The organism is Arthrobacter sp. AZCC_0090 (assembly GCF_014207375.1).
Lineage (GTDB): Bacteria > Actinomycetota > Actinomycetes > Actinomycetales > Micrococcaceae > Arthrobacter.
Genome location: NZ_JACHEE010000011.1, coordinates 1 through 115,343, shown reverse-complemented (window position 1 = coordinate 115,343; position 115,343 = coordinate 1). Strand labels below are relative to the sequence as shown.

The following is a 115,343-nucleotide window of genomic DNA, read 5'->3' as shown; positions in this document are numbered from 1 at the left end:
GCGCCAGGCCGATGCCGTCGATGCCGCTGCCTAGCCAGGTCCCGGGCGGGTTGCCGGATTTCGTGTAGTAGTCCGTCAGATCGCGGACGGTCATATCACCATGGGCCGTGGTCTTCAGCAGGTACTTCACCCCGGCATCCGCAGACAGCCGGGCAATGGACATCGTCACGGCAGTGCACCGGGAACACCCGCGGAATGCGGGCAGGCACCGCACCCCGTGCCTGGGGTGATGTTGTTTCGCCGTTGCTTCACGCCCCTTCATCGTCTGCAACGGGATCAGGCACATGACTACCGGCGGCCTGTCACCTTTCCGTCGATAATCCCCGCTCCCCGCTTGGATGCCAGACGTGTAATGGATACGGGAGTTCCTTGCGATGACCGAGAGGCGAGAATGTCTGAAGTTGCTTTGGCGACGTCGCCCAACTGTGTAGGTGAGCTTGGAGAGGTCTATGACGGGGGTCCTCTGTGTGTGCCGGATGGTACCGGGGGTCGACACGCATTACAGGCAGCGATGAACTGGGCCCGAATTAAATGGCGCTGGCCAGCCAACGGCACGACGCGCTCCAGCTTCTGCCAGCCGGGGTCCGGATGACGGCGTCCGCCACCTATGAAACGTCATATGCGCTGTTATCGGCATTAGCATAGGTTGGCAGGGCGCAATTCCCGGTCAAGGTAGACCAACCGGCGGTCCGCTTTTCCATCTAACTTGGTGCATGGTCACTCTTCTTGACGCATTCTGATGACTGCGTCATTACTTTCCTGTCCGGCGATCCGTGAGAGACATCTGCACCGTCGCCGCAGTTCCCGAGGGCTGGTTGCCGATTGTCATCCGCACGAGCGAGACGACTACCTGAGGGAATGACCAATGGCGGTTGAGATGGGTTTGTGGCGAGCAGACGGCGACAAACTCAGTCGGATCGCGCCCACGTCGATCGGGCTGGAGTCCCAGCTGGAGAAACCGCCGCTTAAACCGAGACGGGGTGACCGAAGTCAGGTCGATCGAGAAGGTGATCGAAGCGCACAACCGGGGAATTAAACGCGCCAAACTCTCCACCCGATAAACCACTGGGTGGGACGGCCTGCCAAACGTGAGGGCACCGTAGGCCCGCGACCTAACCCCCGGTTGCTATTACGGCAATACCTTCCGCGCTACTGGAGTGATCCTGTTTCCAGGAGTAACCCGCAAGATAATCACGAACGTCGTCGTGTCGAAACTGATACGTCAATCCTCGCGAGCGGACGAGCCCCCTCCTGAGTGCCACCCTCAGTAACCATCTCGGAGAGGGGCAGATCCGGAATCCAGCAACGAGGATGGTTGCCAGATATCTACGCCAAAGGGCGCTTGCGACGACCTGGCCAACTGCAAGGCAATACAACAAGGCCACCAGGGCCGCCACCGGCAATCCCAGCTTGAAGCTCCAAAGAAACGCGAGAAGCACCCAGGCAGCCAAACCTGAGACAACAGATATCTGATGGTCTCTCCTGAGAACCGTTTCCGGTCCGATGGCACGTATCGGAGAACCGTTGGCCAATGTTTGACCGAAACCGACGGTCAATCCGACGACAATCCACACGGACACGAAGGTAATGAGTCCCAGAAGCGGCTCGAAGAAAGTCCAGCACGCCACCCCTGCGATCAGGGCGACCAAGGTCTGCCTTGCCAAGGGGCGCGGCTGCAGCATGGCGGACACGTTCAATGACGCGGTTCGCACCCACGGTTTGAGGCTTGTTCGAACTAGCAGGCTCACGAAGAAGACAACGAAGAGGAGAATGAGAATTTGGGGGATTACCCCTAGGTACCAAAAGACCCAGATTGATAGGCCCAGTGCGGGTGCGGAAAATAGAACGCAAAGAATGAAGTCCGCGATTCGTGGTGCGCGCGGGCCTCCGATCGGCCAGATGCGGTGTAGCTCGATGTCACGTGTTGGTTGGGTGCGGCCGTAAACTAGGCGACCACCGTAGATCTCGTTGGCTGTCAGAAGCTTCGCGTAAGCGGAAAGCCACCATAGGAATATCTTTGTGCGCAGGCTTCTGAATGGACCCTCGCTGAAGGTTGCGCTGGCGAGGCAGAACGCTTCAACAAGCCGCTTGTGGTCGGCGATTTCCAGGATCTTTTTGGTTGCGGGGGCGATCTCGCCGTTCTCAAGGGTGTTCAACCTGATGATCTTGGCTATCATCGAAAGTCCCCATGGGGTGCCCGACAGTCTTTTGAGTCGGCTAGATCCGAGGGCTTCGTCTATGAGGTTCTCCGCTCCCTTTGCACGGACGGCGCTGGGTATGTATTTCCTCGCCTGGGCTTGGCTTATTCGTTCTACTTGAAGGACATTCAGCAGGGGGTCACGTTTGATGTGGGATGGTATTTCGTCCCAGGCTTCCGCTGCGCTTGTGATGATGAATCTGGGTGCGCTGGGCCCGGAGGCCCATTCCAGTACTGCCTCGATGAAGTGGCTGGCGGTGGGGTCTTGTTTCAGTATGTTCGTCGACCGAGTGGAACGCATTGGTGGGTTGGGAAACTGCTTCGTCCAGGCCGTCGAATATCGGGATCACCAGGCGTTCCGTGAGGAGGGCGCTAGCCGTATCCTCGCCCGTCTGGTATTCGCGTTCTAGGTACCTTGCGAGCCATTCAATGAAGTTGCTGTTCGGGGCCCACCGCCCAACCGGAATGACCAGGGAAATGCACCGGTCATCCTTCCTCATGATCGACTGGCTGATGGTATGGGCACTGTAGGATTTTCCGGAACCTGCGGGGCCGATGATGACTGTCCCGCCCGTGGCATTTACGGCGTTCTCTACGAGGGAAGACAGCGTGATTCCGCCGTTTCCTTGGTTGGCGAAAGTGATATCGATGTCCGCGTTGAGGCCGAAGCGGAGTTCTTCAATCCGCTGGTTGGTCTCGTCGATCTGTTGGCGACGGATTTCCGCCGCCTGTGACTCAAATACTTTCCCCTTCGGCCCTATTAGGGAGAATTTTATGACCGGGACGAACGTTGTAATGAGGCCAAGGAATGTGCTGAAAAACGTGGCATCATCTACTGATCCCGGGACAACGTGGGAGTAGGGGTCGATGAAACGCCATGAAATGAAAGCGGCCAACCCGACCAGAGCCCCTGCGAGCAGTCTTTTCAGAATTGCTTTCTTGCGCATCCCTGTCCCCCTGGTCTCCATCCGGTTCTATGTTGCCGGACGGTGTTCGCTCGTACTCTATCGAACGTTTCGCGTGCATCGTCGACGGGGTCTATAACTCCGGCTGCCAGACAGGACTGCAATGGGGCGGTTGACGATGCGAAAGACATGATCCTCGACGATGCCGAACGGCACGGTCTGCTCAGCTACCGCCACGACCACACCTTGCCTGACGGCAGGCCGGTGGGCATCCGGGAACTTGCGTCCCACGTCCCGGGATCTCCACGAGGACTACCAACCTCGTCCGCCAGATGGCGCTGGCGGCAGGGGGATAACGTCATCATCGATGGCACCCTGTCATGGGACGGGCTGCCGGCCCAGTACGTCGACGAGCTCTTCAAGTCCCGTCGACGACGTCGACGTCCAGACAACCAGCATCACAACTTTCGAATAAACCCAGACGTCGGAAACTCCGCGCTAGTGCCCATTCGTTGGCGAAATCACTCGGCACCAATTTTCGAGGCACTGACTGGACCTTGCCGCGGGCGTGCCCGGCTCTTCTGATGACATCCCCCGGGTGCCGGCAGCCCGCGATCCTTCGCGGCGGCGCAGCCGGTGACGATGACGACGCGGCAATCCTCGCGCCCTGCTGGCGCGTCAAACGAGGGCGGTTAGCTTTGCCATGGGCCTGTCTCGCATGTCTTGTAACTGATGATGAACACGCCGATTGCGATTCGAGACTATTCATCGGAACGTGCGCAGCTAGGTCTTCTTTTAGGTCGGCGGCGTCCACTCCGGACTGCCGCCTAATCTGAGTCTATGAAGAAGTGGATGCCTTGGAGGCATAGCAAAGCCGAAGTTGCAGTCGTTCTAGGCATTACCAACGCTTCCAGCATGGGTTGGGCCGCATCTCAACTTGAGACGGACAAATTGGCAGTGCAGCAGCTACGTAATAACCAACATCACTTGTATTTCATCGTCGCTGGACCACGACTGACGCCCGTCGCCCTCAACGACGATCCTGAGACCGGTGGCTGGATTCTAGACATTGATCACATAACGGCCGAAGGTCAAGGTACGACCAATGTAGCGGTTCCAAGGACCGCTTTTCCTGGACACTCGTTGGCTCTCGAAGGAGGTGGGCTGTCGATTGTCTCCGATGCAGATGCACGGCAATGGCGTGAGGTCACATCAGCCGAAGTAGTGCGCGCGGCACTCCGAGCCCAGGGTGCTGCAACGAAAACGGAACCAAAGAGGTACTTTCCAGAACGCCATATTCGTTATGAAATGGTGGACGGTATAGAAACTCTGATAAGCGTCGAGGACATACCCGCTGATGATCCTGCTACTGGAGACGTGGTTCCAGCGGAAGACTGGGTGGCCCCCATCGTTGACGCGCTTTTCGTCTTTGATGTCATCTACATTGGGCAGGCCTACGGGACAGAAGGTGCCAGGACAGCAATCGATCGACTCGCGGCACACGAGAAGGCTCAGCCAGCGATCGCTTACGTCCATGACTACCAGCCCGACAGGTCTGTAGGGTTCATCACCATCAACCAGCGGATGACGAGTGTCGACAAGCTCCATATCGATAGCACTCAGGGGTACCCGGACAAAAAGGCCCTCAGTGAGTGGGTGAAGGAACAATCCGAGGTGCTGGACCAGTCTCTGACCGAGCCGACGGTTGACGCGGCCGAATCGGTACTCATTGGGGCCTTCAAGCCGCCGCGCAACAAGGCCAAAAGGAACTTCTCGAACAACACCAAGTCGGTGAAGAAGCTAAGAAATATGGGCTATACCCACCTTCAAGTACGTATCGACCTGCACGACTCATTCGCCAAACTTCGAGGACCGAATAATGAGGCGTCTACAATCCATAGTCTGACCTTCAACCTGAAGACGAAAGAGTTGGAGAGCCCGGGAGACACTGCGTGGAATCAATTTCTAACCGGTCATTAGCCTCCTGCAGACCTATGCACGGCGCAAGCTCCCACGGGCCCCACTTGCAAGGCGCCGTGGGTCTCGACAGAGGATCCTCTTACCGGACAGCTGGATCCCTGTGTCTCATAAGCTCAGCGCCTCGAATCCCTACGCTTTCGATGCGCTTACTATGGCCAGTTGGCCTGAAGATCATGCGCGCCTATTGAGATGGCGTAGACGGCGCCCTGCCTTCCGCGGGTCCCGACTGGTGTGGCCAAAGACAACTGCTATGTCTTGAAAGCCCGTCGTCTTTCCCGTCTTGGCAAGTACGACCAAGCAAAGAATGAAAGGCACTAGGCGCTTTGAACACGCGACGACGGAAAGGCATAGGGACACGGACAGCAAATCGGTGGTCATGAGGGCTCCTACTACAAGCAGCTTCGAATAGGTGGTTGCCTAGCGCCGCCGAAGAGCATGAAGGTTGCTAAAGGCGAACTGGGCTCCGATCTCGCTTCGGCAGGGCCCGTCACGCAGTCACCTCGAGCAATTCAGGTCGCGGGCCTACCACGCTGCTCAGCCCCCTAGGAAGGCCACCGATTCGTAATCTGCTACGGGCCCTAGGTCGGTGTGCCCTAACAGTGGTTCGATCCTGTCACGGAAACTTGGGTTGGTCCATGGCCGCGCCGAGGTCAGCCAATGGTTTATGCCCGAGGCGGTTAGCTGATGTACCCGCTGGTGGCCACAAAAAGCCCATTGATGGCAACAGATCTGCTCTGGATGGTTCGTAGGGATCGGGCTCCGGAGTGATCGCACTGTCCAGCGCGAAGCAATGCGTTCCGGTGCTCCGATCCTAGCTCCGCTCGTTTGTCTGTTCATCCGCTGGGATACGGTGTGGGAGAAGTAGCCCCGGGACCGCTTCTATCGAAACGAACCATGACGCGGTCTTCATATGCGCTGTTACCGGGGTTCACGCAGCTCTGTCAGTCCGTGTGACGTCCTCTGCCGTTCGGCGGATTAGCTGCGGACAGCGTCGGCGTTGACAGTGGAAGCCCTGCATTGTATGAAATCGTTTGCAGGGCTTCCGCGTCACTTCTGCTTGCGTTGAGAGGTAGGAAAGCGTGTTTTTGACACCTTCTCGCCACTTCGATGCGGTTTTAACGTGGATGGGAGCGGACGAGGATGTTGCCATTTAACTGAAACCGCGGAATATAGGCTCAATCCAACGTGTATTCCTGGGAGGAAAGCCACTACTCCGCCCATCATCATGAGACTCAGCCATTCCGGCCACAGGGGAGTAGTCGGCGGTTGTCCCCGCATCCCGAAGGTAATTCCGAAGAAGAGTGCCAGGAGCAAACTGCCGGCTGTGGAAAGTGGTAGCCATAGGAGAACGTTGAGGTGGCCAAGAACGTCAGCTGCAGTCAGATGATTTCCTCCCATGCTGACCGTCGAAGGAGTCAGTGGTTTACCCTCCAAATAAGCATCCCGCACCCGTGCGCGCTCTACAAAAACAGTCATGAACGCCAGCAGCGCTAACACCATCATCGGCACACCCGGCAGCAGAAATATGAGGCCCCCGTCATCAATGTTTGCGGCGTCGATAAGACGATCGAATGTGAGTTCATTCCTAGGGATGGTCCCCACGAAGGTTCCAGCCTGCCACGTTGCCCAAATCATGGCGGTAGGTATGCTGACCGGAAACAGTAGCTTCCATCCTGGAACAGCTTGGAGGGCGAGCAGCCGGGCAGCTGCATCCCTTTCCAGGCTCCGTCCCACAGCAGCATCACTCAGGAATGAAGGCGATTTCGACTGCTCGTGCCAGAAGTTCACCTGCCGTCGCAGCCTCGCCGACGCCGTTACCTGGTCAACCGCGACAATAAAGCCTACTAAGGACACTGCAAAGCCAATAAGCGGCCCTATGATTTGGGCGATCTGATCCACTTTCTCATTATCCTTTCGGGACGGTGAGCTTTCGCCAAAGACATGGTTCTACTCCGCACGACACTTCGAGCATGGCAGGAGCCTTGGGCGCCTGAGTCCACTAACAATGCGCTGACCTTACCCGACCGAAGCGATCACATTGCGACTCTGACTCGTTGGGATGAGAGTTGCGAATGTCGTGGAACATATACGCTGATGACCAGCGTTACCCCGCAACGTGCCGCATTTCGTTCGGTGCGCGTGTCCGATCGTGGCTGTCTAAATAGGAGAGGTGCTGCCCGTGTCGAAGGAAACGTCCAGTGCGGGCGTCGAACTCGTTGAGCTTTCAGCGCCTACTCTGCTCGATGCTGAGACGTGGGTGCCGGCTCCTACGCATGTCACGTTGACGCCCGAGCAACTTGTCTCCATCTACAGTGACACGCAGTGGGAGGAGTTTGTTCTTGAGTGGGCGACGACTCTGACGTCTTACAAGAAGGTGATGCGCAATGGTGGTGCGAACGACCATGGCGTCGATGTAGCAGGCTTCCTGACGGATGGAGGGTTTGCCGCTGAATGGGACTGCTACCAGTGCAAGCACTACGCAGCCGAATTGCTCCCTGGTGATGCGTATCCCGAAATTTTGAAGATCGTGTTAGGGACCATGGCGGGGTATTACACCTGGCCTCACGAATATCGCTTTGTCGCCCCTAGGGGTTACGGGACGACGCTTGCCGGTGTGCTCAATTCGCCTGCGAAGCTACGCAGCGCGATGAAGTCGGCGCTGACCAAAGACAGAAGCGTGCTGGCGAGGAAACTTGGCGAACATTCGTTGGAAGAGGTACTGGCTTTTCTTGATGAGGCAGACTTCGCGGGATTCGGTTCAATAGAGTTGCATGAGTTGGTTACAGATCATCAGCAGACGCGCTGGCATTCGGCTCGTTTCGGGGTCCCGCTCCCGGCCCGGTCTGGTCCGGACGTCCCGGCAGTGAGGCCGGGCGAGGATGAGCAAAGATATGTTGCTAAATTGCTGGCTGCATATGCCGAGCGGCACGGAGTATCGCTCACGCCGGCGGCGGCAGCAGATCATGAACAGCTCGGAAGCCATTACTTGCGTCAAAGGGTAGCGTTCTACAGCGCGGAATCCTTGCGGGTGTTTGCCCGCGATTCCGTCCCCGTTGGGACTTTCGAGGCGCTACAGGACGAGATTTTCGACGGCGTCATTGATGTGCACGATAGCCATCCGGGCGACGGGCTGGACCGGCTACTGCAGGTGACTCAGTCAGCTCACCAGTTGGCGATGACAGCTAATGGTCTGCTTCCTGTGGTGACCACCCGTGACCGGACGGGAGTTTGCCATCAATTGGCCAATGACGACCGACTGAGCTGGTGCCGTGCAGACCCTCAATAGCCCTCTTGAACTCGGTCTCAGGGTCTTGGTTGTCCTGACAGCATCGTTCCCACGCCCGCTAGATGTGAACCGTCTTGTACTTATGGATTATTGCTTGCTACACAGCGCGGATCTTGGCGGACCTGAGAGCGTACTTCCGGCCATCTCTACCCGCGGTGGGGAGCTGGCCATCAAACGCTCCGTCCTGGAGCACGGCATCCAATTGATGGCCCGCGCGGGGATGATTGACGCCGTGGCGTCGACAGACGGCCTAACCTACAGAGCCAGCGAAGCCGCCTTGCCGTTCTTGCGTTTGGTAAGTTCGCCGCTGCTGGACCGCTTAACCGAGGTCGCAGGATGGGCTGTGACGGAATTCGGAGACTTTTCCGCGGACGGTATTCGCGAGCGGATACGGCTTATCGCGGATCGTTGGAGCGAAGAGTGGGCCGAGTCCCGGGACTTTGACGGAAGCTTGGCGTCGTTGGATGGAGAGGAGAGTTCCCTGTGAAGCTGGTACATCTGACAGCGGTGGGTTCCAATGTCCCATCAGCCACGTTGGATTTTGCTCCGCGTCTGACGTTGATCTACGGGGCCTCCGAAGCCGGGAAGTCATACATCGGCGAGGCCATCGACTTCATGCTTGGCGCCTCCAGGCTACGGAACATACCCGAAGCGGCCGGCTACCAGCACATGCTTTTGGCCATCGACTTTGACGGAGACCTTGTCACCTTGGCCAGGAGCTTGCGGGGCGGCAATATCTCCGTATTCGACGGCGATATCCGTCAGGTTCCCGACCAAGTCCCCGATCAGGTTCTCCTTGGGAGTCATAAGAAGAACAGAACCGACACTATCTCCTACTTCCTGCTGAACCGTCTCGGAATCGCAGACACAAAGCTGAGGAAGAACAAACGCAACGAAACTGTTGCGTTGAGCTTCCGCAACCTCGCTCATCTAGTGATCATTGGTGAGGAACGCATGCACTCGCGCACCTCACCGATCGAATCTGGCAACTACACCACGCGCACGACCGAGCTGTCGGCGCTCAAGCTCTTGTTGGAGGGGGAGGATGATTCCGGCCTTACCTCTGGCGAAGACCCGGCCGCGTTCCGACGGATTAATCGAGCCCAGCTTGCGGTGCTTGAGCGGGCAGTGGCTCAGGCGAGCAGCCGGCTGACGGACGCATCCGACCGCGGGGAATGCGTGCGCATGCTCGCACGCATCAACGAGCAGATCCAAATGTCGTCGACGGCGGTGTCTGCGGAGCTCCGGAAACGCGACCAAGCTATCTCGCAGCTTGACGTTCTCAAAGGTAATCGGCGCCGTCAGGACGCACGTGCTAGTGAGGCGGCTGCACTCGTCGCACGTTTTTCACTCCTCGACACACAATACGAGGCCGACATGGAGCGTCTCCGAATGGTAAAGTCGGCCGGCACTCTGCTCGGATACTTCGACGCCGCGGAGTGTGTTTTCTGTGGTGCAACCACCCACCACCAACGCCGTGACCATGCTGTATACGAAACAGTGCAGTTAACCGAAGCCATCGATGCCGAGTCTCTACGCACACGTGCCCTGCGCGAAGACCTCGCCTCCACCCTGACCGGGCTAGGCACGGCTTTGGCGGAGGCAAAGGAACAGGTCACCACACTTGACACAAAAATTTCCGCGGGGGTAGCGGAAATACACGATATCGAACGTCGAATCCGCCCAGCCCAAGAGGGCCTCGAAGAGCTCCTTGCGCGCAGATCCCAGCTCGAGCGATGGATCACCTTGTGGGATCAGGTTGCGGAACTGCAAACGTTGAGTGCAACCGTTGCCCAAGAACAGCCAGAAACCGCAGACCCGGTTACGGAAGGTATTGGCAAGCGAAGTGAGATCGATTTCTCGGCGGCTTTGCGCAATGTCCTTACATGGTGGGGCGTACCTGAAGCTGAACGAGCAGAATTCGTACTGGGGACTCCGCCCGATGTTGTACTTCAAGGACGCCCGCGCGCGGATCGAGGCAAAGGTATCCGCTCCGTCCTCCACGCCGGGTTCAGCGCGGCTCTCGGGGAATACTGTCTAGAACGCGAACTGCCTCACCCCGGGTTCGTTGTCTTCGATACCCCCGTGCTGACCTATCGAGACGCGGACACGACGCAGCGGCAAGCAAACGAACCAGCGATAGTTGGTTCCGATATCGAGTCCACCGAAAGCGATGAGTTGATGGCTCAAACAGTGGCTGATGCGTTTTACGACTACCTCGCAGCCAGCCCCGTCCAGTCGATAATCCTAGAAAACCAGACGCCCCCAGAAGTTACGGCTGAGGGCTGCGAAGTTATCTACTTCACCGGGAGCGCTACCACGGGAAGGCCCGGATTCTACCCAACGGCTGATTGATGTGCGCGTTTATCGGCGTTTGGTTCTGATCTCTGCTCGACACGACCAGTGAGGAATACATGGACCTCTTTGAGGTTATCAGCGCGTTCGGCAGCCTGACAGCTGCCGTCGTAGCTAGTGTGGCCGCATGGTGGGCGCGTTCGTCGGCCAAGCAGGCTAATCTAGCGGCGAGGACTTTAGCTACTATCGAACAGGAGCGGCGTCACAACGAGCTGCGCCCGCTCTTCAAGCTGGACGCGCTCCGACCTAATCCCGACTCGAACAGTCTGAAGCTGCGGTTGACTTTGGCCGGCCCATCCGAGCTTGACGGCGTCGACAGCGTATCGATCTCGATCCGCGACGATGACTATCGCCGCGGGCAGACGGATCGCCTACTTGGCGGGGCGACCGAGCAGGAAATTAGGCGGCAGATATGGGGACCGTACCGGTTTAGGCCCGGGACAGGTCCATACGAGGCCAGAGCCGACGAAACAGGACGTTTGACGCGTTACAAGTATCCGTTGCCGGTCGGCGAGCATATCGAATTCGACCTCGAGCCGACACCTCGGCCGGGATGGTCAGAATGGACCCGCGAGCAATGGATGGCTGGCCGGGGCTCGCTGATAAAGGTAGAGATCGTGGTGTGCCACCAGAAATTTGGGTCATGGACGATTCGTGACACGGTCGATGCAGCCTCCGTTTAGATCAAGCTTGCAGCGAACGCGGTCCGGATCTTCGGACGACGGAAGTTCCGACGCTCCCCATCCGCGCGTGTGCCGTTCGTGTGGTGCGCAGCAATCCCTCGACCTCTGGGAACATGACCGGTTCTTGTACCTCGTGGACTGCTTTGCGCAGAGGGGGCGATCTGTAGAGCATGATGGTGAATTCTGTTCTTGACCAAGCGGCCAGCAAAAACCATTAGGGTTATTCCATGGGATCGCTGGCGCTACAAAGCTGGAACACGGAACGGGCTGAACACCTGAATGCTCTCCGTGAGGTTCATTCCAATCTCACCGGGGGAAGAAGAGGCCGACAATGGGCGACCGAGCAGCTCAATCATGCGCTCATCGCCCGACTTATTTCCGAGTTTCAGGGTTTCAGCCGTGACCTACATGACGAGGCAATTGATTTCATTTTTCAGGAGGCAGTAGCGACATCACCATCAATCGAGCCAATACTCCGAAGCGGGCTACTGAACCGGCGAGGCTTGGATACCGGTAATCCCACACTCACAAACTTAGCGTCTGACTTCAGCAAGCTAGGGCTGACCGCGTTTAGAGCCAGGCTGGGTGCTCACAACTCAGCGGCCGAGAGTTGGCTGGCCGATTTGAGCTCACTCAACGAAGCCCGAAATGCCATCGCTCATGGGGACGACGTGAAACTGGCCCATGTTTTGCAGACTCATCGCCTTACCCAAGAAACGGCCAGGCGGTGGCGAACCTCCCTGAATCGTCTGGCACGAGGCATGGACTCAATCGTGGGCGCATACTTAAAGAGCCTCACGGGAAAGAAACCGTGGTGAAGGAGGAAGAAGGAAAGATGGCGTCTACTCGGAAGACCTCAGCCCCTAAGCGCTCGACTCGTACGGCGCTGTTCAAGACGGGGACACTGAAGCCCGGTACGATTGTGAAGGTGGCATTTGGCACCCAGAAGCTTGACGCCAAGGTTCTTCGTGAACTTCACGGGCGTGTGACTGTTGAAATTTCACTCCAGGATGTAGAAGACCCTATCCTCACGTCCTACCCACTTTCCGAAATTGAAAGCTCGACTTTGTCGGGTTCATCTTTCGGGCAGGACCAGCTATAGGCAGCCTCCGGAGCCTTCAGTCGCGGAAACTCAGTGAGCTGAAGTCTCAGTGAGAATCGGATTGGTGCTGTGGGGGAGTAGCCTCTGATCATGGCTTTGGATCTTACTTTCGCGACCTGGAACCCGGCGGTTGGGAGCCTTCCCAGTGCGGTGCGGTCAAATGTGATCTATGTTCTTCCGGCGAAGTTGCCCCTGGCATCTTCAGATGACCATTCTCCGCTTTATGCAGAGAGCCTGAGGGACTTCCCGAAGACCGTGAGGGGAAGCGGACTGGCTGTTGAATTCGCCCACTCGAGGGAAACCAGAAAATTCCTCTCTGAGTATTCTGGAGATCCTGACGTCTGGAGCATCGCTTTAGGACTCGTTGGCTCCGTGAATGAATGGATCATATTTGCCGTCCAGCAATTTCTTTCCCATCGGGCTCGTCAAACCGGACACACTGCGGAAGACGCCTTGACTCACGAGTTGAAGGTGTCGATTGCCGAACTCAATCCCGCCACCGGGGAGGCAAAAGGAATCACTGTAGAGGGACCAGGAGCGGATGTCCTGAAAGCGCTCGAGAAGCTAGTGCGCCAGGGTGAGTAGGACGCCGAGGAAAATTCGCGCGATTGTCATGCAGCCGGGTCTGATTCCGCCGGCTCCGGGGCCACTACGTGACCGATACCTTAAGGAGCGAGGACTAGAGTCTCTGGAGCGCGCAGATCGCGCGTTCTGGGCTGTCGATCGACTTCTCACAGGTTCGGGCCTGCAACGGCCTCCGGGCATTGACCTGCTGGAGACTAGCGACGACATACTCCGCCGTCAGATTCAACTGAGAGCTCGCGAGGAGTGGATTGAGCTTCGGGACGGTCTAGATCCGCAGGTGCTTGACCAAATCGAACCGCTCATCCGTCGATCAGAGATCGCCGCCGTGGAGGCTCTAAACTATCTCGAGGACCATGAGCTTGCTGGTCGTGCCCACGCGGCGATTCATAATGCGTCAGTGGTTCGATCAGGACTATACGGCTGCCCGATCGTTTTCGAAGAGGGGGTCTTCTGGACAAATTGCTCCGTCAGGATTTCCCACTGGCGGATTGGGTTGTCCGCAGGACTGACAGTAGATTTCGTGTGCTCGATTTGCGGCGATCCGGTCGAAGACTGCGATCATGCAATGGGTGCAAGCTATGAGGTGATCGCAAAAGCGAGAAGCGGGCGCTGCACGGTATGTTCTGAGGAAGCGTGCGAGCATGAGCTGGGACAGCCGTATATTGCGACAGCCAGGAGGGATGCGCGCAACGTGACGCCTCGCGAGATATCGTTCGTTTCAAGACCACGGTACCCTCTCGCGAGAGTCTACGAGATGACAGTTGAAATCGACGAGCAAGATCCCGCGTACCAATTTGCGGTGAGGGGCCTGGCTGATTGTGATGCATGCTTAGGGCCGTGCGATGGGTTTAGTTCGCTGCCTCGGAACTAAGTGCTGGCGGCGGCGGGCTTCGCCCGCAGCCTCCGGGGTCCCTTCAGGTTGGCCATTCTGGCGTGTTGTCCGCGAGGCCAGATCGGTGGCTAGGCTGCGCAGTGCCTTCAAGCCGACTCCAACGCGCTGCTACGGAATGGCAAACAAAACTGAAACGATCAGCACCCGGTTTGTCGGCTCAATTTAGATGGCATGGCCACAATCGCTCAGCGTGGTGTGCCGCTGGTTCGATACTCAACCGACGAGACACGCTATCTGGCGGCTGAGACACCCCCGGAAAATCGTAGGTGGCCAGGTAAGTTGCGAAAATGACCAACTGAATTGAGAAGGATGTCCGTTCTCAATTTTGTTGGCCACCTTGACGTGGGAAAAGGCCAGATAAATTGAGACGAATGGGTTGGAACCGTCTCAGTTTATTTGGCCATTCCGTACGGAACACTCGGCGTTGTGTCCCACGTGCGTGAGTTCAAGGCAAGCGGCCGAGGCCGAGTGCCGGCTCGGGGGTGCCTGGCCGGCGGGCTATCTGCCCCAGATTCTCCAGGCTTGAGCCGGTGTCGTGCTGTATGGCGTAATGCTTCCGGTCATGTTCGAAGCCAGCGGCCTCAGTGCGCGAGCAAGCGTCCATGATGGCCGGATTAACTGAAACAACCTCCGGAAAACCGTAGGTGGCCGGTCCACATGGAATGGAAGTCGGCAAGCAGTGGGCCCATTCGAGGTGGCTGGGAGAACGGCATGGCAGAACCAAGCCATCTCCGATCCTGGTCAGTGAACTCCACCCCCGACTCGAAATGTCAGATTGAAACCTAGGTTTGGGAACGAGGGCCCGTAAACAGCAGCTGACGGGCCTGGCGGAAGGCGAAGACATCGGCTACCACTTGCCTGGATCTGCCGTCTGCGCGGTTCGCGGGGACAAGCCAACTATCGCGGCAGGCATTCGGGCACTGCTAATGCAGGCGCTCCATCCGGGGGGCATTGGGGGTGCACGACCACTCCTTCGTCTCCCTGAAGCGGATGAAGTTGACCGCAAGCTTCAGGGGCGCCCCGCGTCCTCGCGTATTGGCCGGGGATCCAGTTGTGCGACCTGTTAGAGCCGTCTCAGTCTTGCCCGCATCCCGGTAACGGCCATCGTCTCCGTCCTCGTCGTGCCGTCAAGGGTGGGCCGTAGGCCCATCACGTAGTGACGCGGACGCGCCCTTGACTGAGCGGCGGGGACGGCAAACAATGTGAGACCGGGATGCGATGCCAAGCCCACGGAGGCTGTGTTCATCCGCCGAAACATTGGTGACGTGTGCACTCGACGGCGTCCGTCTGATGGTGGTTCACGCCCCGCGAATCTATCTGCGCATGCGTGTGACCCGAGGATGACGGCGGGCGGCCCGCAAGACTTGTTCGCGGGCCGCGTCGCCTGCGCTTCCAGGCCCGAAGCCAACCACGAGCTGAAGTCGCTCCGACTGATCCCTAAGCGGCCCGATGCGGTAGACGCCAATGGGTAGATCGTCTGCCCAAAAATTGCGGTCCTAGACGCTCGGGATTACCTGGCCTGTCTGAGAGCGTGTCTGTGCGTCAAGCCATGCCTCTACATCGCTGGCGCGATAGCGGACGCCGCTGCCTAATTTCACGAACTTAGGGCCCATCCCTCTATAGCGCCATTGCGCCAATGCGGGCGCCGTCTTGTGAAGCTTGGCTGCCAGCTCTGCCGGCGTCAGCAGTTCCGATTCCATGAAGCCTCATTCCCTTCCGTGAACGCCTCGTCATATTAGATGCAAAGTTGCTAATTACGCTTGTTGTCTATATAGCGTGTATCGTTTCTTATATGGTACATAGTGGAGAGCGGCTGCGAGGACATGACATTGGCCCAACCGGCAAGACCGTCGCTCGGAACCTGAAGCGTTTGCGGGGGAATGTCACCCTGCGGGAGCTTCAGCAAAGGCTTAGGGGCGTCGGGCACGAAATTTCCGCGAGCGGAATACAGAAGATCGAGGCCGGCGTTAGGCGGGTTGATGTTGATGATCTCGTGGCCCTGGCGGTAGTCCTCGGCGTGAACCCAAATGCACTGTTGTTTCCCAAGTCGCTCGACGAGCCGGTGGCCGTCACCGGAGCTGACCCGGCTGACCTGGTACGGGTTTGGGAATGGGCGGATGGCATAACACCGATCGAAGGCAGCGTGGGCAGTGATGACTACGTACGGGGGCTGCGCCCCGACTTCATCCCGGCAGGGAATACCAAAATTGGTCCCGTGACGTTCGAGGACCTCAATTTACGAGTGGACGAGCTCAGCGCGATTATCAAGACTCTGGTTGATCAGAACGCAGCGAAAGAACAATCCGGCGATGGCAACGATTGAACCCTATGACACACGGGCCGGGCGTCGGTATCAGGTTCGCTACCGGAAACCTGACCGGGTGCAGACCAAGAAGCGTGGATTCAGGACAAAGAGGGATGCCGAGCTTTTCCTCGCCAGCGTTGAGGTATCCAAGGCCCGCGGGGAGTTCATAGATGCGGCAGCCGCAAAGGCCCTGATCGGTCCGCTTGGGGAAGCGTGGTTGTCGCGGCAGACTCATTTGAAGCCATCTTCATTGCGCCCCGTGGAGTCGGCCTGGCGTAATCATGTGCTGCCGGTGTGGGGTGGTATGGCAGTCTCTGACATCCGAAAGACAGATGTGCAGCAGTGGGTCTCAGCTTTGACGACAGGGGATCAGAGCGCTGTCCCGCCCCGGAAGCCGAAGGGGGCAACGCTTGTAATCCGTGCCTATGGCGTTTTGGCTGCGATTCTGGATGACGCCGTGAGCGACCGTCGAACATTGAGTAATCCAGCACGTGGCGTAACGCTGCCACGTAAAGTCAAGAAGCCGCACGTCTACCTGAGTCACGAGCAGGTGCACGCACTCGCGGCAGCCAGCAAGTATCCGACGTTGGTCCTGGTGCTGGCCTACTGTGGGTTGCGATGGGGTGAAGCTACAGGTCTGAGAGTCAAGCATCTGGACATGTTGCGGCGGCGATTCGTGATTGAGGAAAACGCGGTTCAGGTCGGTTCGGTGATCGAAGTAGGTACGCCAAAGAACCACAAGAAACGAACCGTGCCGTTCCCGCGATTCCTTGCCGAGCCCCTAGCACAGCAGTGTGAGAACAAGGACAGAAATGATCTCGTGTTTCCCGGCGAGAATGGCCATCACCTCCGCCTCGCACGCGTGCACGATGACAACATGAGCTGGTTCGCGGGGGCAGTGAAGAGGGCAGGGGTGCCACGAATCACGCCTCACGATCTCCGGCATTCCGCCGCGAGCTTTGCTGTATCAGCCGGCGCGAACGTCAAAGCGGTGCAAAGAATGCTCGGTCACAGCTCGGCGGCCATGACCCTTGACATCTATGCGGACCTGTTTGACGGGGACTTGGACAGCGTTTCGGACGCCCTGGACCATGCAGTGTCCCTGGCGAATGTGCCCAAAATGTGCCCAAAACCGTGATTCCGGCAAAGCAAAAGGCCCCCGTTCCCTTGTAAACAAAGGGAAGCAGGGGCCTTTCAAGTGGCGGTGACGGTGGGATTTGAACCCACGTTGGCTTTTACACCAAACAACATTTCGAGTGTTGCACCTTCGGCCGCTCGGACACGTCACCAACTGAAATAGGGTACCGGAGTGGAGCCCTGTTCCCCAAAACGGCGTGGCGCCGGACCCGCCACACCGCCGTCAAACGGCGGCACTCCCGGAAGTGCCAGCCCTTCCGCATTCGCGGCCGCGGGGCTACATTCACAGGCAAGATGACTCTCCCAGATCACGCACCGCAGAACACGCCCACGCAAACGGCATTGGCCTACTGGACCGTGGGCCCGTGCCAAGGTGAACTGCGGAGCGAGGATCTGCCCGCCCCGGGGCAGGGACAGGCTTTGGTTCGGGCCTTGTACTCGGGCATCAGCAGGGGCACGGAACTGGTGGTCCATGAAGCCCACGTCCCTCCACGGATTGCCAGGGAGATGCGTGCGCCCCATCAGACGGGAGATTTCCCGGGGCCGGTCAAGTTCGGCTACCTGTCGGTTGGCGTCGTCGAGGAAGGCCACGAAGACTGGACCGGCCAGAACGTCTTCTGCCTGCATCCGCATCAGGACCGCTACGTCGTGCCTATCACCTCCCTCACGCGAATACCCGACGGTGTGCCGCCACGCCGCGCCGTGCTCACCGGCATCGCGGAGATTGCCCTCAACGCCCTCTGGGAGGCAGGGCCGCGCCTCGGTGACAGGATCGCCGTCGTCGGGGCCGGACTGGTGGGCGGCATGACCGCAGCGCTCTTGCGCGGCTTCCCGCTGGGGCGCTTGCAATTGGTGGAAACGGATCCGCGCAAGCGCGGCTTGGCGGAATCTTTGGGCGTGGAGTTCGCGCTTCCGGACGACGCGCTCCAGGACTGCGACATCGTGTTCCACTGCTCGGCCACGGATGAAGGATTGGCCCGAAGCCTGCAGTTGGTGGGTGACGAGGGCGAGATTATCGAACTCTCCTGGTACGGGAACCGGGCTGTTTCCCTGCCGCTGGGCGAGGACTTCCATGCCCGGCGCTTATCCATCCGTGCCAGCCAAGTGGGGGTGGTTGCACGTTCGCGCAGGCACCGCAGGACGTCCAGCGAGCGGCTGGAGCTGGCAGTTTCATTGCTGGCGGACCCCATGTTCGATGCCTTCCTCACGGGAGAGTCGCAGTTCGAGGAGCTCCCAGGGGTCTTCGATGGCCTGGAAAACGGCGAGCTGGACGATCTTTGCCACGTCATTGCCTATCCAAAAACCGGAAGCAAGGACTAACCATGTTCAGCCTCACCGTCCGCCGGCATTTCATGATCGCGCATAGCCTCCCGCGGGAATCGTTCGGGCCCGCCCAAGGACTGCACGGAGCTACGTTCGTGGCCGAGGTGACGTTCCGTCGCGCGGAACTGAACGACAATGCCATCGTGCTCGACATCGGCGCCGCCGGAACCATCCTGGATGAGGTGCTGGCCCGCCTGAACTACAGGAACCTCGATGACGTCCCCGACTTCACGGGCCAGCTCACGACGACGGAGGTTCTGGCCCGCTTCATCGCGGAAGCGGTTGCCGCTAAGGTCCGCGAGAGCGACGACGGCGGCGCGCTCGCCGGCGTCGACGTGCTGTTGCGCGAGCATCCCGACGCCTGGGCAGGCTTCTCGCTGGATTTCGAGCGCTAGCTCGCGCGGGACTGCCGCGGATGGCTAGCAACGGTGCAGAATGGGGCCATGACGTCCGCCGTGCTTTCCACACAAACGCTCACTCCGGAACTGCTCCGCGCCTGGGCGTGGCATAGGCAAGGCCTCGACGGTTCGCTCGCCGGCAAGACGTCCGAGGAAGTCCTGGACCACGCCGGCTGGGCCCGTTCCGTGGGCGGCGCCAACCCCTACCTAACGCTCTTCGCCCGGGCCGGGATCAGGCGCGAACAAGTGGACCGGGACGTCGCAAAGCTGAATATCCACGAACTCCCCACGGCCCGCGGTTGCACCTATGTCCTTGGCCGGAACGATTTCGCCTGGGGCCTCCAGGTTGGCCGGGACGCTGCAGTGGCGCCGTTCAAGGTCCTGGCGCGGCTCGGCGTCGAACGCGGTGAGATCACGCTGCTCGAAGAGCAGGTGCTGCACACCCTCACTGAGTCCAGCGACCCTATGGACCCCAAGCAACTCAAGGACGAACTCGGCGAGTCCGTCCGCAGCCTCGGCGAAGAAGGCAAGAAGAAAGGCGCGTCCACCACCCTCCCCACGGCGTTGGGCCTCCTGCAAGCCGACGGCCGCATCCGCCGCGTCCCCGTCAACGGCCGCCTCGACCAGCAGCGCTACGCCTACACCTCATGGGTGCTGCCGCCGAGCCCCATCGACGACGACGCCGCCCGCGCACGCTTGATCGAACGGTATCTGCGCTGGACCGGCGGGGCAACGTTCAAGCAGAGCCAATGGTTCACGGGCTTCACCGTCGCGCAGAGCAAGGCGGCGCTGGCCGCCGTCGACGCGGTCGAAGTGACCACGGCGGCAGGCGAGCCGCAGTGGATGCTGCCCGACGACGTCGAACGCCTTTCCGCGTTCAAGGCACCTCGGGAGGAGCAGATTCAGCTTCTGGCCGGGACGGACTCTTTGGTGCTGTTGCGCCGGAACTCGGCGGACATGCTGGCCGACGAGGATCGCGGCAGGAAGGTCCTGGACACCACCTTGGCGCTTCAAGCGGACTTGTCCGACCACCCGATCCTGGACCGGGGACGGATTATCGGCCTGTGGCAGTACGATCCCGGCAAGGAACGGATCGCAGCTTGGACGTTCGCCCAGCCAACCGCGGCCGTCAAAGCGCGAATCGCCGACGTGGAGGGCTGGATCCGCGAAGACCTTGGTGATTTCCGCTCGTTCAGCTTGGATTCTCCGGCGTCGCGGCAGAAACGCATCGATGCCTTGGATGAGGCGAACGCCGCAAACGCCTAGGTCGGACTCAGTCCACTCCGAACCCGGAGAATTCGCCGGTGGCTTGCGTGAAAGTGGCATCCACGTTGTCCACGCGGCCGGGGGCATCCCGGGACTGTAGCCATTCCAGCAGGGAATCGACGGCTTGGCGATCACCCTCTGCGATCACCTGCACCGAGCCGTCCATCTGGTTCGCCGCCTCGCCAGCCAGACCCAACCGTCGGGCCTTGGCCATTGTCCAGTACCTGAAACCGACGCCTTGGACGCGGCCCGTCACTATGGCCGTGATCCGCACGGGGGAACTCATGCCGCACCATAGGGCCGCGTGATCGCCTCAAGGAAATGCCCGTCCGGATCCGCGAAGTAGACGCCGCGACCGCCGTCGTTATGGTTGATCTGCTGCGGGCGGGACCGTGCAGGATCCGCCCAGTAGGGGATTCCTTCGGCCTGGATCTTCTCGAAGATTCCGTCGAAATCGTCCTCGCTGACCAGGAATGCGTAGTGCTGCGGGGAGATGGGCCGGTCCGCCGTGGCGAAATCGAGGGCCACTCCGTGGTCAAGTGAGACGGTCATGAAGGACCACATCGGCTGTGGTTTTGGCAGCCCAAAAACGTTGGCCAGGAACTCCGCGGAACGGCGTTTGTCCGTTGCGTAGACGATGGTGTGGTTGAAAGAGATCGTCATTTGTCCTCCGTGATGTGTCTGAGACCATCTGACGTCCAACGGATTGGCAATTGCAAGGCCCTTTTGCACGCTTCGCGACACATTCTGCTGGATCATTCCTTGCCCCTCGGGTCCGCTGCCGCGTGATTCCGGGGCTGCGGGATGTGGCCATTCGAATGATTGAGCAGAATGTGACGTGCTACTTCCGGTGGGCTGCGAAAAAGTCGCGCAACAAGGCCGAGCATTCGTCTTCGCGCACGCCTGCGTAGACTTCCACCCAGTGGTTGAGGCGGCGTTCCCGCAGGATGTCGAACACGGATCCGGCGGCACCGGCTTTCTCGTCCCACGCGCCGAAGACCACCCGCGGAATCCGGGCCAGCACGATGGCTCCGGCACACATCGCACACGGTTCAAGCGTGACGACGAGTGTGCAGTCCTCGAGCCGCCAACCGTCGCCACCTTCGCCCAGTTCAAGCGCATGGCGCTGCAGGGCGGCGGCAGCCTCGCGGATGGCGACGATCTCGGCGTGCGCCGTTGGGTCGCCGTGCGCTTCCCGCTCGTTCCGTCCGGCACCCAGCACACCGCCGTCGGGCCCTAAAACGACAGCGCCGATCGGCACGTCCTCCGTGTCCAGCGCCCTGCGCGCCTCGTCCAGGGCGAGGCCCATCCAGGCCGCGTGCTCCGCGTGATAAGGCTCGTTGGTGCTCATGCCTCAATGATAGTTTTGGACTCATGCGCACATTCGTCGTGGACCACCCGCTGGTCGCTCACAAGCTCACCGTTCTGCGGGATAAGAACACCCCTTCACCGGTCTTCCGGCAACTCACCGAAGAACTCGTCACCCTCCTGGCCTACGAGGCCACCCGCGAGGTCAGGACCGAACCGGTGGAGATCGAAACACCCGTCACCAAGGCGATCGGTACCGCCTTCACCAAGCCGACGCCCCTGGTGGTCCCCATCCTGCGCGCAGGCCTCGGCATGCTCGAGGGCATGACCAAGCTGGTCCCCACTGCCGAAGTGGGCTTCCTGGGCATGGCCCGCGACGAAGAAACCCTGGACATCATCACCTACGCCGAGCGTCTCCCCGAGGACCTGACCGGCCGCCAGATCTTTGTCCTGGACCCCATGCTTGCCACCGGCGGCACCCTGCGAGAGGCCATCAAGTTCCTCTTCAAGCGCGGCGCTTCGGACGTCACCTGCATCTGCCTGCTGGCTGCACCGGAGGGCTTGGCCAAGTTGGAAGAGGAGCTTTCCGAGGCCAACGTCAAGATCGTGCTCGCTTCGATCGACGAGAGGCTCAACGAGAAGGCCTACATCGTTCCCGGCCTGGGCGACGCAGGAGACCGCCTGTACGGCGTGGCGGGCTAGCTCACGGCGCTCATGCCGGCGCGATCGTAAACACGTCACGCCGGCGCCTCACGGTCCACAGATGCGGCTCGCCATCCTCATCACGCGCAAATACCGTCTGCTTGGTCCGAAGGACATCCACGTCACCCGGAAGTGTCGGGATGCCAGTGCGCAGCATGAATTCGACGGCAAATCTCTGAACGATGCGCGGGATCAGCTTGTTTTGCCGCGTCCAGTAGGCAAGCGACAACGCTAGTTGGATACCGCAATAGGCCAGAAAGATTGCCAGATAAGGGCCATCTTCCAGCCCAAATCTCGTTGCGATCGTCGCGAGGCAAATCATCAGCGAGAGCGCCGAGCTGAGCACGTTCCTCCTCACGAGACGGCCCCAAAACTCTTGGATATCCGGAAAGGTGAAGCTGATGGACTCTTTGCCCCGCATTGCGCCCCCTCGGGAAAAGCGCATTCCCTTTTGCGCCTGCGACGCTATCAATTTCGCACCTTGGTAAGTAGTCGTCAATGGTGCGAAGCCCTCCACGCTGAGGCTGGTACTTCGCGACGGCCTTGTACGACGTGGCCGTAAGCTTGGGCCATGAGGCACCCTCCCGCGCTCATTCTTCCCCTTGCGGCACTCATTGCGGCAACGCTGTTTCCACTCGTGCCTGCCCGGCGATGGGGTTTGTCAACGATGGTCGCATTGAACTGGACCTGACTGGCTTCACCGGCAAAGAGCTAGGTGTCATTGCTTGCTTCGGCGATACCTGCACGCCAGTGCCGGTCATTGTAGACGGTGGAGGTCGCTGGCCCGTTCCGCAGAAAGAGCCCTACCTCCAGCCCGGGGGCACACCCCTGGGAAGCGTCAGCCGGATCAAAGTTGTTTCACCTGACGCAGTGGATCCGCCAATTCGTGGGTGCGGGCCGAGGGCCGCGTTCCGGAACGCGGCCCTCGGCCCGCACCCACGGTCTCGGCCTTACGAGCTAGCCCGCCCGCCGCTGGGCCCTGCTTGCCTTGAGCACCATGGGCAGCTTCGCCCGCAGGGTGCACTCGAGCAACTCCTCGGCCGTCGAGTCCTGTTCGTAGATTTCCGGCAGGCGGATGCCGATCAGGGTGTTCATGAGCATGCCCTGTGCGAGGAAATCGCGGGCTGTTTCCGGGAGCAGGCCGGCTTCATCCCGTACCAGGCGGTAAATATCCAGGAATCCTTCCCTGGCGCGTGCCCCGATGGCGGGCTCATGACCTGCCACGAAAGCCTGCATGAGCATCATGAGGATCCCGCGGTCCTCCACCAGATCCGCGTAGGCGATCGCCATGAGCTGTTTGAGCTGCTCCGGCCGGCCGCTCCCAACAGCCGGATCAAGGTGCTGCAGTTCTTCGGTGAGTTCTCCGGCGTCGTAGGCCGCGATCACTTCGCGGAAGGCGTGCAGCAACTTGCCCTGCGCGCGGTCCAAGGCTTCCAGGAACAGGGCTTCCTTGGTGCCGAACATGCGCACTACATACGGTTGGCTGATGCCCGCGGCCTTCGCCACCTGGTCCGTGGTGGAACCGGCGTAGCCACGCTCGGCGAAGACGCCGGTGGCGGCTTCCAGGATCAGTTCCCGCCGCTGCGCCGCAGGAATGCGTTCGGCAGTTGCCTGACTGGTTGGGGCCTGGCCGGTTGGGGTTGTCTCGGGGGCGCCGGTGCCCAGTGTTTTCTTCGCCACACTTGACATGTTATCAGTCGATAACTAACTTTGTCCTTTAAGTAATCATTCGATTACAACAACCCAAAAAGCGGCACCTTCAGCGACCTCTGGAGTCATCATGAAACGCACCATTCCTGTCTGGCTTGCCATTGTGGCGGCCTCCTTACCTGTCTTCATGGCCACACTGGACAACCTTGTGGTCACCAACGCGCTGCCCGTGATGCACAAGGCCCTCGGCGCGAGCGTCGAGGAACTGCAGTGGATCGTCAACGCCTACTCCCTGAGCTTCGCGGCGTTCATGCTGCTGGCCGTCGGCTTGGGGGACCGCTTCGGCCGGCGCCACGTCTTCATCGCTGGCCTTGCCATCTTCACCCTGGCCTCGGCAGCAGCCGCCGTCAGCACCGAGCCGTGGCAGCTCATCGGCGCCCGCGCAGTGCAGGGCGTCGGTTCCGCGGCCCTGATGCCCCTTTCGCTCACCCTCCTGGTGGGTTCGGTCAGTGACAGGCTGCGCCCGCTCGCCATCGGGATCTGGGGCGGAGTCTCCGGCTTGGGTGTGGCACTAGGGCCGCTGATCGGCGGGGCCGTGGTGGAAGGCTGGAGCTGGGAGGCGATCTTCTGGCTCAACGTGCCCATCGGAATCCTGTCGATTCCGCTGGCGCTCTTTGCACTGCCGAATAGCTTCGGCGCCCGCGTCCGCGCCGACGTCGTAGGCTTGCTTCTCTCCGGACTGGGTCTTCTGGCGCTCGTGTTCGGAATCGTCCGCGGGAACGACGCCGGTTGGTCCAGCGCCGAGGTGCTCGGTGCCTTGATCGGTGGTGGCGTCCTGCTGCTTGCCTTTGTGCTGTGGGAATCCCGCGTCGCCGCGCCGCTGCTTCCGCTCCGCCTCTTCCGCGACCGCAGTTTCACGGTGGCTAACCTGATCGGCTTGACCTTCAGCTTCGGGATCTTCGGTTCCGTCTTCATTCTCATCCAGTTCCTTCAGGTGGTGCAGGGCCACGGACCCCTCGCGGCCGGTGCCATGACCATGCCCTGGACGTTGGCCCCCATGTTCGTGGCACCGCTGGCAGGCCTGCTGGCGCCACGGCTCGGCACCAGGACCCTGATGATCACGGGCCTCGCCCTACTCACAGCGGGCATGTTCTGGCTGGCCGGAGTCCTTTCCGCGACGGTCCCGTACGAAACCTTGGTGCCAGGCTTCGTAGCGGCGGGAATCGGCATGGGCTTGGTTTTCGCGCCAATGTCGACGTCGGTGCTCGCCAACATGCGCTCCGAGGACCACGCGAAGGCGAGCGGCACCAACTCCACCCTTCGCGAGATCGGCGTAGCCCTTGGTGTTGCGGTCCTGACAGCAGTCTTCACCGGAGCCGGCGGCAAACTCACTCCCACGGGCTATGTGGACGCGGCCGTTCCTGCCATCTACGTTGGTGCGTCCGTGCTGGTCCTCGCCACCGTGGTGGCGTGGCTCCTCCCGTCCCGCGCCCGAGCCCGCAGGCTGGCCGAACAACTAGCCGCAAGCCAGGCTGAAACCGAAGCCGGCGTGGGCACCCGGGCGAGCACCGCCGTCGAGCCTTCCCTGCAGATCGCCTAGCCCGCGAATTCGCGCGTTCGGGCCGGAGGCCGTGTTCCGCAACGCAGCCCACGCCCCGCGCCCACGGTCTCGGAGGCGACGCGTAGCCGGAACGATTGCCCCCTACCGGTTTTCCGGCTCCGCCGATAGCCTTTGGCGCATGGACTGGAAACTTGAACTTGTGTTTGTCCCTGTGTCCGATGTGGACCGCGCCAAGGATTTCTACGTCAACAAAGTCGGTTTCAACGCCGACTACGACGAGCGGCCCATGGACGGCATCCGCTTTGTCCAATTGACTCCGCCGGGCTCGGCCTGCTCCATCTGCATCGGCGAAGGCCTCAACGATGCCCCTCCCGGCACCGCCCCTAGCTTGCAGATGGTGGTGGGCGACATCCAGGAGGCGCACAGCCAGCTCAAGGCCAACGGCGTGGAAGTCAGCGACATCGACATCCAGGACTGGGGCCACTTTGTGTACTTCGCCGATCCGGACGGCAACAAATGGGCCGTTCAGTACATCCCCAGCAGGCCCAACGGCTAGGACGCAGATCGTAAGAGTTGGGTAGCGGAGCAGCAACCCGGGCAGGATGGACGCATGAACCTGCCTGCTGAATCCGTGAAAACCTTGACCGTCCGGGCCGTCCTCTTCGATATGGACGGGACCCTGGTGGATTCCACCGCGATCGTGGAACAGGTGTGGAGCGAATTCGCCGGCCGCTATGGACTGGACATCGAGGAGATCCTGCGAACCTCGCACGGGGTCCAGGCTAAGGACACGGTGCGCCGATTCGCCCCGGCGGGAGCTGACATTGACGCGCTCGCCGAAGAACTCGGTGAGATGGAGCGGACGCGGACCAACGGGATTGTGGCATTGCCTGGAGCCGCGGAACTCCTGCAGTCCTTGCCTGCCGATGCCGTCGCCATGGTCACCTCGGCCGATCGGATCCTCGCCGGCGTGCGCATGCAAGCAGCGGGACTCGCGATGCCCACGACCACCGTGACCTCCGAGGCCGTGACCCGCGGCAAGCCGGACCCGGAAGGGTACCTCACGGCGGCCGCGCTGCTTGGTGCCGAGCCGGCCGACGTCGTCGTTTTCGAAGATGCTCCCGCAGGGATCGCCGCCGCCCTCGCCGCCGGGATGAGGACAGTAGTGGTGGGCGATGCCGGCGGCCAAGCGGCAGATGGGTTGTGGCAGATCGCGGACTACTCCGCTGTCACTGCCGCAGCGAGCCTGGACGCTTCGGGCCGCCGGGTCATCGAACTACGGTTCTAGCGAGCCCGAGGGCAGCCAACACTCAGCCGGCCAGCGCGTACACCGTGGTTCCGCCGATGGTCTGCGCCTGGAAGTTCGCAGCCACCCATTGCGCGATCTGGGCCGGAGCGGCAGACCCACTATCGGCTTGCATGGTCCCACCGGCGATGAAGTAGTGGATTTTGCCCTGCGCCACGAGCTGCTGGAACTGCTCAAGCGTGGGAGACGGATCCGTTCCGTTGAATCCGCCCACCGCCATGACGGGCAGTTCTGTGGCCAGCTGGTAGCCGGCCGCATTGTTGGAACCCACGACGGCGGCCGCCCAAGTGTAGTTCGAGGCGCCGGTTTTCAGTGCGGCCACCAACTCCGACGACGGCGTGGTGGAGCCGAGAAGACCGCCCATACCGCTGCCTTGCCGGTTCCCGCCAAAGCCGCCTTGCGCGCCGGGCTGCTGAAGGGCTTGCGGTGTTGTGTTTTGGCCAGTGCCGTTCTGTCCGAAACCGCCCCGGCCGCCGAAGCCGCCTCCGCCGAAGCCACCGAATCCCGCCGTCGGACCCGCACTGACGATTGCACCACTGTGCGTCACGGACGCCGTTGAAATCGAGTAGGCCAACGGCCCGGCGAGCGATGCCGCGAGGGCGAGTGCCGCCGTCGTGCGCTGGATGGTCCGGGAGGCGAAGCGTCCGGCGAGCAGCAGTCCGGCCGCCGTGGCGAAACCGCCGAACAGCACCAGCCAGCGCAACCAAGGGACAAAGGCCGGCGTCTGGCCCAAGAGCTCGAACGCCATGAGTCCTGCAGCGATAATCGCCACGGAGAGCAATACGGCGGCGACGAGCTGGGCCCGGTGCTGCCACAAAAGCACCCCGCCCAAGCCCGCGAGACCGGCCATGCCCGGAGCCAGGGCTACCGCGTAGTAGGGATGGATGATGCCGGCCATGAAGCTGAAGACGAGCCCGGTGACAAGCACCCACGAGCCCCACACGATCACCGAGGCACGGACGCCATCCGTGCGCGGGGCACGGCGGCCAAGCCACAGGAGCCCGGCCCCGAGAACCAGCACCGAGGGAAGCAACCACGCGATCTGGCCGCCGAACTCGCTGTTGAACATGCGGAACAGCCCTGGAACCCCCCAGCCGTTGCCGCCCCCCACGCTGCCGGTCTCCTGTCCGCTGAGTCGGCCCAGGCCGTTGTAGCCCAGCGTCAGTTCCAGGATGGAGTTGTTCTGGGAGCCGCCGATGTAGGGCCGCATGTTCGCCGGAATGAGTTCGACGACGGCGAGCCACCAAGCGGCGGCTCCCACCATCGCTGCCCCAGCGCCGAGAAGTCGAAGCAGGCGACGGCCCACTCCACCCTGCGCGGCAACTACATATGCTATGGCAAATCCAGGTACCACCAGCAGCACCTGGAGTTGCTTAGTGAGGAAGCCGAAGCCCAGGAACACCCCGGCCAGCAGGAGCCAGCCCAGCTTGTTGTCCTGGATGGACCGCAGTGTGGCGTAGCCGGCGGCCGTCATGAGCAGCACCAGCAGGGCGTCCGGGTTGTTGAACCGGAACATCAGCGTGGCCACCGGGGTGATGGCCATGACGACGGCGGCAAGCAGCCCGGCCCGGTGTGCTAGCCGTAGATCGCCGGTGGCGGGGGCCGCGGCCCGCCGGACTGCCAGGTACAGCAGCCACGCCGTGGCAACGCCCATGAGCGCCTCGGGAACCAGGATGCTCCAGGAGCTCAGCCCGAAAATCCGTACCGAGAGGCCCATGATCCAGAGCGATGCCGGCGGCTTGTCCACCGTGATGGAGTTGGCGGCGTCGGAGGATCCGAAGAACCAGGCAGCCCAATCCTGCGAACCGGCTTGGGCTGCCGCGGAATAGAACGGGTTGGCCCAGCCGGAAGCGCCAAGGTTCCAGAGATACAGGACCGCCGTTGCGAGGAGCACCCCGGCAAGTTCCACGCGGTGCCGCAGGGCTGGGCGGCTTTCGCTTCGGCTTCGGCCGGTGCGGGACTGCTCGTCCCGGACCTGCGTCCGCGGCAAGGGCACCAAGCGCGGTCGCAGGACCAACGGGATCGGCTGCTCCGACTCATCTGGCTTGGAACCGGCTTCCGTCGAGTAGGAGGTGGTCATCGGAACCTACTTCGCCAGCTTGTAGACGGTGGAGTTGCCCACTGTCTGGGCTGGGAAGTTGGCCTGAACCCAAGCTGCCACCTCGGAGTTTCCGCCCCGGCCGCCGAATCCACCGCCACCCATGCCGCCACCAGCGATGAAGTAGCCGATCTGTCCCTTGGACACCATGTCCTGGAACTGTGCCAGCGTGGGGTAGGGATCGCCGCCGTTCCAGCCACCGAGTGCGATCACGTTGGTGTTCGTGGCCAGCTCGAGGCTGGCGGCCTGGGTGGCGCCGGAAACGATCGCGGACCACGTGGTGGTGGTGGACGTCAGCAACGCGGTCAGTCCGGCGTCGGCCGTTCCCTCCGAACCGGGGCCGCCGGCAGTTTGACCATCAGCACCAGCACGTGCAGCACCGGCACGTGCAGCACCGAATCCGCCAGCACGGCCCCCGAAGCCGCCCATCGCGGAGCCGCTGGGACCCGACGTCGGAATGGAACCGGAGTGCGCGGTAGCTGCCGTCGCGAGGGTCCACGCCGCCGTGCCGAGGCCGCCGGCGAGAAGGGAAACGACGACGACGGCCGCGGCCGCCGCGTTGCGGAACCGGCCGGCAGTATTTTGGCTGGCAGGGCGTAGCGAGTCGAGGCGAAGCAGGATTGCAGCGGCCGCCACCACACCCAGGACGACGATCACAATGCGCAGCCAAGGAAGCCATGAAGCATCGCGGCCCAGGAGAACCGCGGACCACACTGAACTACTGAGGACCACCACCGCCAGGATGATCCGGGCTGGCCAGTACCCGCGGCCACGCCACAATTCCACGCTGCCCATGCCCACCAAGGCCGCGATGGCCGGAGCAAGCGCAACCGCGTAGTAGGGGTGCACGATGCCGCTCATGAAGCTGAATACGCCAGCGGTGACCAGAAGCCAGCCACCCCACAGGATGAGGGAAGCGCGGGTGCGGGAGGCTCGTGCTTCCCGGCGGGTGAACCACAGGCCGGCCGCCAGCAGAATCAAGGCGGCGGGCAGAAGCCAGGAGACCTCTCCTCCGAAGCTCGTGCCGAACATGCGGGTGATCCCGGCAGCTCCACCGAAGCCAGCGTTGCCGCCACCGCCACCGCCGAAGCCACCAAGTCCACCGGCGGGCGCGCCGCCTCCGCCGCCCGGCATACCTTCGCCCGAGCCAGTGATACGGGACAGGCCGTTGTAGCCGAAGGTCAGCTCAAGGAAGCTGTTGGTTGTCGAGCCTGCCATGTAAGGCCGTGCCGAGGCCGGAGTCAGTTGGAAAAGTGCGATATAGCTGCCGGCCACCACTGCGATGCCGGCCAATGCGCCGAGCAAGTGCAGCAGCCTCCGACGCAACGTCGTGGGTGCAGCCCACAGGTAGGCCAGTCCTAGGCCCGGAACAATCAGGAAACCCTGCAGCATCTTGCTCAGGAACGCGAGGCCCACCACGGCGCCGGCAGCGGCGAGCCACTTCCAGCCCGCGCGTTCGATGGCGCGAGTGGTGAAGTACGCCGCCAACACGAGGCACAGCGTGAGCATGGCGTCGGGATTGTTGAAGCGGAACATGAGTGCGGCCACCGGAGTCAGTGCCAAGGCACCACCGGCCAACAAACCCGCGCCCGGTCCTGACACGCGCTTGACCGTCAAATAGAGGAGTCCGACGGCGGCCACGCCCATCAGCGCTTCGGGAACCAGCATGCTCAGGGGCGAGAAGCCGAAGATCCGGCCCGCCAAGGCAGGGATCCACAGGGAAGCAGGTGGCTTGTCCACGGTGATGGCGTTGCCGGCGTCGAGCGAACCGAACAGAAACGCCGTCCAGTCCTTGGTACCGGCCTGGATGGCCGCAGCATAGAAGGAGTTTCCATACCCGGTGGCCGCGAGATTCCAGAGATACAAGAACGCGGTGGACACAAGGAGCCCGGCGGCGGACGGACGCACCCAGCGAGGCTGCCGGCCAAAGACGTAACTGGCCCAGCGGGGCGTGGTACTCGAGGCCCCGGGGGTTGACGGGCCGGTCGAGCGGCGGCCGTGCGCTGCGTCGCCGGAACCAGGAGTGACAGTTCCGACGGCGGGACCTGCCGTGTCGGTTCCGGCTGCGGATTCGGTGCCTGCGGGAGAGATCGTGGAGGTCATCATGCTGCCGTTTCTGTGAGCGGGCTGTCTGGCGTGGTTGATTCGATCACTGGCTCTGGCTGGGCCGGCTGCGCCGGCTGCGCCGGCGGGACCTGCGCCGGTCGAGCGGTTGGCTGCCGGAAGACCCATAGGCGGAACAACAGGAAGCGGACCGCGGTGGCGGCGAGGTTTGCCCCGACTACGGTGAGGAGCTCGCCCCAGCGGTCCGGCGTCGTCGTACTGTGCACCAGGGCGAGCGCTCCGGAAGTGAGTGCCAGGCCGATACCGAAGACGATCAATCCCTCGAAGTGGTGCCTGACGGGGTTGCCGCCTTGGATGCCGAAGGTGAAGCGCCGGTTGGCGCCGGTGTTGGCGATAGCCGTGATGAGCAGGGCTAGGAAGTTGGCCAGCTGCGGGTCCATGAAGCCGCGGCAGAACAGGAAGATGAGCACATAGGCGAGGGTGGACGCAGCACCGATCGCGGCAAACCGGACCAGTTGCCCGAACAGGCTGCTGCGGGGGCTCTGTTCAGCGGTTCGGGACGACGCCGGGAGCGGCCCGCGCGCAAGGGCTGCACGCAGTTCCGGGATGGGAATCCGTCCGGAGACGAGGTCCCGCGTGAGTCGGGCCATGCCGCGGATGTCGGCCAGGGCGGTGCGGACCACGTCGACGCTGGAATGGGGATCGTCGATCCAGTCCACCGGCACTTCGTGGACCCGGAGGCCGCAGCGTTCTGCGAGGACAAGGAGTTCAGTGTCGAAGAACCAGGAGTTGTCCATGGTGTGGGGGAGGATCTGCTGCGCCACATCTGCCCGGATCGCTTTGAAGCCGCACTGGGCATCACTGAAGCGGGCGCCCATGAACGAGTGCAGCATCAGGTTGTAGCTGCGGGAGATGAATTCGCGCTTGGGGCCGCGGACAACCCGGGAGTTGCGCGCCAACCGTGTGCCGATGGCGAGGTCCGAATGGCCGGAGATCAGCGGCGCCAAAAGGGGAGCTAGTGCGGCGAGATCCGTGGAAAGATCCACGTCCATGTAGGCCAGAACCGGCGACGGCGATGCGAGCCATACCTTGCGCAGGGCGTTGCCGCGTCCCTTCTCCTCCAGATGGACCACCACGAGCTCCGGCAGTTCCCTAGCCACCCGCTCGGCGATCTTCAAGGTGCTGTCCGTGCTGGCGTTGTCGGCCACGGTGATGCGGAAGCCGTGTGCGAAGGATTCACGCAAGTGGCCGTGAAGCCTGCGCACGCACTTTTCGAGGTCGCGTTCCTCGTTGAAGACAGGGATCGTGACGTCGAGGACGGGGACAGCGGTGCGGATGTCCACGGGGGCGCGCCGCACTGCGTTGTGTTGAGCGACAGCGCTGCGTTGAATGGGGTGCATCGGGGGGCCCGGCGGCACCACCGCGGGGTCCTTCAGGGTTCCTGTGGTGGATTCGATGAGCGTCATGAATCCAGAGTGGCGCTGCCGAATTTGAAGGCTTTAGGCGCAAGCTGTGATGTACCTGTGGAAGTGGGTAAGGCCGGTTAACGCAGAAGAGGTCCGCCCCTGACGGGACGGACCTCTTGAGTGCTTTGTGCGTTTAGTACCAGTTGTGGGCCAAGTGGAAGGCCCAAGCCGCGGACGGGGATCCGTAGCGTTGCTTGATGTAGTTCAGGCCCCAGCGGATCTGGGTCTGGTAGTTGGTCTGCCAATCGGCGCCTTCCGAGGCCATCTTTTCGCCGGGCAACGACTGCACAATGCCGTAGGCGCCGCTCGATGCGTTGGTGGCAGTGGTCCGCCAATCGGATTCCTTGTTCCACAAAGTGATCAGGGCGGACATTTCGCCCTGGCCCCAACCGTAGGAAGAAAGCATGCTCGCGGCGTAGGCCTGGGCGCCGGCGGGGTCATCGACGGCGACCGGAGCTGCGGGAGCGGCGGGTGCCACCGGCGCTGCCGGTGCGGCGGCCTGGGGAACGACGGCGGCCGGAGCGGGAGCAGGTGCCTGAGTCGGCGCGGTGCTCGGCTTGGCACTTGCGCTGGCACTTGCGCTCGCCGATGGCGTGGCGGTGGCGGACGGGGTCGCGTTGTGCTCTGCGACGGTGCGCGATTCGGACGCCCGGCTCAGGTCCTGGGCGCTGATGGCCTGTCCGGCGGCCTGGCTGGCTGCGCCTGCCCCGAGGAACACAGCAACAACGCCGGCAACAACGGCCATGCGCTGGCTGGGGCCGAGGTTTGCGGCTGCTCGCCTCAGGGTGGAACGTGACTTGTTTGTCCGGGCAGGTTCGCCGCGGTGGCGCGCAACAGGGCGCGACTGATTCTTGGAACCAGACATGGTGATTGCCTCTCAACGCCTGCGGAGTTAGCTGTCGGATTCGGATGAGGTCATCCGGCCGTGGCCACTGAGAATCGTGGCGGTACGGCTTCACCCCTAGGGCCGGCTCAACATGAGCGCTTGCCCGGAGACCTGGGTCCCCCGTCTCTGCCTGGAGTGTTCGGGCACCGGGGAGTGGCAGAGCTCGGCGCCTACCCGGCGGTGGCCGGGGATACCCTGCGCACCTATTCGACGGTACAGGAGGTCCCCGCTTAAGTCACATTTAGGTAACGGAGATCACGACGCCGGTGCGCCGACTTGCGCTCGCCGCGCTCCGGCGTCGTGATCTTCCGGATGGCCTTCAGGCCGTGGCGGTCCTGAGCGCCGGAAGGCGCACGGCAAACTCCGTCCGGCCCGGACGCGAGACTACCTCAACAGTGCCGCCATGGGCCTGGACAATGGACTCAACAATCGACAAGCCGAGCCCGGACGTGCCCTCGGAACCGGAACGCGCGGCGTCGGCGCGGGCAAAGCGGGAGAAGATCCTGCCTTGGAATTCAGGCGGAATGCCGGGACCGTTGTCGGTCACTGTGACCACGGCGCTGCCATCGGCCGAGCGCATGACTCCCGTGACCACCGTGGTGCCCGCCTCTGTGTGTTTGCGGGCATTGGAGAGCAGATTGGCCAGGACCTGGTGGAGTTGCGTGGTGTCTCCGCGGACCGTCAGGGGCTCATCCGGGAGCTTGAGCTGCCAGATGTGCTCGGGGGCCATGACTTTCTCGTCACTGACGGTCTCTATCACCAACTGTGTGAGGTCCACGTCGGTGAACTCCGGTGCTTTGCCTTCGTCCAACCGCGCCAACAACAGGAGGTCCTCCACGAGGGTGGTCATTCGCTCGGACTGGCTCTGGACCCGGCCCAGGGACTTGCGGCCGTCCTCGGTGAACTTCTCCGTCATGCGCAACAGCTCGGTGTAGCCGCGGATCGCCGTCAGCGGAGTCCGCAGCTCGTGCGAGGCATCGGCCACGAACTGGCGCACCTTGGTTTCGCTCAGCTGGCGTGCCTCGAGGGCGCTGGAAACATTGTCCAGCATCAGGTTCAAAGCATGGCCGACGCTTCCCACCTCTGTACCCGGGTGGGCCGCTGACGCCGGAACGCGCACCGCGAGCGCCACCTCACCGGCGTCGAGCGGAAGCTTCGACACCTTCGTGGCAACGTCGGAGAGTTGCTCTAGTGGGCGCATGGTGCGGCGGATCAACACAGTTCCCGCGAGTCCAATCAGCACCAGTCCGCCCAAGGACACCAGCACCATGGTCCACACGAGCGAGGCTTCGGTGTCCTCTTTTGAGGCGAGTGGCAGGCCAGTGATGATCACATCGCCGTAGGGGGTTGCGGTGGCCACCAGCCGGTAGCCGCCCTTGGAAAGGCTCCGATCAACCGGACGTCCATCGTGGGGCAGCGCCAACAGCACCGCGGCATCGTTGGGTGACAAGTTCGTACGTGTGGCGTCCGGGGACAAGAACCCAGCGCTGCTCACTTGCCCGCCAAGAATGCGGGCATTCAGCGTGCCGATGCTCTGACCCCGGGCATCCAAAGGATCCGAGCGTCCATTTGGATCACCGATGGGCGGGCGGCCATGGGAGGCCTGCATCAATTGCTCGTCGAGCTGCTTCGTGAGAAACAGGTCCATGGAGGCGTAGCTGACGACGCCCACGGCTCCACAGATGGCCACGAGGAGGGCCATGGAGACCAGGATCAGGCGTGTGCGCAGGTGCCAGGTTGATGGATTGAACCACTGGTAATCCGTTTGGCGAGGGATACCCGAGAGTGCGGACATTCGGCGCCCCGGGCTATTCGGCGGGCTTGATGACGTAGCCGGCCCCGCGCACCGTGTGGATCATGGGCGGGTGGTTGGCTTCGATTTTCTTGCGCAGGTATGAGATGTAGAGCTCCACGATGTTGGCTTGCCCGCCAAAATCGTAGTCCCACACGCGGTCCAGGATCTGGGCCTTGCTGACCACGCGTTTGGGATTCTCCATGAGGTAGCGCAGGAGTTCGAATTGGGTTGCCGTGAGCTGGATGTCTTCGCCCCCGCGGGTGACTTCGCGGGTATCTACGTTCAGGGTCAGGTCGCCCACAACCAGTTCGGCCGTGTCCATCGCGGCCACGCCGGAACGCTGGACCAGGCGGTGCAGGCGCAGCAGGACTTCTTCCATGCTGAACGGCTTGGTGACGTAGTCGTCCCCGCCGGCGGCCAACCCGACGATGCGGTCCTGGACGTCGTCCTTCGCTGTGAGGAAGAGCGCAGGCACCTCAGGGGCAAAGGCGCGGATCCTGCCCAACAGCTCAACGCCGTCGAACCCTGGAAGCATCACATCCAGCACCAGGACATCCGGCCGGAAATCCTTGGCGAGCTTTACCGCTGCGGGACCGTCGCCCGCCACGGCTACGGACCAACCCGCCATGCGGAGGCCCATGCTCATGAGCTCGGCGAGGCTGGGTTCGTCGTCCACCACAAGGGCGCGGATGGGGGAACCGTCCGGGTGGCTGAGCTGGGGAAGGTTGTTGGTCATGGAGTGCGAGGATGCCATGGGACAACTCTCCATTCTGCCGGTTTGCCGGTGCTTTGCCGATGCTGTGAGCACCCTGTGAGTCTCAGCCTAGCCACCTGACCAACTGCACGGTACAACGGCACGGGACGCCCGACGCGCAATGGCGGCTTCCTCCCGTGGCCGGATGGGGCACCGGGCGCGGGTTTCAGGGGGCGGCGTCGGATTCTGCTGGATCACTCCTCAGTCCAGCCGGGCGATCCGCACGATCACGCGGCCTGGCGCTCGATGGCAGCGAATGATCCAGCAGAATCTGTCACAACACCGCGGCAGGTCACAGGAAGGCCTGGCGTTCGACACAGCCCGCACACAGCAAAGAGGCTGACGCTGTTTGGGACAAGGACAACTACGACACAACAGTCCCGACTTCGATGGAGAACACCATGGATCAGCAAAACAACCCCTCCGTACCTGGGTCCGTACCTGGATCCGTGCCGGAGAATGGGCAGCCGCAGCCGGTGATCCGGCCCCTTGACGATTCTGCGCAGCCGGTTGCTGGGGAGCCTGCCGCTGGGTGGGGTGCGCCGCAGCCGCAGGGCCAGCGGCCCGGACAACCTGCCGCCGGGCAGCCCGCCGCTGGGTGGGGTGCGCCGTCCCAATACGCTGTCGGGCAGACACGACCCTCGTTCTTCAAGAATTGGTCTTTGAAGAAAGGGCTCATTGTTGGTGGCGTCGCAGTGGTGGTCGCTGCGGCGGCGGGAGCGGGTGCGTATGCGGCTGGAAACGCAACTACTGCTGATACCAGCAATGCGCTTGGGCCGGGTGCCGGGGGACAGGCCGGGCAGAACGGTCAGGGTGGATTCGGTGGCCCAGGTGGCACGAACGCCGGCCCGGGCGGCCTGGGTGTAGGCATGGGCGGCTTGAATGCGGCCATCCATTCTGAGTACGTGGTCCTCCAGAACGGTAGCTACGTCACCATGGTGGGGCAACAGGGCACGGTCACTGACATCTCGGCCAGCTCCATGACCGTCAAGAGCGAGGATGGATTCACTCGCAGCTATGCGCTTGGAACGGACGTGGTGGTGGCTGAAGGCATGCGGCAGCGCGGAAGTGGAACCAGCGGCACCACCCTGACCCTTGCCGATGTGAAATCCGGATCCAGCGTGAGGGTCACAGCGCTCAAGGAATCCGACAAGTACACGGCCCAGACCATCCAGCTTGTCACTGCCACCACCTCAAGTACCCAAGGGGCCGGCACCAGCAACTAGTGATGGATGCCCGTAGCGTCCGTCGTGACCTTCTTTGCCGCGCTTTTGCCTCAAAATGACGCAACTCGCCGTGTCGCAAGCGCCTTCCGAAGGCAAAGAGGGTCACGACGGCGCGCCCACCAGCCTGCAATGGGTCCTAGCAGACGATTTGCCAAAAAATTTTCATGAGACGCAAATTCGGGATTGGACAAGGGTTGTTTCATATCTTGGGATTCAAGGGCAAGCGCGTGACGTGACTTAAGATTCAAAAATTGGCACTTCAATCAAATTATCTTCGAATATCGCGTTCCAAGCGGCCATTGTGACGAACGAGAATGGGTCACATTTGGACATGCTTGAATTGTGACATGCGGCACAATAGTGCGATTCGTCTCAAAATGTGGACAGTTCGGCCCTTTGTTACTTGCAAGTTCCCTTTGTTACGTTGCACACTTCAAATGTGAACAAGAACTCAACAGCATCTGCAGCCGCAGCGATCGAGCCCAGCGTACCCGCTGGTTTTTCGATGAGCTGTTGTCGAATGCATGCCTAACTTTCGACCCCAAAAAAGTTTCAGGCATTCGCCCCCTGCCCAGCGTCGGGCGCCCCTCCCCATCTCATTGCGGGGACCAGACCAGCATTCGAAGCCGCGATGACGGCTATTCACTTTGAGGTAAGCAATCCATGTCAGTTGCATCCGGATACGTCCACATCTCCGTCCGTAACGCCAACAAGGCCGCGTCCAACGCCGGCCTTCGTCCTGGCTTCGGCAACCGCCCGGCCTACGCCCAGCCCGCCCCCCAGGGCGGTAGCCAGGCCCCCGGTTACGTGCCACAGGGCTACAACCCCAGCTCCTATGGCCAGCTCCGCGCCGTTCCCGCCAACGAGGCCTCGCCGATGACAGCACCCACGCCTGTCCTGGCTCCAGCCGACCGCTCCATCCGCCCGGTTGTCAACGACAATGTGGCGCGTGGCTTCGTGCTTTACATGGGCATCGACGAAGACACTGCGGCGGCCGCCGGAACATCCATCGCCAAGCTTGCCCAGGAAATCCGGGCCTACGCACAGTCCCTCGTTTCCGGCGCCGAAAGCTACGCCGCCGTCGCGGTGGCCCCGGCCAGCGCGCCAGGTTCCGCGCTCGACGTCGTCCGTTCGACTTTCGGTGACCCGACCGTTGGCAACCGCCAACGTTCCGAGGCGCTCCGGCCGCAGCCGGCACAGGAAGCCCGCCCGTCCGGCGTCCTGATCGACCTCGCCCGCCGCGAAGTGCACCTCGACGGCGAATCCCTGAACCTCACGTTCAAGGAATTCGAGCTCCTCAACTACCTCGTCGAAAACGGCACCCGCACCGTGGGCCGCGATGAACTCCTCGAGGGCCTGTGGCGCAACGCCGAAGAGGTTCCCAACGAGCGGACCATCGACGTGCACATCCGGCGCCTTCGCTCCAAGCTCGGCCGCCTCGCGAACACCGTCCGCACCGTGCGCGGCCAGGGGTACCGCTTCTACGAGCACCCCGAGGTCATCGTCTGGGCCGCTCCGGAATACTCGATCTAGTCTCCACCCGCTCAAGGCGCCCGCTCCCTGTCTAGGGGGTGGGCGCTTTCCCGTTTCCCGCCTACCCAACTAACTCGCATTTGTTGTCGTTTACAGGCCCCAAAACGACACCTAATGCGAGCTAGTTGGGATAGTAGGGTGGGGGGATGAGCGAGCATCACATTAAGCGGCTGGTGATCATGCGGCATGCGAAGTCGGATTGGCCTGTGGGGGTGCCGGATCATGATCGGCCCCTTGCGGAGCGTGGCCACCGGGAAGCGCCCCTTGCGGGGAAATGGCTCCTCAAACACCATGTGATTCCGGACTTTATCCTGTGTTCCTCCTCGCTGCGGACCCGGCAGACATGCACTTGGGTATGCAGCGAGCTCGGGGACAAGGCGCCGACGCCGAAACTCGAGGACGGCCTGTACGCCGCCTCCGCGCAGCGCATGCTGACCGTCATCAACCACGTCCCGGAGACCGTCACCACGCTGATGATCTTCTCGCACATGCCCGGCGTGCAGGACCTCGCCATGCACTTGGCTTCCCGCGACTCGGACCACGACGCCTACATGGACGCCGCTACCCGCTATCCGACCAGTGCCATGACCGTGATGGAATTGGAGAAGCCGTGGGCTGAACTCGATGGGCAGGATGCCCGCTTGACCCATTTCGCCGTTCCCCGCCCAAAGAAGTAGTCCGGGCTAGCCCACGTCGAGATCCGCGGCCACATCCTGCAGCAAACGGACCACGTGGCGGATGCTGGGGCTTGCCGTCATGGTCTTCCGGTACACGATTCCCACTTGGCGCTGCTGCTTCGGGTTGGCCACAGGTACGGCCACTACTCCAGCCGGGAGCTCGGGCCGGCCGAGCCGGGGAACCAAAGCAACCGCAACACCTTGTTGGACCATGGCGATATGCGTTGAAAAGTCGGGGTCGTAGACGCGGATGTCCGGGACCCGCCCAAGGCCTGCGAGGATCGCCAGCAACGCCTCATTGCAAATGGCGCCGGCAGGCGTGCTGATCCAGCTTTCGTCCACCAGATCAGAAGGCTCGACGGCGGTCCGGCCAGCCAGCGGGTGCGCTGAGTTCAGCAGGACGTCGGCGGTGTCCAGGCAGAGGTCCTCGTGGACCATGTTCTCCGGAATGACCAGGGGCACCGAGTGCCAGTTGTGCACGACGCCGAGATCGGCTTCCCCGGTTGCGACCCTCTGGACGGCCTCGCGCGGGTCCTCGGCGACCACTCGGATTTCAAGCCCGGAGCCACCAGAGTCGGACGCTTCCGGCGAGGCATCACTGAGCTTCCGCAGCATCGGCCCCACCAACCCGCGGCATGCCGTGGAAAAGGCCACGAGCCGAAGCACTCCGCTCGGCTTCGCGGGATCGGCAAGCAGGGTGGCCTGCAGCTCCTCCAATTCGCCCAGGATCCGGCGTCCGTACTCGGCCAATGCCATGCCGCGGTCGGTCAGCAGCACGCCGCGTCCGTGGCGCTCCAAGACGGTCACGCCGCTTTGCTTCTCGAGCTTCTTGATCTGCTGGGACACCGCCGAGGGGCTGAACCCCATGGCTTCCGAGGCTGCCACCACCGAGCCTTGTTGTTCCACTGCCACGAGGGCCCTCAGCGCCGCAATTTCAATCATGAAGCAAACGTACATGATCTTATGCAGAATTCAACGCTGGTGCTTCATCCGCGAGACTGTCAGAGTATGACTCGTGAATATCCGCCACTCAGCACTCGCCGTCCTTGTTGCCGTCCTTTGGGGCCTGAATTTCGTCGCGATCGACTTTGGCCTACACCCCGCAAACGGGAATGGCAGTAACGGGAGCGGTGGCCAGGCGGACGTCCCGCCGCTGCTGTTCGTGGCCATCCGCTTCGTGCTGGTGGTGTTCCCCTGCATCTTTTTCGTCCGCAAACCGGACGTCAGCTGGAAGGCGATCATCGGCGTCGGGCTGTTCATGAGCGCCGGACAATTTGGCTTGCTCTACCTGGGCATGGCCCTCGGCATGCCGGCCGGGCTCGCTTCCTTGGTGCTGCAGGCGCAAGTGCTCCTGACGGTGCTGTTGGCGGCCCGGTTCGTGGGGGAACGGCCCAACAAACGCCAACTGACGGGCGTGGTGCTGGGTGTCGCGGGGCTTGCCCTCGTGGCAGTGGGCCGCAGCCTGGTGGCTCCGGTGGTGCCGCTCATGATCGTGCTCGCAGCAGCGCTTTCCTGGGCCGCGGGAAACATCATCGCACGCAAGGCCAAAGCCGCTTCGGGGTTGGGGCTGGTGGTGTGGTCCGGTGCCGTGGTCCCGCTGCCGCTCGCGGGCTTGTCGCTGATCGTGGACGGGCCTGCCGCCGTCGTCGGGACCCTCGCCAACCTTCAACCGGCCACCATCCTGAGCGCCCTGTACACAGCGGTGTTCGCCTCTCTCGTGGGCTATGGCATCTGGAACCGCTTGCTCAGCCTCTACCCGAGCTCGGCCGTAGTCCCGTTCACGCTGTTGGTTCCGGTGGTCGGAATGACCGCGGCCTGGTTGCTCATCGCAGAGATCCCGACGACGGCGGAACTGGCGGGCGGCCTGCTCCTGCTGGGCGGTGTGGCGACGGCGGTGCTACAGCAGCGCGCCAAGCCCAAGGTTCCGCTGCTGGACGATCGTCAGCGCTTGGGTGCAGGCTTGCGCTGAGCGGGAGATCCCGACGTCGGGCGCTTGGCAGGGGTTGCCGGCGTCCGGGGAACAGGGCGTTTCACGGTGCCCGACGCCGGACGGGCCGCCGGCCGTTGAGCTGGCCGGGCCGCCGGGACCGGGCGTGTGACCGTGCGGGGTGACTGCCGAGCAACGGGGCGGGACGCCGCCGTCGGGCGTCCCTTGCGGGAACTGCGAGATGGCCACACCGCCCCCACGAACAGGACCAGCAGCGAACCGCAGCCGGCAGCGGCGGCGAGGTAGAAGTAGATGTCCGAGTCCTTGGTGCTCACCGCGTTGCCCAAGGCGTTTTCGTCCTGGTTGAAGGCAAGGCCCCACATGCGCAGGAACGCGATTCCGAACGCGATGAACAGGATCGAAGAGACGCTCCCGAGGAGGAGCATCAGGTAACGTCGCCGAGCGAAAACCTCGGCCACGGACGCCAGATAGCCGATCGCCAAGACCCCCAGGAAGGCGTACATCACGGTTTCCTCAAGGGTGATGGCGAGCAACACCAGCAAGCCAGCTGACACCACAGCAGAGATGATCGCAAGCTTTCCACTGTTCCCCATGTGACGCATGGATTAATCATCCCTGACCGGCCCGCGTTCCGCGCTCGCAAGGCGCGGCAGTTGCCATACCGTTACCGCAGCACGTAGCCGCGCATGATAGTCATGATGGCCGCGATGCTCTGCTCCCGGGTGCGTTCCGGGTTGTACGTCTGCCGGTCCAGGCCCACCACGAAGATCGCGCCGAACATTGCCGCTTCCAGGCTGCCCCGGGCAATGCCAGTATCCACGGTGTATGTAGTGGCGACCTTCTCGATCGCCGCGCCAATCACCGCCAACAGTTCGCTGCGGAGTTCGACGAAGAGCTTGCCCCACTCGCTAGGCGTCCGCCAGTTCTCGCTGACCCAAAGACGCGCGAAGGAGGGGTAGTCGTCCATGAAGTCCATGGCTTGGCCGAGCATGGCTTCCATGGCCTCGAGCGGATCTGCGTGCAGGCCCTCGATGGTCTGGAGCCGCCCGAGCATGATGTCGACGCCGTGGCGCAGCAACTGGGCGATCAGATCCGCCTTGCTGCCGAAGTTGTAGTAGACCGTCCCCTTGGACACCCCGGCCGCAGCCGCGATCTCGTCCACGGTGACGCCTGCCGCGCCGCGCTCGCCGATCAGTTCCATCGAGGCGTCGAAGAGGCGTTGCTTGGTGGCGTTGGTGCGGGCCGGGCGGAGCTTCTTTTCCGGAGCGGTCCCGACAGGTGCCGGGGCCGCCCCGACAGGGACCGCAGGCCCCGCGGCCCCTGGCTCCTGCATGCTCATACCGCGATCTCCGGCTTCAAGGTCTTGAGGGTCCAGAACTTGTGCTTGCGGACGGCCAGCGTGGAAAGCGCGGCTCCCAGCACAGTGTAGCCAAGCAGGCCCAGGACAATCGGCCAGATCATCGACAAGTCGCCGCCATAGATCAAGTGCCGCATGCCCGTCACGACGTAGCCCATCGGCATGATCTCGTGGACCACGTGCAAAGGCATGGGAGTGGTTTGCCATGGGAACGTTCCGCCGGAAGAGACCAACTGCAGGACCAGCAAGATCAACACCACGAACTTTCCAGGAGTCCCCAGCAAAGCCACGATGCCCTGGATGAGGGCCGTGAATGCCATGACCGCTGCCAGCATGAACAACCACATCCACACCGGGTGCGCCGCGTTGAGGCCAAGTCCCAGGTCTACCACGAGGGTGAGGATGCTTGCCTGCAGCACGGACACGACGAAGAACGGGAGCCAACCTCCGACGGCGATCTTCCACGACGGTGCGTTCGACGCCAAGGCCCGCTGCGTGATGGGACGCATCGCCTGGACCAGCATGAACACACCGATCCAGAGGGAGAGTGTCAAGAAGAAGGGGGCGAGGCCGGCGCCGTAGGATCCTGCCTTGGCCTGCGAAACGTTGTTGACCGCAACGGGATCCGCGATCACCTTAGACACCTCGCTCTTTTGGGCGTCGTTCGGGTTCGGGACCTTGCCTGCGCCCTTCGCCAACTCGCTCGCCAAGGTGCGGGATCCGTCCGCAGCCGTGGCGGCACCGCTGGCGAGCTGCGCCGCGCCGTCGTCGAGCTTCGCCGCGCCGTCCGCGAGAGCCGCTGTGCCGTTGACGGCAGACTGTTCGCCAGCCGCCAGAGCGGAAGCGCCTGAGCTGAGCTGGTTCGCGCCGGCCGACGCCTGGCCGATCGCGTCTGTCAGGGCAGGCGTGGCGCCCGCAAGCTTGGCGGCGCCCGCACTGACCGCGGCCGAACCGTCCGAGAGCTGCTGGATCTGGGCGGCATCCGCGGAAATCTTTGCCTTGGCGTCCGTGACAGCGGTGGACGCGGCGGCGGTATCGAAGTCCGCCAGGATCTTGTTCGCCTGGTCCTGCGTGATGACACCACTCGCCACGAGTTTCTGGGTGCTGCCTACCACGCGGTCCCGGGCGCCGGCGTCGAACGCTGAAAGCTGCCCGACGACGTCCTGGACTTTCGCGTTCAGCTGCGCGTTTCCGGCGGCTACTTGGGCGGCGCCGTCGGCGAGCTTTTGGGAGTCTGCCGGGAGGGACGCGGTCTTGTTCTTCAGTTCGGTGAGTCCCGCGCTGAGCTGCCCCGCGCCATCGTTCAGCTGATTGGCGCCGTCGCGCAGTTTGTTTTGGCCCACCAGGAGCTCGGACGCGCCGCTGCTGAGCATTTTGGTGCCGTCGTGGAGGGTGGCCGCGCCGTCACTGAGCTTGCCGACGCCGTCCGCAAGCTGGGATGCGCCGTCGGACGCCTTGATGATGGAGGCGTGGATGGTGCCGAAGCCCGTGAGGAGCTGGTTGGCGGTTTCCTCGCCCACTTCCTTGGCCACGGTGGAGTGCACCGCGGTGGTGAGCTTGTCCACGATGGTGCTGAGGAGGTAGTTGTTCGCGTCGTTGGTGGTGACGTTGAGCATCGCCTGGTTGGCGGCGTCGAAGCTGCCCGGCGAGACCAGGTTGGCGGAAAAGTCCTCCGGGATCTTCAGGGCGAAGGCGTATTTGCCTGATTCAACGCCAGCGTCGGCTTCTGCCGTGGTGGTCACCCTCTGCCAATTGAAGACGTGGCTCTCCACGAGGCTGTCGGCAACCTTCTGGCCTGCCTGCAGTTCGGGGCCGCTGGCCGGGTTGGCTCCCGTGTCCTCGACCACCAATGCGGCGTCGATCTGGTTGAGGTTGCCGTACGGATCCCAGTTCGCGTAAAGGTACACGGCTCCGTAGAGCAGGGGCACCATGGTCAGGGCGAGGATGGTCAGCTTAGGCAGGAGCCCGCCGGTCATGCGCTTGAGTTCGGAGCGGGCCAGCCGCAGAACAGTCACTTTGCGGTCCTTTGCAGGGTTTCGGGTACTTCTTCGGGATCTTCTTGCGCATTGTCGAGAGGTTCGGCGAGGGTCGCGGCTGCCGCCGCGGCGGTGTGGCTGACCGAGTTGCCGATCACTGCGGCCGGGCCGTCCCAGTTGTCCGGGAGGGCAGAAACGACCGCGACGACGGCGAGCGGCCGCCCGGCGTCGTACGCCAACTGCTGAAGCCGAGGGAGCCAGTCCGCAGGGTTCGCGCTGTGCCGGTCGGGGGAATCGAGCACCAGGAGATCGAGGGCAGGGTCCGCGAGGGCCAGGGCGGTCAGCAACTCGAGGCGGCGGTCCGCGGGGAGTTGCTCGATCCACAACCCGGCGATGTCCTCGAAGCGGTTGACCTTGAGCCATGGCTTGCTGAGGAGGGCGCCACGGTAGCGGCGGGGGATGAGGGAGAGGTCTTCGGTGACGAGGTCGCGGACGCTCAGGTGCTGCTCTGGCTCATTGACGCCGGGGGAGTCAATCAGGGCGCTCGCTGCCCGGACTCTCTTGGTCTTCGCGGAGTTGTCCCAGCTCAGGACGCCTTTGCTGGGCTTCATTCGGCCGCTCAAGGCAAGCGCCAAAGCCGTGCGCTGGTCCTGGCCGTCGCCGCTGACGAAGAGGAGCTCCCCGCGCCGGACTTCGAGGGACGTGGGAGGCAGCAGATCGTCCCGGCGGCCGTCGATCTGGAGTTGCTGTACGGACAGCACAATTGGACCTTTCGCAGAACCAGTAGTCTGCTCTCAATTGTAATCGAACTGACCGGTCAGTTCAAATAGGTCCTCATGGTCCCCGGGAAAGCTAGGCGCCCGTCTTCCCGGCGCGGCGTACGGGTATGAACGTGCGCGGCGGCCCGTCCGCGGTCAGGAAATTGACAATCAAGCCGGCGAGGAGATCCGGCTGTTCCAGTGGAAGCCCGTGGGACGCTCCCGGAACGACCGCCAATTGGCCTTCGGGCAGGGCTTCGTACAGCGAGACGGTATGGGGCAACGTGACCACGTCGTCATCCCCCACCACGACGAGCGCCGGTTGGGTGATTTGCGCGATGTCGGTGGTGGTAAGCGTCGGCTCCGTAGTGAACATCGCGACACTCTTGCCAAAGACAACATCCAAGTGTTCCGGCCCGTCTGGAGACCGCTCGATATAGGCCTTTCCGAGTTCCTGCGCAATGGGCGATTGCGGGTCCATCTCGAAAGGAACCGTGCCGTTGTAGTGATAGTTGGTACCAATGACTACAAGCTTTTGCACGAGTTCAGGCCGCCGGAGCGCAACGAGGAGGGCAACGATCCCACCGTCACTCCACCCCACCAGATGAGCCGGGCCGCCAATGACGTCCTCAAGCACTCGAATCGTCTCGGTGGCCATGTCCGCGTAGTGGAACTCGGCGTCCGTGTCCGCCGTATAGCCGTGTCCGCGACGATCGAAGGCGACCACACGGAACCGATCCGACAGGCCTGGTCCAATGCTTCTCAGCAGATCGTCACTGTTGCTCAGGCCCCCGTGCAACAGCAGGAGGGGCTCGCCGGGACCACCCCGGTCTTCCACCCACGTTGGGTGTCCGTCAACGTCCGTCAGTTCAGCCATGCGGCCATTGTCCTCCCGCGTCCCGGGCGCCACAACGGCTTATCGGTTGTGCCTCAGGGTCACAACCCGTACTTCTCCAGCAGCCTCAGCCACACCTCACTGATAGTGGGGAACGACGGCACCGCATGCCACAGCCTGTCCAGGGGGATTTCCCCTACAATCGCGATGGTCGCGCCGTGCAAAAGCTCGGCCACCCCCGGCCCGGCAAACGTCGCACCAACCACCACTTTCCGGTCCTCGTCCACCACCAGTTGTGCCCAGCCCTTGTACTTTTCCGAGTGCAGTTGGGCGCCGGACACATTGATGGGGACCTCCACCGCTGTGGCGTTGATGCCCTTCTGCAGCGCCTGCTTGAGGCTTGGTCCCACGGTTGCCACTTCCGGATCCGTGAACACCACGCTGGGGATGGCAAATTCGTCGGCCGTCTTTGCCTGGGCACTCCAGGGTTTCGGGGTACCGTGCAGGGTTCCCTTGGCCCGGGCCACGATGGCGTCACCGGTAGCCCGCGCCTCGTACTTGCCCTGGTGTGTGAGGAATGCCGATCCCACTGCATCGCCGGCGGCGTAGAGCCACAGCCCGCTGGTGCCGTCGCTTGCCGGGCCCTCGACCAAGCCGCTCGAGTCCGTGGTGAGGCGCAAAGCCCTGCCCTCTTCGGCGTCGAGCCCTACATTCCCAAGTCCCAAATTGTCCAGGTTCGGCCGCCGGCCCGTGGTTACCAGCAGCTGATCACAGCTTAGGATCGAGCCGTCGCCGAGCGTGACGCTGAATGAATGGTCCTTGTTTTGTTCGACGCGGGCTGTGTCCGTCCCGAGGCGGAGATCGACGCCGTCGGCCCGTAGCCCTGCCGCAACCAACCCGGCGGCTTCCTCGGGGAACGCGCTGAGCAAGCGGCCGCGCGCAACTATCGTGACCGACGAGCCTAAGCGGGCGAACGCCTGGGCAAGTTCGACTCCGGCAACCCCGCCTCCCAGCACCACGAAGCGCGCGGGGACATGCCGGGCAGAGGTGGCGCCTCGGGTTGTCCAATACGGGACGTTGCGCAGGCCATCAATATTCGGGATAACGGGCGTGGATCCGGTGGCTACGACCACGGCATGGTGAGCCTTGAGTGAGTAGCTGTTGCCGTCCTTGCCATCCACGAGGACTTCGCGCGGTCCGGTGATGCGCGCCCGGCCCCGGATGAGTTCGATGCCTGTGTCCACGAGCCACTGCACGGCGCCGTCGTCCTGCCACTTGTTGGTGAAGTAATCGCGGTATTTCAGGACAGGCTCGGCGTCCAGGACCTTCGTGACGGAGTCGGCCGCCCCGGGCACTGACTGGGCGGTGTGCAGGGCGGTTCCAGGCCGAAGGAGCGCCTTGGACGGTATGCAGGCCCAATATGAGCACTCCCCGCCGACGAGTTCAGCCTCCACAATGGCCGCGGTAAGGCCGCCCCGGACCACTCTGTCTGCCACGTTTTCGCCCACCGCTCCGGCGCCGATCACAATGACATCGAACTCCCGGATATTCTCCTCAGCCATGGGAGAAGCCTACGCCCGGACGCAGGCTGGGATCAGGGACCCGGCGACGGATTCTGCTGGATCATTCCTAGGCGCGAAAACGCGGGGACTGAAATTGCGCGGTTCTTTTCCGGTGCGATGCGAATGATCCAGCAAAATCCGACGGGATCATCAAGGGCAATGCCGCGAGCCTGCGTCCAAGGCCGCTGCATGGCGGTCTCGCGGGGTAGTGCTTCTTAGCGGTGCGCCTCGCCCAACTAATCCCCACCGCCACCCTCGCCTCGCAAGCTCGGCCAGGGAACCCTGGCGGCGTGGGCCCACGCAGTGCGTGTCGTTTTGAGCCGTCTAAACGACTGCGAGCTAGATGGGTTGGGTGTGGCTAGGCGGTGCGGCCGACGCCGATGAAGGATAGTCCCGTGGTGGGCAGCGGCTTGAAGCCCGAGAGCTTCTTCTCGTCCCATGCACTCGGGAGTTGACGGTGGAAGAGCGGGTACAGGGGGACTTCCTCGGAGACGAGGTCCACGATTTGGCCGGTGATCTTCTTGGCATCAGCAGGCGCGGCCTGCGAGCCCTTATCCACCAGACCCTGGAGCGTGGCACTTTCCGGAGTGGTCCAGTAGGCACGCTTCGTCATCCAGGTGGCGCCGGAGTAGAACCAGCTCAGGAGCAGGTCTGCGTCGTTGCCGAAGAGGGAGGGGTCGCCCGGGGCCGCCACTACCGTGAAGTCGGCCTTGCCAACCCTGTCCGAGTACAACGCGCCGGACTGGAGGTTCTTTGCCGTGACCTTGACTCCGGGGATCTTGTTCCAGGATTCCAGCATCAGCGGCGCAACGTCCTTGACCCATCCCGTGTCCGTGGTGAGCAGTTCGAATTCGAGGTTGCCCACGCCGGCCTGCTTGAGGAGGTCGGCGGCCTTCTGGGGATCGTAGCCGTAGACGTTCTTGGCCTTGACGTAGTCCGGGTGGCCCTCCTGGAAGTACGACGACGCAGCCTTGGCATTGCCGAACAAGGCCTTCTTGATGATGGCGTCCTTGTCTAGTCCGTAGTGGAGTGCCTGGCGGACCAGCTTGTTGTCGAAGGGCGCCTTCGCGCAGTTGAACATCAGGAACAGGAGACCGAAGGACTGCACGGATTCAACCCGCGCCTTGGACTTGAGTCCATCCATGTCCAAGTAGGGGACGTCTTCGATCGCCTGGACGCGGCCCGACTGGACCGCGGTGACGCGGGCGGCGGCGTCTGAGAGCAGCAGCCAGGTCATGCCCTTTGCGAGTGCGGGCTTGGGGCCGTTGTAGTCCGCGAATGCTTCGAAGACGATCTTGTCGTCCTTGAAGGCCGAGATGAGCTTGTAGGGGCCGGAGCCGACTGGCTTGGCGTCGAATCCCTTCTGATCAGTAGAAGCCAGTGCCTTAGGAACCACCTTCACCACGGAGATTCGCGGTCCGAAGCCGGGGAAAGGGTACTTCAGCGAGAACTCGACCGTCTTGGCATCAAGCGCCTTGACGTCCTTGATGAATGGAATGAACTGGGAGAACAAGGACTTGTTGGCCGGGTCCATCACGCGGGTGAAGGAATAGGCCACATCTTCCGTGGTGACGGGGAAGCCGTTGTGGAACTTGGCGCCGTCGCGGATGGTCACCTGGTAAGTGGTGTCGTTGATCTTCTTGGGGTCGCTGGCGGCGAGTGCGTTGTAGGGCTCGCGGGTGGCCGGGTGGAGTTCCACGAGGCCTTCGAACACGTGCAAATTGGCGGCCAGAGGCGTGGCGCCGGAGGAGGTCAGCGGGTCGAAACCCGTGGACAGGGCATAGGAGATGCCTGCCTCGATGGTGAGGTCCTTATTGACGGTAGCGGTGTTGTTCGCTCCGCCCGTGGTGGTGGCGGCGGGACCGCCGCATGCCGAAAGGGTTGCGGTGAAGGCTGCGGCAGCCCCCACTGCTCCGCTCAGCTTGAGGAAGTTGCGTCGGCTGGCGTCATTGACCAGCGGCAGTTTGTTCATCGTGTTGCTCATAAGATGCCTCACCATTCAAGTTTTCTGGCTGCGGCTATCGGAGCCTACCGGCGGGCGTCCTACGGTGCGCCTGCCTTGTCGGGGGCCCAGTCAAAAATCAAGCAAACATCTATGAAGGAGATGGGACATCCGATATTGTATGTTGCGAAGCACTGTATTCCGGTGGGCGCTAGGCTCACCTCAACATTAACACCGCACTGATTCCTTGTCCCGGTTCCTGAAAGGGGGCCGGCCAGGAATGAGTACTTTTGCAAGGAGAGCCATGACCACTTCCGGTGTCGTTCCGCAGGCGCGGTTCAGCGCACAGGCCCGGCTCAGGGCACTGCAGGCGGACATTATGGAATTGATCCTCGAACGCGAGCTCGAGGCGGGCGATCCTTTGCCCACGGAAAACGAACTCTCCGTGGCGCTAGGGGTAGGTCGCAACACCCTGCGCGAATCCCTGAAAGTGCTGCAGGCCCTGGGTGTCATTGAGATTCGCCATGGCTTCGGCATGTTCGTCGCCCCCAGCAACTTCGAAGCACTCGCGGATGGCCTGACGTTCCGGGGCCGCCTATCGCTGCGCCATCAGGGCCTTGAAGCGCTGCAGCTCGTAGATGTGCGCCAGGCCCTCGAATCGGGGCTGATCGGCTCATCGATGGATGTGATGACTACGGAACAGCTCGCCTTGATCGAAGAATCCGTCAAGCAGATGGAAGAGCTCGCGCAGGCGGGGGAGAACTTCGTAGCCGCCGACGCCGAGTTCCACCGTCGGCTGTTCGAACCGCTGAACAACGAGCTCCTCATCAACCTCATGGGCGTCTTCTGGAAGGTCTACCGGAAGATCCACGTGGAGATCGGATCCGCCAACGAAGACCTCGTAGCCACCGCGGCGATGCACCGAAGCATCTATACCGCCGTCGCAACCGGAGACAAGACCGCCGCCGCCGAACTGCTCAACCGCCACTTCGACGGGATCCGTCGCCGCATCAGCGAGGCCGTCGCCGCGTAAGCCTGGCACCCAAGCGCAAGGGCCGCCGTCGTACTTTCTCGTTAAGTACGTACGGCGGCCTTGGCGTTTGGAGCTATTCCGTCAGGCCGCACTGTCGTCCCCTTCTTTGACGTCGGAAAGCGCTTGCGACACGGCGACTCACGTCATTTCGGGTCTCGGCAGCGGCAAAGAGGGTCAGGACGGCGTGGCCCAAAACCGAAGCCCGAATTTAACGAAAAAAGACCCGCACCGAGCACGGTGCGGGTCTTCATTTGTGCGCCCAGAGGGATTCGAACCCCCGGCCTTCTGTTCCGTAGACAGACGCTCTATCCAGCTGAGCTATGGGCGCATCTTGGTGATTCTCGGGAGTTTCAAACTCGTTCCCCCCTCGAACCTCAATAAACTTTACGCGAGATCCCTGTTCGTGCCAAATCGACGTGGTGTAATCTGCCTAACTAGACCGGTCTATGTGACCTTAGTCACTAATTTTGCAGTTTTAGGACCAAAGATCCTTGATTTTTAGCGGTTTTGCTCCGAAATGGTCAAGAGATCCCATGTCCGAACCCAGATTGGTCTACTCCGCGACCCCTAGCATTTAGGACACACCACTGAACCCGAGGAAGGGAACCACGATGGGCGATCTGGCGCGACTGCCGCTGCTTGAGAAGGCACCTACTACGCATGCACGCCTGCTGGCCTGGGTCGAGGAAGTAGCCGAGCTGACACAGCCGGACCGCATCCACTGGGTTAACGGCAGCGAAGCGGAATACAAGAAGCTGACCGACGAACTCGTCGCGGCCGGCACCCTGAAGAGGCTGAACCAAGAGCTCTTCCCCAACTCTTTCGCCGCATTCTCCGATCCTGCGGATGTTGCCCGCGTAGAAGAGCAGACATACATCTGCTCCGAGAAGGAACATGACGCCGGCTTCACCAACAACTGGATGGCTCCGGCCGAGATGAAGCAGAAGCTGCGCGGACTGTTCGCCGGCTCCATGCGTGGCCGCACCATGTTCGTCATTCCGTTCGTCATGGGCCACCTGGACGCCGAGGACCCCAAGTTCGGCGTCGAGATCACCGACTCCGCCTACGTTGTTGCCTCGATGCGCATCATGGCCCGCATCGGCACCGACGTCCTGGAACGCATCACCCAGACGGACGCGTTCTTCGTCCCCGCGCTGCACTCCCTGGGTGCTCCGCTGGAAGCCGGCCAGGCCGACGTTGCGTGGCCTTGCAACCCGGACAAGTGGATTGTGCACTTCCCGGAAGAGCGCTCCATCTGGTCCTACGGCTCCGGCTACGGCGGCAACGCCCTCCTTGGTAAGAAGTGCTACGCCCTGCGCATCGCGTCTGTCATGGCCCGCGACGAAGGCTGGCTGGCCGAGCACATGCTTATCCTGAAGCTGACCTCGCCTGAGCAGAAGAACTACTACATCTCTGCCGCGTTCCCCTCCGCTTGCGGCAAGACCAACCTCGCGCTGCTCGACCCCACCATCAAGGGATGGAAGGTGGAGACCCTCGGCGACGACATCACGTGGATGCGCTTCGGCAAGGAAGGCGAGCTCCGCGCCGTCAACCCCGAAGCCGGCCTGTTCGGCGTCGCTCCCGGCACCGGTTGGGGCACCAACCCCAATGCCATGCGCGCCATCGCCAAGGGCAACAGCATCTTCACCAACGTTGCGCTGACCGACGACGGCGGCGTGTGGTGGGAGGGCATGACGGTGGAAACTCCGGCGCACCTGACCGACTGGCAGGGCAACTCCTGGACTCCCGAGTCCGACAAGCCCGCTGCACACCCGAACTCCCGCTTCTGCACCCCGATCGACCAGATCGACATGCTGGCCGAGGAGTACTTCAGCCCCGACGGCGTGGAACTCTCCGCGATCCTCTTCGGCGGGCGCCGGAAGACCACTATCCCGCTGGTCACTGAAGCCCGCGACTGGTCCAACGGCATCTTCATGGGTTCCACGTTGTCCTCCGAAACCACCGCTGCCGCGGCCGGTGCGGTTGGCGTCGTGCGTCGCGATCCCATGGCCATGCTGCCGTTCATCGGCTACGACGCGGGCGACTACCTGAACCACTGGGTCAACCTGTCAGCCAAGGCGAACCCGGAGCGTCTGCCCAAGATCTTCCTGGTCAACTGGTTCCGTCGCACCGCCGAGGGTGGCTTCGCATGGCCCGGCTTTGGTGACAACTCGCGCGTCCTCAAGTGGGCCATCGAGCGACTTGAAGGCAAGGCCGACGCCGTCGAGACCCCCATCGGATTCGTGCCGACCGGCGAGTCCATCGACCTCGAAGGCCTGGACATGACTCCTGCCGAGGTGGAAGCCGCAGTCCGCGTCGACCCCGCCGAGTGGGCAACCGAGTTGGCGTCGATCGAGGAATGGTACGCGAAGTTCGGCGGTTCCCTGCCGGCTGCGCTGATCTCGGAGCTCGAGGGCCTTAAGGCCCGCCTGGCCTAGGTCCCCGCTGCCTCCCCAGCGTGGGCCCAGGCAACCGAACGACGGCGGTCCCGCACCTTGTGTCCTCAAGGTGCGGGACCGCCGTCGGCGTTTCATTGACCAGGCATTGTGCCGCGTTTGCGGCGAGAGTAGCTTTTAGAGAACCAGCAGTTCTCTAATTTTCCGGGACCGGGCCATGGACGATGCCCAGCAGCACACAGAGAAAGTTCACTCTGCCATCAGGACGGCGCTGCCTGGAATCCTGTTGGTGATGTTCCTCGGAACGCTGGACCAAACTGTCATGGCCTCGGCCCTGCCCACCGTCGCCGGGGATCTGGGCGGCCTGGATCAGATGTCCACCATCATCACCGGCTACCTTGTCGCCGCCACAGCCGCCATGCCCCTCACGGGCAAACTTGGCGACGCTTTCGGGCGAAAACGGATCCTGCAGGCTTCCCTCATCTTTTTCATCATCGGCGCGGGACTGTGCTCGTTGGCGCAGTCGGTGCCGCAGCTCATCGCTTTCCGCGCGATTCAGGGCATCGGCGGCGGAGGGCTCATGATCGGAGCACAATCGATCATTGGCGAACTTGTCAGTCCTCGCGAGCGGGGCAGGCTTCTGGGCATTATCGGCGCAGCCTTCGTCATGGCCGCGGTTGCCGGACCTTTGGCTGGCGGTGCGGTGGTTGATCATTTCTCCTGGCGCTGGATCTTCTACTTCTATGTTCCGTTCGGATTGGCTGCCCTTGCCGTGGTGACCTTTACACTGCGGCTCCCGGCCACTCCGCGCGGACGACGAGTGGACTACGGAGGCGCGGCCTTGCTGGGGCTTGCGATTGTGTCGGTGATCTTCCTCTCCAGCGGCGGCTACCCGGGGCAGGTTTGGGTGTCCCCGGTCCTCGGGGGTGTGGCTCTTGTGGCACTGGCGGCTTGGCTGTTCAGGGCGCGTCGCACGGCTGATCCGATCATCCCCTTGTCCCTGTTCCGGGATCCTGCCTTTGCCATACCGACAGCAGTGAGCTTCCTGGTCGGTTTTGCGATGTTCGCCACGTTGAATTACCTTCCGGCGTTTTTGCAGGTGGGGATGGGCATGTCGGCAACGGCCTCGGGCGGCATGTTGATTTCGCTGATGGCCGGGCTTCTGCTCACGACGTCGGGATCGGGTGCGCTGATCACCCTCACTGGACGCTACAAGCTGTATCCGGTGGCCGGGACGCTGCTTGCGGTTCCCGGGCTCTGGCTGTTCAGCACCATGGACTCGAGCAGCAGCCCGTGGCTCGTCCTGCTCTCCATGCTGCTTCTCGGTCTGGGAATCGGGCTCGTCATGCAGGTCATGGTACTGGTGGTGCAGAATTCCGTGGAGCGCCGGGACCTTGGTGCTGCGACGTCCACGGTGACCTTCCTTCGCCAGGTGGGCGCCGCCGTCGGCGTGGCTGTTCTGGGTTCCCTGATCACGGCGCGATTTGCCGCAGCGGTCCCGGCCTCACTGGCGGCCGCGCTGGGCAGCCGCATTAATTCCTTGACGCCGAAGACCCTGGAAGCGCTGCCGGCCGCGGACCGCATCGCGGTTGCCCAGGCGTTCGGACATGCGCTTCCGCCGGTTTTCGGTTTTGCCGCTGTGGTGTTGGCTGTGGCATTCGTTTTGACGCTCTTCCTTCCCGAGCGGGAGTTGCGGACCACCGCGCACTCGGACACCGCGCTACCAGAACCTTCCGACGCCGCCGACAGCACCGCACGAGGAGCCCAAGATGACTGAGAAAACCACTGCCCCTCTGACCGCTTTCTGCGCGGGGGACATCGCCGTCGCAGGCGGCAAGGGTGCCGCTTTAGGCGAACTTGCGCGCGAGGGATTTCCGGTGCCGCCGGGCTTCATCATCACCACGAACGCGTACCTGTCCTTCCTGGCAGAAACGAAAGTGGGGATTGAGTTGGATAGCCTGCTGTTCGGCTTGAGCGGTGCGCCCGACGGCGGTGCGCGCGGCGGTGCGCGCGGCGGTGCGCCCGACGGCGGAGCGTCCGGCGCCGCTATCCGGACCCTCTTTGCCGAGGCGGAAATGCCTGTCCCGCTGCGGCAGGAGATCCTCGATGCCTACGCGAACCTGGGCGGCGGGGCGGTCGCGGTCCGGTCCAGTGCTACGGCGGAGGATCTTCCGGGAGCGGCGTTTGCCGGCCAGCAGGACACCTACCTCAACGTCATTGGCGAGGAAGATGTCATCCAGGCGGTCTCGAGTTGTTGGGCATCATTGTGGACGGACCGGGCTATGGCCTATCGGCTTCGGCAGGGAATCGACCCGCACGAGGTGGCCATCGCCGTCGTCGTACAAAAAATGGTGCCGGCCGCCATGGCGGGTGTCATGTTCACAGCGAACCCGGTCACGGGCGAGCGCGGTGAAATGGTGGTGGACGCGAACCCCGGGCTGGGGGAGGCCGTGGTCTCGGGGTGGGTGACGCCGGAGCACTACGTCCTGGACGGCTCGGGAAAGGTTCTTGGTTTCACCCCAGGTGGCCGCGAGGTGATGATCAGCGTGGCAGCGGGCGGCGGTACGCGGGAAAGGGCTGGTGCGCCGGGGGCCAAGCCTGGGCTCGCCGCGGGGCAATTGGCGGAGCTGGCCCGCCTGGGACGGGAAGCCCAGGAGCATTTCGCTCGGCCACAGGACATGGAGTGGGCTGTGGCCGGGGGCGTGCTGTATGTGCTGCAGTCGCGGCCGATGACCGCGCTCCCGCCTCAACCGCCCAGCCTCAACGCGGTCCAACGGCGGGTGGGGCCGTTCTTCATCGAGATGTTCCAGGAACGGCCGTATCCGCTGGATGTCTCCGGGTGGATGAGCCGAGGAATCTTGGGCATGCTGCGGGGGATGGCCGGAAGCGTGGGCGTGGTCTTTCCCACGGTTGAGGAGTTGTTGCCGGAGGAGGACGGCGTGGTGGTTCAGCTCGTCCCGCCGGTGCCGCGCCCGACCCTCCGGACCCTTGCAGCGCCCGTGTCTTTGCTGCGACGGTCAAGGCAATTCAAGCCAGACACGTGGACCCAAGATCCGCGCTTCGCCCGGTTCCTTGGCGAAATCGAACGGCTGAACGGAATGGATCTCGGTCCGCTGCGCTGGCGTGCGGTCATCGAACTTGTGGAGGAGTGCTTCGCGACGATGCAGGCGATCGGGGATCTCCGGGTTTCTTACCTGCCCGGAATTCTCGTGCCGGTGCTGAAGATGCGCTTGATGCTTCTGTTCCTGGGCAAGACAAGGCTTGCGCCTGCGCTGATCGCCGGCGCGGAAACCCGGACGAGCCAGGCGAATCGGGCACTTGAACGGCTCGCTTCCCTTGCGGCAGACGACCCCGGACTGTCACGCGCCTTTCGTGAAGCAGACCCCCGCCAGCTGCTGGACCAGGTCGAAAAGGCTCCAGAGCATCGCGCTTTCCGGGAGGCGTTCCAGGAGTTCCAGCTGGAATACGGACACCGGGAAACCACCAGCGTTGTCCTGAGCAGTTCGCCTACGTGGTCCGATGCCCCCGAGGTGGTGCTGGGGCTGGTGAAGGCCATGTCCGGAGAGCGGCATCAAGCGGCCGACCAGACCGGTACAGCGATTGCGGAATTGAAGCGTCACCCGGCACTCCGCTTCGAACCGGTGCGGCGAAGGGTGCTCGCCGCCGTCGAGTCCGCTCGGGCCGGAATGGCTTTCCGCGAGGACAGCCACTTCTACGCCACCAAAGCCATCCCGCCGATCCGCCGCGCCTACCGGGAGCTCGGCCGGCGGTTGGTACTGGGTGGCGTGATCGACGCACCGGACGACATCTATCACTTGCGGTTCGAGGAATTGGAGTCCATCACGGACGCGGACGACGGCGGTGCGCTGCCGGCTTCCCTGCGTGACCGTTACCGGCCGCTGGTGCTGGCGCGGGCGGCGAAACGGAGGGAACTGGAGGGCATCCCGCTGCTTGATCCGGTTTTGCTCTTTGGCCGAGGCCGCCAGGTGGACGGGGCCCTCGTCTCCGGTACTCCGGCCAGCCGCGGCCAGGCAAGCGGGCTTGTCCGGGTGATCCGGGGGCCGGCCGAGTTCGGCCAGCTCCGCAGCGGCGAAATCCTGGTCTGCCCGTACACCAACCCTTCGTGGACGCCGTTGTTCCAACGGGCCGCGGCGGTTGTGGTGGATGCCGGAGGGCTTGGCTCGCATGCGGCGATCGTGGCCAGGGAATACGGAATTCCGGCAGTCATGGGCACCGGTTCGGGGACCAGCACCTTGGCCGACGGGCAGCGGGTGCTCGTGGACGGAAGCCTGGGAGTGGTCCTGCCGACCGCTTCGCCGGGGGATGTTTGACATGCCGAAGCAACAGGAGTTCTTGCCGGAGCAACAGCACCGCGTGCCGGTGCAGCAGGATCATCGCAAGCTGCCGCGCCGGCGCGGAGCTGCCTTGAACAGTGCAATTTTCGAAGCAGTCCGGGCGGAGATCGCCGAATCCGGGTACGCCGCGCTGACCATGGACAGCGTCGCCGAGCGCGCCAGGGCGAGCAAAGCTTCTCTCTACCGGCGGTGGCCCGGGCGGGCAGCGTTGGTGCTCGAGGCAGCCTACGATGCCATGCCCAGTCCGTCGTCCGCGCCGGATACGGGTAGCCTGCGCGGGGACGCCCTGGCGATCCTGCGGCTTGTAGCGCAACAGCTGGAAGGAGCAGTGGGCCAAGCCATGCGCGGGCTGTTAGGGGAGGCACTCCAGAACCCATCGGTGGCCGCAGAAGTCCACGAGTACACGCGCGGCAACGTAGGGAAGATCATGCGAGCCATTATTGAGCAGGCTGCGGCACGCGGCGAATGTGATCCCAGCGTGGCCACGGAGACGAGAATCGAGGCCGGACCCGCTTTGCTGCGGCAGCGGTTCATCTTCTCGGGAACGCCCATCGATGATGAATTCCTGGTGAAGGTGGTGGATGAGGTGATGCTGCCGCTGCTGGTTGCCGGCCCGCCGGGGGTGCCGGCGGGCTAGCAGCCGTGGTTGTTGGCCAGGCTTCGGGACCCAACTAACTCGCAGTTGTTGTCGTTATGCGCCCTCTGAACGACATCTACTGCCAGTTAGTTGGCCAGCCAGATGTCCGGCCCGAAGACTTCGTAATGAACCTTCGTGGCAGGAATTCCGGCATTGATGGCTTCGTTGCGGATGTGCTTCATGAACGGCAGTGGTCCGCACAGGTACAAAGATGCGTCGGCCGGCAGGTCCACTTCGCGCAGTGACATGAAGCCCGCATTGGACCCGGGCTGCGGTTCCTCCAGCCAGAGCTGGAGTTCGGCTCCATCCAGCCGCTCGACGTCGTCCGTCATCTGCCCGCGCAATGCCCAGCTGTCCAGATTGCTCTCGGCGTGCAAGACCAGGACCTTGCGGTCCGAGCCGGAATCTGCGAGCGAGCGCAGGATGGATGCTGTGGGTGTGCAGCCGATGCCGGCCGAGGCGAGGATCACCGGCCCGTCTCCGTCCTTGAGAGTGATCTCGCCGTAGGGGTTGGAGATCTCCAGGACGTCGCCGACCTCCACCGTGTTGTGCAGGACGGGTGAGACCTCGCCGCCGTCGTCGATCTTTGTAGTGAAGCTGCGGCTGGTGCCGGCATCACCGGAAAGGGAGTACTGACGGACCTGGCGCAGGCCGTCCGGGAGGGTGACCTTGACGCTGATGTATTGACCGGGCAGTGCTTCGGTGATGGGCGTATTGTCTGCCGGTTCCAGCGTGAAGGTCATGGATCCGGTTCCGGCGGGAGCCTTGGACGCGACCTTCCAGGGACTCCACATCTTGCCATTGGCCTGCGCCGCGTAGAGTCCCTTCTCGAGCTTGATCAGGGCGTCCGCCATGAGCCAATAGACCTCAGTCCAGGCTTCGGCGATTTCCGGGGTGATGACTTCGGCCAAGTCCTCTGCGATGGCGGCGAAGAGGTGCTCGTAGACCACGTGGTACTGCGCCTCGGTGATGCCCAGCGATGCGTGGCGGTGCGCGATACGGGACAGCACGGTCTCCGGCAGGGTGCCCGGGTTGCTGACCAAGTGGCTTGCGAAAGCGGCGATGCTGCCGGCAAGGGCCTGCTGCTGGTTGCCAGAGCGCTGGTTCGAACGGCTGAATAGCCCGTCAAGCAGCTCGGGGTGCGCAGCAAAGAGGCGTGAGTAGAACTTGGGGGTGATGTCACCAATCCGGGAGCCGACCAGCGGCAACGTGGCCTCGATGACCGGGAAGGACTTGTCCGAGAGCATAGGAACTCCTGTCGTAGTGGCCCGTTGCTTGCATACGGACCGAGATCAATACTCGTATTTGAAATGCAAGTATCTATGACTAAGTTCTACACGCTGTAGAAGACTCTTGCCAATCGACAGGGCTGGGGACCGTCGGCGTGCGTCACAGCCTGGGCTTACGGTCCGGGCTTACAGCCCGGGGCGCAAGCCGATCGCTTGGAATGCCGGCGCCATTTGACGCATGTGTGGCAAGGAGGAGACGACGACGTCGTCCAGTTCCCGGTAGAAGGCCTCCCGTGCTCGGGCCATGGCGTGGCGCAAGCCGCATTCGGTGATGAGTGGGCAGTCGCCGTTGGCGGATTGGCACTCCGCGGGATCCGCCCTGGTATTCAGCTCCCGCAGGAGCTGGCCCACTGTGGCTTTTTGTCCGGCTGCGCTGAGCCGGGATCCGCCGTTGCGGCCACGCTCGACGTCGATCAGGCCGAGCTCCCGCAGCCGAACGATGGCCTTGCTGACGTGGTGGTAGGGAGTCCCCACGGCGTCTGCGATGTTTTGGGTCGTCAGGAGTTCACCTGCGGGCGCGGACGACAGAACCAGGAGCGCGCGCAGGCTCACATCCGCGAAGGCATTGATCTTCATGCCAACAAGCTTACGGAGTCAGGTCTAGTCCACCCAGACGAGGGGTTCGTTGGTGTCGGCTTCGGCGGTGTCAAAGGTAAAACCTTCGGTTGTCTGGACATAGGGGACAACGGCTGCCATCAGCCCGCCGGCGCGATGCTCAGCCGCGGCGTGAATCCCGTCCGAGCCGTGTTCCGGAAGGATGACGTCGCTGGCGATGGCCACCGCGCGGTATCCGTCACGGCCTTGGCGGAGCAACTCGAGGATATCTGCCAGCATCGACTCGGTATCGACGTTTCCCTCGTCGTCCGGCTCTCCGGGAGTGACGAAGACGAGCCGGAGTTCGTCGTCGTCCGCGAGCGTGACGGCGAAGGGAAGGAATCCACCGTTTTGTTCCAGGTGTTCCTGCGCCGTCGCCAGAGCCGCTCCCAAGGTCTCACGGACTTCGCGGAGCTCGCGTTCCTCGGTACTTTCGAGGGTATTGGTACTCATGCTGCTGCTCGTCTTCCGGGCCGCAGACTAATCCCGGACCAGTGCGAGGACACGGTCGCGGACCTTTTCCATGGTGGCCACGTCCTTCGCCTCGGCGTTCAGGCGTAGGAACGGCTCCGTGTTGGACGGTCGAAGGTTGAACCACCAGGTGCCGTCCTTCGCGGTGAAGGTGCTGCCATCCATGGTGTCGACATCGACGTCTTCGCCGTCAAAATCGGCGCGGACGCGCTCAATGGCTCCCGCTTTGTCCTCGATTTCGGAATTGATTTCGCCGGAGGAGACGTACGGCTCGTACTCGCGGCCAAGTTCGGACAGCGGGCCGTCCTGCTCGCCCAGTGCCGCCAACACGTGCATGGCTGCGAGCATGCCCGTGTCCGCGTTCCAGAAATCGCGGAAGTAGAAGTGCGCCGAGTGTTCGCCGCCGAAGACGGCACCTTCTTCAGCCATGACGGCTTTGATGAACGAGTGACCCACGCGGGTGCGGACGGCGCGGCCGCCATCTGCGGCGACGAGCTCGGGGACAGCCCGCGAGGTCAGCAGGTTATGGATGATCACGGGAGTTTCTTCACCTGCGGCCTGGGCGCGCGCGATTTCGCGACGCGCAACCATGCCAGTGATCGCAGAGGGGGATACAGGTTCGCCCTTCTCATCGATCACGAAGCAACGGTCGGCGTCGCCGTCGAAAGCCAGGCCGATGTCCGCGCCGTGTTCGATGACCGCGGCTTGCAGATCGCGCAGGTTTTCTGGCTCAAGTGGATTGGCCGGGTGGTTCGGGAAGGAGCCATCCAGCTCAAAATACAGGGGGACGATCTCGAACGGCAGGGCAGGAAGCAGTTCGTTACCGAGCACGGCAGGCGTGGTCAGTCCGGCCATCCCGTTTCCGGCGTCGACCACGATCTTCAACGGACGGGAGCCTTGGAGGTCAACCAGGCTACGCAAGTACTCGGAGTAGTCCTTCAGGACATCGCGGACACTGATTTTTCCTTGGGCCTCGGCAGCAGGGATGCTGCCGTCGTTGAGGTACTTCTCCGCCAGTGCCTGGATTTCCTTGAGGCCTGTTTCGGACGAGATCGGCTGCGCGCCGGCCTTGGACATCTTGATGCCGTTGTACTCGGCCGGGTTGTGGCTTGCGGTGAACGTGGCGCCGGCAGCATTGAGAGCGCCACAGGCGTAGTAAAGCTCGTCGGTGGAAATGAGGTCAAGCAGCTGGACATTGGCGCCACGGCGGGCGGCGCCGTCAGCAAACGCCTTGATGAATTCGGGGGAGGACGGTCGCATGTCGCCGCCCACCAGCACCGTCTCGCCTGCGAGGCCCAGAGTGTCGACGAACGCGGCGCCGACCGACTCCACGATGTGGGACGTGATGGATTCGCCGACGATTCCCCGGACGTCATAAGCCTTGAAGGAAGCCGAGAGGTCGAATGTCTTGTTCTGCTCGCTAGTCACGCGCTCAATCTTACTGTGGAGCGCGGTTGGCACTACGCCAGCGGCCGGCTATGTGGAAAACGTTCGTCCACATAGATGAAGTTCCAGGTTCTGGCTGTCTGCGGGTGCTGGAATACTGAAGGCATGCCCAACAACCCGGATGCTGCTCTTCTTGCGGCGGAACAGTCCACCACCCGCCTGCAAGCCCTTGAGGTACTGAGGGAGCTTGTGGGAAGTACGGACGCGCAATTCCACGACGGCCAGTATGAGGCGATCGAGGCCCTGGTCGACGCCGGACGGCGCGCCTTGGTGGTGCAGCGGACGGGCTGGGGCAAGTCCGCCGTGTACTTCGTCTCGTCGTTGTTGTTGAGGCGTCGGGGCGCGGGACCTACGCTCATCGTTTCGCCGCTGCTGGCGCTCATGCGGGACCAAGTCGCGGCAGCCGCGCGCGCCGGCGTCCGCGCCGTGGCGATCAACTCCGCCAATCAGCTCGAGTGGGACAACGTTCGCGAGCAACTGGCCGCGGACGAGGTGGATGTTCTCCTGGTTTCGCCGGAGAGGCTCACCAATCCTTCGTTCCGCGAAAACCAGCTTCCCGAGCTCATCCGCCGTACCGGCCTCCTGGTGATTGACGAGGCACACTGCATTTCGGACTGGGGCCATGATTTCCGTCCCGATTACCGGCGTATTTCCGATCTCATCGAGCAATTGCCGGGAAGCGTCCCTGTGCTGGCAACCACCGCCACGGCCAACTCCCGGGTGGTCCATGACATCGAGGAACAACTCGGCGCCGGTGTGCTCACCATCCGAGGAGCGCTTGGCCGGGAGTCCCTGCGGCTGGGCGTCTTGAAACTCGCAGACTCGAGGGATCGCCTTGGCTGGCTGCTGACACATCTGGCCGACATGCCAGGCAGTGGAATCATCTACACCCTGACCGTCTCCGCAGCGGAGGACACCGCCCGGCTGCTCTCCGAGGCAGGCCACAACGTCTTGTCCTACACCGGTCGCACAGACCCTGCCGACCGCGAACGTGCTGAGCAACTCCTCAAGGACAATCAGGTGAAGGCTCTCGTGGCCACCTCGGCGCTTGGGATGGGGTTCGACAAACCAGACCTCGGTTTTGTCATCCACCTTGGTGCTCCCTCATCGCCGGTGGCCTACTACCAGCAAGTGGGCCGTGCCGGCCGTGGCGCCGCCAATGCCGATGTGCTCCTCCTGCCCGGATCCGAGGACCGCGAGATCTGGCAGTATTTTGCCACAGCCTCCATGCCATCAGAGGAAAAGGCGGCGGCCGTCCTCGACGTCCTGGCCGAGTCCGGATCCGCCTTATCCACCGTGGCGCTTGAAGCGAGGGTGGACCTGCGCCGCACGCCCCTGGAACTCCTGTTGAAGGTCCTCGCGGTGGATGGCGCGGTGGAGCGCGTTGGCGGTGGCTGGAGGTCCACGGGACGTCCATGGACCTATGACGCCGAACGCTACGCACGCATCGCCGAGGCCCGGGTGGACGAGCAGGACTCCATGGTGATCTATCAGGACACCGCTGGATGCCGCATGGAATACATCACCGCTGTCCTGGACGACGAGTCGGCACGTGCTTGTGGCCGCTGCGACAATTGCGGCGGCATGTGGTTCCCAGCGGACGTGGCTGCAGCAGCCGCCGACGCCGCGGGGCAGACTCTCCGGCGCGCGGGTCTCGCACTGGAACCACGGCTTCAGTGGCCCAGCGGCATGGACCGGCTAGGTGTTGCCGTGAAGGGCAAGATCAAGCCCGACGAGTTGCTGGCCGAAGGCCGTATCCTGGCCCGCCTGACTGACCTCGGCTGGGGAGGGGCCCTCCGCGCACTCTTTGCCGCCGGCGCAGCTGACCGCGACGTCGAGCCTGCCATGTTGCAGGCCTGCGTGCAGGTGCTGCGCGAATGGGCTGCCGGAGACGGCCGATCCGCAGGGTGGAGCGGGCAAGGACGGCCCGCGGCCGTGGTGAGCATCCCGTCCAGGAACAAGCCTGCACTTGTCGAGTCCCTGGCTCGCGGCATAGCAGGGATTGGCCAGATGCCATATCTAGGTTCTCTCCAGCTCCAGCACGGCGGGCCTACTGGCGGGAGGGGTGGCAACAGCGCATACCGGCTGGCCGGTGTCTGGGACCGCCTTGTGGTAGGTCCGGAACTTGGACAGAACCTCGCGTCGCTAGGCGGTCAAGGCATCCTCTTGGTCGATGACTTGGCGGACAGTCGCTGGACCATGGCTGTTGCCGGCCGCGCTCTCAGGCAAGCCGGAGCAGGACCGGTGTTGCCTCTCGTCCTCGGTCAAGCAGCTTGAGCGGCTCGGCATCGGACGTCGTCCAGTCCGAGTCCAAATGGCAGCCACGGCTCGCATTGCTGGTTGCCGCCACCTTCTTCATGGAGTTCCTGGACGGCACAGTCCTCACCACCGCCATGCCGAGCATCGCGGCCGACTTCAAAGTGGTCTCGGCCGATGTCAACATCACGATGACTGCCTATCTGGTGACCGTGGCCATGGGAATTCCGCTCAGCAGTTGGCTAGCAGAACGCTTTGGTGCACGTCGGATCTTCTGCCTGGCGATCGCCGTGTTCACAGTTGCGTCGCTGTTGTGCGCGGCCAGCCAGGACCTCACCCTGCTGACCTTGAGCCGGGTGGCGCAGGGGGCCGGCGGGGCCATGATGGTGCCGGTCGGGACTCTCGTCGTGCTGCGGGGCACACCCAAGTCGGAGCTCCTCCGAGCCACGGCATTCCTCGTTTGGCCCGGCTTGCTAGCCCCCGTTTTGGCGCCGCTTGTGGGCGGAGCTTTCACTACCTATCTTTCCTGGCACTGGATCTTCCTGATCAACCTACCGCTGGGGCTTGCTGCCTTCATCGCTGCCGTGAGGCTGGTTCCGCGTACAGGAGGCGATGCCGGCAGGCGGCTCGACTGGCCGGGGCTCACCCTGACTACCCTCGGCGTCGGATCGCTTGTGGTGGGCCTGGAAGGAGTTGGCGGTCATGGCGCGGGCGCGGTCCCGGCAGTCGTGTTGTTGGCTGGAGCTTTTGCTTTGGCAGGGGCGGCCTGGTGGATGCTCAAGGCCAAGACTCCGCTCTTTGATCTCCGGGTCTTCGCCACCCGGACCTTCCGGGCCACCTCCACCGGAGGCTTCGTCTATCGGCTGACCATCAGCTCGGTGCCTTTCCTGCTGCCGCTGTTGTTCCAGGACGGCTTTGGCTGGGACCCCCTCAAATCCGGTGCCATGGTGGCCGCTGTCTTCATTGGCAACATCGGCATCAAACCCGCTACAACGCCCATCATCCGCCGCTTCGGCTTCAAACCCGTGTTGGTCGTCGCGTCGCTCGCCTCGGCCGTCACCTTTGTCGCTTGCGCAGCGCTCAACGCCGGAACCCCGGAACCGTTGATTTTTGCCTTGCTGCTGGCCAGCGGAGCCTTCCGTTCCATCGGCTTCTCGGCCTACGCGTCTGTGCAATATGCGGACATCGTGCCGGGGGAGCTTCCCTCGGCTAACGCAGTCTCAGCCACTCTGGTGCAACTGGCCGCGGGTGCCGGCATTGCCGTAGGGGCACTTTTCCTGCGTCTTTTCGATCATGCTTCACTCTTTGGCGGCGGCCCTTCCTCGGCGTACCGCGGCGCTTTCCTCGCCATGGCTGCGGCGATGCTCCTGAGCACCGTGGACAGCCTCACCCTGCACCGGCATGCTGGGGCTGAAGTCAGCCGTGTTGTGGGCAAGCCGGAGAAACGTCGGGGCTAGGAGCGCTAGGGGCAGCCAAAACGCCGGAACCCAGCACGGAGATTCCGGCGTCTTTTGGCTGCCCGGTGACTTGCTGGGACAACGCTAGCTAGGAAGCAGGGTGCGTGAAGGGAACCCGGTCGAAGGACACGACGCTTGCTGAGTCCTCGGGATTGACCGTGACCTTGAGCCAGTCCTTTGCATTGTTGGACCCATCCACAGTGACCCGCGTCAGGTTCTTCGCCGCGGTGGCCTGGCCGTAGAACGTAAGCCACGCCGAACCGTCTGCGAGAGGGTGGTCCTGGTTGTAGACGTGGCTGTCGCCGTTGATCAGGTAAACCGGGCCACCAAATGAGTTCGATTCCTCGATCAAGGTCTGCACCAGGGGCTTGAACGCACCAAAATCCGTCTGGGAAGGAGCCGCGACTGTCGGGTCGAACATATCGGCCTGCGTCATCACGACGACGGCCCGGTCACCGTTGTTCCGCGCCTTGCGGAAAGTGTCCTTCAGTTCCTGGATGTCTGCCCGGGTCCTCTGCTGCACTTCGTTCAATTGGGCGGCGGTGGGCTGTGTCTGGCCGAGTCCCTTCCAAGGCAGCATCGAGTTGTTACTACCCGGAATGTTGACAGCAGTGAAGGCGACCTCATGCTTGCGGAAGCTGACGTTTTCCGGGAAGCCTTCCTTGGCCTGTGACTTCACTTGCATGGGCGAACCAAGCGTGACACCTGGTTCCGGGAAGAAGACTTCACGGACCTTGGCCAGTCTCTCCAAGGGGTTGTAAGCTCCATTGTTCGTTCGGTGGCAGTCAGTCCACTCGTTGTCGCCCGGGGTGTAGACGAGTGGCGCCGTAAAGCTGTCGAAGTTCTTCTTGATGGCTTCGAAGTACTGGTCCGTGCACTGGGACGATCCGTTCTTGATGTCGCCCACATGTGCTACAAAACTCAGTTCCTTGTGTGCGTTAAGGTCCTGAACGTAGGACGGGAACGCCTGGATTTCAGCGTCACCGTAGGGCACATCCCCGATCACTCCAAAGCTGAAGCCGTTGGTGTTGCCCTCATGGCCGTTGCCGTTGGAGCCATTCTGTCCAAACTCAGGCCCGCTGTTTGCGGCGCCGTTGTTTGCCGCAAGGGCCGGCGGAGTGAGCAACGTGGTTGAGAGCAGGACGGCCCCAACCGTCGCGATCGCGAACCTTGTCATTGAACGCATGAAATTCTCCTCGTCGTTGGTCTGGGATTCCCCGGACGAGGCTATTGGCGCGAGCTGAATTCGAAGAGTCGGCCACGTGAATCTTCCCTACCGGAATCCGGCCCCAGAAGACCCGGGAACGCAAAAGGCCCCGGTCCAAGGACCGGGGCCAAAACGCGGAGACGGGGGGATTTGAACCCCCGGTGGAGTTGTGCCCCACACTTCATTAGCAGTGAAGCCCATTCGGCCGCTCTGGCACGTCTCCAGTTGCTATTGCTAGCCAACCAAGGATACGCAGAACTGGGCACCCAGCGCAAAACGGGGGACCCAGGGGCCGCGGGCGTGGATCTTAGGCGACCGTCACCGCCCCGCACCCTCCTTGCCCGCAAGCGCCCGCCACAGGAAGTGCTGGCTGCGGGCTTGGAGCGAGGCCGCTTGCCGGTTGTCCGAGGCTCCGGCGTGACCGCCTTCAAGTGCTTCGTGGAACCACACGTTCGGGATGCCCATCGCCTGCATCCGGGCTGCCATCTTCCGCGCCTGGACCGGGCCCACTCGGTCATCGGAGGTGGCCGTCCAGATGAACGTCTCCGGGTAGTCCACGCCGTCGCGCAGCAGGTGGTACGGCGAGAAGGTACGGATGTATTCCCACTGTTCCGGGACGTCCGGATCGCCGTATTCTGCAATCCAGGAGTAGCCGGCCGAAAGTTTCGTGTAGCGGCGCATGTCCAACAACGGGACACCGCAGGAGACCGCCCCGAACAGTTCCGGATACTGGGTTAACATGTTGCCAACTAGCAGCCCGCCGTTGGAACCGCCCACGCAACCGAGCCTGCGCGGACTGGTGACGTCCCGCGAAATGAGGTCCCGGGCAACCGCGGCGAAGTCCTCGAACGCACGGTACCGCTTTTCCTGCAGGGCGGCACGGTGCCAGGCCGGACCGTACTCGCCGCCGCCGCGGATGTTGGCTACGACGTACACGCCGCCACGGGAATGGGATTCTGAGCCGTCTTCGGATTGGATGCTTTCACTTCGGCGTTCCAGCCACGCACGGCCGATGGCTCCGCTGTAAGCAGGGGTCCTGGAGATCTCGAAGCCGCCGTAGCCCGAGAGCTGGGTGGGGTTTTCGCCGTCGAGGTCAAGATCTTTGGACGCCACCTGGAAATAGGGCACACGGGTGCCGTCTGCCGAGGTGGCGAAGTGTTGCTGGACCTCGTAGTCGGCCTCGTTGAAGAACGACGGCGAGGACTTCACCACGGAGTGCGTGCTGGACACCCCGCCGTCGTGGCCCGCGTCGAGAGTGTAGCTGGCGATGCCTGGGGACAGCGTGCCGCGCATGAGGGTGGTGGGAGTGGTGAAGCCGGTTGCCACGAGCCAGTAGTCGTTGCCGGCGTCGTCGCCTTCTGCTTCGTCCTCGTCGTCGACGGCGTAGGCGTTCACATCGTGCAGCGGTGGGCACGCATCGAGCAGGGTCACGGCCCACCCGCCCGCAGAATCCTTGCGTGCGGGGTCGATTACCCTGATCTCGGAAGAGACATCGTGCAGCAGGTTCAGGAGCAGGTAGTCCCGAGTCCAACTCCAGGACTGCAGGGAGGTGTGCTCATCCGGGGTGAAGAGCACCGTGAAGTCGCGTGCTCCGGACAGATAGCCCTCAAAGTCGGCGGCCAGCAGCGACCCCGCCGGGTAGGTGGTATCGCCGACGTTCCAGTCCTGCCGCGGACGGAACATGAGCCAGTCGCGGTGGGAACTGAGGTTGACGTCCGTTGGGACATCAATGGCAAGCCACTCGTCGTCACGCAGTACGGAGGTGGTTCGGTTGAAGAAGTCGATCCAATCGACGGCGAAGGTGCGTTCGAAACCCGGGGTGGAGTCGTGGGCGACGAGGGCCATCATGTGGTCTTTGGGGATCTCGAAGATCCGCTCGGCTTCAGCCAGGCTTTGGCCGCGTCGAAGCCTCACGCCGGTCCGCGCGTAGGACGAGCTGGTTTTCGGCAGGCCATCCGCAGTAGTGGAAACCAGCAGCGTATCGGCGTCGAGCCAGCTTACGTTGCCCTTCGCAGTCGGAAGGTCGAAGCCGCCAGCTGCAGGGTCCACGAAACTGCGCGTATCGACGTCGAACTCGCGATGGCGGTTGGCATCGCCGCCGTCGGGGGACAGGGCGACGATGGCGAAGCGGTGCGGTTCGCCCTCGGCCGGACGGAGGAAGTTGGCGCCGTGGAACACCCATTCTTCGCCTTCTGCCGCGGCCAGCGCGTCTATGTCCAAAAGCACGTCCCATTCGGGGGTGTCGCTGAGGTAGCTCTCCCACGTGGTCCGGCGCCAGAGACCTTTGGGGTTCTGCTGGTCCTTCCAGAAGTTGTAGTAGTGCTCGCCGCGTTTGTTGACCATGGCGATCCTGTCAGTGGAGTCCAGAACCTCGAGGATTCCGGTTTCCAAAGCGGCGTACTCGGCATCGTCGAGCAAGTCTTCAGTGCGGGCATTTTGCTCCCGCACCCAAGCCAGCTGTTCCTCGCCATGAACGTCTTCGAGCCAGATATTCTCGTCGACAGGTTCGGGTGCGATTGCGGTTCCCTGGGCAGTTTCGTTGTCGGGCGCGGGCGCTTGATCAGCTGCTGTGGTGGTCATCCCTCATCCTAGAGTCACTGTCTGAGAAGGAAGCAAGTCACAAGAAGTTAAGCTTGGGCGTGGGTAAATCGCAGAACATTCGGGTAGGGCTGATCGGGGCAGGGCCTCGCGGCACCAGTGTGCTGGAGCGTCTACTCGCCAATTGGGCTGCGATGGAAACGCCAACGCGTTCCCTGCACATCGACGTCGTGGATCCCTTTCCCGCGGGTCCGGGACACGTCTGGCAGCCCGAACAGTCCCGGCTGTACCTCATGAACACTCAGTCTTTCTACCCCACCCTGATTCCCGAGGACGATCAGCTCGCGCCGCCCTTGGCCGGGGGGTCTTTCGAGCGGTGGCGGTCGGAACAGCGTGCGTCCGGGGGCACCGGCCTGAGCCAAGAGGAGCGGGCCGAACTTGCCGCCCTCGCCTCCCACGACTTTCCAAGCCGCGCCCTCTATGGACGGTATCTGCGCTCCACGCTGGAAGAATTGCTGGAAAGTGTCCCTGCCGGCGTCGAGATCGCTTTCCACCGGAGCAACGCCGTGGCGGCGCGTCCCCTGCCGGGTGGCCCGGCGGACGGCGCAGCGTACGCCCTGCCGGTCGGGCCTGTGGGCGGAGGGTTCGACGTCGAACTCGACGACGGCGCTCGCCTCACCGTCGATTCCCTCGTCCTCGCGCTGGGCCACCTTGGGTCCCGGCTCAACCCGGAGCAGCGTTCGTTCAGCGAGGCTGCTGCGGAGCTCGGTCTGCTGTACTTCCCGCCGGCCGCTCCTGCCGACGTCGACTGGGCCTTGGTCCCGGACAAGGAAACGGTCCTGGTCCGGGGCATGGGCCTGAACTTCTTCGACGTCATGGGCCAGTTGACGGAAGGCCGCGGGGGACAATTCGTGGCGGCCGGCGACGGTCTCCCGGGGAAGCTCAAGTACGTGCCCTCGGGCCGGGAACCGAAGATCATCGCGGCGTCCAGGCGCGGTACTCCGTACCGGGCCAAGGCTGGGTTGGACGGCTACTATCCGAAGTCGGTGCGTTTGCGGTACTTGACGGAGAGTGCGCTGAAACGCTTTGCCGCCGCGGGTATCCAACCTGGCTTCGATCATGACCTCTGGCCCCTCCTGCATCGTGACGCCTTGTGGGCATACTACTCCACGTTGGTTGTTGCTGAACCAGTGGCCGTGTCTGATGCGACGGAATTCCTGACTGCTCTCGAAGACCTGCTGCGTCCCCATGCGCATGCCACCGGGCGGTGGGAAAACCAAGTCGCGGAGTTGGTTTCCATCCACGTTGCGGCGTCGCGCCGCCTTGACCTTCTGGGCCTCGCGGCGCCCTTGGCCGGGCGTTCCTTCGCGTCCAGGAAGGAACTCGACGCCGCCGTCGTGGACTATCTGGACGACGACGCCCGCCGTTCCGCGCTGGGTGAGGCGGATCCCGTGAAGATGGCAATCGGCGCCTTGCACACGGGACGGGCCATCTTGAAAAGTGCCGTGGCCGACGGCGGCATCACGGACGAATCGTGGGTGGGTGAACTCCGGGGCTGGTTCGAGTCCTTCGTTGAGGGGCTCGCGAGCGGTCCTCCCGCCCTGCGTGCCGAACAGCTAGCCGCTTTGGCGCGTGCCGGCGTCGTGAGTTTCGTGGGGCCGGATCCGCGGTTCAACGTTGACCATGGCAGGGGTGTCTTCCGGGCGGTATCCGCCTGGGTGCACGAGGGCGCTGCCGAAGCCAGGACGCTGATTGAAGCGATGTCTCCGGCGAACAGGGTGGGCGCGAGTGTTTCCCCGTTCTTGCGGCAGTTGCTCGCGGATGGGTTGGTGCGGCCCAAGGTGATGATGACGGCCGAGGGAACGCCGGTGCAGACCTCCGGATTGGATGTCCAAGCGCACCCCTACCGTCTGGTGGGTGGCAACGGTTCCCTGACTCCCGGGATGTACGCCTTGGGCCTGCAACTTTCTTCTGCCCAGTGGGGGACGGCCATCGCCGCCGAAGCCCGACCTTCCGATGGTCCCGCCTACCCCAGCGGCCAGCGGACCCTCCGCGACGCCGACGAAATCGCGAGGGACATGCTCGGCCTGCCCCCGCAAAAATGAGCATGCTCCCCCGTGTTCCACCAAGAAAAATGAGCATGCTCCCCGCCCGCTCCGACGAGTGGACATATTCCCAATATGTCCACTCGCCAAGGCCGGGGGAGAGCATGCTCATTGGTGGCTGGCGCTGCGATTAGCCCTTAAGGCATTTCTGGTACTCGAGCCATGCAAAGGCATACTTGATCCAGCCGAGCACGTCGTACCACTTGCTTGGCTTGACCGGTGCCGTGCACTTCGGGGGCAGCGGAGCAGCGACCTGGACGGCGACCTTCACCACAGTCCCTGACTCGACGGCGGTCAGCACCAAGGTGCCTGTTCCGGCAGCCGCTCCCGCGGGAACCTTGGTGTTCACTGTTGCAGCACCGGATGCCACACTGACTGTTCCCAGCTCCGTTGCGACGCCCTTGGCATCTGTGAAGATGACCTTGAGCGAGGCGTTTTGCGGGCTACCGAGAGAGGTCAGATTCAGCTTGGAGACGGCCATGGTCATGGCGTCTCCGCCCCTCACCTCTGCCGCCGTCGTGTTCACGACGGCAATGGATCGGCGTGCGAAGTCCGGCGAGACAGGGTTGTGCTCGCGCAAGTACTTGATCCACGCGTCACGATCCACCAGTCCGGAGTCCTTGGTGTTGCTGCCGTCCTTGAAGACACGGAAGTTGTCGCCACCTGCAGCCAGGAAGCTGAAGGTGCCGATCCGGTACGACTTCGCGGAGTCGAGGAGCGCGCCACTCACCCAAACGGAGGTGATCCGGTCGCCAGCCGCACGGGCGGCGTCGTACGTGTAGTTCACGTTCTTGGACAGTCCCAGCTGCAAGTATGGACGGCTCGGGACGGAACCATCGGCGTTAGTCTGCCACTGCTGCTCAAGAAGCGACTTGAACTGCGTGCCGGTGAGGGACGTGGTCCAGAGGTTGTTCACGAAGGGCAGCACAGCGTTGGCTTCCGCGTACGTGATGGTGCCGTCGGGCGCGTAGTAGAGCTCGTTGCGCAGGCCGCCGGGGTTCACGACGCCGATCTCGGCCCCACCAAGCTCGGGCGCCTTAAGCGTGTCCACGAGCGAATCCGCCACCAGATTGCCAAGCGTGGATTCGCTCGCGCGGTCATCACGCTTGGGAGCACCGCCGGCGGGGTCCGGCGTGAAGGCAGTGGTGATATCCGCAGTGACCGCACCAACCGGCTGGTTCCCGACGGCGGCGGCGTCGGCAAGTGCCTTGTCCACGATGGCCTTGACTTGCGCAGCACGGGGGTACGTTCCGGACATGTCCGTTGTGGAGCGCTTGACGTTGCCCGCGGTGTAGGCAGTCACCGTCATGCTCTTGGTGTCCACCGTCAGGGTGATCCGCCCGATGTTCTCGCCGTAGTTGCCGGTCTGCACGATCGGGCGGGTCTTGCCCGTCGGCTGGCCGTTGGCGTCAAGGATCGGGGCGTCCCAGGCGTATTCCTTGTGCGTGTGGCCGGTGAAGATGGCCACCACATCGGGTGTGGTTTCCTTCACGAGCTTGGCGAACGGGCCTCCCGCCGCGACTTCCTGCTCAATCGTGGCGTCCTCCGGCGTACCTGCTCCGGCGCCGTCGTGGATTTCCGCGACGATCACGTCGGCGAGCTTGTCGGCCTTGATCTCGGCAGCTACTCGATTGACGGCGTCCACAGGGTCACCGAACTCGAGGTCAGCGATGCCAGCCGGACTGACAAGTGAAGGGGTTTCCTGGGTCACGGTCCCGATGACGGCCACCTTGATACCGTTCATGTCCAGAACGGAGTACTCCGGCAAGACCGGCGTAGTGGTGCCCTTCTGGTAGACGTTGGCACCCAGGACCGGGAACTTCGCATTGTTGCCGGGAGCGATGACGCGGTCGCGCAAGTCCGCCCATCCGCCGTCGAACTCATGGTTGCCCACAGCGGACGCCTTGAGCTCAAGGGCGTTCAAGACATCGATGGTCGGCTGGTCCTTGGCCACAGCAGAGGCGAACAGGGACGCGCCGATGTTGTCTCCCGCAGAGATGAACGCGGTGGAACCGGGAGTGGCAGCCGCGCGGAGCTGTTCGATGGTGCTGGCGAACAAGACGGTGTTGCTGTCGATACGTCCGTGGAAGTCATTGATGCCCAGGAACTGCAGGTCAACAGAGGCAGGGGTGGTCGGAAGGTTCAGGCCAACCACCACAGGGTCGTGGTCGCTGGCCCGGAACTGGTCCGGAGCGTAGTAGTTGACCACGTTGTTGTTGTACCTGCTGTACTCGAACGCGACCGACTCTACGGAGTTGATGTTCCAGATGTCGGTTCCCGTGACTACCTCATGAGCGGCAGGAGAAGCCAAAATGTGGTCGAGGGAGCCAACCATTCCGCCGAACAAGTACGAGTGCTTGCCCGTGCTGGTTTCCAGATCCGCGTAGCCGGCCCCCGTGAGGACATTTATCGGGTCTTCCTTGGAATAGGCGTTGAAATCGCCGATCAGGAACAGCTTGTCGGTGCCCTTGGAGGACTTCAACTTATCGGCGAAGGTCAGGAGCGACTGTGCCTGCTTGGTGCGGGCAAGATTGGAGGCGCCTTGGCCCTTGTCAGTGTCGTCCGGCGTGGCTGCGGATCCCTTGGATTTGAAGTGGTTCACGATCGCGATGAACTTCTTGTCATCGGCGGCCCCCACTGGTTTGAACACCTGGGCGAGGGGCTTGCGTGCGCTGGCGAAAGCGACGGTGTCGTTGTGGATGATCGACTCACCCAGTGGTTCGGCGGTGGCCTTCTTGAAAATGAATGCCGTGCGGATCATGTCCTCATCGCTCAGCGGGGGAGCGTTGGCAGGCGTGCGGACATAATCCCAGATTCCCGGGGTTGCAACATTGAGGGAATCCACCAGCTTGGCGAGGGCATCGTCGCGGTTCTTGCCGAATTGTGCCGAGTTCTCGATCTCCTCCAAGGAGACGACGTCGGCCCCGGACTTGTTGATGGCAGCGACGATCTTTGCCTGCTGGCGCTGGAGGTTCTCGGCATTCGCCGCGCCGCGGGCGTTGCAGCCGTCCTTGATCGTGATCGGGTTGCCGTCGCGGTCCGTGTAGTAGTTGCAGCCACTGAGCTGGTCACCCGTGGTGGGGAAGTAGTTCAGAACATTGAAGGACGCGATCTTCAGGTTGCCGCCCACATTGGCCGGGTCCTGGGGCCGGCTACCGGCGAAGCTGACCGGTTGCACGGAATCGGCGGTGGCCGGGGTCAGCTGGGAGAGCGGCTGGAATTTCCAGGAGTTATTCCCGTAACCGAGGATCACGTTGGTACGGAAGGTCGCAGCCGATCCAACCCGGACGGGATCACTTGTGGTCAGGTAGGGGAGCGCCTGGGCCTTCGTGGAGGCGTCCTTGAGGAAGTTGGTGGATGCGCCGTCGTCGAGCTTGATCCCGCGCAGGGCATTGTCCGCAACCACCGCGTTGTATTCCGCTGAACCGTAGCTTGCCACGGCTGTCGGCTGAACCAACGGTGAGGTTCCCGCCGCCAGGCCGATTTCGCCGTACTGGTTGAGCGAGTAGTTGTCCGTCACCGTGAAGGCGCCCTGCGGTGCCAGGAGCATGCCTTCGTAGCGCTCGCGGGCGGCTTCGTCGGCCGGGAGCAAGAAGTTGCTGGGCTTGACCTCAGGCGCGGCTTCGGTGACCTTCTTTACTCCGGCTGCATCTGCGGTGAGCTGCGTCTGGTTGGCGAATTCGCTCACTACGCCGGTGAGCTCGAGGTAGTCGCCGATCTGGGTGCTCGCGACGGTCGACGGCGAGTAGACGAAAATCGCGTCCGACGCCGTCCTGGCCGTCGGGTCGATGTCGCCGCCGGTGCCGGGGGTCTGCACGTAGTAGCCATTGAAACCGCCTGTGGCGTAGACGGCGGTGACCTTACCGCGAGTGGTGACGGTGGCGCCGACAAACGGGCTGGCCGCTCCCGTGCCTTGGATTTCCGCAATGGTCTTGGTCTCCGGCCCTGCGGGCGGAGGAGTTGTGGCACCGGCCGCCGTCGGGGTGATGGCGGCGCTGAGCGCCAGATCGGCGGCGTTGTTGTCAGTGTCCGATCCGTTGCTCCGGTTCAGGCTCCTGACATCGGTGTTGCCCGTCGGTGCGAGGGCCGCTGCGGTCTCAAAGGTGTTTGTGGTGCCGTAGCCGAGGAGATCGGCTACGGCGGGGCTGCCCACTACGGAACCCGTGGGGAGCGGGTTCACTGCAGTGCCTTGCTTGGCAAGGACGATTGTTCCGGCACTTCCGCTCGGATTGAGTGTGCCGGAACCGTCGACGTCGGCAGCTGGCAATTCTGCCGCCGTCGAGGCCGTGTTGTTGCTGCCGCCCTTGATGAGGAAGTATCCCTTGGCCGGGATGTGGCCGCTGAGGGGAGTGATGAAGGTGGGAGGGTTGACGTTGCTCGCCGCGCGGTATTGGAGCGACCAGCCGCTCAGGCTTACGGCGGAGTCGGAGTTGTTGTAGAGCTCCACGAACTTGTTCCGGAACGCAGCTCCGGCGCTGCCTCCGCTGAGGTAGGCCTCATTGATCACCACCGACGGGCTTGTCGCGGGTGGTGTATCGGCTGCCATGGCCGGAACGATGGTTAGCGGGGCTGCAAGGAGCCCCGCCGACACCACCAAACCGATCAAAAAATTCCCATTTTTGAAATGCATTAGCTCTAACTTTCAATTGGCCCTGTGGGGCGCAGTGGAAGACGCCCGTCGCGTGTGTCGGCGGGCGGTGAACCGGGCTTTACTCCGGTGGGGATATCACGCTCGGCATCACATCAGGCACGGGTGAATGCCGGGTTGCCGCGTGGTGACGGCGACACGTCAGGGTTCGGACCGCCCTGGGGAAGGCGAATCGTCCGGACACGGAAAAGGTCCCCACGGATGCTCCGTGGGGACCTGTGCGAGTGGAAGGCTCCAGCGGATCCCCCGACGCTGGCGAAAGAACCCTGCCGGCGGTGCCGGCCGTTGCTGGCCAACTCCGGCCGGCAGGGTCCGTGGTGGTGTGGGCTTATGAGGCCTGGTTTTCGATGAGCTTGAAGATCGCACCCGTCGGGTCGGTCAGGGTGGCCATCCGCCCGTAGGGAGTGTCTTCAGCGGCCTGGACGATGGTAGCGCCTAGGGAGACGGCCTGCTCGATGGTGGCATCGACCTTGTCCACGGCGAAATAGACCCCCCAGTAGGACGGCACCTCGGCCGGGAGGAAACCGGAAGCATCCATGATGCCGGCCTTGGAGTCGTCGCCCGCCCCGAGTGTGGTGTAGCGGAACTCGGGGGTGTCGCCCACGACGGTCGTTTCCCAGCCGAAGACCTTCTGGTAGAAGGAAACCGCAGAGTCGTACTCCTTGGCGAAGAGCTCGTGCCAAGCAGGTGCGCCTGTTTCGGCAGCCAGCTGATAGCCCTTCATCTCGCCGAACTGCCAGGCACCGATGGCTGCTCCGGAGGAATCCGCGTACATGGCCATGGTCCCCTGGTCCGGCACTTCCATGGGTTCCATGTAGACCTGGCCGCCGTTGGCGACGGCCGCTTCAGTGGTCGCCTTGATGTCATCGGTGCGCAGGTAGGTGGACCAGACATCGGGCATCTGGCCCATGTCTTCCTGCTTCTGCATGATCCCGGCCACCATCTTGCCGTCCTTCGAGGCCGTGATGTAACCGCCGTACTTTTCCTGGTCTCCGGTCTCGAAGGTCCAGCCGAAGAGCGTGTTGTAGAAGGACTTTGCCTTCTCCGGGTCCGAGGTCATCAGGTCGATCCAGCAAGGTGAGCCGGGGGTGATGTCAGGCGTGGGCATGTTTGCTCCTGTGTCGTTACCGCGGTGTTGCCACGGTTTCATGAGTGGGTGGTGGAGACAAACAGAACCCTATGCGTGGCCTCTGACAGTTTCAATGCCTTTGCCGGGTCTTATCCCATGACGAGCATCAGGACGAAGTAGATCGCACCGCCCACCACCGAGTAAATGGCGAACGGCGTCAGGGTGCGCGTTTCGAAGAAACGAAGCAGGAACTTAGTGGCGAACCATGCGGCGACACCCGCGCACAGTGCCCCCACCAGGAACACCCCGCGCGCGTCGGCCATAGCCGGTGTGAAGAGTTCGGGAAGCTTGAGCAGCGCGGCAGCGCCGATGATGGGTGTCGCCAGCAGGAAGCTGAACCGTGCGGCATTCTCGTTGTTCAGTCCGGACAGCAAGGCGCCGGCCATTGACGAGCCGGAGCGGGAGATTCCCGGGATCAGGGCGGCAGCCTGGGCCGTTCCGATTCCCAAGGCACGCTTCCACGACAAGGTGGCAATTTCGGCGTCGGAAGCCGTTGCAGTGGCGGGCTGCGCAGCAGCGCGGCGGCTATCCCGGGTCCGCAGGCGCTCGGCCGCAAAAAGGACAAGTCCGTTGACCACCAGGAAGGCGGCAGCGATCAGTGGGGAACCAAAGAGGTTCCTGATGGGCTTTTCCAGGACCAAGCCGATGATTCCGGCAGGCACGGTACCAACGACAAGGAGCCAGCCGAGCTTCGCGTAGGTGTCTGACGGCGCAATCTTCCTGTCCCGGATGGAACGGCCAAGCCCCTTGGCGATGTCAATCCAGTCCCGAAGGAAGAAGAAGAACAGCACAACCGCTGTAGCCAAATGGGTGGATATGAGGAAATTCAGGAATTCCGGAGCTTTCTGGTCCAGGCCCCAACCGAAGAGTTTGGGCAGGATGACGCTGTGGCCGAGGCTGGAAATCGGGAAGAGCTCAGTGATTCCCTGCAGCAGGCCCATGACGATGGCCTGGATCATGTTAATCATGGGTTCGATCCTAGCCAGCACCCGTTACTGCGAGGTGAACGTTTGCTGGGAGAAGGCAGGGTGTAACCCGACCATGGCTAGTATCGACGGATGACGCAAGAACGATGGAGGCAGGTGTCCGAATGGCCAATGGTGGCGACAGCAGTGCTGTTTCTGGTGGCCTACTCGTTCCAGGTAATCGCCAACCTCAATTGTTGACCCATGCGGGGCCGCATCCTCACTCTTGTTCTCGGCTCCGCCGCCCTCCTGAGCTACTGCGGTGCGCTCGCCGTACTTGACGCGGAAGAGAACGCAGCGGGGGCCAACATCACCAACTTTGGCGACGCCATCTGGTGGGCAATGGTCACGATCACCACCGTGGGCTACGGAGACCACTATCCGGTGACGATTGTGGGCCGTTGCGTCGCCGGGGGTTTGATGGTTTGTGGAATCGCTGTCTTGGGCGTCGTGACCGCCTCGGTTGCCTCGTGGCTCGTTGAACAGGTCTCCTCGGGAGCTGCGGTTGCCGCGACTGTCGCGGAGGAGCCCATGAGGCAGGAGATTCACCGGTTGACCGAGCAGGTCGAGCGCCTAAGCGCGCTTTTGGAAAACCCCGACGGCGAGCTAGAGGGCGGCGTGGTCGGAGCCCGCAACGACCACTCGCCGTCGCCGTAGCTCGCCGTGGAGGCGCGTTCTTAGTCCTCGCTTCCGCGGACAGGGATGCTCGCGGAAGAAATCAAGACGCCGCCTTTTTCCTCGTTGGTGGCGGGGCGGATCTGGCCGCGTTCGGGGACAAAGACGATGGCCTCGTCTTCCTGCTCGGGGGCGTTGACGAAGGAGCGGAAGCGGCGGAGCCGTTCCGGGTCCTGCAGGGTCGCGGCCCACTCGTCCTCGTAGGACTCGACGTGCTTGGCCATGGCGGCCTCGAGCTCGTCAGCGATGCCCAGCGAGTCCTCGACGACCACCTGGCGCACGTGCTCGAGGCCGCCGTCGAGTTCTTCCTGCCAGCGGGCGGTGCGCTGGAGGCGGTCCGCGGTGCGGATGTAGTACATGAAGTAGCGATCGATGTACTTCACCAGGGTCTCGTCGTCCAAGCCGCCGGCGAGGAGCTGGGCGTGGGCGGGGTTCGCGCCGCCGTTGCCGCCGACATAGAGGTTCCAGCCTTCCGAAGTCGCGATCACGCCGACGTCCTTGCCGCGGGCTTCGGCGCATTCGCGGGCGCAGCCGGAGACGCCCATTTTGAGTTTGTGCGGGCTGCGCAGTCCGCGGTAGCGCAGTTCAAGGTTGATGGCCATGGCCACGGAGTCGAGGACGCCGAAGCGGCACCAGGTGGATCCCACGCAGGATTTCACCGTGCGCAGGCTCTTGCCGTACGCCTGGCCGGACTCCATGCCTGCGTCAATGAGCTCGCCCCAGATGAGTGGGAGTTGTTCGAGGCGGGCGCCGAACATGTCGATCCGCTGCCCGCCGGTGATTTTCGTGTACAGACCGTACTTCTTCGCGATCGTGCCGATGACGACGAGTTTGTCGGGCGTAATCTCCCCACCCGGGATGCGGGGGACCACGGAGTAGGTGCCGTCCTTTTGCATGTTGGCCAGGGCGCGGTCGTTGGTGTCCTGCAGGGTCCCGCGGCCGGCGTCGAGCACGTACGCGGAATGCTGCGACGCCAGGATGGACGCGATGGTCGGTTTGCAGATATCGCAGCCGGCGCCGGTGCCGTATTTGGCCAGGATGTCTTCAAAGGAGTCCAGTTCCAGGACGCGGATCGCGTCGAAGAGTTCCTGGCGGGAGAGGCTGAAGTGCTCGCAGAGGGCTTTGGAGACCTCGATGCCGGACTTCTTCAGCTCGCCTTCGAGGAGTTTCTTGAGCATCGGCACGCACGAACCGCACTGGGTGCCGGCGCGCGTGCAGGTCTTCAGTTCGCCCAGTTCCCGGACCGGGGCGTTGCCCTCGCAGGAGCCGCAGCCGTTGACGGCGTCGCGGATGCTCCCGGCGGGGACGTTGTTGCAGGAGCACAGGATCGCATCGTCGGGCAGTTCGGTTTCGGGTGCTTCGCCGCCGCCGGCGGCGGTCAAGTAGGCGCCGGGTTCGGCGGGGAGCTCGCGGCCGAGCAGGGGGCGCAGGCTCATGTAGGGGGTGGCGTCGCCGACGAAGATGCCGCCGAGGAGGGTCTTGGCGTCGTCGGTGGTGACGATCTTCTGGTACACGCCCCGTGCCGGGTCGGCGTAGACGATTTCGAGGGAGTGTTCGGTCCTGGCGAAGGCGTCGCCGAAGCTCGCAACGTCCACGCCGGAGAGCTTGAGCTTGGTGGCGGTGTCGAAGCCCGCAAACGTCGCTTGTCCGCCGTGCAGCCGGTCGGCCACGATCTCGGCCATCGTGTTCGCCGGGGCCACAAGACCCAGGCACATCCCGCCGAAGTTCGCCACCTCGCCGATGGCGAAGATGCCCGGGATCTCGGTTTCGCAACCGTCGGAAATGACAACACCGCCGCGCTGGCCCAGCGTGAAGACCTGTTCCTCGCCCTCCGCTGCACGGAAGAGCTCATCGCGCGGCCTGACCCCGATCGCGACGATCACGATGTCGGCGTCGATGATGCGGCCGTCGGCCATGAGGACTCCGGTGACCTGGCCGTCGTCGTCGGACAATACTTCGGAAGGGAACACACCGCCGTGGATTTCGAAGCCTTTGTCTTTGATGAGGCGGCCCAGTGCCTGGCCCGCGCCTTCGTCGAGCTGGGTGGCCATCAGCCAGGACGCGCCGTCGATGACGATCGGGGTGGCGCCCAACCGCTCCGTGCCTGCGGCCGATTCGAGGCCGAGGAGACCGCCGCCGATGGTGACGGCGTTAACCTTGCGGCCAAGCTTCTCCGTGAGCCGTGTGATGGCCTCGTTGATGGCCCAGACGTCTTCGAGCGTGCGGTAGACATGTGTGTGCTGGGCGCCCGGGATGGGCAGGCGGGCGGCATTCGAGCCCGTTGCGACCACGAGGGCGTCGTATTCGTAGCTGTTGCCGGACGCGGTTTCCACGGACTTGGCATCGGGGTTGATCCTGACCACACGCTCGCCGGTGCGCAGATCCAAAGCATCGTGGTCCCACATCGACGCGTGTCCGAGGGTGAGGTCGTAGTCCACCTCGATGAGCGCTTTGCTCAGCGTGACCCGGTCATAGGGAAGATGCGCTTCCTCGGTCAGGACAGTGACGTGCCAGCCCTCGAGACCGCGGGTATGCATGGCATCGGCAAAACGGTGGGCCGCAGGGCCTCCGCCCGCGACAATAATGCGGCGCGGGTTCTCTGAAGGGGAAGTATGTCCGGTCACTGGCGGCCTTTCGCATGTGCCGCAGAACCGTCATCCGCGACTTGTCACTTCAGACTAAAGACACGCAGTTTCGCGTCAGTTTCCCCTTTGTTTCGGAAGCTTAACTTCGGCATCACGGTGAGGATTGCGGTGATGTGAGGTCTCCTTTACGAGCAGGACACATTGATTGCCTTCGGGCGAAACATGGCGGGCCTACCGTGAAGTTGTGGCCGCACACGGCCCGTGCCGGACGGCGGAATTGGATCCCCCCGACCGGCAGGCTAAGCGATAGGGGCTGAAATGACCGTAATTCTGGATCGGGAAAAACTGATGGGCGCACCGACCGCGTCCGGCTGGCACCGCGTCTGCGCAATCGACGAGCTGGAACCGGCTTGGGGCGAAGCTGCCCTGGTCGGAGGCAAGCAAGTAGCACTTTTCCGCACCACGCCGGATGAGGTCCTGGCGGTATCCCAGCAGGACCCGGCAACGCTGTCCAACGTCATGGCGCGGGGAATCGTCGGTTCCCGGGGCAGCCGTCCCACCATCGCGTCGCCGCTGCACAAAGAGGTCTACGACCTCGAAACCGGCGAATGCTTCACCAACCCCGAACTGCGGCTCGCAAGCTACGCCACCCGTCTGGTGGACGGATACGTCGAAGTAGCCGTCTAGACTGCTTCAGCTCCCGACGCCGATTCTGGCCGGTTCCGCCCGCGGAACCGGCCGTTGGCGTTTCTTAGCGATACTCAGCAACGGGGGGCAACCCCAAACCCGCCTAAATTAACGCAAAAGAGGCCGGCCGTGGAATCCAAAGATTCGCACGAACCGGCCTCTGAGCTGCGCGATCGTCGCGCCACGCGGAAGGTAAGGGATTTGAACCCTTGGTGCGGGGTTACCGCACACTGGTTTTCAAGACCAGCTCCTTAGGCCGCTCGGACAACCTTCCCTGCCTAGTAGTGTTTCATAGGGAGTTGGCTGTGCCAAAAACCCGGCGCCGCGATTAACCCAACTAAGGTGTCCGAAAGGCCAATTGCGCTGAGCAAGGAATCGGGAGCACTTATGAAAGCCGTCTACATCTCCGAACCGGGCGGGCCCGAGGTTCTCGAGGTCCGTGAGGTCCCCGCTCCGGTTCCCGGCCCCGGCGAGGTTCTCATCGACGTCGTCGCCGCCGGTCTCAACAGGGCCGATGTCCAGCAGCGCCGCGGTTTCTATCCTCCGCCGCAGGGAGCGTCCGAAATTCCCGGCCTTGAGGTCTCCGGCAGGATTGCCGCGTTCGGGCCCGATGTGAGCAAGCCGTTCTCCGTGGGAGACAAGGTAGTGGCCTTGCTTTCGGGTGGCGGCTACGCACAGCAGGTTGCCGTCCCGGCGGAGCAGGTTTTGCGATTGCCCGACGGCGTGGACCTGGTCACCGCCGCGTCCTTGCCTGAGGTAGCCGCGACGGTGTACTCGAACCTCATCATGACTGCGCAACTGCAAGCGGGTGAGACGGTGCTGATCCATGGCGCCACTGGCGGCATCGGCACCATGGCCATCCAACTCGCCAAGGCCTGCGGTGCTACGGTCGCTGCGACGGCCGGAACGGCCGAAAAGGTCGGAACCGCAAAAGCTTTCCTCGGGGCCGACATTGCCATCAATTACGCCGAAGAGGATTTCGCGGTAAGCCTCAAGGCGCAAAACGGTGGCAAGGGCGCGGACGTGATTCTCGACGTCGTCGGCGCCAAATACCTGCAGCAGAACGTGGAAGCGCTCGCGGACTACGGCCGGCTGGTGGTGATCGGGCTGCAGGGTGGCACCAAAGGCGAGCTCAACCTCGGCCAGCTGCTCAGCAAACGCGCGGCGATCATCGGCACAGCGCTCCGCCCGCGGCCCGTTGCGGAAAAGGGTGTCATCATGAACGCCGTCCGCGAATCGGTGTGGCCGATGCTGGCCGACGGCCGGATCAAGCCGTTCGTGGCCAAGTCGTTCCCCTTGGAACAGGTCCGCGAAGCCCACGAGTACTTCGATTCCGGCGAGCACATGGGCAAAGTCCTGCTACTGCTTTAAATCCGCCGAACCGGCCGCAAGGAGGAGAGCAATGTCCATCCGGTACAGCATCCTGGCATTGCTCCAGGAGCAGCCCCGCTATGGTTATCAGCTTCGCGCGGCCTTCGAGGAACGCACGGGAGCCGTCTGGCCGCTGAACATCGGACAGGTGTACACCACACTGAACCGGCTGGAGCGTGACGCTTTGGTTCGGAGGAACGGCGACGACGGCCATGGCCACGTGCTTTACAGCATCACCGACGCCGGGACAGCCGAAGTCCGCCGATGGTTCGCAACCTCGGTGGAGCGGGGAGTTCCACCGAGGAACGAACTGGCCATCAAACTGGCACTGGCCGTCACGACGGCGGGCACAGACGTCACCGCGCTCATCCAGGCCCAACGTGAGATTTCCTTGCAGGAACTGCAGGAACTCACCCAAACCCGCAAGGACGTGGCCGCCAACCAGAGAGTGACCGATACAGCCAAGGTGCTCGTCCTGGATTCCCTGATCTTCCATGCCGAGGCCGAGGCCCGCTGGCTGGATCTCTGCGAGGCCCGAATGGTCCAGCAGGCCAACGGCGCCAGCAACGGCATGGCAGGAACCTCCCGTGGCAACGGGACGCCCACCTCATAGACTGCTTCTCAGGGGAGGTTCTGGCATGGCAACATTCACGAATGCTGACGTTCGGATCCGGCTGCTTAATCCCAACGACGCCGACGCCCTGATTCGCCTCGCGGAGACGGACAATTTGTTTGACGAGGATCCTTCAGTCGAGCCGTCAGGCGCGTTGACGCACGACGCCGCCCGCTCCTTTTTGGGTGACCCTTCCGTGCTGTTCTGGCTGGCTGAGTTCGGTGACGGGACAGTTGGGTTCCTTCACTGCTGCATTCAACGACGCCGCAACGCCGGACCGTGGGCCGAACTGCTTCTCATGGAAATGGGCACACACACGGATTGGCGCCACCGCGGTATCGGCCGGTCCCTCCTGGCGGTCATGGAGGAGTGGATGCGGGCGCATGGGATGGAGGAAGTCTGGGTGCCGGCCAACGTTTATGCCACGGGCTTCTATGAAAAATGTGGTTTCGCTAAGGACGAAGGCGAAATACTGGTCAAGGCTCTGGGCTGAGTTGCGGCCCGTGAGAGTATGAACGCATGAGCGATCAGGACGACACTCAACCCAGTGGCGAGAGCTTTGACGATATCCCGGTGGAGGGCACAACCTTGGACGCTGGCACGGCGGAGAGCACAACCGAAGTGGGCCCGAAGCCAGGGGCTGGCGCCAAGAAGGGCAGCACCCTGCAGGACCTCGTCGATGAACCCGCCAAAGTCATGCGGATCGGCACCATGATCCGCCAGCTGCTTGAAGAAGTGAAGAGCGCCCCCTTGGACGAGGCTGCGCGCGGACGCCTCGCCGAGATCCACGAACGCTCCATCAAAGAGCTCGAAGAGGGCCTCGCTCCGGAACTTGTGGAAGAGCTGGAGCGCATCAGCCTCCCCTTCCCTGAAAACGCCACACCGTCCGACGCCGAGCTCCGGATCGCACAGGCCCAGCTGGTGGGTTGGCTCGAAGGATTGTTCCACGGAATCCAGACAGCCATTGCTGCCCAGCAGGCAGCACGGGAGCATGCTGTCGCCCAGTTGCAGCTTCGCCAACTGCCGCCCGGAACCATGATCGCCCCGGGCGTCGTTATTGGCGAGAATGGCGAGCCGCAGCGAGCCCACCTTCCCGGTACGGAAAAGGAACCGGGCAAACCTCCCCGCGTTGACGAGCCGGACCGCCACCCTGGTCAATACCTCTGAGCACTGGATTGGGATTCTTTGGGGCCGTCCGGCAGGGGCGGAAGGACGATGCTGAACTTGGCAAAGGATTGTGGAGGCGCGCTCACGACCGCTTCCACCGCGGCCTTGACCGGTACCACCAGGTGCTTGAGGGCGTAGAAGACGAACAGCTCTACGTCGAACTCGTGGTCATTGCCAATGAATTGGCGGACTTGTCTTCCAGGGTGCGTGCCGTCTGCGTCGAGGCGCAGCTTCAGGCACCCAGTGACGGACTGGACATTCCTGGGTCGCTCGCAGGCGTGCATCGCGCATTGTCCAAAGCAGGGAACTCTCTTGCTACGACGGCGGAGGCGGCCGCTATGCTGCGTCTCGCCGTCGGGCCCGTCCCGGTGGGAGCGGTTTCGGTGCGACGGCGCGCCGAAGCGGTCTACGAACATGTGGACGAAGCGGAGCGGCTGCTGAGGGCCCAGACCGACTCTCTGCGAACCCAAGAATAGGTGCAGGCGCGTCTATTCCCACATGACAACGATTAAGCGCCTAGCTTAGGGACCTCGGAATCCGTAGCCACCCGGTGTGCGCGGCTGGCAGGATGGAAGCCATGACTTCGTCACCGAACCTTACTTTTAATGACGGCAACACCATTCCCCAGCTCGGCTACGGGGTGTGGCAGGTTGAGGACGATGTAGCCGAAAAGGTGGTGCGGCAGGCCTTCGACGCTGGCTACCGCCACATCGATACCGCCAAGATCTACGGCAACGAGGCGGGCGTGGGACGCGCCATCGCATCCTCCGGCCTCAAGCCCGAGGAAATCTTCATCACCACCAAGCTGTGGAACGCGGACCAAGGCTACGAGTCCACTCTCGCTGCTTTCGAAGAATCCATGAATCGCCTCGGCCTGGAAACCCTTGACCTGTACCTGATCCACTGGATGCAGCCCAAGCAGGACAAGTTCGTGGACACCTGGAAGGCGCTCATTGAGCTCCAGAAGCGCGGACGCGTCAAGTCCATCGGCGTCTCCAACTTCAGCAAAGAGGGCCTGCAGCGCCTGATCGATGAGACCGGCGTGGTTCCGGCGATCCACCAGATTGAGCTGCACCCGTTCTTCAACCAGGCCGAACTCCGGGAGTTCGATGCTTCCCAGGGCATCCTGACCCAGGCCTGGTCGCCTTTGGGCCAGGGCGGCGAGCTCCTTGGGAACTCCACCATCGCCCAGATCGCCGCCAAGCACGGCGCCACCCCCGCGCAGATAGTCATCGCCTGGCATCTGGCGATCGGCAACGTCGTGATCCCCAAGTCCGTGACCGAGTCCCGGATCCAGGAAAATTTCGCAGCACTTGGCGTCACCTTGGATGAAGCCGACGTCGAGGCCATCAACGGCCTGGACCGCGGAGTCGAAGGCCGGATCGGACCGGACCCGGCGGTTTCCGACTTCGCGTAGCCGCTCGGAAGTTTCGATGTGAAGGCCCCGCGCTTGCTGGCACCCGCCCAGCAAGTGCGGGGCGTTTTCATGCTTATCGTCGGGTGGCCGTGACCTCACTGATCATTGTCCAGCCACCGGCTTCCTGGGGAAGGTTGATCCGAAATGCGGAGATCACCTGGTTGGGAAGCGACAGATCCGCGCAGGGGATTGGTGTGCCGTCGCACGCTGTTTTCACCGTGACCGGGCCTCCAGCTCGCCAGACGCCTGCCGCGTCCTTCCAATCGAAAGTGGCGTTTTTCGGCACGGAGACGCCCCGTGCGTTGTCGTTGTTGAGCCACAGGCGGGCCGTGGCCATGTTGGCCGGCACCGTGAGGGCCGCCTGCAGCCACTGCGTGCGGTTCCGTTCGAACCCCGTGAACTGGCTGAAATTGAAGGCCGCCGGCACAGTGCCGTCGGCCAGCCCGGTGCCGGTGTTTCGGTACCCGCCCGTGCTGCTCCGAGGCTTGGTCAGGAGCGCGTACGACGCGCCTTGCGCAACGTTCTTTCCAGTACCGTCAAGTATTCGGACCTCATCAAGCAAGGCCCACCCCGACGCACTCAAGGACACTGACACGTAGCGGCCGTGTGCACCAGAGGCGAAACGTCCCGACATTGTGTCATAGAAGGCAGCAGTCCCGGCGACGGCCGGCCGCTGTCCTGGAAAAGCCTGCGCGGGGTATCCGGGAGCTGCTGTACCGGTCTGTGGGCCTGTGAACCCGAGAGGGATGTTCGTAGCCAGTGCCGCCAGGTTATTCGGCCAACTGACCCCCGCAAGGCTGTCCTGGTGGGTATCGACGTTGAAGGAGGAGAGTTGGGTGTCCTTGCCAAGATCGATGATCATGGTGACTTCGGCCTGTGACCAGCCGACGAGACGGTCGGCGTTGGACCCCCACCAGCTCCCGTCGGTGGACTTGGTGCCATCGGTGAGCTTCCCCTTGCCCCAGCCGGCGGTAACCACCACTGCATCACTGAACTGGGCGGCGGTTTCGTCGTTGCTGGACGAGAAGACCAACTGCCCCGTTGACGGAACACCGAAAGGCTCATAGGAAGACGCCAGGAGCTTTGGCTGCGTGAGGTTTTGCGTCCCCGTGATCGCGGGGGTGATCGCTACCGTCGCCTTGACGGCCTTGTTTGCCTGCGCCACTGGAACCATCACCGAGCGGAAAGTGCCATCGAGTTCGCTGAACCCTTGGGTGGCCGCATAACTGGTACCCAAAGTTTTCCCCGCCGCATCAAAGGAAGTCAGCCCCAAGGTTCCGGCCCATCGTTGGGTTGATCCTGTTCCGGCATCCTTGAAATCCAACCGGACGGTGTTTTCTCCGGGCGCCAGGACGAACGTTGATGACTGGGACGTGATCCCGGTGGGGGCGAAATTGATGGTGCGGTCAAGGTTGCTGATTCTCGCCCCGCGCAGGTAGCCCGTCAGGTCCTGGTAGGCCCGCCACATGCTGGGTGCTGCCGAAGATTGTCCTGAAACGCGATCAAAGAGATTCGTTTCGCCGTGGAAGAAGGCCTGGGGTTTCGTGTCGAGCCCTGTTTCCTGGGAGACAGCGAGGTACTGGTGGGCAACGGCCGCACTGTAGTCGGTCCCCCCTTGTTCGCGGATTTCGTATTCCATGCCGATGTTGGTGCCTTTGACCGTCTCCGCGAAGGCACTCAGCCGAGCTGCGGTGACTGTGCCGTTGTCTTCCCTTCCCTTGAAGGCGTATGACGGTTGGATGATGACCCGATTGAAGCCTAGGGCTTCGCCGTTCAGCCTATTGGGCGAGTCGTAGTAGGGGATCCACACGGACGTCAGGCCCTGCGCTTTGATTGTCTGGTTCATGTGTGTAACAAGGCCAGGGTCGCCACGGGCGCCAATGATGTCTTCACGCTGGTAGTAAATGGCTGAGAGGGACGTGTTTGTCCAGCCCGCATTTCGGGCCCTGTCGATGAGCTTCCCGAGGTACCAATCGCTGACTTTGTCCCGGTCTGCTGGATTGGCAGTGTTCACCGATCCGTAGCCAGGGATGTCAAACCACATTTGGTTGCTGATCCAAGGCATGCTCAGCCCGAGCTGGACTCTCTGGCCGAGGGAACGCGCGGCCCGGTCCAGCTTGGTGGCATCTGCGAACTGCTGGTCGAGGAGGGCAGTGAGATCCGAAGCGTTCAGCTCGCTGTAGGCAAGATCTTTGCCATTGATAGAGGACTGGAGGAGGACATAGCTGTCAAACAGCTGGTACGTTCCGAGGTTTCCGGAGGAGTCGACCCCTACGAGGTTCTGCTGCCATTGACGGTCCGTCCGTCCCGCATTTGAGTAAATGAGACTCGTTTTCATCCACCCCCAAGCAACTGGAGGGATTGGAAGGGAAATCATAGGGTTCCGCAATGGTTCCGCGGCGGCCATCGGCAGAATCGGGGAGACGGTCAATACAGCGGCCAGGATCGCCGCGCGCTTGATGAAACGAAACCGGGGTTTCCGGTGCGAGTTCATGACGTCCTTTCGGATGCCGGCGCGGGTGGAGTGCGGTCATCCTTCTGCGCGAGTGCAGGGAGGGCTCGCCTTCCCATGCCCCCGTTCTTTGTGTGCCGGTCCGCCCAGTGCCGGTTCAGTTGACGAGGAGAAATTCATTGCCGTTGATGTGGTCGGGTTCGGGTTGAACCCGATGGCGATATTGATCAGAACCTCGAACCGGTCATGGCGACCGCGGCCCGGAATGACGGCTGCTTGGGAAGAAACTTTGAGACCAGGACAGCCGCTTTTGTCGAAAATCAAACATCTTCGCGCGTGATTCATATAGTGGCACTGCCTGCGAAGCTTCGGAAGAGCTATGTGACCTGACCTTGTCATTCCGGCATGGCGGTTTTTGGGTTGGGCTCACCCTCGTGGCTCTCGAAGCTGTTGTTTCGAGAACGGATCCTTGACCCCATATGCGTAACGTTGGATAGCCCTGCAGGTTGCCCGCGTTCTTGGGCGGTTCGATTATGGTCCCGGCTCGACCAGCGGGCTAAACGCCTTCTCGGACCGCTTCTCCGGGGCGCCTGTCATTTTGGTCACCGATGTGGCGCATCGAAGGCGGCCGAGGTCCATAGGCAACGCCGCTGCCCCGCAGTATATTTGAGTTGAGTTGAATTGGTCTTTAGCAGCCGCATCTTTTTCGGTTCGCCGTCGGGGGCGCCCACGAATTGTAAGAATCGTAGGGAACCATGCCGGCTCAAAATACTCAGAGTGGCGTTGCTCAGCACCGCCTATCATTTGTCTTGGCAATCCTCTTGAGCGTCGGATGGCTGAGCGTACCCGGTGAACTGACAAGTACGAATCATGCCGATACGGTGATTAAAGAGGGTACTCAGGTCCAGTCAGGTGATCCTTGGAGCCAGTTCCCGTCTGGCTCTCGCGAACTCTGGAAGTTCCTACATGCCACCCGGCGATGACGGCCGTGCCATAGCAGACGGAAGCTGCCGACCAACCGCCAGCCGGTTTAGTAGGGCTGGTGCGTTTCCCATTCAAACTGCCGTAAAGGGATGGGACCCCTCCAGGACAGGGCGATCATCGGTGCGTCAGGCAGAAATGCGCGGATCTCAATTCCGCACGGGCAGGGTCACTATCGGCCCGGGTTCGGGTATTTGGCGATCTACACCGGACCGCGCAGTTTCGACTCTATGTCAATCGGCGACGTCGGCGTAGACTCGCGCCAATGCGCCCCGTCTGGTTAGGCACGTTCTTGGGCCGATGGTTCTCAAGAAAGGGAACTCCATGTCTGGTGCAATCATCTGTTTCGAGCTTCCGGGGGCCTTTCCCTTCCACCGGTGGCCTCGTGTGTTGTCTCCATGTATGGCCTTCTCACTGTTGGAAACCGGGATCGGCTCAGAGTTAAACGTTGGAAACCGCCATGGGTAGGGAAGCACAGGGCGACCTGCTCGATCCGGATTCATGGAGGGGGAACCTTTTCAGTGCTCGGGGGTGGACTTCCGCGGCTGGAGGTGACATCGCTGTGATTGAAAAGGCGACGGGTGGCCATATGGCCTGGATAGGTCAGGCCTCCAAGGCTGACGTTCTCACGGCGGCCTCCAATGCCGCAGTCGCCCAGCGGGGCTGGGCTGCGGCTCCGTACGAGGAGCGTGCGGCCGTTCTGCGTGCCGCGGGTGAGGTCTTGACCCGTTATGCGTCGGAAATTGAAAGCTGGGTGGTGCGCGAGACCGGGTCCGTTCGGGTCAAGGCCGCATCAGAGGTTTACGGGGCTGTTCTCGAGTGCCGGGAAGCAGCGGCCCTGCCCTCCCATCCGTCCGGACGTGTATTGCCGACAAGCAACCCGCGCTGGAGTTTTGCGCGCCGTCGCCCCGCTGGCGTCGTCTCGGTCATCGCACCTTTCAACACGCCCCTCTTCCTCGCGATCCGTTCGGTTGCCCCAGCCCTCGCGCTCGGCAACGCCGTACTTCTGAAACCCGATCCCCGCACGCCGGTCAGCGGGGGAGCGGTCATTGTCGCAGCCTTTCAAGCGGCCGGACTGCCTGAGGGGGTATTGCATCTTCTCCCCGGCGGGGCCGAGGTCGGTGAGGCTGTGGTCACAGCCCCCGAGGTGCGCATAGTTTCATTCACGGGCTCCACTGCCGCCGGGAGAGCGGTTGCCCGGCTCGCCGGCGAACACCTGAAGCGAGTCCATCTCGAACTTGGAGGGAACGGCGCCCTCATCATTCTTCCCGGGGCAGATCTGGCCAAGGCGGCGACGGCAGGGTCTTTCGGTTCGTTCATGCACCAGGGCCAGATATGCATGACGACCGGACGTCACCTCGTGCATGAAAGCCTGCACTCGGCTTACGTAGAAGCACTGGTTGAAGAAGCCGAACGGCTGACCGTGGGCAATCCGGCCACGGAACAGGTGGCACTCGGGCCCGTAATCGATGACGTCCAGGTCACCCGCATTCACCGCCTGGTCACATCCACGGTGGCGGCCGGGGCGCGCTTGGCCACCGGCGGAACCCACGTGGGCCTGTTCTACCGGCCCACGGTTCTCGCTGGGGTTACTCCGGAAATGCCGGCCTACGCCGAAGAGGTCTTCGGCCCCGTGGCCCCTGTCGTGCCTTTCGCCACCGTCGATCAGGCGATCGCGTTGGCCGGCGACACGGAATACGGGCTCTCACTGGGCATACTGGGCGACGTGGGCATGGCGATGGAAGTTGCCGACAGTATTCCCAGTGGTATTGTCCACATCAACGAACAAACGGTTGGCGACGAAGCGAATGCCCCCTTTGGCGGTGTACGCGCCTCCGGCAACGGGTCGCGGTTCGGCGGGCCCGAGGCGAACATCGAGGCGTTCACGGAAACCCAGTGGCTAACGGTGCGCCCCGATATTGCCACCTACTCTCTCTAAGGGCGCAGGAGCACCGTCTTCACTGCGGGGCTGCCGTACCGGGTGAGCGTCTTTACGTTTGCCAGCGACCGCCCGGCCAGACAAGGTCTGGTGGGCAAGACGACGAAGCCATCCCGGATGAAGCCAAGGCGCTCATCATCGGCGGACCGCTCGACCTGCTCATCACTCACGACGCTCCTGCAGGAGTCCCGCTGAAAGGTGATTTCGAACTTGAACCCGAACTCGCGCAAAAGGCGGAAAGAACCCGCGTTCTTTTGGCCGAGGTCGTCGATTCGCTCAGAGTCCCACATGTCTTCTGCGGCTACTGGCATCAGCGACGCATCTACGACCTTCGGCATCCCGATGAAACTACAACACGCGTGGACGTCCAGAACATGGAAACTCCGTCACGGCAACGGCGTCCTCGTGTGGCCAGGAAAAGCGCCGCTGCGTGTCGAAAGTCTCGAGATTCGCGGCAGATAGTCCGCGATACCTGCCCTGCAATGCGGGGTCATCGGTCCATTTTTCACCTCGCGGCGGCATGTATCACTGCTGACTTGTGGCATTTTCCGGAGGGTCTATGGCGCCAGGGATCGTTGCACAAAAGCCGTGACCGGCTGAAAGGACTCCCACAATCAACGCCGCAGCGACAGCCCCCGAGGAGGACGAACACCAACCAGAAGATCTAGCTGCGCGCCGCACATGCCTACTTAGGCATAGGCAGCCGGGTCTAGACTCGTCCCATGAATCGATACGTGGGCCAAGCGAAAGTGCGCGATAAGTGCCCTGCCGGTGTTCGGGGTTTTTCCTCAAACCACCGAAAAACCCCGCATCCCCGCTGAACAAGCGGGAATACGGGGTTCTCGACCGAGCTTCCTATCAGAATCGAACTGATGACCTTTTCATTACGAGTGAAACGCTCTACCGACTGAGCTAAGGAAGCACCGCGCTATCGTCCGGAGACCGGCTGAATCACGCAAGATACAACTGTAATAGAGTCACCTCGTCCGGGTCAAAACAGCGTCGAACGGAGCTCCCGCGGTGGCGTTGTTGCGGAATTCACCCGCGCGTCGCGCCCGGTTCAGGCCGTCGTCGCGGACCGGGGGCAAGCTGGGCGGACTAACGTGGCCGCATGATTTCGGCCATTAACCAGCGAAGGGGCGCCATGAGCATGGACAGCAGCAAAAGGATCAATGCGGACGACGCCGGGGCACATCGTGCACAGCGGCTCCGGCTTGCTGTACTGGACATGGTGGGCACCACCATCACGGACGATGGGCGTACGGAACGCGCGATGTCCCGGGCACTGCAGGAGACCGGCGTCGAACCCGGTTCTCCCCGATTCGAAAGCATGCTCGGCTACGCCCGGGACACCATGGGCTTTTCAAAGTTGACCGTCTTCAGCCACCTTTTCGAGGACACGGAACGGGCCGAGAGCGCCAACAAGGCCTTTGAACGCGCCTACGATGACCTGATTTCCGACGGCGGCGTCCGGCCAATTCCTGGAGCCGAGGAAGCCATCGACTGGATGCGGGACTCCGGCATGAAAGTCTGTCTGGCCACGGGTTTCGGACGCCACACTCAGAACATGGTGCTTGAGTCGCTGGGCTGGATGGGGAAAGCCGATCTCAGCTTGTGCCCTGCCGACGCCGGCCGCGGGCGCCCGTATCCGGACATGATCCTGACCGCCGTCCTCGCTCTTGACCTTGATGATGTCCGCGAGGTCGTCGTGGTGGGCGACACGAGCTCGGATATGTTGTCCGGCGTTCGCTCGGGCGCCTCCGCGGTGGTGGGGGTGCTTACCGGTTTCCACTCGGAGGCGGCTTTGCGCGCGGCCGGTGCCACCGCCGTCGTCCCCTCAGTCAAGTACGTGCCTGCGCTGCTGGAGCCCCGCGCCGCGCGGCTCTAGCGGCCGGTCCTCAACGATCCATCGCTTTTCGCCAGGTCCCAGCCCGGCGAAAGCCGCCAGTTCGCGACCTACGCTGCCGGGTGCCGCGCAAAAGTGGTCAGATGCGGAGCACCAAAAGGCGTCGAGTTATCCACATAGGTAACTCCAGGGCCCCGCAGCAGCCCTGCACGCAGGCATCGTGGAGCCATGGATCTCATGGCTGCCCTTCGTGCACGAGGGGGAGTGGCCATGCGCAGGGACCTCCTCAAAGCCGGTGTCGGCGCGTGGCAGCTCAGAACTGCGGCACGGCGGGGCGGAGTGGTGGTCCCCTTCCGTGGGGTTGTGTCCTTGGTGGGCGCACCCCCGGAATTCGCCGAGGCCTGTAGGCACGGCGGCGTGCTCACGTGCATCTCGGCGGCGCCGCACCATGGGCTGTGGCAACTGCACCCGGCCAGCGAGCTCCATCTGGTCCGCGGCAATGGATTACCGCGCGACGGCGTGGTGCTGCACCGGGGCGCATCCTTGCCGCCTTTGCCGGGTCGGCCCGTTGCAGCGCTTGCTGACGTGTTGGTGCATGTCCTGCGATGCAGGCCCGCCGAGGAGGCGTTGGTCATGGTGCAATGTGCGGTTGTGCGCGGCGACACGACCGTGGATTTCCTTCGCAGAAGGCTGCCCGGCAACCGGAACGGCCGGGCACGGGAGGTCTTGGACTTCGTGTGCCCGAAAGCCGATTCGTTGCTCGAGCCTCTGGCGGCCATGCATTTCAAGCAGGCTGGAATCGCCTTTGTGGAGCACGTGGAACTGCCCGGAGTCGGAGAGGTCGATTTCGTCGGCGAGCGCTTCTTGATAGTTGAGCTGGACGGCAAGACGCACTTCGAACCTCGGGCCATCAAGAGGGATCGACGGCGGGACAACACTTCCGTTGCCGGCGGCTTCACTGTGTTGAGGTACTTCTACGAGGACGTTGTGCACCATCCGGAGGCCATGGTCGCGGAGGTGCAGGCGGCCATCCGGGCCCATCGTGCCAGGGAGCGCCTCGACAAATGACCTTCTTTGCCGGCCCGGGCACCACACACCCGCACCGCACCAGGGGTGACTGGCTCAGCCCACCTCCAATAGTGGTCGCAGTTTGCGGCCGGGCCAGCAGGCACTCAGCACATGGTCCCGTCGGAAGGTACTTTTCCATCCACGAAGTAGTTGTCCACGGCATCGGACACGCAGCGGTTGGAGCGGCCGTACGCGGTGTGGCCTTCGCCCTTCCACGTCACCAGGGAGGCGTTGCCGAGTTGTTTCCGCAGTGATCCTGCCCAGGCGAGAGGCGTCGCGGGGTCTCCGGTAGTGCCGATGACCACAATCGGTGCCGTGCCAGTGTATTTGGCGGGGGCTGGCGTGTGCAGTGGCTTGTAAGGCCAGTCCTTGCAGTTGACGCCGCTGTAGGCAAAGTAGTAGCCGAAGGTGGGGGAGACCTGCTTCAGGCGGGCCTCCTCGGACCGCATGCCTGCAGTGTCCGTGACCATCGGGTAGTCCAAACAGTTGACGGCGTTGAACGCGAACGCGGTGTTTGAACTGTAGGTGCCGTTCGGTTCCCGGTCCGCGCCAAAGTCGGCAATCCTCAGCATGAGCGAATCGTCGCCCTGGACCGCGGCCTGCAAGGCTTGGGTAAGCACCGGCCACGATTCATTGCTGTAGAGCGGGGTGAAGATGGCACTCACGAACGTCGCCGCCGTCACGAGGCGGCCGTCCTTGGCCCGCTTTGGATTCTGCTCGACGTCGGCGATGAGGTCCCGGATCTGCTGCAAGCCCTCATCGACGCCTCCCGTCAAGGGGCAACCGGATTTGGCTTGGCAATCAGCCACATAACTGTGGAGCGCAGCTTCAAACGCCCCCGCCTGACCTGCGGTGACGTCCTCGTTACTCAGGGCCGGGTCCACCGCACCGTCCAGGACGAGCTTGCCGAGGTTGTCCGGAAACAAGGACGCGTAGGTGGCGCCGAGCGAGGTGCCGTAGGAGAATCCGAGATAGTTGAGCTTCGCGTCGTTCAGGACTGCGCGGAGGATATCCATGTCCTTGGCTGAGCTAACCGTGTCTATGTGCGCCAGCGCTGGCCCGGACTTTTCCACGCACTTGGCGTTGACGGCTTTGGTGTCGGCCAGGGCGGCGTTGAGGCCTTGGTCCGTGTCGTAGTTGTAGACCTTCTCACGGGAAGCGTCGCGCTCGGAATCGCTGAGGCAAGTCACTGGTGCCGAGCGCTTGACCCCGCGTGGATCGAAGCCCACCAGATCGAAGCTGGAGCGCAGCTTGCTGGTGAAGTGTGTTTTGGCCGCGTCCCTGACGAAGTCGTAGCCCGAAGCCCCCGGGCCTCCGGGATTGACCAAGAGTGAGCCCTTCTTGGTGCCCTGGCTCTGGAGCCGGATGGCGGCGATGGAGATGCTGCCGGCGTCGGGCTTGGCATAGTCAACCGGCACGTTGATGTTGGCGCACTGGAACCCTTGTTCGCACGGTGTCCAGCTCATTTTTTGGGAGTAGAACGCCTTGAGTCCGTCCGGCGCCGCGGCCGCGATGGACGCGTCCGGCGTGCTGACGTTGCCGGACCCACTGCCACTAATGAGCGGGGAGAACACACAGCCGCTCAGGAGCAGGCTGGCGGAAATGGTGGCCGCAATTGCCGCTACCGCCCGCCGCTGGGATGGGAACCGTGTCCACGAAATGGACCCGGTGGGCCGGCGTCGTGCGGGCGTCATGCGTTACTCCTCATGCTGGGGAAGTGTGCTGTCGTTCTAAACTATCCGGCTACTGCTGAATCAGGCTGCTCGCCATGGACTCGACGGCCAGCAGCGGGGCCACGTTGGTGGTGGTGATCCGCACACGTGCCTTGTTGATGGCATCCATACGGGCCAAGGTGACTTCCGGGGTGGAACCGGCCGCGTAAGCTTCCAGCTCTGTCCTGAGTTCAACGTTGACCAGTTCCACTGCGTTCCCCAACTGGATGACCAAGACGTCGCGGTAGAAGGACAGCAGATCGGTCAGCGTGCGGTCCAGGGAATCGGTGATGGAGCGTTTGGCCCGCCGCTTCTGGTCGTCTTCAAGCTGCTTCACTTGGCTACGCATCGACGGCGGCAGCGTGCCCGACTCCGGGGCGCCCAGGCTCGCCAGCAGGGCGATCTTCTCGGCGGCGTCGCGTTCATCGTTGGAGCTGTTGGCCTCATCGCTCGCGATCTTGACCAACTTTTCCGCCATCATCACGGCGGCTGTGACGCCACGCAGCCCCAGTGGAAAACGGACGGTCTCCAGCCGGCGTTCGCGGGCTTCAGGATCGCGAGCCAGCCGGCGTGCGATTCCGATGTGGCTTTGGGCTGCGCGGGCGGCCCGGTCCGCTATGGCGGGGTCGACGCCGTCGCGCCTCACCAGCAGGGCGGCGACGTCGGCAGCTGGCGGAATCCGGAGGCTTACCGGGCGGCAACGCGAGCGGATGGTAACCAGCACATCCGCGGGCGACGGCGCGCACAGCATCCAGATGGTCCGGGGCGTGGGCTCTTCGATTGCCTTGAGGAGCACGTTGGTGGTGCGCTCGGCCATGCGGTCAGCATCCTCCACTACAACGATCCGCCAGCGGCCCGACGCCGGACGGTCGCCGGCCTTGGACACTAATTGGCGGGCTTCTTCGATGGTGATGGTGACTTTCTCGGTGCGGACGAAGGTCACGTCGGAGTGGGTCTCGCCGAGGATGGTCCTGCACGAGGCACATTCCCCGCACCCGCGGAGGGCAACGTCGTCCTGCTCACAATTCAGCGCGGCCGCGAATGCCTTGGCCGCGTTGGAGCGTCCCGAGCCTGGGGGGCCTGTGAACAACCAAGCGTGCGTGAGTCCGTCGCCTTGGGCCGCCGCGCGCAATTGTGCGACGACGGGCGCCTGGCCCTGGAGTTCGTCCCAGACGGTCACGTGCGGCTCCCGAGCAATACCTGAACGCGGCGGAGGATCTGGGTGGCGAGGTCCTCGATGGGATCCTTGGCGGGCAGCACAAGGTAGGTTTCTGGGTGGGCTGCGGCCAGCTCGAGGAACGCGGCACGGATACGGGCGTGGAAGTCATCCGGTTCGGACTCGAGGCGGTCCTCGGTGGCGTCGCCTGCGGTTCTGCGGTCCCGGCCATCGCCCGGATGGACATCCAGGAGAACCGTCAGATCAGGTTCAAGGCCTTCGGTTGCCCATTCATTGAGCCGCCTGACGTCCACAGTTCCGAGGTCCCGCCCGGCGCCTTGGTAGGCGACCGAGGAATCGATGTATCGGTCCGTGATGACTACCGAACCCTCCGCCAGGGCGGGTCGGATCACTTGGCTTGCATGGGCGGCTCGGGAGGCCGCGAACATGAGGGCTTCGGTCCGGGGGTCGATGGTGCCGTTACCGTGGTCCAGCACAAGGGACCGCAGCTTTTCGCCAATGGGGGTGCCACCGGGTTCGCGAGTGCGCAGCACGGAAAAGCCGAGGGACTCAAGGGCCACGGCCAGGCGGGCGGCCTGCGTTGACTTGCCTGCCCCGTCCCCGCCTTCGAAGGCGATGAAGAGCCCGGGGCGCTGGTCCGGCGTGGGGTTCTGGTCCTGCTTGAGGCGCTGCGTAGTCACGGATCTAAGCGTACAGAGGAACACTGACAGAACCTGACGACGGCGTCAGCCCACCCAAGCGGAACGTACCCAGCCGCTCGGCAGTCCTCAGCCGCCGGCGCCTTAGCCGCTCGGCGCGCCTGAGCCGTAACACCTTTCCAGCACCCCTCCCTCCGGCCGTAGGCTGGAGCAATGAGTCTTTCCCGAGAACATGCCGCAGATCTGTCTCCTGACACTGTGGTGGTGGCGGCAGGCCGTCCCGAACGAAGCCATGACCAACCCGTCAACCCGCCCATCGTTCTGTCCTCCACGTATTTCGGCACGGGAGCACTGAGCGACGGCGATCGCGGCTACGGGCGTTATGCCAACCCCACCTGGGATCCCTTCGAGGAGGCGCTGGCGCAGCTGGAAGGCGCCGAGCTGCCAGGCCTGCTCTACGCCTCGGGCCTGGCTGCGGTCAGCTCCGCGTTGTCGCTGGTGCCCGCTGGTGGAGTCCTCGTCATGCCTTCGCACAGCTACGCAGGCTCGCTGGTCATGGCCACGGAACTCGCTGCCAAGGGCGCCCTAGAGTTGCGGACCGTTGACATCGCGGACACCGAGGCCGTCAAGGCGCAGCTCGCCCCCGCGGAGGGAAAGCCCGCCAGCATGCTGTGGATTGAAAGTCCCACTAACCCGATGCTCGGCATCGCCGATATCCGTGCCCTGACCACTGCGGCCCATGAGGCTGGCGCCCTTGTGGTCACGGACAACACCTTCTCCACGCCGCTGGTCCAGCAGCCCCTCAGCCTGGGCTCCGACGTCGTGCTCCATTCGGTGACCAAATACCTCGCCGGCCACTCCGACGTCGTACTGGGCGCCTTGGTGACGTCCGATCCGGAACTGCGCGCGGAACTCCTCCACCACCGCATCATCCACGGCGGTATCGCGGGTCCTTTCGAGGCCTGGCTCGCGCTGCGCGGCCTGCGGACGCTGGCACTGCGGATTGAGCGCTCCCAAGCGTCTGCCGCAACGCTGGCCGAGCGGTTGAGCGCCCACCCGCGCGTCGAATCAATCCGTTTCCCGGGTCTGCAGAACGATCCTGGCCATGAGCGGGCCAAATCCCAGATGAAGGGCTTCGGTTCCATCCTGTGCATCCAACTGACAGGGGACGGGACCCGCAGCGGAGCCGAGGCAGCCGATCAACTGGTGCGTGCATTGCGGTTGTGGCTCCCCGCGACGTCCCTGGGCGGCGTCGAGTCCCTCATCGAACGCCGACGTCGGCACCCGGCCGAGCCGCTCAGCGTTCCGAACAACCTGGTCCGGATGAGCGTCGGGATCGAGAACGTCGAAGACCTCTGGGCGGATTTGGAGCAAGCGCTCAAGGCGCTTGACGGCTAGGCTGGAGGGCGTGGACGGAAAAATTTTGATTTCATACATCCGGGATGGGATTTACTTCCTTCTGGGACTGGTTGCCTTTGCTTTGGAGCTGTGGGCGCTGGTGGATTGTCTGCGCCACAAACCCTCGTCCTTCGAAGCCGCATCCAAGCGCACCAAGACTTTCTGGCTGACCCTGACTGGAATCGCAGCGGTCATCGGCGGGTTCTCCGTCCTCACCGGGGCCAGCGGACTGGGCCTCTTTGGCATCGCTGCGGTGACCGCGGCGTGCGTCTACTTGGCGGACGTCCGGCCCGCGGTAAAGGAAATCGGCAACAGCGGCCGCAACCAAGGACCGTACGGTCCCTGGTGACCCGTATACCGCGAGCTAAGCCGGAGCCACCGCTGCCCAGTCGACGGTAAGTTCGCCCAAGCGCCAACGCGACGTTCCGTCCTGAAGGGGCCATCCGGCGTCGCGCATTGATTGGCACATGGCCGTCCACCGCTGCTTGTTGCCAAACGAGGCAAGCGGTGCCGCCTCCAGCCAGGCCTGGTCCAGGGCATTGAGGAACGTGTGGATCCGCTCTCCGGGGATATTGCGGTGGATGAGTGCCTTCGGCAGCCGTTCGGCGACGTCGGAGGGCAATTCGAAACCGCCGAACCGCATGGACAGGCTCAGGCTCAGCGGCCCGTCCGGATCCAGCGCAACCCACGTCACACGGCGGCCGATTTCATCACACGTTCCGTCGATGAACAGCCCTTCCGGCGCGAGCCGCGACCGCACCAGGCCCCAGATTCCGTTGACGTCCGATTCCTCGTATTGCCGCAACACGTTGAACGCACGCACCAGCACGGGATTGCCCGGAACAGGAATTTCGAAGCCGCCCACGTGGAAGGTGAGCCCGGGCCGTTCCAAGGCCTTGGCGATCCGGACGCGCTCGGGTTCGATCTCGATCCCGCACACGCGAACGTCCGGGCGGACGGCCTGCAGCCTTTCGAAGAGTTCGACGGCGGTGGCCGGGGAAGCGCCGTAGCCCAAGTCCACTACCAAGGGGTCGACGGCGGAGCGCAGCCTCCATGCCTGCGGGCCCGCCAGCCAGCGGTCAAGACGGCGCATGCGGTTGGGATTGGTGGTGCCCCTGGTGACATTTCCGACGGGTTTGCCGCGCCTGCCTTCTACCCGCTCTGCCTTCTGCACCACTGTCCAATCTTAACCGGGTGCTAACGGACTCGCGTCGCGGTGCCGTCCCACCGTGAAGCCGCTGGTCGGCGCCCGCCTTTCGGCTCGCGTAACGCCCGGTAACGGCAGGGCATGATCGCTTAGGATGAAAAGCATGACTTACAAGCTGATTCTGCTGCGCCACGGCCACAGCGACTGGAACGCCAAGAACCTGTTCACCGGCTGGGTGGACGTCGACCTGAACGACCAAGGCCGCGAGGAAGCAGCGCGCGGCGGAGAGCTCCTAGTCGAGAACGACGTTCTCCCGGACATCCTGTACACCTCCCTGCTCAAGAGGGCCATCAACACTGCCAATATCTCCCTGGACAAGGCCGACCGCGGCTGGATCCCGGTCAAGCGCGACTGGCGCCTCAACGAGCGCCACTACGGTGCTCTGCAGGGCAAGGACAAGGCCCAGACCCTCGCCGAATTCGGCGAAGAGCAGTTCATGGAATGGCGCCGTAGCTACGACACCCCGCCGCCTGCCCTCTCTGATGACAGCGAGTTCTCCCAGGTGAACGACGTGCGCTACGCGGGCCTCGGCGACGCCCTGCCGCGCACCGAGTGCCTCAAGGACGTCTTGGTCCGTCTCCTCCCGTACTGGGAGTCAGACATCAAGGAAGACCTCAAGGCTGGCAAGACCGTCCTGGTCACGGCCCACGGCAACTCCTTGCGCGCCCTCGTCAAGCACCTGGACGGCATCAGCGACCAGGACATAACCGGCCTGAACATCCCCACGGGCATCCCGTTGGTCTACGAGCTGGACGAGAACTTCCAGCCGATCAACCCCGGTGGAACCTACCTGGATCCCGAAGCTGCGGCAGAGTCCATCAAGGCCGTAGCAGCGCAGGGCAAGAAGTAAGGCTTCGCGCTCCGGTTAGACGACGCCGGCCGGCCCACCTCGCGAGGTGGGCCGGCCGGCGTCGTTGTTTGTTAAGTCTGGCTAGAAGCCCTCTGGCTGCCATTCGCCCGTGACCAGGTAGGTCACCTTCCGGGCGACGGAGACACCGTGGTCTGCGAAGCGCTCGAAGTAGCGGCTGGCGAGGGCCACATCCACGGTGGTGGCCGCAGTCTCAGCCCAGGCGGGATCTGCGACGGCCCTGAAGACGCTCAAATGCAGATCGTCGACGTTGATGTTGAGCTTGAGGATGTCGCGGGCAACTTCCAAGTCGCGGGTCTCCAACAGCAGGGTGACCTTCTGGCTGATCTCGAGGTCGAGGCGGGCCATGTCCTTGAACGTTGCCGTCAGCTGCTCGGGGATGACCGTGGCCGGGTAGCGGAGGCGTGCCAGCTGGGCTACGTGCCGGGCGAGGTCACCCATGCGCTCCAGCGACGCGCTCATCCGGAGGGAGCCAACAATCATTCGGAGATCACTAGCCACGGGGCCCTGGAGGGCCAGGATATCGATGGCGCGCTCGTCAAGGCCGTTCTGCAGGAAATCGATCCGGGCGTCGGCGGCGATGACGTCCTGGGCGAGGTCGACGTCTGCCCCTTCGAATGAGGTGGTCGCATTCTGGATCGCTTCAGTGACCAGCTTTGAGATCTCGATGAGGTCCTCACCGACCTGGATGAGTTCCTCCTGAAAAACCTTGCGCACGGTGGCGTCCTCTCCTTGGAAATCTCCTCCGCACCCCTCTGACGGCGCGAAAATCTTCACAGCTAACTATGGTCCAACTAGTAAGAATGGCAGTGGTCCGTGAACGGTTGCGCACCTTTAGGTGAACGTTAGCTGAATCGGGGCCGTTTGGTGGCTGTTCCATATTTTGCGGTGTTTCCAGCGCATAAGCTAGATCCGTGGATCCAGTGCTCATCGGTGTCATCGCAGGTCTCGCCGGCCTGTCGTGCGGCGTCTTTGGCGTGCTCGCGTTCAGGCTCAGTGAACGGCAGCGAAAGATCGTGGACCTGGACGTCACGGAACCGCTGCTTCCGGAGGGCGCCGCGGAGGTGCTGTCCGTCGTCGGGCGGGCCTTTGTGGTGGTGGACGCGATCGACGGCGTCGTCCGGGCCAGTCCGGCGGCGTATGCGTACGGCCTCGTCAGGGGCCACACTGTGGTGCACAAGCAGTTGCTGGACATGACCGCGAAAGTTCGGCGCGACGGCGTGATCCTGGAAGAGACCTTCGAGTTGCCCCGCGGTCCGCTGGGCAAGGGCACTATCGTGGTGCAGGTCCGGGCAGCCATGCTCGGATGGGAATACATCGTCCTGCTGGCCGACGACCGCACCCAAATCACCCGCACCGAGGAGATCCGCAACGACTTCGTCGCGAACGTCTCGCACGAACTCAAGACCCCGGTGGGCGCTATCTCGTTGCTGGCCGAGGCCCTCGAGGCAAGCCCGGACGACGAAGAAGCCGTCCGTCGCTTCGCGAAGCGCATGCACAAGGAATCCACAAGACTTGCGGCGCTGGTGCAGGACATCATTGAGCTGTCCCGGCTACAGGGCGCCAACGTTGCACAGCAAGGGCACGCCGTGGACATCAACACGGTGATCACTGAAGCCGTGGATCGCTCGCAACTCCCGGCGGAACTCAAGAACATCAAGATCGTGGTCGGCGGACGAACGGAAACCATGGTGTTCGGCGACCAGGACTTGCTGGTAACCGCATTGCGGAACCTCATCGACAACGCCATCCGCTACTCGCCGGAAAACACCCGCGTGGGAGTAGGGGTACGCGCCAAGGAAGGCGTGGTGGCCATTTCAGTCACAGACCAGGGCGAAGGACTCAGCCCAGAGGACCAGGAACGGATCTTCGAACGTTTCTACCGTGTGGACGCCGCAAGGTCGCGGCAAACCGGGGGAACAGGCTTGGGCCTGAGTATTGTCAAGCACGTGGTGTCCAACCACGGCGGCGAGGTCACCGTCTGGTCCCAGCCTGGCCAGGGTTCTACTTTCACCATCCGCCTTCCTGAAATGGAAGGCCAGGAGGACGACGACGCCGGGGCGAAGCCCCGAAACGTGATTCAAACGACGGGCGCGGTACGCGCCCTAGAGCAAGGAGCTGGCGCTTGAGCAGGATTCTGATCGTGGAGGACGAGGAGTCCTTCAGCGACCCTCTGTCCTACCTATTGGGCAAGGAAGGCTTCGACGTCCAGGTAGTGGACAACGGCAGTGACGCGTTGGTGGAGTTTGACCGCAACGGGGCCGATCTGGTGCTGCTGGACCTGCAGCTTCCGGGGACTCCCGGCACCGAGGTTTGCCGGCAGCTGCGGCAGCGTTCCAGCGTCCCGGTGATCATGCTGACCGCAAAGGACTCGGAAATCGACAAGGTGGTTGGCCTGGAACTCGGCGCGGACGACTACGTCACCAAGCCGTACTCCTCCAGGGAACTCGTGGCGCGCGTTCGTGCCGTGCTGCGCCGGCAGGGAGAGCCCGAGGAACTCATTACATCAACCGTGCAGGCCGGCCCGGTCAGGATGGACATCGAGCGCCATGTGGTGAGCGTCAACGGCGAACAGGTGTCGCTTCCGCTGAAGGAGTTCGAACTCCTGGAGATGCTCCTTCGCAATTCGGGCCGTGTGCTCACCCGCGGACAGTTGATCGACCGCGTCTGGGGCTCCGACTACGTAGGGGACACCAAGACCCTGGACGTCCACGTGAAGCGTTTGCGCAGCAAGATCGAGCCCGACCCCTCGGTTCCCCGCTACCTCGTGACTGTGCGCGGCCTGGGCTATAAGTTCGAACCGTAAGCCTCCGCAAGCCGGGAACGGCCTGCAATCGCAAAAGGAAGGGCTCCCGTGGGGGAGCCCTTCCTTTTGCGTTTTTGCGGGTTGCCGGGCCTGCCTGCCGCCCAGGGCGGTGGAGGCGCTTGCGCTTAGTGGCCGGTGCTGCTCGCGCTCGGCGTGGGCGTGGCGCTGCTGCTGGCCGAACCGCTCGGGTTGGCCGAACCGCTGACAGAGGGGCTCGGCGTGGCCGTGGCGGGAATGTACTTCTCGTATTCCTTCAAGGAGCCGTCCAGAACCGGGAACTGCACGGTGCGCGAATCGGAGCCAGTCTTGATCGTCACGGAAACCAAGGAGCCGGGGTTTCCGCCGCTGGTGCTCAGAATGGCGGCGTCAGTGGTCTCGTTGAGGTAAGCCTGGGACTTGGCCTTGACCGGAATGCTTGTCTGTGAGCCACTGGCCCCGTTGATGGTCAGGGTCGCATCGCTGGAGGAGGTGTTGAAGACGGCACCAATGACGCGTCCCGGCTTGTTGGCGCCAGTGGAGACAATAAGCATGTTGCGCAACTGCAGCGAACCGAGGTCTTCCCTGACGCCGTCCGACGCTGCGTACTGGTGGCTGGTCTGCTGGGCGTTGATGTAGCCACAGCCGGTCACGGACAAGAGACCGATGCCGATGGCGGCCGCCGCCATCGCTAGCTTGCCGCGCTGGACACGGTTCATCGCAGTAATGCGCACGACACGTACTCCTCTTAGAGTCATTGGAACACTTTTCAGGCTTAGCCTATCGGCAAACCAGGTCAAACAAGGATTCCGAGCACCATTGTGGCGGCCCTCCCGGCGGCGTATGGTGTTTCGGGGCGCAGCGCCCTATGCACTTTTATGCCCTTGCGTCAAGGGGGTGCCGGAGGGCCGAAAAGGCCACTTTCCGCGTATTTACGGGGTTCAGGACCCCTCTCCGTGCCAATCGTATGCCTTAAGCGTGATAAACTGGTCTGCGGGAAAGGGGAAAGTCCACATGGTTTTTGAGGTCGGCGAGACAGTAGTTTACCCTCACCACGGTGCAGCAAAAATTGAAGAAATCAAGATGCGCACTATCAAGGGCGAAGAGAAAATGTATCTCAAGCTCAAGGTGGCTCAGGGTGATCTGACCATTGAAGTTCCAGCAGAAAACGTAGACCTTGTTGGGGTTCGCGACGTAGTGGGCAAGGAAGGCTTGGAGCACGTATTTGACGTTCTCCGTGCCGAGTTCACTGAAGAGCCCACCAACTGGTCCCGTCGCTACAAGGCAAACCTGGAGAAGCTTGCTTCCGGCGACGTCATCAAGGTTGCAGAGGTCGTCCGCGATCTTTGGCGCCGTGATCACGATCGCGGCCTTTCCGCAGGTGAGAAGCGAATGCTGGCCAAGGCCCGCCAAATTCTGATTTCAGAACTGGCATTGGCTGAGAAGACCGACGAAGAGAAGGCCGCAAGCGTTCTCGACGAAGTTCTGGCTTCCTAACAAAGATTCAAAGATTTAAACCCCGGTGGCAACCTGCCGCCGGGGTTTCCTTTTGCCACGTAGGCTTGAGCGCATGACTACACCATCCCAGCGCGAGGCCACCGCCGTCGTCGTCGTTGCGGCAGGCTCTGGCGAGCGGCTTGGCTACGGCATGCCCAAGGCAAAGGTGCCGTTGGGCGGCGAAGCCATCCTCGCCCATGCCCTCCGCGGAGTCGCCATGGCAGATGTCGCCCGGCAGATTTGCGTGGCGGTCCCTGCAGGGGATCTGGAACTGCGCGAGCTCTGTGAGGAGTTCCGGCAAGAACTGGGCGCTGACGGGCCGTTGATTACTGTGGTCGACGGCGGGTCCACCCGCGCCGCCTCGGTCCGTGCCGCTCTCGAAGCGGTGCTCGAGGGAACGCGCGCCGTGCTGGTTCACGACGCTGCCCGCGCGCTGACTCCCGATCGGGTCTTCCACCGCGTTGCCGTCGCGCTCTCCGCAGGGGCCAAAGCGGTCATTCCCGCCATACCGGTGGTGGACACCGTCAAGATGGTTGTGGAAACTGCCGGGGACGACGCCGGAATAGCGCCGGAGATCGTCACCGGCACCGCCCCGAGGGAGCAATTACGGGCTGTTCAGACTCCTCAGGGATTCGACTATGAGACCTTGATGCGTGCCCATGCTGCGGCCGCAGGGTTCGACGACGCCCAATCCGCGGCTGTCACGGACGACGCCATGCTTGTGGAACTCCTCGGCGTGCCCGTCCACGCAGTTCGGGGCGCCAGCCAATCGCTGAAAATCACCACGCCGTTGGACCTCATCATTGCCGAAGGCCTGCTGGAAGGCCCGCTCGGAGTCCGCTGGGTGGAAGGCTGATGAACTCCCGGGACGGAGCCATGATTCTGCCTCGCACCGGCATCGGAGTGGACGTGCACGCCTACGCACCTGAGGACGATCCGCAACCGCTGTGGTTGGGCGGCCTGTTGTGGGAGGGGGAGCGCGGGCTGTCCGGGCATTCCGACGGCGATTGCGTTGCCCATGCGGCCGCTGACGCGCTCTTCTCGGCTTGCGGCATTGGTGACTTGGGAACGCATTTCGGTACCGACCGTCCCGAATTCGCCGGCGCTTCCGGAGCGAAGTTGCTGGGGGAGGCCGCCAGGATTGTCCGCGACGCCGGTTTCGAAATCGGCAATGTCGCAGTGCAGTTTGTTGCCAACAAACCAAAATTCGCGCCGCGGCGTGAAGAATCGCAGCGTGTCCTCAGCGCCGCCGCAGGAGCTTCCGTCAGTGTCACGGCGACCACCAGCGATGGATTGGGTTTCACGGGGCGGGGCGAGGGCATTTCCGCCGTCGCCACGGCCCTCGTCTACGCCGTGCCGGCAGCGACCCCAAACGACGGCACCTAAACAGAGATAGATGGTGTGCAACAAGGCCAGATGGTGCGCATCCGCTAATCTGGAGCCGTGACCCTGCGCTTTTACGACACCGCATCCGCCGAAGTCCGCGACTTCGTTCCCCTTGAAGCCGGCAAAGCCAGCGTCTACTACTGCGGTGCCACGGTGCAGGGGATGCCGCACGTGGGACATGTCCGTTCCGCGATCGCGTTCGATCAGCTGACCCGCTGGCTCGAATACCGCGGGCTGCGCGTCACGGTTATCCGCAACGTCACGGACATTGACGACAAGATCCTCGCCAAGTCGTTGCAGTCTTTCGGGCCGGACTGGGCCGAGGAGCCCACAGCCAAAGCCAATGAAGAATGGTGGGCTTTGGCTTACCGCTACGAGCAGGAATTCGAGCAGGCCTACGACGTTCTCGGCGTTTCCCGCCCTACCTACGAACCGCGCGCCACGGGCCACATCCCGGAGATGCACGCCCTCATCCAAAGGCTCATCGACCGCGGCCACGCCTACCCCGCCCTGGACGACTCCGGGGACGTCTACTTCGACGTCCGATCCTGGAGCAAGTACGGCTCCCTGACGCGCCAGAACATCGACGACATGCAGGGCGCGGCGGACGTCGAACCTCAGTTCAGCGGCAGGAAGCGCGACCCCCGCGACTTTGCGCTGTGGAAGGGTTCCAAAGACGGGGAGCCGACGACGGCGAGCTGGGTTTCGCCGTGGGGAACCGGCCGGCCAGGTTGGCATCTTGAATGCTCGGCCATGGCAACGAAGTACCTGGGCCAGCAGTTCGACATCCACGGCGGCGGCTTGGACTTGCGCTTCCCGCACCACGAAAACGAGATGGCGCAGTCCCAAGCCGCGGGCGACGATTTCGCCAATTTCTGGTTGCACAACGGCATGGTCACCTATGAGGGCGAAAAGATGTCCAAGTCGGTGGGCAACACGGTGAGCCCCGAAGAAATGCTCGAGCTCGCGAGTCCACGGGTTGTCCGGTACTACCTAGGCCAGGCACAGTACCGCTCCATCCTGGACTACCGGCCCACCTCGCTTCAGGAGGCGGCGGCCGCCGTAGAGCGCATCTACGGTTTCGTTGCGAAGGCTTCCAAGAAGTTCGGTGGCGAATTCGCCGCGCACCCCGCGTCGAGCCCGGTGCCGGACTCTTTTGCTGCTGCCATGGATGACGATCTCAACGTGCCACAGGCTCTGGGTACCCTGCACGAAACGGTTCGTGCTGGGAACACCGCGCTGGCGTCCGGTGACGACACCGGGGCGCGGCAGGCGCTCCAAGCCGTGCTGGCCATGACCACCGTGCTTGGACTCAACGATGTCCGCGGCGAAGTCCAGGAGAACTCCGAGACTGCCCAGGCCCTTGAAGTCCTTGTGGAAGCCCAGTTGCAGGCGCGGGCCGAGGCGCGGGCCAACAAGGATTGGGCGGCTTCCGACGCGATCCGCGACACTCTCGCGGCGGCAGGTATCGCCGTCGAGGATGGCGCCGATGGCGCCAGTTGGAGCCTGAAACGGGACTGACATTCCGTCGTCGTCCCGATTTAAGTTGATTCAGTAGACTTGATTGCAGACGTACTCAACACAATCAAGGGTGGAATTCATGGCCAACAACGGTCGCCGGGCTGTCAAGAACAAGAAGGGCCCCACCACTGGAACCGGTGGCCACGGTCGAAAGGCCTTGGAAGGCCGGGGTCCAACCCCCAAAGCCGAGGACCGCGAATACCACAAGGCGTACAAGAGCAAGCAGCTTGCCGAGCGTTCGGCTGCCAAGCGCGCGGCAGGCGGCACCAGCCGCTCCAACCCGGGCGCCCGCTCAGGTCCGAAGGGCCGCGCTACTGAGGAAGTAGTCACTGGACGCAACTCCGTGGTGGAGGCGCTCCGCGCCGGAATCCCCGCGAAGGCGCTGCACGTTGCCATCCGGATCGAGATGGACGACCGCGTCAAGGAGTCCCTCAAGCTCGCTGCCGAACGTGGCATCCCGCTGCTGGAAACCGGCAAGCCTGAGCTGGACCGCATGACCGATGACGCCGTGCACCAGGGCCTCGTCCTGCAGATCCCGCCGTACGAATACGAAGACGCGTACGATCTCGCCGAGCAGACGGTCGCTAAGTGGAAGAAGGGCTACATTCCCAACGCGCCCCTCTTCGTTGCGCTGGACGGCATCACCGATCCCCGCAACCTGGGCGCCATCATCCGCTCCGTTTCCGCCTTCAGCGGCCACGGCGTGATTGTGCCCGAGCGCCGCTCCGTCGGTGTCACAGCGTCGGCATGGAAGACCAGCGCCGGCGCGGCAGTCCGCGTTCCGGTGGCCCGTGCGGCCAATCTGAATAACGCCCTGAAGCAGTTCAAGCAGATGGGCATCTTCGTGCTGGGCCTCGATGGCGACGGCGACGTCTCGCTGCCGGATCTCTCCTTGGCCACCGATCCCGTCTGTATCGTGGTGGGTTCCGAGGGCAAGGGCCTCAGCCGCCTGGTCCGCGAAAACTGCGACCAGATCATTTCCATCCCGATCGACTCGGCTATGGAATCGCTCAACGCCTCCATGGCTGTGGGCATCTCCCTGTACGAAGTCTCAAGGCAGCGCGCCGCCAAGTAGCAAAATGGGTGGCGGCACGCCGCCGACGCCCGCTCACTTATAGTGCCAAAACCAGCAACGCCCGCTCACTTCTTCATAGTGAGCGGGCGTTGCTGTTCCCCTTGGAAGTCGCCTTAGAAGTCGCGGCGGTTCGCCAGGACCGGGAGCTTGACCCTCGCGTCCTCGACGACGGCGGCATCCAGCTCCGCGAACAAGAGGCCAGGCCCGGCGTCGAGCTCTTCCAGCACGGCGCCCAAGGGGGACACGACGACGGAGTGCCCCACCCCGGTGGGCGCGGCACCTTTGGGCTCGATGCCTTGGCTCGCGGGGTCGCCTTGGCCGCATGCGAGCACGAAGGTTGTGGTGTCGATCGCCCGGGCACGCGCAAGCAGCTTCCATTGTTCGGCTTTGCCTGGCCCTGCGCCCCAGGATGCGGACACAATGTTCACTTCGGCACCGCGATCGGCGTTGGCGGTAAAGAGGGCTGGGAATCGAACGTCGTAGCAGGTGGCCAGGCCGAAGGTGAGGCCTCCGGCATCGAACGTCACTGGATCGGTGCCTGCATCAACGGTGTCCGATTCCGCAAAGCCGAAGGCGTCGAAGAGATGGATCTTGTCGTAGTTGGCCTCTACTCCCGGCCCGGTGGCGATCAGGGTGTTCCTGACTTTGCCGTTGCCGCTGCCATCGGATGAAACCCCGGGCGTGAACATTCCGGCCACGATCACGATCCCAAGTTCCTGGGCAATCTCCCGCACCCGGCTGGCCCACGGCCCATCCAGGGGCTCGGCGATGTCGAGCAGGGAATTCCCGAACGCCCGCATGGTCGCTTCCGGGAAGACCACCAGCTCGGCGCCGCCTTCTTTGGCCCGACGGGCATAGTCCTCCAACAGGGCCAGGTTGTCTGCCAACTCGCGGCCGCTGATGATTTGAGCAAGGGCGATTCGCACAATTACCTCCACATTGGTGTATAGCCAAAGTATGCAACGACCGTGAGGAGGATACGAACTCATCCAGGTGTGGACGGGTTCATTCGGCTCATTCGACACAATCAGGGCAGCGTCCCGTTTCGCTCAACGTGTCAGAAACCGGACAGTGCGACGTTTAAGCAGGTGAGCGGCATGTTTTCGTTCGCTGAGGCCGCAAGCGGCGTGGCGATCGCCGGGCATGCGCACTGTCATATGAGTCGCGAGCGCGGGAGAATTGGCGTCGGAGACTAAACTCTCAACTAATGGTTATGCCGATTTTTGACACAGCATCTACAGTGGACGCCTCGCGGCCATCGCCGCTCGGGTTGAGTATTCCGCGGCCTGGGAGCCTCGACGGACACAGCCCGGCCGACAGGGTCAACGTCGCCGTCTGGGCCCCGGGTCTCACTCGAGTCGAAATCGCCTACAAGGCCCCCGGGGACTCCTGGAAGGTCCACACGTTGCCCAGGTTCGCCGATGGTGTTCATTACGGCATCGTGGACGGGCTGCCGCCTGGCACACAGTACGGCTTCCGCGCCGCGCCGGTTGGGGACGCGCTGCCACTCTCCGTTCCTGCTCCGGATTTTGACGCCGACGACGCCGAACCGCTGCTGCTCGATCCTTACGGCCGGGCGGTACACCAACGCGGGGAGCTGCTGAGCTCAGTCCGCATGGACTCGGCCTTTGATTGGGGTGACGACGGCCCGCTTCGCACCCCGTGGCGGGACACCATTGTCTACGAGGCGCATGTCCGCGGCCAAAGCATGCTGCATCCGGATATCCCCGAGCACCTCCGCGGAACGTATGCCGGCATGGCACACCCGGCCATGATTGAGCACTTCCAATCGTTGGGTGTGACGTCCGTTCAATTGCTGCCCATCCATTTCCACGTAGACGAACAGCACCTGCAAAATCTGGGCCTGACCAACTATTGGGGTTATAACACCGCCGCGTTCTTTGCTCCCCACGCGGACTATGCCACGCAAGCCGCGCAACTGGCCGGACCGCATGCTGTCCAGGACGAATTCAAGGGCATGGTGAAACTGCTGCATTCCGCCGGGATCGAAGTGATCCTCGACGTCGTCTACAACCACACGGCGGAAGGCGGGCCCGACGGCGACACCTTCAGTTTCAGGGGCCTGGGTGAGCAACAGTACTATCGCCACGATGCCCACGGCCGCTACCTTGATACCACCGGTTGCGGCAACACCCTCGACTTCGCCGAGCCCAGGGTAGTGGATCTGGCCATTGATTCGCTGCGCTATTGGGTGGACGAATTCCACATCGACGGCTTTCGCTTCGACCTTGCCGTGACCCTGTGCCGCAACGCGGGCAATGAGTTCGATCCCCAGCACCCTTTCCTCACCCGGATCGCCGAGGACCCGGTGCTTTCCAAGTCCAAGCTCATTTCCGAACCATGGGATGTGGGCTACGGCGGCTGGCAGACCGGGCGGTTCCCCAAAGGATGGGTGGACTGGAACGATCACTTCCGCGACGGCGTACGCCGCTTCTGGCTCTCGGACCGCGGCGCTGCTGACGCCGGGATGTCCGGGGGCAGCGTGGGAGTCCTGGCCGACGCCTTAACAGGCTCTGCCCGGGTCTTTGAACCTTCGGGACGCTCAAGGCTCGCCTCGCTGAACTTCATCACCGCCCATGACGGCTTCACCCTTGCCGACCTGGTGTCCTACGACCGCAAGCACAACGAGGCCAACGGCGAGCAAAACCGTGACGGCCACAGCGACAACCGAAGCTACAACCACGGATTCGAAGGCCGGACGGAAAACGAGACGATCCTCGCCGCGCGTGCCCTTTCCAAGCGCAACCTCATGACCACGTTGATGCTCTCCATCGGCGTACCCATGATCACTGCCGGCGACGAGCTCGGACGCACGCAGCAGGGCAACAACAACGCCTACTGCCAAGACAACCCGCTCACATGGATCGACTGGACCCAGACACCCGAGTCCCATGAGATGCTGCGGAGCACAAAACGGGTGGTCCGGCTCCGCAAGGACTTCCTGCAGGCGCAGGACGAGGGCTTCCCGGATAGCCGGACGGGCCTTGATTGGTTTGACGACAAGGGCCAGCCTATGACGGCCGCCCGTTGGCACGATCCCTCGCTGCGGATTGTGCAACTCCTCATGAGTTCGGAAGGCGGCGCCTACCGCGGCCTGATCGTGATCAACGGGAACAAGGACGACAAGAAGATCGTCCTGCCCAAACTGATCGCGGAATCGGGCGCGGGAGGCCGTATGTTCGAGCTGCGCATGACAACCTCCGAGCTCAATGACCGCAGGCAGGGAGCGCTGGTTGCAGCGGGCGAGCGGGAAGTGGTCCAAGGCAACACCATCAACGTCTACCGCACCTAGGATCCAGTACCGATGAGCAGGAACAGAAACCGGCTCCTGTTGACCCTGGCCGGGCTGGTGGTTGCCGCCGTCGTGCTGGTGCTGGCCGTTGTTGGCGGCAGCGTCGTGGGCGGAACGGCGCTGAAGGACGCCGACGTCGGCACCTCCAGTGTCCGAACTAGCGCAAACGCCGCGCCGGCTCGGTCTTCGGCGCCGGCAAGCACTGGGCCGGCCACGAACACGTCCGGCCTGCCGGCCGTGAACGCCTCCCAACTGCCGAAGGAGGCCCAGCAAACGTTGGCCCTCATCGCAAAGGGCGGACCGTATCCTTACGAACGGGATGGAATCAACTTCGGAAATTTCGAAGGATTGCTCCCCAAGAAGGCCAGCGGCTTCTATCAGGAGTACACGGTCAAGACCCCCGGCGAAGCGGACCGGGGCGCGCAGCGGATCATCACGGGCAAGGACGGCGGGAAGTTCTACACGCCGGATCACTACGCTACATTCAAGTTCATCGTCGAAGGCAAGTAGGGGCACCATGAAGATCTATTCCGCAGACACCTGGACACTGGAAGAACTGCAGGAGCAAGTGTCCGACGCCGGCCGTCGCACCGTGATGGTGCCCCCGGCAGCAAGCAAGCAGTCAGTCCTGGAGGTCTTCGGCCAGGTGCTCGATTTCCCCGAGTACTACGGCGTGAACCTGGACGCCCTCAACGACTCACTCCACGATTTCGCAGACAGTGTGTCCGAGGATGACCAGCCGCCCGTCACGCTGATTTGGCAGGTCCCGGCGGCCTATCGGACGGACCGGTCCTTCGGCGTGGTCTGTGAAATCCTCCAGGACGCCGAATCCTACTCTGGGCGTGACATCGCCGTCATCGCGGTCTTTCAGCAGTAGTACCCGTGGCGGCCGGATGGGCGTGAGCCCACCCGCCCGCCGTGGCCGTTACGCGTTGACGATCAGGCCCAGTTCGGCCTTGGACGCCAGGGAGGGGTGCTTCGGGAACACCCGGACGGTATAGCCGAAGGATCCGGAGCGGTTGATCAGGATGTAGCCGGTGAACAGGTGGCGCCCATTGCCAAGGTCCTCGAACGAGCTCAGTTCGGCCACGGCGATGTCTTCCAGCTCATCGCTTTCTTCCGCCCGCCCGTAGGCCACCTCCACGCTGACGTCGTCCGGCGTCAGGGTATGCAGAGCAATGTAGGCGTTGACCTGGAGTGTGTCGCCGATCTGTGGCTCCTCGGTGACGCCGACGGAATCGACGTGTTCCACGATCAACTGTGGCCAGGCATTGCGGATCTTGGTGATCCAGGCTGCCAGTTCCTTCGCTTCCTTGAATGAACCGGCTACGGCACGGCGTCCCGATTCCGCTGCCGGACGGTACAGCATGTTGACGTAGTCCTGGAGCATGCGTTCGGCCGAGACTGCCGGGCCGAGGTGGGCCAGGGTGTGCTTGATCATGGACACCCAGTGCGTCGGGATGGCCTCCGGGGCGGACTGGGAGGGACCTGCGGCGCCGGCGTGCTCGGAGACCGTGGAACCGTAGAAACGCGGGGCCACCTGGGTCTCGAGGAGCTCGTAGAGGGCGGCGGCCTCGATGTCGTCGCGTTCGCCGGGGGACGCGTCGTTGTTGGCGGTCGGGAT

The 115,343-nt window shown here is 63.0% G+C and carries 96 protein-coding genes, 5 tRNA genes, 1 pseudogene and 1 riboswitch (1 of these 103 running past the window's edge); of the genes and pseudogenes, 53 read left to right on the top strand and 49 right to left on the bottom strand.

The features are described from left to right. The 3 genes from mobF to HNP00_RS17125 all read right to left on the bottom strand — a co-directional run. Positions 1-163, bottom strand: the 5' portion of a protein-coding gene (gene mobF, locus HNP00_RS17135; RefSeq protein WP_260405039.1) for a MobF family relaxase. 3,395 nt of this gene lie to the left of the window's left edge; the window shows 163 of its 3,558 coding nt (coding positions 1-163); it begins with the start codon at positions 161-163; the stop codon falls past the left edge of the window. A 949-nt stretch (positions 164-1,112) separates the two neighbouring features. Next, a complete protein-coding gene (locus HNP00_RS17130; RefSeq protein WP_184740927.1) occupies positions 1,113-2,177 on the bottom strand; it encodes a hypothetical protein in 1,065 nt (354 codons plus the stop codon). A gap of 160 nt (positions 2,178-2,337) precedes the next feature. Beyond that, positions 2,338-3,144 (bottom strand): NACHT domain-containing protein, encoded by an 807-nt coding sequence (locus tag HNP00_RS17125; RefSeq protein WP_184740926.1) that lies wholly within the window; start codon positions 3,142-3,144, stop codon positions 2,338-2,340. A gap of 798 nt (positions 3,145-3,942) precedes the next feature. On the opposite strand from HNP00_RS17125, the gene HNP00_RS17120 reads away from it, so the two are divergent. Then, positions 3,943-5,082: a hypothetical protein gene (locus HNP00_RS17120; RefSeq protein ID WP_184740925.1), complete on the top strand. Its 1,140-nt coding sequence runs from the start codon at positions 3,943-3,945 to the stop codon at positions 5,080-5,082. Between the two features lie 1,047 nt (positions 5,083-6,129). Here HNP00_RS17120 and HNP00_RS17115 read toward each other — a convergent pair. Then, positions 6,130-6,981 (bottom strand): hypothetical protein, encoded by an 852-nt coding sequence (locus HNP00_RS17115; RefSeq protein WP_184740924.1) that lies wholly within the window; start codon positions 6,979-6,981, stop codon positions 6,130-6,132. A gap of 280 nt (positions 6,982-7,261) precedes the next feature. Between HNP00_RS17115 and HNP00_RS17110 the strand changes: the two genes are divergently transcribed. The 7 genes from HNP00_RS17110 to HNP00_RS17080 all read left to right on the top strand — a co-directional run bounded on the left by HNP00_RS17110 (position 7,262) and on the right by HNP00_RS17080 (position 13,093). Then, the gene (locus HNP00_RS17110) at positions 7,262-8,368 is read left to right on the top strand and encodes an ABC-three component system protein (protein ID WP_184740923.1); all 1,107 of its coding nucleotides are present in this window, start codon (positions 7,262-7,264) and stop codon (positions 8,366-8,368) included. Further along, positions 8,352-8,855: an ABC-three component system middle component 2 gene (locus tag HNP00_RS17105; protein WP_311770602.1), complete on the top strand. Its 504-nt coding sequence runs from the start codon at positions 8,352-8,354 to the stop codon at positions 8,853-8,855. The genes HNP00_RS17110 and HNP00_RS17105 overlap by 17 nt, the downstream gene beginning before the upstream one ends. Further along, a complete protein-coding gene (locus HNP00_RS17100; protein ID WP_184740921.1) occupies positions 8,852-10,723 on the top strand; it encodes an AAA family ATPase in 1,872 nt (623 codons plus the stop codon). Before HNP00_RS17105 ends, HNP00_RS17100 begins: the two co-directional genes overlap by 4 nt. A 59-nt stretch (positions 10,724-10,782) precedes the next feature. Continuing rightward, positions 10,783-11,406: a hypothetical protein gene (locus tag HNP00_RS17095; protein WP_184740920.1), complete on the top strand. Its 624-nt coding sequence runs from the start codon at positions 10,783-10,785 to the stop codon at positions 11,404-11,406. Positions 11,407-11,633: 227 nt separating this feature from the next. Continuing rightward, positions 11,634-12,224, top strand: coding sequence for a HEPN domain-containing protein (locus HNP00_RS17090; RefSeq protein ID WP_184740919.1), 591 nt, complete (start codon positions 11,634-11,636; stop codon positions 12,222-12,224). Continuing rightward, positions 12,221-12,508: a hypothetical protein gene (locus tag HNP00_RS17085; RefSeq protein ID WP_184740918.1), complete on the top strand. Its 288-nt coding sequence runs from the start codon at positions 12,221-12,223 to the stop codon at positions 12,506-12,508. Before HNP00_RS17090 ends, HNP00_RS17085 begins: the two co-directional genes overlap by 4 nt. 90 nt (positions 12,509-12,598) lie before the next feature. Then, complete coding sequence (locus HNP00_RS17080) at positions 12,599-13,093, top strand: hypothetical protein (RefSeq protein ID WP_184740917.1); 495 nt, start codon at positions 12,599-12,601, stop codon at positions 13,091-13,093. A 2,388-nt stretch (positions 13,094-15,481) separates the two neighbouring features. Here the strand turns inward: HNP00_RS17080 and HNP00_RS17075 are convergent. After that, on the bottom strand, positions 15,482-15,685 hold the full coding sequence (locus HNP00_RS17075; protein WP_028265857.1) for an AlpA family transcriptional regulator: 204 nt from the start codon (positions 15,683-15,685) through the stop codon (positions 15,482-15,484). Positions 15,686-15,855: 170 nt separating this feature from the next. Here HNP00_RS17075 and HNP00_RS17070 point away from each other — a divergent pair, with 170 nt between their 5' ends. Further along, positions 15,856-16,308 carry a helix-turn-helix domain-containing protein gene (locus HNP00_RS17070; RefSeq protein WP_184740916.1) on the top strand — a complete coding sequence of 151 codons (453 nt, stop codon included), beginning with the start codon at positions 15,856-15,858 and terminating at the stop codon, positions 16,306-16,308. Continuing rightward, the gene (locus HNP00_RS17065; RefSeq protein WP_184740995.1) at positions 16,295-17,428 is read left to right on the top strand and encodes a tyrosine-type recombinase/integrase; all 1,134 of its coding nucleotides are present in this window, start codon (positions 16,295-16,297) and stop codon (positions 17,426-17,428) included. The genes HNP00_RS17070 and HNP00_RS17065 overlap by 14 nt, the downstream gene beginning before the upstream one ends. A 61-nt stretch (positions 17,429-17,489) precedes the next feature. On the opposite strand, the gene HNP00_RS17060 is transcribed toward HNP00_RS17065, so the two are convergent. After that, positions 17,490-17,579: transfer RNA gene (locus HNP00_RS17060), tRNA-Ser, on the bottom strand. A 142-nt stretch (positions 17,580-17,721) separates the two neighbouring features. On the opposite strand from HNP00_RS17060, the gene HNP00_RS17055 reads away from it, so the two are divergent. Genes HNP00_RS17055 through HNP00_RS17045 form a run of 3 tightly spaced genes read left to right on the top strand, consistent with a single transcriptional unit; the run spans position 17,722 to position 20,414 of the window. Beyond that, positions 17,722-18,747 (top strand): zinc-binding alcohol dehydrogenase, encoded by a 1,026-nt coding sequence (locus tag HNP00_RS17055; protein WP_184740915.1) that lies wholly within the window; start codon positions 17,722-17,724, stop codon positions 18,745-18,747. Positions 18,748-18,749: 2 nt separating this feature from the next. Then, complete coding sequence (locus tag HNP00_RS17050) at positions 18,750-19,145, top strand: 6-carboxytetrahydropterin synthase (RefSeq protein ID WP_184740914.1); 396 nt, start codon at positions 18,750-18,752, stop codon at positions 19,143-19,145. 48 nt (positions 19,146-19,193) lie between these two features. Then, entirely contained in the window at positions 19,194-20,414 is a 1,221-nt protein-coding gene (locus HNP00_RS17045) for a DNA glycosylase AlkZ-like family protein (protein WP_184740913.1), read from the top strand. A 7-nt stretch (positions 20,415-20,421) separates the two neighbouring features. Here the strand turns inward: HNP00_RS17045 and HNP00_RS17040 are convergent, their stop codons facing one another. From HNP00_RS17040 to tadA, 3 genes are all read right to left on the bottom strand, one after another. Next, entirely contained in the window at positions 20,422-20,700 is a 279-nt protein-coding gene (locus HNP00_RS17040; RefSeq protein WP_184740912.1) for an acylphosphatase, read from the bottom strand. Then, positions 20,697-21,077 (bottom strand): VOC family protein, encoded by a 381-nt coding sequence (locus HNP00_RS17035; protein ID WP_184740911.1) that lies wholly within the window; start codon positions 21,075-21,077, stop codon positions 20,697-20,699. The genes HNP00_RS17040 and HNP00_RS17035 overlap by 4 nt, the downstream gene beginning before the upstream one ends. Before the next feature lie 178 nt (positions 21,078-21,255). Further along, a complete protein-coding gene (gene tadA / locus HNP00_RS17030; protein WP_184740910.1) occupies positions 21,256-21,765 on the bottom strand; it encodes a tRNA adenosine(34) deaminase TadA in 510 nt (169 codons plus the stop codon). Positions 21,766-21,788: 23 nt separating this feature from the next. Between tadA and upp the strand changes: the two genes are divergently transcribed. Continuing rightward, on the top strand, positions 21,789-22,424 hold the full coding sequence (upp, locus tag HNP00_RS17025; RefSeq protein WP_184740909.1) for a uracil phosphoribosyltransferase: 636 nt from the start codon (positions 21,789-21,791) through the stop codon (positions 22,422-22,424). 10 nt (positions 22,425-22,434) lie between these two features. On the opposite strand, the gene HNP00_RS17020 is transcribed toward upp, so the two are convergent. Together HNP00_RS17020 and HNP00_RS17015 are read right to left on the bottom strand one after the other, a co-directional pair. Further along, positions 22,435-22,845: a hypothetical protein gene (locus HNP00_RS17020; RefSeq protein WP_184740908.1), complete on the bottom strand. Its 411-nt coding sequence runs from the start codon at positions 22,843-22,845 to the stop codon at positions 22,435-22,437. Between the two features lie 536 nt (positions 22,846-23,381). Next, positions 23,382-24,104 carry a TetR/AcrR family transcriptional regulator gene (locus HNP00_RS17015; RefSeq protein WP_184740907.1) on the bottom strand — a complete coding sequence of 241 codons (723 nt, stop codon included), beginning with the start codon at positions 24,102-24,104 and terminating at the stop codon, positions 23,382-23,384. A 100-nt stretch (positions 24,105-24,204) separates the two neighbouring features. Here HNP00_RS17015 and HNP00_RS17010 point away from each other — a divergent pair, with 100 nt between their 5' ends. The 3 genes from HNP00_RS17010 to HNP00_RS17000 all read left to right on the top strand — a co-directional run bounded on the left by HNP00_RS17010 (position 24,205) and on the right by HNP00_RS17000 (position 26,923). After that, positions 24,205-25,674: an MFS transporter gene (locus HNP00_RS17010; RefSeq protein ID WP_184740906.1), complete on the top strand. Its 1,470-nt coding sequence runs from the start codon at positions 24,205-24,207 to the stop codon at positions 25,672-25,674. Positions 25,675-25,813: 139 nt separating this feature from the next. Next, the gene (locus tag HNP00_RS17005) at positions 25,814-26,191 is read left to right on the top strand and encodes a VOC family protein (RefSeq protein WP_184740905.1); all 378 of its coding nucleotides are present in this window, start codon (positions 25,814-25,816) and stop codon (positions 26,189-26,191) included. Between the two features lie 54 nt (positions 26,192-26,245). After that, on the top strand, positions 26,246-26,923 hold the full coding sequence (locus HNP00_RS17000; protein ID WP_184740904.1) for an HAD-IA family hydrolase: 678 nt from the start codon (positions 26,246-26,248) through the stop codon (positions 26,921-26,923). 22 nt (positions 26,924-26,945) lie between these two features. Here the strand turns inward: HNP00_RS17000 and HNP00_RS16995 are convergent, their stop codons facing one another. From HNP00_RS16995 to HNP00_RS16970, 6 genes are all read right to left on the bottom strand, one after another. Continuing rightward, positions 26,946-29,021, bottom strand: coding sequence for a glycosyltransferase family 39 protein (locus HNP00_RS16995; protein WP_184740903.1), 2,076 nt, complete (start codon positions 29,019-29,021; stop codon positions 26,946-26,948). 6 nt (positions 29,022-29,027) lie between these two features. Continuing rightward, complete coding sequence (locus HNP00_RS16990; protein WP_184740994.1) at positions 29,028-31,142, bottom strand: glycosyltransferase family 39 protein; 2,115 nt, start codon at positions 31,140-31,142, stop codon at positions 29,028-29,030. Next, the gene (locus HNP00_RS16985; RefSeq protein WP_184740902.1) at positions 31,142-32,569 is read right to left on the bottom strand and encodes a glycosyltransferase; all 1,428 of its coding nucleotides are present in this window, start codon (positions 32,567-32,569) and stop codon (positions 31,142-31,144) included. The genes HNP00_RS16990 and HNP00_RS16985 overlap by 1 nt, the downstream gene beginning before the upstream one ends. Positions 32,570-32,702: 133 nt before the next feature. Beyond that, positions 32,703-33,434 (bottom strand): hypothetical protein, encoded by a 732-nt coding sequence (locus tag HNP00_RS16980; protein WP_184740901.1) that lies wholly within the window; start codon positions 33,432-33,434, stop codon positions 32,703-32,705. Positions 33,435-33,436: 2 nt separating this feature from the next. Then, positions 33,437-33,634, bottom strand: a riboswitch (cyclic di-AMP (ydaO/yuaA leader). Positions 33,635-33,774: 140 nt separating this feature from the next. Next, complete coding sequence (locus tag HNP00_RS16975) at positions 33,775-35,250, bottom strand: HAMP domain-containing sensor histidine kinase (protein ID WP_184740900.1); 1,476 nt, start codon at positions 35,248-35,250, stop codon at positions 33,775-33,777. Between the two features lie 13 nt (positions 35,251-35,263). After that, positions 35,264-36,004: a response regulator transcription factor gene (locus HNP00_RS16970; RefSeq protein WP_184740899.1), complete on the bottom strand. Its 741-nt coding sequence runs from the start codon at positions 36,002-36,004 to the stop codon at positions 35,264-35,266. A gap of 401 nt (positions 36,005-36,405) precedes the next feature. On the opposite strand from HNP00_RS16970, the gene HNP00_RS16965 reads away from it, so the two are divergent. From HNP00_RS16965 to HNP00_RS16955, 3 genes are all read left to right on the top strand, one after another. After that, positions 36,406-37,230, top strand: a complete 825-nt coding sequence (locus HNP00_RS16965) for a hypothetical protein (protein WP_184740898.1) — start codon at positions 36,406-36,408, stop codon at positions 37,228-37,230. A gap of 663 nt (positions 37,231-37,893) precedes the next feature. Further along, positions 37,894-38,763, top strand: coding sequence for a winged helix-turn-helix domain-containing protein (locus HNP00_RS16960; RefSeq protein WP_184740897.1), 870 nt, complete (start codon positions 37,894-37,896; stop codon positions 38,761-38,763). Positions 38,764-38,909: 146 nt separating this feature from the next. Further along, complete coding sequence (locus HNP00_RS16955; protein WP_184740896.1) at positions 38,910-39,440, top strand: histidine phosphatase family protein; 531 nt, start codon at positions 38,910-38,912, stop codon at positions 39,438-39,440. A 6-nt stretch (positions 39,441-39,446) separates the two neighbouring features. On the opposite strand, the gene HNP00_RS16950 is transcribed toward HNP00_RS16955, so the two are convergent. Beyond that, positions 39,447-40,382, bottom strand: coding sequence for a LysR family transcriptional regulator (locus HNP00_RS16950; RefSeq protein WP_184740895.1), 936 nt, complete (start codon positions 40,380-40,382; stop codon positions 39,447-39,449). Between the two features lie 73 nt (positions 40,383-40,455). Here HNP00_RS16950 and HNP00_RS16945 point away from each other — a divergent pair, with 73 nt between their 5' ends. Continuing rightward, a complete protein-coding gene (locus HNP00_RS16945; protein WP_184740894.1) occupies positions 40,456-41,409 on the top strand; it encodes an EamA family transporter in 954 nt (317 codons plus the stop codon). On the opposite strand, the gene HNP00_RS16940 is transcribed toward HNP00_RS16945, so the two are convergent. The 7 genes from HNP00_RS16940 to HNP00_RS16910 form a co-directional block, all read right to left on the bottom strand. Continuing rightward, entirely contained in the window at positions 41,382-41,990 is a 609-nt protein-coding gene (locus tag HNP00_RS16940; RefSeq protein ID WP_260405030.1) for a hypothetical protein, read from the bottom strand. The genes HNP00_RS16945 and HNP00_RS16940 overlap by 28 nt on opposite strands. A gap of 62 nt (positions 41,991-42,052) precedes the next feature. Continuing rightward, a complete protein-coding gene (locus HNP00_RS16935; protein ID WP_260405029.1) occupies positions 42,053-42,727 on the bottom strand; it encodes a TetR/AcrR family transcriptional regulator in 675 nt (224 codons plus the stop codon). Continuing rightward, entirely contained in the window at positions 42,724-44,760 is a 2,037-nt protein-coding gene (locus HNP00_RS16930; protein WP_184740893.1) for a YhgE/Pip domain-containing protein, read from the bottom strand. The genes HNP00_RS16935 and HNP00_RS16930 overlap by 4 nt, the downstream gene beginning before the upstream one ends. Continuing rightward, entirely contained in the window at positions 44,757-45,482 is a 726-nt protein-coding gene (locus HNP00_RS16925) for an ABC transporter ATP-binding protein (protein WP_311770600.1), read from the bottom strand. Before HNP00_RS16925 ends, HNP00_RS16930 begins: the two co-directional genes overlap by 4 nt. Before the next feature lie 91 nt (positions 45,483-45,573). Then, positions 45,574-46,356, bottom strand: a complete 783-nt coding sequence (locus tag HNP00_RS16920; RefSeq protein WP_184740892.1) for an alpha/beta fold hydrolase — start codon at positions 46,354-46,356, stop codon at positions 45,574-45,576. A gap of 59 nt (positions 46,357-46,415) precedes the next feature. Beyond that, complete coding sequence (locus HNP00_RS16915) at positions 46,416-47,876, bottom strand: NAD(P)/FAD-dependent oxidoreductase (protein ID WP_184740891.1); 1,461 nt, start codon at positions 47,874-47,876, stop codon at positions 46,416-46,418. A 358-nt stretch (positions 47,877-48,234) separates the two neighbouring features. Continuing rightward, positions 48,235-49,875: an ABC transporter substrate-binding protein gene (locus HNP00_RS16910; protein WP_184740890.1), complete on the bottom strand. Its 1,641-nt coding sequence runs from the start codon at positions 49,873-49,875 to the stop codon at positions 48,235-48,237. 247 nt (positions 49,876-50,122) lie between these two features. Between HNP00_RS16910 and HNP00_RS16905 the strand changes: the two genes are divergently transcribed. Then, positions 50,123-50,851, top strand: a complete 729-nt coding sequence (locus HNP00_RS16905) for a FadR/GntR family transcriptional regulator (protein ID WP_184740889.1) — start codon at positions 50,123-50,125, stop codon at positions 50,849-50,851. 254 nt (positions 50,852-51,105) lie between these two features. On the opposite strand, the gene HNP00_RS16900 is transcribed toward HNP00_RS16905, so the two are convergent. Continuing rightward, a tRNA-Arg gene (locus HNP00_RS16900) sits at positions 51,106-51,179 on the bottom strand. A 283-nt stretch (positions 51,180-51,462) separates the two neighbouring features. Between HNP00_RS16900 and HNP00_RS16895 the strand changes: the two genes are divergently transcribed. The 4 genes from HNP00_RS16895 to HNP00_RS16880 all read left to right on the top strand — a co-directional run bounded on the left by HNP00_RS16895 (position 51,463) and on the right by HNP00_RS16880 (position 58,239). Continuing rightward, positions 51,463-53,289, top strand: coding sequence for a phosphoenolpyruvate carboxykinase (GTP) (locus HNP00_RS16895; protein ID WP_184740888.1), 1,827 nt, complete (start codon positions 51,463-51,465; stop codon positions 53,287-53,289). Positions 53,290-53,464: 175 nt separating this feature from the next. Then, entirely contained in the window at positions 53,465-55,024 is a 1,560-nt protein-coding gene (locus tag HNP00_RS16890; RefSeq protein WP_184740887.1) for an MFS transporter, read from the top strand. Then, positions 55,017-57,578, top strand: coding sequence for a PEP/pyruvate-binding domain-containing protein (locus tag HNP00_RS16885; RefSeq protein ID WP_184740886.1), 2,562 nt, complete (start codon positions 55,017-55,019; stop codon positions 57,576-57,578). The genes HNP00_RS16890 and HNP00_RS16885 overlap by 8 nt, the downstream gene beginning before the upstream one ends. Before the next feature lies 1 nt (position 57,579). Continuing rightward, positions 57,580-58,239: a TetR/AcrR family transcriptional regulator gene (locus tag HNP00_RS16880; RefSeq protein WP_184740885.1), complete on the top strand. Its 660-nt coding sequence runs from the start codon at positions 57,580-57,582 to the stop codon at positions 58,237-58,239. Between the two features lie 86 nt (positions 58,240-58,325). Here the strand turns inward: HNP00_RS16880 and HNP00_RS16875 are convergent, their stop codons facing one another. The 4 genes from HNP00_RS16875 to HNP00_RS16860 all read right to left on the bottom strand — a co-directional run bounded on the left by HNP00_RS16875 (position 58,326) and on the right by HNP00_RS16860 (position 62,021). After that, the gene (locus HNP00_RS16875) at positions 58,326-59,486 is read right to left on the bottom strand and encodes a globin domain-containing protein (RefSeq protein WP_184740884.1); all 1,161 of its coding nucleotides are present in this window, start codon (positions 59,484-59,486) and stop codon (positions 58,326-58,328) included. A 168-nt stretch (positions 59,487-59,654) separates the two neighbouring features. Further along, positions 59,655-60,104 (bottom strand): Rrf2 family transcriptional regulator, encoded by a 450-nt coding sequence (locus tag HNP00_RS16870; protein ID WP_184740883.1) that lies wholly within the window; start codon positions 60,102-60,104, stop codon positions 59,655-59,657. 24 nt (positions 60,105-60,128) lie between these two features. Then, a complete protein-coding gene (locus HNP00_RS16865; RefSeq protein ID WP_184740882.1) occupies positions 60,129-60,575 on the bottom strand; it encodes a hypothetical protein in 447 nt (148 codons plus the stop codon). A gap of 27 nt (positions 60,576-60,602) precedes the next feature. Further along, the gene (locus tag HNP00_RS16860; protein ID WP_184740881.1) at positions 60,603-62,021 is read right to left on the bottom strand and encodes a phosphomannomutase/phosphoglucomutase; all 1,419 of its coding nucleotides are present in this window, start codon (positions 62,019-62,021) and stop codon (positions 60,603-60,605) included. A gap of 123 nt (positions 62,022-62,144) precedes the next feature. On the opposite strand from HNP00_RS16860, the gene HNP00_RS16855 reads away from it, so the two are divergent. Then, the gene (locus tag HNP00_RS16855; RefSeq protein WP_184740880.1) at positions 62,145-64,316 is read left to right on the top strand and encodes an ATP-dependent DNA helicase RecQ; all 2,172 of its coding nucleotides are present in this window, start codon (positions 62,145-62,147) and stop codon (positions 64,314-64,316) included. Continuing rightward, positions 64,313-65,752: an MFS transporter gene (locus tag HNP00_RS16850; RefSeq protein ID WP_260405028.1), complete on the top strand. Its 1,440-nt coding sequence runs from the start codon at positions 64,313-64,315 to the stop codon at positions 65,750-65,752. The genes HNP00_RS16855 and HNP00_RS16850 overlap by 4 nt, the downstream gene beginning before the upstream one ends. Before the next feature lie 88 nt (positions 65,753-65,840). Here HNP00_RS16850 and HNP00_RS16845 read toward each other — a convergent pair whose 3' ends face one another. The 3 genes from HNP00_RS16845 to HNP00_RS16835 all read right to left on the bottom strand — a co-directional run bounded on the left by HNP00_RS16845 (position 65,841) and on the right by HNP00_RS16835 (position 69,539). After that, positions 65,841-66,938: a hypothetical protein gene (locus HNP00_RS16845; protein WP_184740879.1), complete on the bottom strand. Its 1,098-nt coding sequence runs from the start codon at positions 66,936-66,938 to the stop codon at positions 65,841-65,843. A 156-nt stretch (positions 66,939-67,094) separates the two neighbouring features. After that, positions 67,095-67,182: transfer RNA gene (locus HNP00_RS16840), tRNA-Ser, on the bottom strand. Between the two features lie 95 nt (positions 67,183-67,277). After that, positions 67,278-69,539, bottom strand: a complete 2,262-nt coding sequence (locus HNP00_RS16835) for a prolyl oligopeptidase family protein (protein WP_184740878.1) — start codon at positions 69,537-69,539, stop codon at positions 67,278-67,280. A 59-nt stretch (positions 69,540-69,598) separates the two neighbouring features. Here HNP00_RS16835 and HNP00_RS16830 point away from each other — a divergent pair, with 59 nt between their 5' ends. Beyond that, positions 69,599-71,602, top strand: coding sequence for an FAD/NAD(P)-binding domain-containing protein (locus HNP00_RS16830; RefSeq protein ID WP_184740877.1), 2,004 nt, complete (start codon positions 69,599-69,601; stop codon positions 71,600-71,602). A 130-nt stretch (positions 71,603-71,732) separates the two neighbouring features. Here HNP00_RS16830 and HNP00_RS16825 read toward each other — a convergent pair whose 3' ends face one another. From HNP00_RS16825 to HNP00_RS16815, 3 genes are all read right to left on the bottom strand, one after another. After that, complete coding sequence (locus HNP00_RS16825; RefSeq protein ID WP_395893832.1) at positions 71,733-76,148, bottom strand: ExeM/NucH family extracellular endonuclease; 4,416 nt, start codon at positions 76,146-76,148, stop codon at positions 71,733-71,735. Positions 76,149-76,578: 430 nt separating this feature from the next. Beyond that, positions 76,579-77,358: a VOC family protein gene (locus tag HNP00_RS16820; RefSeq protein ID WP_184740875.1), complete on the bottom strand. Its 780-nt coding sequence runs from the start codon at positions 77,356-77,358 to the stop codon at positions 76,579-76,581. 110 nt (positions 77,359-77,468) lie between these two features. Further along, positions 77,469-78,347 (bottom strand): undecaprenyl-diphosphate phosphatase, encoded by an 879-nt coding sequence (locus tag HNP00_RS16815; RefSeq protein ID WP_184740874.1) that lies wholly within the window; start codon positions 78,345-78,347, stop codon positions 77,469-77,471. Between the two features lie 201 nt (positions 78,348-78,548). Here HNP00_RS16815 and HNP00_RS16810 point away from each other — a divergent pair, with 201 nt between their 5' ends. Continuing rightward, positions 78,549-79,001, top strand: a complete 453-nt coding sequence (locus HNP00_RS16810) for a potassium channel family protein (protein WP_260405027.1) — start codon at positions 78,549-78,551, stop codon at positions 78,999-79,001. 20 nt (positions 79,002-79,021) lie between these two features. Here HNP00_RS16810 and nirB read toward each other — a convergent pair whose 3' ends face one another. Continuing rightward, on the bottom strand, positions 79,022-81,643 hold the full coding sequence (gene nirB, locus HNP00_RS16805) for a nitrite reductase large subunit NirB (RefSeq protein ID WP_184740873.1): 2,622 nt from the start codon (positions 81,641-81,643) through the stop codon (positions 79,022-79,024). Between the two features lie 279 nt (positions 81,644-81,922). On the opposite strand from nirB, the gene nirD reads away from it, so the two are divergent. Further along, a complete protein-coding gene (gene nirD / locus HNP00_RS16800; protein WP_184740872.1) occupies positions 81,923-82,291 on the top strand; it encodes a nitrite reductase small subunit NirD in 369 nt (122 codons plus the stop codon). A gap of 186 nt (positions 82,292-82,477) precedes the next feature. Here nirD and HNP00_RS16795 read toward each other — a convergent pair. After that, positions 82,478-82,565, bottom strand: a tRNA-Ser gene (locus tag HNP00_RS16795). A 113-nt stretch (positions 82,566-82,678) separates the two neighbouring features. On the opposite strand from HNP00_RS16795, the gene HNP00_RS16790 reads away from it, so the two are divergent. The 6 genes from HNP00_RS16790 (at position 82,679) to HNP00_RS16765 (ending at position 86,859) form a co-directional block, all read left to right on the top strand. Continuing rightward, positions 82,679-83,662, top strand: coding sequence for an NAD(P)H-quinone oxidoreductase (locus HNP00_RS16790; protein WP_184740871.1), 984 nt, complete (start codon positions 82,679-82,681; stop codon positions 83,660-83,662). A 31-nt stretch (positions 83,663-83,693) separates the two neighbouring features. Next, entirely contained in the window at positions 83,694-84,275 is a 582-nt protein-coding gene (locus HNP00_RS16785; protein WP_184740870.1) for a PadR family transcriptional regulator, read from the top strand. A gap of 25 nt (positions 84,276-84,300) precedes the next feature. After that, on the top strand, positions 84,301-84,768 hold the full coding sequence (locus tag HNP00_RS16780) for a GNAT family N-acetyltransferase (protein ID WP_184740869.1): 468 nt from the start codon (positions 84,301-84,303) through the stop codon (positions 84,766-84,768). 26 nt (positions 84,769-84,794) lie between these two features. Beyond that, on the top strand, positions 84,795-85,442 hold the full coding sequence (locus HNP00_RS16775) for a bacterial proteasome activator family protein (protein WP_184740868.1): 648 nt from the start codon (positions 84,795-84,797) through the stop codon (positions 85,440-85,442). A gap of 8 nt (positions 85,443-85,450) precedes the next feature. Then, positions 85,451-85,918: a hypothetical protein gene (locus tag HNP00_RS16770; RefSeq protein WP_184740867.1), complete on the top strand. Its 468-nt coding sequence runs from the start codon at positions 85,451-85,453 to the stop codon at positions 85,916-85,918. 101 nt (positions 85,919-86,019) lie between these two features. Next, on the top strand, positions 86,020-86,859 hold the full coding sequence (locus HNP00_RS16765) for an aldo/keto reductase (protein WP_184740866.1): 840 nt from the start codon (positions 86,020-86,022) through the stop codon (positions 86,857-86,859). A 73-nt stretch (positions 86,860-86,932) separates the two neighbouring features. Here the strand turns inward: HNP00_RS16765 and HNP00_RS16760 are convergent, their stop codons facing one another. Beyond that, complete coding sequence (locus tag HNP00_RS16760; protein ID WP_184740865.1) at positions 86,933-89,197, bottom strand: DUF4855 domain-containing protein; 2,265 nt, start codon at positions 89,195-89,197, stop codon at positions 86,933-86,935. 1,555 nt (positions 89,198-90,752) lie between these two features. On the opposite strand from HNP00_RS16760, the gene HNP00_RS16755 reads away from it, so the two are divergent. Beyond that, positions 90,753-92,231, top strand: a complete 1,479-nt coding sequence (locus HNP00_RS16755) for a benzaldehyde dehydrogenase (protein ID WP_184740864.1) — start codon at positions 90,753-90,755, stop codon at positions 92,229-92,231. Here the strand turns inward: HNP00_RS16755 and HNP00_RS16750 are convergent. Together HNP00_RS16750 and HNP00_RS16745 are read right to left on the bottom strand one after the other, a co-directional pair. Then, a complete protein-coding gene (locus tag HNP00_RS16750) occupies positions 92,228-92,569 on the bottom strand; it encodes a hypothetical protein (protein ID WP_184740863.1) in 342 nt (113 codons plus the stop codon). The two genes, HNP00_RS16755 and HNP00_RS16750, sit on opposite strands and share 4 nt — an antisense overlap. A 511-nt stretch (positions 92,570-93,080) precedes the next feature. Next, positions 93,081-93,153 (bottom strand) — tRNA-Thr (locus HNP00_RS16745). A 222-nt stretch (positions 93,154-93,375) separates the two neighbouring features. Between HNP00_RS16745 and HNP00_RS16740 the strand changes: the two genes are divergently transcribed. Both HNP00_RS16740 and HNP00_RS16735 read left to right on the top strand, forming a co-directional pair. After that, positions 93,376-94,119: an HAD family hydrolase gene (locus HNP00_RS16740; protein ID WP_184740991.1), complete on the top strand. Its 744-nt coding sequence runs from the start codon at positions 93,376-93,378 to the stop codon at positions 94,117-94,119. 186 nt (positions 94,120-94,305) lie between these two features. Continuing rightward, a complete protein-coding gene (locus HNP00_RS16735; RefSeq protein WP_184740862.1) occupies positions 94,306-95,145 on the top strand; it encodes an endonuclease domain-containing protein in 840 nt (279 codons plus the stop codon). A 104-nt stretch (positions 95,146-95,249) separates the two neighbouring features. Here HNP00_RS16735 and HNP00_RS16730 read toward each other — a convergent pair whose 3' ends face one another. From HNP00_RS16730 to tmk, 3 genes are read right to left on the bottom strand one after another with little or no spacing between them, the layout of a single operon-like run. Next, a complete protein-coding gene (locus HNP00_RS16730) occupies positions 95,250-96,839 on the bottom strand; it encodes an alpha/beta hydrolase (protein WP_184740861.1) in 1,590 nt (529 codons plus the stop codon). Between the two features lie 49 nt (positions 96,840-96,888). Next, positions 96,889-98,037 carry a DNA polymerase III subunit delta' gene (locus tag HNP00_RS16725; protein ID WP_184740860.1) on the bottom strand — a complete coding sequence of 383 codons (1,149 nt, stop codon included), beginning with the start codon at positions 98,035-98,037 and terminating at the stop codon, positions 96,889-96,891. Continuing rightward, positions 98,034-98,714 (bottom strand): dTMP kinase, encoded by a 681-nt coding sequence (tmk, locus tag HNP00_RS16720; protein ID WP_184740859.1) that lies wholly within the window; start codon positions 98,712-98,714, stop codon positions 98,034-98,036. Before tmk ends, HNP00_RS16725 begins: the two co-directional genes overlap by 4 nt. Before the next feature lie 171 nt (positions 98,715-98,885). Here tmk and HNP00_RS16715 point away from each other — a divergent pair, with 171 nt between their 5' ends. Together HNP00_RS16715 and HNP00_RS16710 are read left to right on the top strand one after the other, a co-directional pair. Then, the gene (locus HNP00_RS16715) at positions 98,886-100,070 is read left to right on the top strand and encodes a PLP-dependent aspartate aminotransferase family protein (protein ID WP_184740858.1); all 1,185 of its coding nucleotides are present in this window, start codon (positions 98,886-98,888) and stop codon (positions 100,068-100,070) included. 10 nt (positions 100,071-100,080) lie between these two features. Further along, entirely contained in the window at positions 100,081-100,419 is a 339-nt protein-coding gene (locus HNP00_RS16710; protein WP_184740857.1) for a DUF2516 family protein, read from the top strand. Positions 100,420-100,434: 15 nt separating this feature from the next. On the opposite strand, the gene HNP00_RS16705 is transcribed toward HNP00_RS16710, so the two are convergent. Next, positions 100,435-101,247 (bottom strand): class I SAM-dependent methyltransferase, encoded by an 813-nt coding sequence (locus HNP00_RS16705; RefSeq protein WP_395893831.1) that lies wholly within the window; start codon positions 101,245-101,247, stop codon positions 100,435-100,437. Between the two features lie 133 nt (positions 101,248-101,380). Here HNP00_RS16705 and HNP00_RS16700 point away from each other — a divergent pair, with 133 nt between their 5' ends. Continuing rightward, the gene (locus tag HNP00_RS16700; RefSeq protein ID WP_184740856.1) at positions 101,381-102,127 is read left to right on the top strand and encodes a phosphoglyceromutase; all 747 of its coding nucleotides are present in this window, start codon (positions 101,381-101,383) and stop codon (positions 102,125-102,127) included. An 81-nt stretch (positions 102,128-102,208) separates the two neighbouring features. Here the strand turns inward: HNP00_RS16700 and phoU are convergent, their stop codons facing one another. Further along, positions 102,209-102,862 carry a phosphate signaling complex protein PhoU gene (phoU, locus tag HNP00_RS16695; RefSeq protein WP_184740855.1) on the bottom strand — a complete coding sequence of 218 codons (654 nt, stop codon included), beginning with the start codon at positions 102,860-102,862 and terminating at the stop codon, positions 102,209-102,211. A gap of 206 nt (positions 102,863-103,068) precedes the next feature. Between phoU and HNP00_RS16690 the strand changes: the two genes are divergently transcribed. Next, positions 103,069-104,274 (top strand): ATP-binding protein, encoded by a 1,206-nt coding sequence (locus tag HNP00_RS16690; protein WP_311770606.1) that lies wholly within the window; start codon positions 103,069-103,071, stop codon positions 104,272-104,274. After that, positions 104,271-104,951, top strand: coding sequence for a response regulator transcription factor (locus tag HNP00_RS16685; protein ID WP_059388662.1), 681 nt, complete (start codon positions 104,271-104,273; stop codon positions 104,949-104,951). The genes HNP00_RS16690 and HNP00_RS16685 overlap by 4 nt, the downstream gene beginning before the upstream one ends. Positions 104,952-105,076: 125 nt before the next feature. On the opposite strand, the gene HNP00_RS16680 is transcribed toward HNP00_RS16685, so the two are convergent. Then, entirely contained in the window at positions 105,077-105,646 is a 570-nt protein-coding gene (locus tag HNP00_RS16680) for a hypothetical protein (RefSeq protein WP_184740989.1), read from the bottom strand. A 295-nt stretch (positions 105,647-105,941) separates the two neighbouring features. On the opposite strand from HNP00_RS16680, the gene HNP00_RS16675 reads away from it, so the two are divergent. From HNP00_RS16675 to rlmB, 5 genes are all read left to right on the top strand, one after another. Next, complete coding sequence (locus tag HNP00_RS16675; protein WP_011690592.1) at positions 105,942-106,424, top strand: CarD family transcriptional regulator; 483 nt, start codon at positions 105,942-105,944, stop codon at positions 106,422-106,424. Positions 106,425-106,497: 73 nt separating this feature from the next. Beyond that, positions 106,498-107,280, top strand: coding sequence for a 2-C-methyl-D-erythritol 4-phosphate cytidylyltransferase (gene ispD, locus HNP00_RS16670; RefSeq protein ID WP_184740853.1), 783 nt, complete (start codon positions 106,498-106,500; stop codon positions 107,278-107,280). A gap of 20 nt (positions 107,281-107,300) precedes the next feature. Further along, on the top strand, positions 107,301-107,810 hold the full coding sequence (gene ispF / locus HNP00_RS16665; RefSeq protein ID WP_184740988.1) for a 2-C-methyl-D-erythritol 2,4-cyclodiphosphate synthase: 510 nt from the start codon (positions 107,301-107,303) through the stop codon (positions 107,808-107,810). Positions 107,811-107,867: 57 nt separating this feature from the next. Further along, a complete protein-coding gene (gene cysS / locus HNP00_RS16660; protein WP_184740852.1) occupies positions 107,868-109,331 on the top strand; it encodes a cysteine--tRNA ligase in 1,464 nt (487 codons plus the stop codon). Positions 109,332-109,410: 79 nt separating this feature from the next. After that, positions 109,411-110,406: a 23S rRNA (guanosine(2251)-2'-O)-methyltransferase RlmB gene (gene rlmB, locus HNP00_RS16655; RefSeq protein ID WP_184740851.1), complete on the top strand. Its 996-nt coding sequence runs from the start codon at positions 109,411-109,413 to the stop codon at positions 110,404-110,406. A gap of 113 nt (positions 110,407-110,519) precedes the next feature. Here the strand turns inward: rlmB and HNP00_RS16650 are convergent, their stop codons facing one another. Next, entirely contained in the window at positions 110,520-111,332 is an 813-nt protein-coding gene (locus HNP00_RS16650) for a carbon-nitrogen hydrolase family protein (protein WP_184740850.1), read from the bottom strand. Positions 111,333-111,613: 281 nt separating this feature from the next. Here HNP00_RS16650 and glgX point away from each other — a divergent pair, with 281 nt between their 5' ends. From glgX to HNP00_RS16635, 3 genes are read left to right on the top strand one after another with little or no spacing between them, the layout of a single operon-like run. Continuing rightward, positions 111,614-113,719: a glycogen debranching protein GlgX gene (gene glgX / locus HNP00_RS16645; RefSeq protein ID WP_184740849.1), complete on the top strand. Its 2,106-nt coding sequence runs from the start codon at positions 111,614-111,616 to the stop codon at positions 113,717-113,719. Between the two features lie 12 nt (positions 113,720-113,731). Further along, on the top strand, positions 113,732-114,229 hold the full coding sequence (locus tag HNP00_RS16640; RefSeq protein ID WP_184740848.1) for a ribonuclease domain-containing protein: 498 nt from the start codon (positions 113,732-113,734) through the stop codon (positions 114,227-114,229). A 7-nt stretch (positions 114,230-114,236) separates the two neighbouring features. Continuing rightward, positions 114,237-114,596 carry a barstar family protein gene (locus HNP00_RS16635; RefSeq protein ID WP_184740847.1) on the top strand — a complete coding sequence of 120 codons (360 nt, stop codon included), beginning with the start codon at positions 114,237-114,239 and terminating at the stop codon, positions 114,594-114,596. Between the two features lie 48 nt (positions 114,597-114,644). Here HNP00_RS16635 and HNP00_RS16630 read toward each other — a convergent pair. Then, positions 114,645-115,343 (bottom strand): annotated as a pseudogene (locus tag HNP00_RS16630) (DUF3417 domain-containing protein); the annotation flags it as partial.

What these genes read in the sequence shown, in the direction of transcription:
- HNP00_RS17130 (WP_184740927.1), bottom strand. Translation starts at nt 2,177, where the DNA reads ATGATAGCCAAGATCATCAGGTTGAACACCCTTGAGAACGGCGAGATC.
- HNP00_RS17125 (WP_184740926.1), bottom strand. Translation starts at nt 3,144, where the DNA reads ATGCGCAAGAAAGCAATTCTGAAAAGACTGCTCGCAGGGGCTCTGGTC.
- HNP00_RS17120 (WP_184740925.1), top strand. Translation starts at nt 3,943, where the DNA reads ATGAAGAAGTGGATGCCTTGGAGGCATAGCAAAGCCGAAGTTGCAGTC.
- HNP00_RS17095 (WP_184740920.1), top strand. Translation starts at nt 10,783, where the DNA reads ATGGACCTCTTTGAGGTTATCAGCGCGTTCGGCAGCCTGACAGCTGCC.
- HNP00_RS17090 (WP_184740919.1), top strand. Translation starts at nt 11,634, where the DNA reads ATGGGATCGCTGGCGCTACAAAGCTGGAACACGGAACGGGCTGAACAC.
- HNP00_RS17080 (WP_184740917.1), top strand. Translation starts at nt 12,599, where the DNA reads ATGGCTTTGGATCTTACTTTCGCGACCTGGAACCCGGCGGTTGGGAGC.
- HNP00_RS17075 (WP_028265857.1), bottom strand. Translation starts at nt 15,685, where the DNA reads ATGGAATCGGAACTGCTGACGCCGGCAGAGCTGGCAGCCAAGCTTCAC.
- HNP00_RS17065 (WP_184740995.1), top strand. Translation starts at nt 16,295, where the DNA reads ATGGCAACGATTGAACCCTATGACACACGGGCCGGGCGTCGGTATCAG.
- HNP00_RS17055 (WP_184740915.1), top strand. Translation starts at nt 17,722, where the DNA reads ATGACTCTCCCAGATCACGCACCGCAGAACACGCCCACGCAAACGGCA.
- HNP00_RS17050 (WP_184740914.1), top strand. Translation starts at nt 18,750, where the DNA reads ATGTTCAGCCTCACCGTCCGCCGGCATTTCATGATCGCGCATAGCCTC.
- HNP00_RS17045 (WP_184740913.1), top strand. Translation starts at nt 19,194, where the DNA reads ATGACGTCCGCCGTGCTTTCCACACAAACGCTCACTCCGGAACTGCTC.
- HNP00_RS17040 (WP_184740912.1), bottom strand. Translation starts at nt 20,700, where the DNA reads ATGAGTTCCCCCGTGCGGATCACGGCCATAGTGACGGGCCGCGTCCAA.
- HNP00_RS17035 (WP_184740911.1), bottom strand. Translation starts at nt 21,077, where the DNA reads ATGACGATCTCTTTCAACCACACCATCGTCTACGCAACGGACAAACGC.
- tadA (WP_184740910.1), bottom strand. Translation starts at nt 21,765, where the DNA reads ATGAGCACCAACGAGCCTTATCACGCGGAGCACGCGGCCTGGATGGGC.
- upp (WP_184740909.1), top strand. Translation starts at nt 21,789, where the DNA reads ATGCGCACATTCGTCGTGGACCACCCGCTGGTCGCTCACAAGCTCACC.
- HNP00_RS17020 (WP_184740908.1), bottom strand. Translation starts at nt 22,845, where the DNA reads ATGCGGGGCAAAGAGTCCATCAGCTTCACCTTTCCGGATATCCAAGAG.
- HNP00_RS17010 (WP_184740906.1), top strand. Translation starts at nt 24,205, where the DNA reads ATGAAACGCACCATTCCTGTCTGGCTTGCCATTGTGGCGGCCTCCTTA.
- HNP00_RS17005 (WP_184740905.1), top strand. Translation starts at nt 25,814, where the DNA reads ATGGACTGGAAACTTGAACTTGTGTTTGTCCCTGTGTCCGATGTGGAC.
- HNP00_RS17000 (WP_184740904.1), top strand. Translation starts at nt 26,246, where the DNA reads ATGAACCTGCCTGCTGAATCCGTGAAAACCTTGACCGTCCGGGCCGTC.
- HNP00_RS16995 (WP_184740903.1), bottom strand. Translation starts at nt 29,021, where the DNA reads ATGACCACCTCCTACTCGACGGAAGCCGGTTCCAAGCCAGATGAGTCG.
- HNP00_RS16990 (WP_184740994.1), bottom strand. Translation starts at nt 31,142, where the DNA reads ATGACCTCCACGATCTCTCCCGCAGGCACCGAATCCGCAGCCGGAACC.
- HNP00_RS16985 (WP_184740902.1), bottom strand. Translation starts at nt 32,569, where the DNA reads ATGACGCTCATCGAATCCACCACAGGAACCCTGAAGGACCCCGCGGTG.
- HNP00_RS16980 (WP_184740901.1), bottom strand. Translation starts at nt 33,434, where the DNA reads ATGTCTGGTTCCAAGAATCAGTCGCGCCCTGTTGCGCGCCACCGCGGC.
- HNP00_RS16975 (WP_184740900.1), bottom strand. Translation starts at nt 35,250, where the DNA reads ATGTCCGCACTCTCGGGTATCCCTCGCCAAACGGATTACCAGTGGTTC.
- HNP00_RS16970 (WP_184740899.1), bottom strand. Translation starts at nt 36,004, where the DNA reads ATGGCATCCTCGCACTCCATGACCAACAACCTTCCCCAGCTCAGCCAC.
- HNP00_RS16965 (WP_184740898.1), top strand. Translation starts at nt 36,406, where the DNA reads ATGGATCAGCAAAACAACCCCTCCGTACCTGGGTCCGTACCTGGATCC.
- HNP00_RS16960 (WP_184740897.1), top strand. Translation starts at nt 37,894, where the DNA reads ATGTCAGTTGCATCCGGATACGTCCACATCTCCGTCCGTAACGCCAAC.
- HNP00_RS16955 (WP_184740896.1), top strand. Translation starts at nt 38,910, where the DNA reads ATGAGCGAGCATCACATTAAGCGGCTGGTGATCATGCGGCATGCGAAG.
- HNP00_RS16950 (WP_184740895.1), bottom strand. Translation starts at nt 40,382, where the DNA reads ATGATTGAAATTGCGGCGCTGAGGGCCCTCGTGGCAGTGGAACAACAA.
- HNP00_RS16940 (WP_260405030.1), bottom strand. Translation starts at nt 41,990, where the DNA reads ATGCGTCACATGGGGAACAGTGGAAAGCTTGCGATCATCTCTGCTGTG.
- HNP00_RS16935 (WP_260405029.1), bottom strand. Translation starts at nt 42,727, where the DNA reads ATGAGCATGCAGGAGCCAGGGGCCGCGGGGCCTGCGGTCCCTGTCGGG.
- HNP00_RS16920 (WP_184740892.1), bottom strand. Translation starts at nt 46,356, where the DNA reads ATGGCTGAACTGACGGACGTTGACGGACACCCAACGTGGGTGGAAGAC.
- HNP00_RS16915 (WP_184740891.1), bottom strand. Translation starts at nt 47,876, where the DNA reads ATGGCTGAGGAGAATATCCGGGAGTTCGATGTCATTGTGATCGGCGCC.
- HNP00_RS16910 (WP_184740890.1), bottom strand. Translation starts at nt 49,875, where the DNA reads ATGGTGAGGCATCTTATGAGCAACACGATGAACAAACTGCCGCTGGTC.
- HNP00_RS16905 (WP_184740889.1), top strand. Translation starts at nt 50,123, where the DNA reads ATGACCACTTCCGGTGTCGTTCCGCAGGCGCGGTTCAGCGCACAGGCC.
- HNP00_RS16895 (WP_184740888.1), top strand. Translation starts at nt 51,463, where the DNA reads ATGGGCGATCTGGCGCGACTGCCGCTGCTTGAGAAGGCACCTACTACG.
- HNP00_RS16890 (WP_184740887.1), top strand. Translation starts at nt 53,465, where the DNA reads ATGGACGATGCCCAGCAGCACACAGAGAAAGTTCACTCTGCCATCAGG.
- HNP00_RS16885 (WP_184740886.1), top strand. Translation starts at nt 55,017, where the DNA reads ATGACTGAGAAAACCACTGCCCCTCTGACCGCTTTCTGCGCGGGGGAC.
- HNP00_RS16880 (WP_184740885.1), top strand. Translation starts at nt 57,580, where the DNA reads ATGCCGAAGCAACAGGAGTTCTTGCCGGAGCAACAGCACCGCGTGCCG.
- HNP00_RS16875 (WP_184740884.1), bottom strand. Translation starts at nt 59,486, where the DNA reads ATGCTCTCGGACAAGTCCTTCCCGGTCATCGAGGCCACGTTGCCGCTG.
- HNP00_RS16870 (WP_184740883.1), bottom strand. Translation starts at nt 60,104, where the DNA reads ATGAAGATCAATGCCTTCGCGGATGTGAGCCTGCGCGCGCTCCTGGTT.
- HNP00_RS16865 (WP_184740882.1), bottom strand. Translation starts at nt 60,575, where the DNA reads ATGAGTACCAATACCCTCGAAAGTACCGAGGAACGCGAGCTCCGCGAA.
- HNP00_RS16855 (WP_184740880.1), top strand. Translation starts at nt 62,145, where the DNA reads ATGCCCAACAACCCGGATGCTGCTCTTCTTGCGGCGGAACAGTCCACC.
- HNP00_RS16845 (WP_184740879.1), bottom strand. Translation starts at nt 66,938, where the DNA reads ATGCGTTCAATGACAAGGTTCGCGATCGCGACGGTTGGGGCCGTCCTG.
- HNP00_RS16835 (WP_184740878.1), bottom strand. Translation starts at nt 69,539, where the DNA reads ATGACCACCACAGCAGCTGATCAAGCGCCCGCGCCCGACAACGAAACT.
- HNP00_RS16825 (WP_395893832.1), bottom strand. Translation starts at nt 76,148, where the DNA reads ATGGCAGCCGATACACCACCCGCGACAAGCCCGTCGGTGGTGATCAAT.
- HNP00_RS16820 (WP_184740875.1), bottom strand. Translation starts at nt 77,358, where the DNA reads ATGCCCACGCCTGACATCACCCCCGGCTCACCTTGCTGGATCGACCTG.
- HNP00_RS16815 (WP_184740874.1), bottom strand. Translation starts at nt 78,347, where the DNA reads ATGATTAACATGATCCAGGCCATCGTCATGGGCCTGCTGCAGGGAATC.
- HNP00_RS16810 (WP_260405027.1), top strand. Translation starts at nt 78,549, where the DNA reads ATGCGGGGCCGCATCCTCACTCTTGTTCTCGGCTCCGCCGCCCTCCTG.
- nirD (WP_184740872.1), top strand. Translation starts at nt 81,923, where the DNA reads ATGACCGTAATTCTGGATCGGGAAAAACTGATGGGCGCACCGACCGCG.
- HNP00_RS16790 (WP_184740871.1), top strand. Translation starts at nt 82,679, where the DNA reads ATGAAAGCCGTCTACATCTCCGAACCGGGCGGGCCCGAGGTTCTCGAG.
- HNP00_RS16785 (WP_184740870.1), top strand. Translation starts at nt 83,694, where the DNA reads ATGTCCATCCGGTACAGCATCCTGGCATTGCTCCAGGAGCAGCCCCGC.
- HNP00_RS16780 (WP_184740869.1), top strand. Translation starts at nt 84,301, where the DNA reads ATGGCAACATTCACGAATGCTGACGTTCGGATCCGGCTGCTTAATCCC.
- HNP00_RS16775 (WP_184740868.1), top strand. Translation starts at nt 84,795, where the DNA reads ATGAGCGATCAGGACGACACTCAACCCAGTGGCGAGAGCTTTGACGAT.
- HNP00_RS16765 (WP_184740866.1), top strand. Translation starts at nt 86,020, where the DNA reads ATGACTTCGTCACCGAACCTTACTTTTAATGACGGCAACACCATTCCC.
- HNP00_RS16760 (WP_184740865.1), bottom strand. Translation starts at nt 89,197, where the DNA reads ATGAAAACGAGTCTCATTTACTCAAATGCGGGACGGACGGACCGTCAA.
- HNP00_RS16755 (WP_184740864.1), top strand. Translation starts at nt 90,753, where the DNA reads ATGGGTAGGGAAGCACAGGGCGACCTGCTCGATCCGGATTCATGGAGG.
- HNP00_RS16750 (WP_184740863.1), bottom strand. Translation starts at nt 92,569, where the DNA reads ATGCCGAAGGTCGTAGATGCGTCGCTGATGCCAGTAGCCGCAGAAGAC.
- HNP00_RS16740 (WP_184740991.1), top strand. Translation starts at nt 93,376, where the DNA reads ATGAGCATGGACAGCAGCAAAAGGATCAATGCGGACGACGCCGGGGCA.
- HNP00_RS16735 (WP_184740862.1), top strand. Translation starts at nt 94,306, where the DNA reads ATGGATCTCATGGCTGCCCTTCGTGCACGAGGGGGAGTGGCCATGCGC.
- HNP00_RS16730 (WP_184740861.1), bottom strand. Translation starts at nt 96,839, where the DNA reads ATGACGCCCGCACGACGCCGGCCCACCGGGTCCATTTCGTGGACACGG.
- HNP00_RS16715 (WP_184740858.1), top strand. Translation starts at nt 98,886, where the DNA reads ATGAGTCTTTCCCGAGAACATGCCGCAGATCTGTCTCCTGACACTGTG.
- HNP00_RS16700 (WP_184740856.1), top strand. Translation starts at nt 101,381, where the DNA reads ATGACTTACAAGCTGATTCTGCTGCGCCACGGCCACAGCGACTGGAAC.
- HNP00_RS16680 (WP_184740989.1), bottom strand. Translation starts at nt 105,646, where the DNA reads ATGAACCGTGTCCAGCGCGGCAAGCTAGCGATGGCGGCGGCCGCCATC.
- HNP00_RS16675 (WP_011690592.1), top strand. Translation starts at nt 105,942, where the DNA reads ATGGTTTTTGAGGTCGGCGAGACAGTAGTTTACCCTCACCACGGTGCA.
- ispD (WP_184740853.1), top strand. Translation starts at nt 106,498, where the DNA reads ATGACTACACCATCCCAGCGCGAGGCCACCGCCGTCGTCGTCGTTGCG.
- ispF (WP_184740988.1), top strand. Translation starts at nt 107,301, where the DNA reads ATGATTCTGCCTCGCACCGGCATCGGAGTGGACGTGCACGCCTACGCA.
- rlmB (WP_184740851.1), top strand. Translation starts at nt 109,411, where the DNA reads ATGGCCAACAACGGTCGCCGGGCTGTCAAGAACAAGAAGGGCCCCACC.
- glgX (WP_184740849.1), top strand. Translation starts at nt 111,614, where the DNA reads ATGGTTATGCCGATTTTTGACACAGCATCTACAGTGGACGCCTCGCGG.
- HNP00_RS16640 (WP_184740848.1), top strand. Translation starts at nt 113,732, where the DNA reads ATGAGCAGGAACAGAAACCGGCTCCTGTTGACCCTGGCCGGGCTGGTG.
- HNP00_RS16635 (WP_184740847.1), top strand. Translation starts at nt 114,237, where the DNA reads ATGAAGATCTATTCCGCAGACACCTGGACACTGGAAGAACTGCAGGAG.